89 protein-coding genes and 6 pseudogenes are annotated in these 113,591 nt (G+C 73.6%); 53 read left to right on the top strand and 42 right to left on the bottom strand.

The genetic code is table 11. The features are described from left to right. Positions 1-224: 224 nt before the first annotated feature. From ACIP67_RS39205 to ACIP67_RS39180, 6 genes are all read right to left on the bottom strand, one after another. Positions 225-1,133 (bottom strand): TauD/TfdA family dioxygenase, encoded by a 909-nt coding sequence (locus ACIP67_RS39205; protein WP_401698460.1) that lies wholly within the window; start codon positions 1,131-1,133, stop codon positions 225-227. A gap of 47 nt (positions 1,134-1,180) precedes the next feature. After that, positions 1,181-2,500, bottom strand: a complete 1,320-nt coding sequence (locus tag ACIP67_RS39200; RefSeq protein ID WP_401698459.1) for a thymidine phosphorylase — start codon at positions 2,498-2,500, stop codon at positions 1,181-1,183. Further along, entirely contained in the window at positions 2,497-3,927 is a 1,431-nt protein-coding gene (locus tag ACIP67_RS39195) for an aspartate aminotransferase family protein (protein WP_401698458.1), read from the bottom strand. The genes ACIP67_RS39200 and ACIP67_RS39195 overlap by 4 nt, the downstream gene beginning before the upstream one ends. Before the next feature lie 14 nt (positions 3,928-3,941). Then, positions 3,942-4,691 (bottom strand): thioesterase II family protein, encoded by a 750-nt coding sequence (locus tag ACIP67_RS39190; RefSeq protein WP_401698457.1) that lies wholly within the window; start codon positions 4,689-4,691, stop codon positions 3,942-3,944. Then, positions 4,688-6,715, bottom strand: a complete 2,028-nt coding sequence (locus ACIP67_RS39185) for a non-ribosomal peptide synthetase (protein ID WP_401698455.1) — start codon at positions 6,713-6,715, stop codon at positions 4,688-4,690. Before ACIP67_RS39185 ends, ACIP67_RS39190 begins: the two co-directional genes overlap by 4 nt. Positions 6,716-6,792: 77 nt before the next feature. Continuing rightward, entirely contained in the window at positions 6,793-9,849 is a 3,057-nt protein-coding gene (locus ACIP67_RS39180) for a type I polyketide synthase (protein ID WP_401698453.1), read from the bottom strand. Between the two features lie 128 nt (positions 9,850-9,977). Here ACIP67_RS39180 and ACIP67_RS39175 point away from each other — a divergent pair, with 128 nt between their 5' ends. Genes ACIP67_RS39175 through ACIP67_RS39165 form a run of 3 tightly spaced genes read left to right on the top strand, consistent with a single transcriptional unit; the run spans position 9,978 to position 15,101 of the window. Further along, on the top strand, positions 9,978-13,109 hold the full coding sequence (locus tag ACIP67_RS39175; RefSeq protein WP_401698451.1) for an amino acid adenylation domain-containing protein: 3,132 nt from the start codon (positions 9,978-9,980) through the stop codon (positions 13,107-13,109). Further along, complete coding sequence (locus ACIP67_RS39170) at positions 13,106-14,284, top strand: cytochrome P450 (protein ID WP_401698449.1); 1,179 nt, start codon at positions 13,106-13,108, stop codon at positions 14,282-14,284. The genes ACIP67_RS39175 and ACIP67_RS39170 overlap by 4 nt, the downstream gene beginning before the upstream one ends. Before the next feature lie 58 nt (positions 14,285-14,342). After that, positions 14,343-15,101, top strand: a complete 759-nt coding sequence (locus tag ACIP67_RS39165; protein ID WP_401698448.1) for a phytanoyl-CoA dioxygenase family protein — start codon at positions 14,343-14,345, stop codon at positions 15,099-15,101. Between the two features lie 194 nt (positions 15,102-15,295). Here the strand turns inward: ACIP67_RS39165 and ACIP67_RS39160 are convergent, their stop codons facing one another. After that, positions 15,296-16,726, bottom strand: coding sequence for a beta-N-acetylhexosaminidase (locus tag ACIP67_RS39160; protein ID WP_401698447.1), 1,431 nt, complete (start codon positions 16,724-16,726; stop codon positions 15,296-15,298). A 462-nt stretch (positions 16,727-17,188) separates the two neighbouring features. On the opposite strand from ACIP67_RS39160, the gene ACIP67_RS39155 reads away from it, so the two are divergent. After that, complete coding sequence (locus ACIP67_RS39155) at positions 17,189-18,442, top strand: helix-turn-helix domain-containing protein (protein WP_401698445.1); 1,254 nt, start codon at positions 17,189-17,191, stop codon at positions 18,440-18,442. 327 nt (positions 18,443-18,769) lie between these two features. Here ACIP67_RS39155 and ACIP67_RS39150 read toward each other — a convergent pair whose 3' ends face one another. Continuing rightward, positions 18,770-21,049 (bottom strand): zinc-dependent metalloprotease, encoded by a 2,280-nt coding sequence (locus tag ACIP67_RS39150; RefSeq protein WP_401698443.1) that lies wholly within the window; start codon positions 21,047-21,049, stop codon positions 18,770-18,772. 452 nt (positions 21,050-21,501) lie between these two features. On the opposite strand from ACIP67_RS39150, the gene ACIP67_RS39145 reads away from it, so the two are divergent. The 4 genes and pseudogenes from ACIP67_RS39145 to ACIP67_RS39130 all read left to right on the top strand — a co-directional run bounded on the left by ACIP67_RS39145 (position 21,502) and on the right by ACIP67_RS39130 (position 25,420). Continuing rightward, positions 21,502-22,119, top strand: a complete 618-nt coding sequence (locus ACIP67_RS39145) for a TOPRIM nucleotidyl transferase/hydrolase domain-containing protein (protein WP_401698442.1) — start codon at positions 21,502-21,504, stop codon at positions 22,117-22,119. Positions 22,120-22,215: 96 nt separating this feature from the next. Next, a pseudogene (locus tag ACIP67_RS39140) lies at positions 22,216-24,378 on the top strand (CHAT domain-containing protein); the annotation flags it as partial. Between the two features lie 59 nt (positions 24,379-24,437). After that, a pseudogene (locus ACIP67_RS39135) lies at positions 24,438-24,527 on the top strand (GNAT family N-acetyltransferase); the annotation flags it as partial. 62 nt (positions 24,528-24,589) lie between these two features. Further along, positions 24,590-25,420, top strand: a complete 831-nt coding sequence (locus tag ACIP67_RS39130) for a DUF4328 domain-containing protein (RefSeq protein ID WP_401698440.1) — start codon at positions 24,590-24,592, stop codon at positions 25,418-25,420. A 56-nt stretch (positions 25,421-25,476) separates the two neighbouring features. Here ACIP67_RS39130 and ACIP67_RS39125 read toward each other — a convergent pair whose 3' ends face one another. From ACIP67_RS39125 to ACIP67_RS39110, 4 genes are all read right to left on the bottom strand, one after another. Next, entirely contained in the window at positions 25,477-26,298 is an 822-nt protein-coding gene (locus ACIP67_RS39125) for a nucleotidyltransferase (protein WP_401698438.1), read from the bottom strand. 178 nt (positions 26,299-26,476) lie between these two features. Then, positions 26,477-27,187 (bottom strand): hypothetical protein, encoded by a 711-nt coding sequence (locus ACIP67_RS39120; protein WP_401698437.1) that lies wholly within the window; start codon positions 27,185-27,187, stop codon positions 26,477-26,479. Positions 27,188-27,235: 48 nt separating this feature from the next. Beyond that, positions 27,236-28,612, bottom strand: a complete 1,377-nt coding sequence (locus ACIP67_RS39115) for an NAD(P)/FAD-dependent oxidoreductase (protein WP_401698436.1) — start codon at positions 28,610-28,612, stop codon at positions 27,236-27,238. Positions 28,613-28,682: 70 nt separating this feature from the next. Continuing rightward, positions 28,683-29,921: a hypothetical protein gene (locus tag ACIP67_RS39110; protein ID WP_401698434.1), complete on the bottom strand. Its 1,239-nt coding sequence runs from the start codon at positions 29,919-29,921 to the stop codon at positions 28,683-28,685. Positions 29,922-30,403: 482 nt separating this feature from the next. On the opposite strand from ACIP67_RS39110, the gene ACIP67_RS39105 reads away from it, so the two are divergent. Further along, positions 30,404-31,327: a ketopantoate reductase family protein gene (locus ACIP67_RS39105; RefSeq protein ID WP_401698433.1), complete on the top strand. Its 924-nt coding sequence runs from the start codon at positions 30,404-30,406 to the stop codon at positions 31,325-31,327. Between the two features lie 222 nt (positions 31,328-31,549). Here ACIP67_RS39105 and ACIP67_RS39100 read toward each other — a convergent pair whose 3' ends face one another. The 4 genes from ACIP67_RS39100 to ACIP67_RS39085 all read right to left on the bottom strand — a co-directional run bounded on the left by ACIP67_RS39100 (position 31,550) and on the right by ACIP67_RS39085 (position 34,510). Further along, positions 31,550-32,809 carry a sulfite oxidase gene (locus ACIP67_RS39100; protein WP_401698431.1) on the bottom strand — a complete coding sequence of 420 codons (1,260 nt, stop codon included), beginning with the start codon at positions 32,807-32,809 and terminating at the stop codon, positions 31,550-31,552. A gap of 394 nt (positions 32,810-33,203) precedes the next feature. Beyond that, positions 33,204-33,620, bottom strand: a complete 417-nt coding sequence (locus ACIP67_RS39095) for a hypothetical protein (RefSeq protein WP_401698429.1) — start codon at positions 33,618-33,620, stop codon at positions 33,204-33,206. A gap of 36 nt (positions 33,621-33,656) precedes the next feature. Further along, complete coding sequence (locus ACIP67_RS39090) at positions 33,657-33,842, bottom strand: hypothetical protein (RefSeq protein WP_401698428.1); 186 nt, start codon at positions 33,840-33,842, stop codon at positions 33,657-33,659. 269 nt (positions 33,843-34,111) lie between these two features. Next, entirely contained in the window at positions 34,112-34,510 is a 399-nt protein-coding gene (locus ACIP67_RS39085; RefSeq protein ID WP_401698426.1) for a VOC family protein, read from the bottom strand. 110 nt (positions 34,511-34,620) lie between these two features. On the opposite strand from ACIP67_RS39085, the gene ACIP67_RS39080 reads away from it, so the two are divergent. Continuing rightward, positions 34,621-35,610 carry a helix-turn-helix transcriptional regulator gene (locus tag ACIP67_RS39080; protein WP_401698424.1) on the top strand — a complete coding sequence of 330 codons (990 nt, stop codon included), beginning with the start codon at positions 34,621-34,623 and terminating at the stop codon, positions 35,608-35,610. 361 nt (positions 35,611-35,971) lie between these two features. Here the strand turns inward: ACIP67_RS39080 and ACIP67_RS39075 are convergent, their stop codons facing one another. Together ACIP67_RS39075 and ACIP67_RS39070 are read right to left on the bottom strand one after the other, a co-directional pair. Then, positions 35,972-36,256: a hypothetical protein gene (locus ACIP67_RS39075; RefSeq protein WP_401698423.1), complete on the bottom strand. Its 285-nt coding sequence runs from the start codon at positions 36,254-36,256 to the stop codon at positions 35,972-35,974. 191 nt (positions 36,257-36,447) lie between these two features. Beyond that, on the bottom strand, positions 36,448-36,921 hold the full coding sequence (locus ACIP67_RS39070) for a hypothetical protein (protein ID WP_401698422.1): 474 nt from the start codon (positions 36,919-36,921) through the stop codon (positions 36,448-36,450). A gap of 270 nt (positions 36,922-37,191) precedes the next feature. Between ACIP67_RS39070 and ACIP67_RS39065 the strand changes: the two genes are divergently transcribed. The 6 genes from ACIP67_RS39065 (at position 37,192) to ACIP67_RS39040 (ending at position 44,545) form a co-directional block, all read left to right on the top strand. Beyond that, positions 37,192-37,722, top strand: a complete 531-nt coding sequence (locus ACIP67_RS39065) for a GNAT family N-acetyltransferase (RefSeq protein ID WP_401698420.1) — start codon at positions 37,192-37,194, stop codon at positions 37,720-37,722. Positions 37,723-37,808: 86 nt separating this feature from the next. Continuing rightward, positions 37,809-38,717 carry an NAD-dependent protein deacetylase gene (locus ACIP67_RS39060; protein WP_401698418.1) on the top strand — a complete coding sequence of 303 codons (909 nt, stop codon included), beginning with the start codon at positions 37,809-37,811 and terminating at the stop codon, positions 38,715-38,717. 224 nt (positions 38,718-38,941) lie between these two features. Next, entirely contained in the window at positions 38,942-40,645 is a 1,704-nt protein-coding gene (locus ACIP67_RS39055) for an NAD-dependent malic enzyme (protein WP_401698417.1), read from the top strand. Positions 40,646-41,070: 425 nt separating this feature from the next. Next, positions 41,071-42,930 (top strand): FUSC family protein, encoded by a 1,860-nt coding sequence (locus ACIP67_RS39050; RefSeq protein ID WP_401698415.1) that lies wholly within the window; start codon positions 41,071-41,073, stop codon positions 42,928-42,930. Positions 42,931-42,961: 31 nt separating this feature from the next. Next, positions 42,962-43,930, top strand: a complete 969-nt coding sequence (locus tag ACIP67_RS39045; protein ID WP_401698413.1) for a LysR family transcriptional regulator — start codon at positions 42,962-42,964, stop codon at positions 43,928-43,930. Between the two features lie 204 nt (positions 43,931-44,134). Next, positions 44,135-44,545, top strand: coding sequence for a VOC family protein (locus ACIP67_RS39040; protein ID WP_401698412.1), 411 nt, complete (start codon positions 44,135-44,137; stop codon positions 44,543-44,545). Positions 44,546-45,030: 485 nt separating this feature from the next. Here the strand turns inward: ACIP67_RS39040 and ACIP67_RS39035 are convergent, their stop codons facing one another. Further along, positions 45,031-46,020 carry an NAD(P)-dependent alcohol dehydrogenase gene (locus ACIP67_RS39035; RefSeq protein WP_401698410.1) on the bottom strand — a complete coding sequence of 330 codons (990 nt, stop codon included), beginning with the start codon at positions 46,018-46,020 and terminating at the stop codon, positions 45,031-45,033. A 180-nt stretch (positions 46,021-46,200) separates the two neighbouring features. Beyond that, the gene (locus ACIP67_RS39030) at positions 46,201-46,902 is read right to left on the bottom strand and encodes a TetR/AcrR family transcriptional regulator (protein WP_401698409.1); all 702 of its coding nucleotides are present in this window, start codon (positions 46,900-46,902) and stop codon (positions 46,201-46,203) included. 579 nt (positions 46,903-47,481) lie between these two features. Between ACIP67_RS39030 and ACIP67_RS39025 the strand changes: the two genes are divergently transcribed. From ACIP67_RS39025 to mtnB, 3 genes are read left to right on the top strand one after another with little or no spacing between them, the layout of a single operon-like run. Next, positions 47,482-48,081, top strand: coding sequence for a 1,2-dihydroxy-3-keto-5-methylthiopentene dioxygenase (locus ACIP67_RS39025; protein WP_401698408.1), 600 nt, complete (start codon positions 47,482-47,484; stop codon positions 48,079-48,081). After that, a complete protein-coding gene (mtnC, locus tag ACIP67_RS39020) occupies positions 48,078-48,803 on the top strand; it encodes an acireductone synthase (RefSeq protein WP_401698406.1) in 726 nt (241 codons plus the stop codon). Before ACIP67_RS39025 ends, mtnC begins: the two co-directional genes overlap by 4 nt. Continuing rightward, on the top strand, positions 48,800-49,408 hold the full coding sequence (mtnB, locus tag ACIP67_RS39015) for a methylthioribulose 1-phosphate dehydratase (RefSeq protein ID WP_401698404.1): 609 nt from the start codon (positions 48,800-48,802) through the stop codon (positions 49,406-49,408). Before mtnC ends, mtnB begins: the two co-directional genes overlap by 4 nt. A gap of 320 nt (positions 49,409-49,728) precedes the next feature. On the opposite strand, the gene mtnA is transcribed toward mtnB, so the two are convergent. After that, the gene (mtnA, locus tag ACIP67_RS39010) at positions 49,729-50,760 is read right to left on the bottom strand and encodes an S-methyl-5-thioribose-1-phosphate isomerase (RefSeq protein WP_401698403.1); all 1,032 of its coding nucleotides are present in this window, start codon (positions 50,758-50,760) and stop codon (positions 49,729-49,731) included. A gap of 313 nt (positions 50,761-51,073) precedes the next feature. On the opposite strand from mtnA, the gene ACIP67_RS39005 reads away from it, so the two are divergent. From ACIP67_RS39005 to ACIP67_RS38980, 6 genes are read left to right on the top strand one after another with little or no spacing between them, the layout of a single operon-like run. Beyond that, positions 51,074-52,126 carry a BMP family ABC transporter substrate-binding protein gene (locus ACIP67_RS39005; protein WP_401698401.1) on the top strand — a complete coding sequence of 351 codons (1,053 nt, stop codon included), beginning with the start codon at positions 51,074-51,076 and terminating at the stop codon, positions 52,124-52,126. Beyond that, entirely contained in the window at positions 52,107-53,645 is a 1,539-nt protein-coding gene (locus tag ACIP67_RS39000) for an ABC transporter ATP-binding protein (protein ID WP_401698399.1), read from the top strand. Before ACIP67_RS39005 ends, ACIP67_RS39000 begins: the two co-directional genes overlap by 20 nt. A 1-nt stretch (position 53,646) precedes the next feature. Next, on the top strand, positions 53,647-54,690 hold the full coding sequence (locus ACIP67_RS38995; protein WP_401698397.1) for an ABC transporter permease: 1,044 nt from the start codon (positions 53,647-53,649) through the stop codon (positions 54,688-54,690). Next, positions 54,690-55,556 carry an ABC transporter permease gene (locus tag ACIP67_RS38990; protein ID WP_401698395.1) on the top strand — a complete coding sequence of 289 codons (867 nt, stop codon included), beginning with the start codon at positions 54,690-54,692 and terminating at the stop codon, positions 55,554-55,556. The genes ACIP67_RS38995 and ACIP67_RS38990 overlap by 1 nt, the downstream gene beginning before the upstream one ends. Beyond that, positions 55,553-56,305 carry a nucleoside phosphorylase gene (locus ACIP67_RS38985; protein WP_401698393.1) on the top strand — a complete coding sequence of 251 codons (753 nt, stop codon included), beginning with the start codon at positions 55,553-55,555 and terminating at the stop codon, positions 56,303-56,305. Before ACIP67_RS38990 ends, ACIP67_RS38985 begins: the two co-directional genes overlap by 4 nt. Beyond that, complete coding sequence (locus ACIP67_RS38980; RefSeq protein ID WP_401698391.1) at positions 56,302-57,618, top strand: amidohydrolase; 1,317 nt, start codon at positions 56,302-56,304, stop codon at positions 57,616-57,618. Before ACIP67_RS38985 ends, ACIP67_RS38980 begins: the two co-directional genes overlap by 4 nt. A gap of 157 nt (positions 57,619-57,775) precedes the next feature. On the opposite strand, the gene ACIP67_RS38975 is transcribed toward ACIP67_RS38980, so the two are convergent. Together ACIP67_RS38975 and ACIP67_RS38970 are read right to left on the bottom strand one after the other, a co-directional pair. Beyond that, positions 57,776-58,546, bottom strand: a complete 771-nt coding sequence (locus ACIP67_RS38975) for a ferredoxin reductase (RefSeq protein WP_401698466.1) — start codon at positions 58,544-58,546, stop codon at positions 57,776-57,778. 7 nt (positions 58,547-58,553) lie between these two features. Beyond that, complete coding sequence (locus tag ACIP67_RS38970) at positions 58,554-59,159, bottom strand: sulfite oxidase-like oxidoreductase (protein WP_401698390.1); 606 nt, start codon at positions 59,157-59,159, stop codon at positions 58,554-58,556. Positions 59,160-59,479: 320 nt separating this feature from the next. Here ACIP67_RS38970 and ACIP67_RS38965 point away from each other — a divergent pair, with 320 nt between their 5' ends. The 3 genes from ACIP67_RS38965 to ACIP67_RS38955 all read left to right on the top strand — a co-directional run bounded on the left by ACIP67_RS38965 (position 59,480) and on the right by ACIP67_RS38955 (position 63,531). After that, positions 59,480-60,883 carry an MFS transporter gene (locus ACIP67_RS38965; RefSeq protein ID WP_401698388.1) on the top strand — a complete coding sequence of 468 codons (1,404 nt, stop codon included), beginning with the start codon at positions 59,480-59,482 and terminating at the stop codon, positions 60,881-60,883. 167 nt (positions 60,884-61,050) lie between these two features. Then, positions 61,051-62,262 (top strand): globin domain-containing protein, encoded by a 1,212-nt coding sequence (locus tag ACIP67_RS38960; RefSeq protein ID WP_401698387.1) that lies wholly within the window; start codon positions 61,051-61,053, stop codon positions 62,260-62,262. Between the two features lie 228 nt (positions 62,263-62,490). Continuing rightward, positions 62,491-63,531, top strand: coding sequence for an alpha/beta hydrolase fold domain-containing protein (locus ACIP67_RS38955; RefSeq protein WP_401698386.1), 1,041 nt, complete (start codon positions 62,491-62,493; stop codon positions 63,529-63,531). A gap of 32 nt (positions 63,532-63,563) precedes the next feature. Here the strand turns inward: ACIP67_RS38955 and ACIP67_RS38950 are convergent, their stop codons facing one another. Together ACIP67_RS38950 and ACIP67_RS38945 are read right to left on the bottom strand one after the other, a co-directional pair. Continuing rightward, entirely contained in the window at positions 63,564-64,421 is an 858-nt protein-coding gene (locus ACIP67_RS38950; RefSeq protein WP_401698384.1) for a choice-of-anchor K domain-containing protein, read from the bottom strand. Positions 64,422-64,441: 20 nt separating this feature from the next. Then, on the bottom strand, positions 64,442-65,056 hold the full coding sequence (locus tag ACIP67_RS38945) for a hypothetical protein (RefSeq protein WP_401698383.1): 615 nt from the start codon (positions 65,054-65,056) through the stop codon (positions 64,442-64,444). Positions 65,057-65,716: 660 nt separating this feature from the next. On the opposite strand from ACIP67_RS38945, the gene ACIP67_RS38940 reads away from it, so the two are divergent. The 6 genes from ACIP67_RS38940 to ACIP67_RS38915 all read left to right on the top strand — a co-directional run bounded on the left by ACIP67_RS38940 (position 65,717) and on the right by ACIP67_RS38915 (position 72,690). Beyond that, the gene (locus ACIP67_RS38940) at positions 65,717-67,486 is read left to right on the top strand and encodes a serine/threonine protein kinase (protein WP_401698382.1); all 1,770 of its coding nucleotides are present in this window, start codon (positions 65,717-65,719) and stop codon (positions 67,484-67,486) included. 430 nt (positions 67,487-67,916) lie between these two features. After that, positions 67,917-69,002 (top strand): hypothetical protein, encoded by a 1,086-nt coding sequence (locus ACIP67_RS38935; protein ID WP_401698380.1) that lies wholly within the window; start codon positions 67,917-67,919, stop codon positions 69,000-69,002. Then, positions 68,995-70,647, top strand: a complete 1,653-nt coding sequence (locus ACIP67_RS38930; RefSeq protein WP_401698378.1) for a polyprenyl synthetase family protein — start codon at positions 68,995-68,997, stop codon at positions 70,645-70,647. The genes ACIP67_RS38935 and ACIP67_RS38930 overlap by 8 nt, the downstream gene beginning before the upstream one ends. Next, entirely contained in the window at positions 70,644-71,405 is a 762-nt protein-coding gene (locus ACIP67_RS38925) for a hypothetical protein (protein WP_401698377.1), read from the top strand. Before ACIP67_RS38930 ends, ACIP67_RS38925 begins: the two co-directional genes overlap by 4 nt. A gap of 72 nt (positions 71,406-71,477) precedes the next feature. Next, the gene (locus tag ACIP67_RS38920) at positions 71,478-71,948 is read left to right on the top strand and encodes a hypothetical protein (protein WP_401698376.1); all 471 of its coding nucleotides are present in this window, start codon (positions 71,478-71,480) and stop codon (positions 71,946-71,948) included. Positions 71,949-72,090: 142 nt separating this feature from the next. Further along, positions 72,091-72,690, top strand: a complete 600-nt coding sequence (locus ACIP67_RS38915; protein ID WP_401698375.1) for a TetR/AcrR family transcriptional regulator — start codon at positions 72,091-72,093, stop codon at positions 72,688-72,690. A gap of 79 nt (positions 72,691-72,769) precedes the next feature. Here ACIP67_RS38915 and ACIP67_RS38910 read toward each other — a convergent pair whose 3' ends face one another. Together ACIP67_RS38910 and ACIP67_RS38905 are read right to left on the bottom strand one after the other, a co-directional pair. Continuing rightward, a complete protein-coding gene (locus ACIP67_RS38910) occupies positions 72,770-74,527 on the bottom strand; it encodes a family 78 glycoside hydrolase catalytic domain (RefSeq protein WP_401698373.1) in 1,758 nt (585 codons plus the stop codon). A gap of 36 nt (positions 74,528-74,563) precedes the next feature. Continuing rightward, complete coding sequence (locus tag ACIP67_RS38905) at positions 74,564-74,917, bottom strand: alpha-L-rhamnosidase N-terminal domain-containing protein (RefSeq protein WP_401698463.1); 354 nt, start codon at positions 74,915-74,917, stop codon at positions 74,564-74,566. A gap of 415 nt (positions 74,918-75,332) precedes the next feature. Between ACIP67_RS38905 and ACIP67_RS38900 the strand changes: the two genes are divergently transcribed. Then, a complete protein-coding gene (locus ACIP67_RS38900; protein WP_401698372.1) occupies positions 75,333-75,503 on the top strand; it encodes a DUF5670 family protein in 171 nt (56 codons plus the stop codon). A 116-nt stretch (positions 75,504-75,619) separates the two neighbouring features. Here ACIP67_RS38900 and ACIP67_RS38895 read toward each other — a convergent pair whose 3' ends face one another. From ACIP67_RS38895 to ACIP67_RS38885, 3 genes are all read right to left on the bottom strand, one after another. Continuing rightward, positions 75,620-75,874, bottom strand: a complete 255-nt coding sequence (locus ACIP67_RS38895) for a hypothetical protein (RefSeq protein WP_401698370.1) — start codon at positions 75,872-75,874, stop codon at positions 75,620-75,622. Beyond that, entirely contained in the window at positions 75,871-76,740 is an 870-nt protein-coding gene (locus ACIP67_RS38890; RefSeq protein ID WP_401698369.1) for an oxaloacetate decarboxylase, read from the bottom strand. Before ACIP67_RS38890 ends, ACIP67_RS38895 begins: the two co-directional genes overlap by 4 nt. A gap of 423 nt (positions 76,741-77,163) precedes the next feature. Further along, the gene (locus ACIP67_RS38885; RefSeq protein ID WP_401698368.1) at positions 77,164-78,009 is read right to left on the bottom strand and encodes an alpha/beta fold hydrolase; all 846 of its coding nucleotides are present in this window, start codon (positions 78,007-78,009) and stop codon (positions 77,164-77,166) included. 92 nt (positions 78,010-78,101) lie between these two features. Here ACIP67_RS38885 and ACIP67_RS38880 point away from each other — a divergent pair, with 92 nt between their 5' ends. Continuing rightward, positions 78,102-79,031 carry a LysR family transcriptional regulator gene (locus ACIP67_RS38880; protein ID WP_401698366.1) on the top strand — a complete coding sequence of 310 codons (930 nt, stop codon included), beginning with the start codon at positions 78,102-78,104 and terminating at the stop codon, positions 79,029-79,031. A gap of 219 nt (positions 79,032-79,250) precedes the next feature. Here the strand turns inward: ACIP67_RS38880 and ACIP67_RS38875 are convergent, their stop codons facing one another. Both ACIP67_RS38875 and ACIP67_RS38870 read right to left on the bottom strand, forming a co-directional pair. Then, positions 79,251-84,482 (bottom strand): hypothetical protein, encoded by a 5,232-nt coding sequence (locus ACIP67_RS38875; protein WP_401698365.1) that lies wholly within the window; start codon positions 84,480-84,482, stop codon positions 79,251-79,253. Between the two features lie 143 nt (positions 84,483-84,625). Continuing rightward, on the bottom strand, positions 84,626-85,654 hold the full coding sequence (locus ACIP67_RS38870; protein ID WP_401698363.1) for a serine hydrolase: 1,029 nt from the start codon (positions 85,652-85,654) through the stop codon (positions 84,626-84,628). A gap of 337 nt (positions 85,655-85,991) precedes the next feature. Here ACIP67_RS38870 and ACIP67_RS38865 point away from each other — a divergent pair, with 337 nt between their 5' ends. The 8 genes from ACIP67_RS38865 (at position 85,992) to ACIP67_RS38830 (ending at position 97,052) form a co-directional block, all read left to right on the top strand. Next, positions 85,992-86,432, top strand: coding sequence for a hypothetical protein (locus ACIP67_RS38865; RefSeq protein WP_401698361.1), 441 nt, complete (start codon positions 85,992-85,994; stop codon positions 86,430-86,432). A gap of 224 nt (positions 86,433-86,656) precedes the next feature. Continuing rightward, positions 86,657-87,193: a PadR family transcriptional regulator gene (locus tag ACIP67_RS38860; protein ID WP_401698360.1), complete on the top strand. Its 537-nt coding sequence runs from the start codon at positions 86,657-86,659 to the stop codon at positions 87,191-87,193. Beyond that, positions 87,190-88,050 (top strand): ABC transporter ATP-binding protein, encoded by an 861-nt coding sequence (locus ACIP67_RS38855; RefSeq protein WP_401698358.1) that lies wholly within the window; start codon positions 87,190-87,192, stop codon positions 88,048-88,050. The genes ACIP67_RS38860 and ACIP67_RS38855 overlap by 4 nt, the downstream gene beginning before the upstream one ends. A gap of 2 nt (positions 88,051-88,052) precedes the next feature. Beyond that, positions 88,053-89,828 (top strand): FtsX-like permease family protein, encoded by a 1,776-nt coding sequence (locus ACIP67_RS38850; protein WP_401698356.1) that lies wholly within the window; start codon positions 88,053-88,055, stop codon positions 89,826-89,828. A 310-nt stretch (positions 89,829-90,138) separates the two neighbouring features. Next, entirely contained in the window at positions 90,139-91,338 is a 1,200-nt protein-coding gene (locus ACIP67_RS38845; RefSeq protein ID WP_401698355.1) for an AAA family ATPase, read from the top strand. 19 nt (positions 91,339-91,357) lie between these two features. Further along, positions 91,358-92,977, top strand: a complete 1,620-nt coding sequence (locus ACIP67_RS38840; RefSeq protein WP_401698353.1) for a VWA domain-containing protein — start codon at positions 91,358-91,360, stop codon at positions 92,975-92,977. A 159-nt stretch (positions 92,978-93,136) separates the two neighbouring features. After that, positions 93,137-93,715 (top strand): 1,4-alpha-glucan branching protein, encoded by a 579-nt coding sequence (locus tag ACIP67_RS38835; protein ID WP_401698351.1) that lies wholly within the window; start codon positions 93,137-93,139, stop codon positions 93,713-93,715. Between the two features lie 337 nt (positions 93,716-94,052). Further along, complete coding sequence (locus ACIP67_RS38830; protein WP_401698350.1) at positions 94,053-97,052, top strand: glycosyl hydrolase; 3,000 nt, start codon at positions 94,053-94,055, stop codon at positions 97,050-97,052. Between the two features lie 138 nt (positions 97,053-97,190). On the opposite strand, the pseudogene ACIP67_RS38825 reads toward ACIP67_RS38830, so the two are convergent. Further along, a pseudogene (locus tag ACIP67_RS38825) lies at positions 97,191-97,980 on the bottom strand (PP2C family protein-serine/threonine phosphatase); the annotation flags it as partial. A gap of 204 nt (positions 97,981-98,184) precedes the next feature. On the opposite strand from ACIP67_RS38825, the gene ACIP67_RS38820 reads away from it, so the two are divergent. Then, positions 98,185-98,823 (top strand): LysE family translocator, encoded by a 639-nt coding sequence (locus ACIP67_RS38820; protein ID WP_401698348.1) that lies wholly within the window; start codon positions 98,185-98,187, stop codon positions 98,821-98,823. 24 nt (positions 98,824-98,847) lie between these two features. Here the strand turns inward: ACIP67_RS38820 and ACIP67_RS38815 are convergent, their stop codons facing one another. Then, positions 98,848-99,756 (bottom strand): hypothetical protein, encoded by a 909-nt coding sequence (locus ACIP67_RS38815; RefSeq protein ID WP_401698347.1) that lies wholly within the window; start codon positions 99,754-99,756, stop codon positions 98,848-98,850. A 213-nt stretch (positions 99,757-99,969) separates the two neighbouring features. Between ACIP67_RS38815 and gcvH the strand changes: the two genes are divergently transcribed. After that, a complete protein-coding gene (gene gcvH / locus ACIP67_RS38810; protein WP_401698345.1) occupies positions 99,970-100,365 on the top strand; it encodes a glycine cleavage system protein GcvH in 396 nt (131 codons plus the stop codon). A gap of 76 nt (positions 100,366-100,441) precedes the next feature. Here gcvH and ACIP67_RS38805 read toward each other — a convergent pair whose 3' ends face one another. From ACIP67_RS38805 to ACIP67_RS38795, 3 genes are read right to left on the bottom strand one after another with little or no spacing between them, the layout of a single operon-like run. After that, on the bottom strand, positions 100,442-100,684 hold the full coding sequence (locus ACIP67_RS38805; protein ID WP_401698343.1) for a hypothetical protein: 243 nt from the start codon (positions 100,682-100,684) through the stop codon (positions 100,442-100,444). Beyond that, positions 100,681-101,709, bottom strand: a complete 1,029-nt coding sequence (locus ACIP67_RS38800) for a DMT family transporter (RefSeq protein WP_401698341.1) — start codon at positions 101,707-101,709, stop codon at positions 100,681-100,683. The genes ACIP67_RS38805 and ACIP67_RS38800 overlap by 4 nt, the downstream gene beginning before the upstream one ends. Next, a complete protein-coding gene (locus ACIP67_RS38795; RefSeq protein ID WP_401698339.1) occupies positions 101,706-102,314 on the bottom strand; it encodes a TetR/AcrR family transcriptional regulator in 609 nt (202 codons plus the stop codon). The genes ACIP67_RS38800 and ACIP67_RS38795 overlap by 4 nt, the downstream gene beginning before the upstream one ends. 188 nt (positions 102,315-102,502) lie before the next feature. Between ACIP67_RS38795 and ACIP67_RS38790 the strand changes: the two genes are divergently transcribed. From ACIP67_RS38790 to ACIP67_RS38780, 3 genes are all read left to right on the top strand, one after another. Continuing rightward, complete coding sequence (locus tag ACIP67_RS38790) at positions 102,503-103,462, top strand: C45 family autoproteolytic acyltransferase/hydolase (RefSeq protein ID WP_401698337.1); 960 nt, start codon at positions 102,503-102,505, stop codon at positions 103,460-103,462. A 214-nt stretch (positions 103,463-103,676) separates the two neighbouring features. Next, on the top strand, positions 103,677-104,432 hold the full coding sequence (locus ACIP67_RS38785) for an esterase/lipase family protein (protein ID WP_401698335.1): 756 nt from the start codon (positions 103,677-103,679) through the stop codon (positions 104,430-104,432). Positions 104,433-104,987: 555 nt separating this feature from the next. Beyond that, the gene (locus ACIP67_RS38780) at positions 104,988-106,118 is read left to right on the top strand and encodes an FAD-dependent oxidoreductase (RefSeq protein WP_401698333.1); all 1,131 of its coding nucleotides are present in this window, start codon (positions 104,988-104,990) and stop codon (positions 106,116-106,118) included. A gap of 186 nt (positions 106,119-106,304) precedes the next feature. Here ACIP67_RS38780 and ACIP67_RS38775 read toward each other — a convergent pair whose 3' ends face one another. After that, on the bottom strand, positions 106,305-106,535 hold the full coding sequence (locus tag ACIP67_RS38775; protein WP_401698331.1) for an FCD domain-containing protein: 231 nt from the start codon (positions 106,533-106,535) through the stop codon (positions 106,305-106,307). Between the two features lie 102 nt (positions 106,536-106,637). On the opposite strand from ACIP67_RS38775, the pseudogene ACIP67_RS38770 reads away from it, so the two are divergent. Further along, positions 106,638-107,126 (top strand): annotated as a pseudogene (locus ACIP67_RS38770) (aldo/keto reductase); the annotation flags it as partial. Between the two features lie 430 nt (positions 107,127-107,556). Here ACIP67_RS38770 and ACIP67_RS38765 read toward each other — a convergent pair. Then, positions 107,557-108,039, bottom strand: a pseudogene (locus tag ACIP67_RS38765) (tetratricopeptide repeat protein); the annotation flags it as partial. A 623-nt stretch (positions 108,040-108,662) separates the two neighbouring features. On the opposite strand from ACIP67_RS38765, the pseudogene ACIP67_RS38760 reads away from it, so the two are divergent. Beyond that, positions 108,663-109,250, top strand: a pseudogene (locus tag ACIP67_RS38760) (3-phenylpropionate dioxygenase); the annotation flags it as partial. A gap of 109 nt (positions 109,251-109,359) precedes the next feature. On the opposite strand, the gene ACIP67_RS38755 reads toward ACIP67_RS38760, so the two are convergent. Both ACIP67_RS38755 and ACIP67_RS38750 read right to left on the bottom strand, forming a co-directional pair. Then, complete coding sequence (locus tag ACIP67_RS38755) at positions 109,360-109,908, bottom strand: MarR family winged helix-turn-helix transcriptional regulator (RefSeq protein WP_401698330.1); 549 nt, start codon at positions 109,906-109,908, stop codon at positions 109,360-109,362. Between the two features lie 133 nt (positions 109,909-110,041). Then, positions 110,042-111,094, bottom strand: coding sequence for a MerR family transcriptional regulator (locus ACIP67_RS38750; protein WP_401698462.1), 1,053 nt, complete (start codon positions 111,092-111,094; stop codon positions 110,042-110,044). A gap of 268 nt (positions 111,095-111,362) precedes the next feature. Between ACIP67_RS38750 and ACIP67_RS38745 the strand changes: the two genes are divergently transcribed. Next, positions 111,363-111,749: a VOC family protein gene (locus ACIP67_RS38745; RefSeq protein ID WP_401698329.1), complete on the top strand. Its 387-nt coding sequence runs from the start codon at positions 111,363-111,365 to the stop codon at positions 111,747-111,749. 41 nt (positions 111,750-111,790) lie between these two features. Here ACIP67_RS38745 and ACIP67_RS38740 read toward each other — a convergent pair whose 3' ends face one another. Further along, a complete protein-coding gene (locus tag ACIP67_RS38740) occupies positions 111,791-112,750 on the bottom strand; it encodes a DUF1152 domain-containing protein (RefSeq protein ID WP_401698327.1) in 960 nt (319 codons plus the stop codon). A gap of 632 nt (positions 112,751-113,382) precedes the next feature. Here ACIP67_RS38740 and ACIP67_RS38735 point away from each other — a divergent pair. Beyond that, on the top strand, positions 113,383-113,591 hold a 209-nt coding region (locus tag ACIP67_RS38735; protein ID WP_401698326.1), incomplete at its 3' end, for a DUF475 domain-containing protein.

Here is a 113,591-nt window from a genome sequence, read left to right as displayed (position 1 = left end):
GGGGCGGGGGTGGGGGGGGCGGGGGGGCGGGCTGCCGTGGGGGCGGGCGGCGGCCGGGGCCCGGGGGGGGGGGGTGCGGGGGGCCCGGGGGGGCCGCGCCCGGCGGCGGTCGCCGCCGGGCGCGGCCCGTCGTGGCCACGAGGGCGATCGCCGCCGGCGCCTCACGGCCATCGTGTCGCGCCGCCGGCCCCCGCCCCGGGCCGTCCGCGGTGCGCCGCGGACGGTCAGGACCGTGCCGGGACACCGGACCGGACGCGGGGGTGTCGCAGGTGCAGGCTCCGGTACAGGCAGCGTTGCCGGCCGGGCGAGTCCTCGTAGGGTGTGCGGCCGTGCGAGATCCGGGTGTTGTCGAAGACGATGCCCTGGCCCGCGTCCAGCGTCAGCTGCGTGAAGTACGGGCTGCCCGGTCGCGCGGCGTCGCGCAGGAACCGCACCCCGCGCAGCAGGTCCTCCTCCACCACCTCGTCGGGGACCGCCCAGCGGTCGGTGGCGGTGACGGAGTAGCCGGAGACCAGTCGGCCGTCCTGGACGGCGAAGGCCGGCTGGGCATTGACGTCGGTGGCACCGTTGATGTTCGCCTGCCGGACCAGCACCCCGGGGACGGCCAGGGCGCGCGCGGCCGCGGTGTCGTCGGCGGCGAGCCGGGCGAACGCGGCGGAGGCGTTGAACAGCGTGGTGTGCCCGCCGCGAGCCGCCGGGAACTCGCACAGCAGCAGTGACGCCTTGATGTGACCGATGGGCTGGAGCGTTCCGTCGCAGTGCAGTTCCTGGCCGACGGTCCGCCCGAAGGACGGGTGGTCGGCGTCGGCGGTGCCGGCGTTGGCTGCGGCGGAGATCCGCGACACCGGTGCGGGTGTCTTGCCACCGCGCCGGTAGAGATCGGGGACGAAGGGCTCGCCCAGGTCGAACGAGCGGGTGAGCCGGAGCAGCGCGTGCGGGGTGACGGGTTCGTCGTCCACCTGGACGATCGCGAAGCCGTGCCGTTCGTAGCGCTCGACCGCCCCGGCCGCCCCCTGGGCGTCGACGGCCGACGCCGTGCGCACGGGGACGGGATCGCCGGGGATGTCCTCGAAGGTGGTGGTCACCGACTTGGCGGCGGTCAGCAACAGGTCGGCGTCGACAGGTCCGGACATGGGACGGGGCTCCTTGCTGCGGCAGCGGCCGCGCGACTCGGGCGGATTCACAGGACGTCGTGGATCAGGGGCCGGGCGGCGGGAGGCTCTGCCGCGATGGTGAAGGCGGATCCGGTCAGAGCGACGGCGACGGCCGGGTCGGCGTCGGTGTAGTGGATCTCGGCCAGGGGGTCGCCGGCCCGGACCGGGTCGCCGACCCGCCGCCGCAGGACCACTCCGGCGGCGTGGTCCAGGGCGGCACCCCGCACCAGCCGTCCGGCGCCGACGCGGAGCGCCGCCGTGCCGATCACGACCGGTTCCACGGCGGCGACCCAGCCCGACCGGTCCGCGCTGACGACGGCCCGCCGCGGGGCCGTGGGCAGCAGGCCGGGCTCCCGCAGCACCCGGACGTCCGCTCCCTGGGCGCCGGCCCAGCGCAGGAACAGTTCGTGTGCGGCTCCGCTGTCGAGGGCGTGCGCGACGCGCCGGTCGGCCGCGTCGTCGGTGAGCTCCGGCTCCGCGTTCTGCAGCATCAGCCGGGCCAGCGCACGGCTGAGCTCCGACAGGCCCGGCACCTGCTCACCCCGTAGCGCCGCGAGTGCTTCCCTGACCTCCAGGGCGTTGCCGACCGCGTGGCCGAGGGGCTGGCTCATGTCGGTGAGCACGGCACGGCAGCGCAGGCCGAAGGCCCTGGCGAGGTCCGCCATGACCGCCGCCAGCCGCACGCTCGACGCGTGGTCGGGGAGCAGCGCTCCGGCGCCGGTCTTCACGTCCAGCAGCAGCCCGTGGGCGCCGACGGCGACCTTCTTGCTGATGATGCTGGCGGCGATCAGCGGGATGCTGCCCACCGTGGCCGTGGCGTCGCGCAGGCCGTACACCGCCTGGTCGCCCGGGGCCAGTTCCTCGCTCTGGCCGGTGATGACCATGCCGACCTCGTCCAGCAGGGAGCGCACCTCGGCGGCGCCGAGGTCGAGCCGCAGCCCGTCGACGGACTCGAGTTTGTCGAGGGTGCCGCCGGCGTGTCCGAGTCCCCGCCCGCTCATCTTGGCGACGGCGACGCCGCAGGCGGCCACCAGGGGAACGACGACCAGGGTCACCTTGTCCCCGACGCCTCCGGTGCTGTGCTTGTCCAGCACGGTCCGGCCCGGCCCGCCGAGCCCCAGGCGCTTTCCGCCCACCACGAAGGCGCGGGTCAGCGCGAGCGTCTCCTCGAGGTCGAGGTCCCGGCAGGCGACCGTGGCCAGCCAGGCCGCCATCTGGTAGTCCGGGATCCGTCCGGCGACGTGGTCGGCGACCACGCCTTCGATCTGCTCGGGGTCGAGCGCCTGCCCGGCGCGCTTGCGGGTGATGGAGTCGAGAACCCGGGCGGAGGCGCCGGCCCAGGTCATGCGGCGGCCTCGGTCACCGTGCGCTCCAGCCGGCCGGCGAGCTCGTCGATGCCCTGGTCGTCGATGGTCAGCGGCGGCACGGCCATGAAGGCCTCGCCGGGCTGTCGGAGCAGCAGTCCGTTCTCCCTGGCGCGCAGCACCAGTCCTGTGGCGGCCTCCGGCGAGGACGTCTCCACCACCAGGACGAGCCCCGTTCCCCGTACGTCGGTCACCTCGCCGACGCCGATCAGCGGGGTGAGCCGGTCGCGCAGGACGGCTCCGTGGCGCTCGGCGCGTTCGGCGAGCTGCTCCTTCTCCAGGACGTCCAGGGTGGCCAGGGCCGCGGCGCAGGCCACCGGGTGGCCGGAGGTGGTGTGGCCGTAGCGGACCCCGCCGATGACCGGGTCGAGGGCGAAGGTGTCGTGGACGCGCTGGTGGACGGTGACGGCTGCGATGGGGACCGAGCCGCCGCTCAGCCCCTTGCTCGTGACGAGGATGTCCGGGGGTGCGTCCTCGTGCTGGAAGGCGAAGATCCGGCCGGTCCGGCCGAACCCGGTGAAGACCTCGTCCAGGACCAGCAGGGTTCCGGCGGTGTCGCACACCTCGCGCAGCGCCCGCAGGAAACCGGGCGGCAGGACGATGCCGCCGCCGACGTTGAGGAAGGGTTCGACCAGCACGGCCATCGGCGGGTCGTCCGGGTCGTCGCCGATGGCCCGTTCGAAGGCTTCGAGCAGGGGGGCGAGGGCGTGCGGCCGGTGGAGTTCGCGCGGCGGGAGCGGGAGGTCGACGTGGGTGACCGGCAGCGGGGCGACGAAGCCGTGGGTGATCCGCGGCAGTCCGGACAGGGTGCGGTTGGCCAGGGTCGAACCGTGGTAGCCGCGACGGAAGCTGACGACCCGTTTGCGCGGACGGCCGGTGTTCTCCCAGTAGCCCGCGGCGATCGTGAGGGCGGCCTCCAGCCCTTCGGAGCCGCTGTTGACGAAGAGCGTCTTCGCGAAGGCGTCGGGCAGGTACGAGGAGAGCCTCTCGGCGAGGAGGCCGACCGGTTCGTGGCTGGCGATCGACAGGTCGAACTGGTGGAGCCGGTCGAGCTGGCGGTGGATGGCCTGCTCGACGTGGGGATGCCGGTATCCGGTCGTGGTGTTGAGCGAGGTGGCGTCGATGTACTCCTTGCCGTGGAGGTCGCGTACGCGGTAGCCGTCGCCGTGCACGAGGGTCAGTTCGGAGCGGTCGGCCGCGAGGGGTGACCAGGGGTGCCAGACGTGGCGCCGGTCACGCTCCCGGATCCGCTCCCGGTCCGCCGCCGTCTCCGGGATGCCGGTGCCGTGGCGGTGCGGTGCCGGGGTGCCGGTGCCGTGGCGGTGCGGTGCCGGGGTGCCGGTGCCGTGGCGGTGCGGTGCCGGGGTGCCGGTGCCGTGGCGATGCGGTGCCGGGCTGTCCGTCGTCATGGGGTGTGCCTCCGTCAACTCGTCGGCCGGTCGCGGGAATCCCGCAGCAGGAGGTCGTAAGGGGGATCGGAAAGCAGGTAGAAGTGGTCCCCGCCCGGGACGGTCCGTTCCTGGAAGGTGCCGGTGGTCAGGTCGCTCCACGGCCGGCGGTCGGCGTCCGGATCGGCGTCGCCGACGATCGAGGTCACGGGGCAGTCCAGTCGCGGCAGGGGCCGGAAGTCGCGGGCGTGGGACCGGAACATCTGTCCGTCCGCTCGGAGGTAGGGCAGCACCAGTTCCCGGAAGAGGGGATCCCGCGCCAGTCCGGGGTCGGTGCCCCCGAGGTGCAGGAGGCGCGCGGTGAGGGATTCCTCGTCCTCGTCGGCGGCGTCGTCGGCCTCGGGCTCCGGGAGGGGGGCGTTGCGGGAGCCGGAGGCGTAGAGGTGGGCGGGGACGACGCCCCGGGCCTGAAGCTCCCTGGCCGTCTCCAGTGCCACCACCGCGCCCATGCTGTGCCCGAAGAGGAGCAGCGGCCGGTCGGCCAGCCGCTCGAGGGCGTCGGCGATCTCACGGGCGAGCCGCCGCAGGTCGGTGCGGGGTTCCTCCTCGATGCGCTCGGCCCGCCCGGGGTAGGAGACCGCGTGGACCTCCAGGTCGGGCAGGTGCCGGCCCCAGTCACGGTAGAAGGCGGCGGACCCGCCGGCGTGCGGGAAGCACACGAGCCGTCGCCCGGCCGCCGGGCGCGGGTCCGCGCAGCGCAGCCAGGTCTCCTGGATGCCGGTCACCGCGGGCCGCTCCCGTCGGTGTCCGCGGACCGCCGCGACCGCGCCGCCCGGGCACGGCGGGCGGACGGGCCGTCGGCGGGGGCGGCGTCCGGTGACCGGTCACCGGAGCGGGCGTCCTGGGGCCGTTCCCGCGCGGCGCGGATCACTTCGGCCTGCGCGGACACCGTGGTGTGCCGGAAGAGGGCGACCACGGAGGGCCGTACACCCGTGTGCCGTTCCAGGGCGTCCTGGAGCTGGAACATGGTGAGCGACTGGCCGCCCGCGTCGAAGAAGTTGACGTCGGCGGGCGGAGCCGCGTGCACCTTCAGGACCTCGGCCCACGCGGCGGCCACCTGTGCCGTGAGGTCCGCGTCCGACGGCCGCCCCGCGACGGCCGGCGCGGGTGCCGGGCGGGCGGGCGCGGAGGGCCCGGGGGTGAGCGTGGCCGCCAGTTTCCGCAGCCGCTCCCGGTCGGCCTTGCCGTTGACGGTGAGCGGCAGGCCGTCGAGCACCTGGACGCTGCTCGGCACCATGACCGCCGGCAGACGGTCCGCCACCCGCGCGCGCAGGGCGACGGCGTCGGTGCCGGGGGGTGCGGCGACGAAGGCCGTCAGCCGGGTGTGCTCGTCGTCGGCCACCACCACCGCGTCCCGTACTTCCGGAGCGGAGCGCAGGGCGGCCTCGACGGCGCCGAGTTCCACCCGGTGGCCGCGGATCTTCAGCTGGTGGTCGCGGCGGCCGAGGAAGTCGAGCGTGTCCCCGGCGTTCCACCGGACGAGGTCGCCGGTGGCGTACATCCGGCCGCCGTCCGCTCCGGCGAAGGGGTCGTCGAAGAAGGCCCGTGCCGTGGCGTCGGGGCGCCCGAAGTAGCCGCGGGTCACCCCCGGACCGGCGATGTACAGCTCGCCCTGGACGCCCGGCGGGACCGGCCGGCGCAGTTCGTCGAGCACGTAGAGCCGGGCGCCCGGGACGGGCCGGCCGATGGACACCGGGCCGGGGCCGTCGAAGCGGTGGTAGCTGGCCCAGACGGTCGCCTCGGTCGGCCCGTACTCGTTGACCAGGGCCACCTGCTGCCGGTGCAGGGCGAAGTGACGGTGCACCAGGGGCTCGGAGAGGGGCTCGCCCGCGGTGATCACGGTGTCGAGGGAGCGCAGCCGTCGTGTTCCGGCGCGCTCGGCGGCGTCGAGCAGGACGCCGTAGAGCGAGGGCACGCACAGGAGCGTGGTCACCCGGTGGCGTTCGATCAGTGCGACCAGTCGCTCCGGGTCACGGACCTCGTCGGTCGTGGCCACGACGAGTCGGCCGCCGGTGGTCAGGGTGCCCCACAGCCCGGCCACGGAGGAGTCGAAGGCGAGCGGTGAGACGAGCAGGAAGACCGGGGAGCCCGGGTAGACGGTGCGCCGCGCGCTGGTGGAGGCGGCCAGTTGGCCGTGTTCCACCAGGACTCCCTTGGGCTCGCCGGTGCTCCCCGACGTGTAGATCAGGTACGCGGGGTCCTCCGCGGTCGTGGGGACGGCCGGTGGCGTACCGGCCGGATCGCGGGTGCCGGGCGGTGGCTCGGCGTCGTCGGCCCGGAGGAGCGGCAGCCCCAGGCCGGCCGCCTTGTCGCGGGTGGTGGCGGTGACGACGACGGCGGTGACGCCGGCGTCGGCCAGCACCTCGGCGATCCGCCGTTCGGGGTGGGCCGGGTCGACGGGGACGTATGCCGCGCCCGCCGCCAGGACGCCGAGCACGGCGGCCACGGCCGCGGCGGAGGGCTCGGCGATCAGTCCGACCCGGCTGCCGCGTCCCACGCCCGCCTCGGTGAGCCGGGAGGCGATCCGGGCGGACCAGGCGAGCAGTTCCCGGTAGCTGATCGCCCGGCCGGCGCTGTGCACGGCGATGTTCCGCGGCCGGGAGCGTGCGATCCGGGCGACCAGCCGGTGCACCGGTACCTCGGCGTCCGTCACGGGCCCGCCCCGGCTTCCGGGTGATGGTTCCGTCGACGTCTCGTGGTCGGCGGTCTCCGGCCGCGGCGGTGCTTCGTTCCGGTCCGGCAGCAGCATCAGCAGTTCCTCCCGTTGTTCGCCAGTGCGGTCCTTCGGCCCATGGCGGATGTCGGCGGCGTGCGGGCGAGGACGTCTCAGAGCGGGGGCGCGGGGTCCGTCGACGGACCCGGCCGTCGTCCGATCAGGTCGCGGACGAGCGCGGTCTGCCGGGCCAGGGTGCGGCCGCTCAGCATGGCGCGGATCGGGGCCTGGATCCCGAACTCCTGGTTGACCCTCCGCACCAGACGGGTGATCAGCAGCGAGTCACCGCCCAGGTGGAAGAAGTCCGCCTCCTCGCCCGGATCGTCGTGGCCGAGCAACTCGGACCACAGGGCGGCGAGCCGGACGGCGGGGTCGGTGGCGGGGGGTGGCGCGGGGGGCGGTGCGGGGGGTGTGTCCGCGGAGGGGGCTCCTTCGCCGGCCGTGCGGATGGGAGAGGCGTCTTCGCCTCCTCTGCGGATCTGCTCCGCGAAGGCCGGTGTCCCCGAGGTGTGCGGCAGGGCGGGAAGGGGCTGCGCGTCGGTGCGCGGGGCCGCTTCGGGGGCGAGCCACCTGCGGCCGGCGAAGGGGTAGCCGGGCAGGTGCAGCCGCTGTCCGCCCGCGCACAGTCGCGCCGCGTCGACGGGCTGCCCGAGGGTCCAGAGCGTGCCCAGGGACCGCAGGACCTCTTCCGCCGGGCGGGAGGTGCGGGCCGGGGACAGCGGGACGGTGTGCAGGCCCGCGGCCTCGGCCAGGGCCGACAGCGTGCGCCGCGGCCCGACCTCGACGACCACGGCGTCCGGGTGGTGGTCCGCCGTCACGGTCAGGCAGTCGGCGAACCGCACCGGCCGGCGGGCCTGTTCGACGAAGTGGTCCGCCTCGACGGCCTCGTCGGCCCCCACCAGGCGCCCGGTGGCGTTCGAGGCGAAGGGCAGGGCCGGGCGGTGCAGCCGGATGTCCGGGAAAGCGGCGGCCAGCGGTTCCAGGGCGGGCTCGACGAGGGACGAGTGGAACGCCCTGTCGGTCCGCAGCGGCCGGGCGTGGACACGGTCCGCGAGCCAGGTACGGAAGTCCCGCACGGCCTGGGGCGATCCGGCCACCACGGTGCTGCCGGGGCCGTTGACGGCCGCGACCTCCAGCCCGCCCCCGAACGCCGCCACCAGGTCCCTGGCCGCCGTCTCGTCGCAGCCGAGTCCGAGCATGGCACCCGGTGGGCACTCCTGCATGGCCCGTCCTCGTGCGGTGACGATCCGGGCGGCGTCGGGCAGGTCGAGCACTCCGGCGACGCAGGCCGCGGTGAGCTCCCCCAGGCTGTGCCCCACCAGCGCGGCGGGGGTGATGCCCAGTGCGCGCAGCGCGGTGGCCGCCGCGTACCCGACGGCGAAGAGCGCCGGCTGCGCCCACTCCGTCGGCGTGAGTCCGGGCTCTCCCGCGGGCGGGCGGTCTTCGAGCAGTGCCGGGCGCAGGCGGTCGGCGAGTGCCGGCTCGTAGGCGGCGAGGCAGGCGTCCAGCGCCGCGGCGAAGCCGGGCAGCGCGTCGGCCAGCGGCCGGGCCATGCCCGGGTACTGGGATCCCTGCCCCGGGAACAGCAGGACGACGGGTGCGGGCCCGGAGTCGGGACGGCGTCCGCGGACCGGGCCTCGGCTCGTGGCGAGCCGTTCCGCGACCTCGGCGGACGTGCGGCCGGTCACGGCGAGGCGTTCGGGCAGGGCGGCCCGTCCCGCGGCGAGCGTGGCGGACACGTCCGTGAGGCCGGGGGACAGGTGCGTCAGATGACGCCGCAGGCGGTCGGCCGACCGGGTCAGGGCGCCGGGGTCGGCGGCCGAGAGCAGGACGAGCCGGTCCCCGGCCGGCCGGACGGGGCGGGCGGGCCGGGGCTTCGGCGCCTGTTCGACGATCACATGGGCGTTGGTGCCGCCGATCCCGAACGCGCTCACCCCGGCCCGCCTGGGGTCGGGGCCTGTCCAGGGCGCTTCCGCGGGGGGCACGAAGAGCGGTGACCCGTCCGTCTCCAGCAGGGGGTTGAGCCGTTCGAAGCCCGCCACGGGAGGCACCACCCCCTCCTTCACCACCATCAGGGCCTTGACGAGGGCGGCGACGCCCGCCGCGTTGTCCAGGTGGCCGACGTTGGCCTTGAGGGCCCCTACCGCCACCTGGCCGGGCCGTGCTCCGAGGCCCCCGAGGGCGGCGGACGCCGCGGACCACTCGATGGGGTCACCGACCCTCGTCCCGGTCGCGTGCGCCTCCAGGTAGCCGATCGAGGCGGCGTCCACGTCCGCCGTGCGCAGCGCCGCCCGGATGACGGCCTCCTGCCCCGCGGCCGACGGAGCGTAGAAGCCCGCCTTCGCCGAGGCGTCGTTGTTGATCGCCGTGCCGAGGATCACCCCGTGGGGATCGGATCCGTCGGCCAGGGCGTCGGCCAGCCGGCGGAGCACGACCGCGACCACACCGGAGCCGGCGACCACGCCGTCGGCACTCGCGTCGAAGGGGCGGCACCGGCCGGTGGCCGAGTGGATGCCGCCCGGTATGTGCAGCCGCCCCGCCTGGGGGAAGGGCACCCCGGCACCGACCACCACGGCCTGCTCGCAGTCGCCGTCGAGCAGTCCCTGCACGGCGAGGTGGACGGCCACCAGGGAGGAGGAGCAGGCGGTCCGGACGGCCAGCGCCGGGCCGCGCAGGCCGAGTCGGTACGCGATGAGGCCCGCGACGAAGTCGGGTTCCGTGCCGTGCAGCGCGTCCTCGAGGGTCAGGTCGTCGAGGGCGCCGCCCGCGAGCATCGCGCGCAGGTAGCCGCTGGGGCTCGCGGTGGCGTACACACCGGTCCTCGGGGTGCCGCCCGAGGGGTCGGTCCCCGCGTCCTCCAGGGCGGTCCACGCCGCCTCCAGCATCAGCCGGTGCTGGGGGTCCGTCATCTCGGCCTCGCGCGGGCTGACCCGGAACAGCGTGTGGTCGAAACGGTCGGCGTCCGCGAGGTGGCCGTGGACGGGTACGTAGTCCGGGTCGTCGAGCAGGTTCTTGGGCACCCCGGCCGCGATGAGCTCGTCGCGCTCGTACCGGCGGGTGAGCACCCGGCCCTCGCGCACGGCCGACCACCACTCGGAGAGGTCCGGTACGCCGGGGAACCGGGCGGCGATGCCGGTCACGGCGATGTCCAGGGAACGGTCGCGGGCCATCTCACCCCTTGCGTCAGACGCTGCTTCCTCCGGCATGTTGCCAGAGCCGTGCAGCATGTGCCAACCTCTTGGCAATAATTGCCAACCCGTTGCCACTCCGGTGTCGTGCCGAGGAGAGGGGAAATGGTGTGCGATCGAACCCGAGCGCGATCCGGGAGAACCCGGCCCCGCACCCCGGCGAGGGCCTCCACGAGACGGTCGCCCGCAGAGCGGCCCTGCACCCCGGCGCGGTCGCCCTCGTCACGGACGGGGGCCGGACGACCTACGGTGAGCTGGACCGCACGGCCGACGCCTGGGCCGCGCAGCTCACCGCGGCCGGGGTCGCCCCGTCCCGGCTGGTTCCCGTCCTGCTGCCCAGGAGCCCCGAGCTGGTCACCGCGGTGCTCGCGATCCTCAAGTCGGGGGCCGCGTACGCCCTCCTGGACCGGTCCTGGCCCGACGCCCGGCTCCACGAGATGTTCCGGGCGCTGGACGCCCCCCTCCTCGTGAGCGCGGACCCCGCCGACCACCGGTACGGACTGCCCCTCTGGCCGCCTCCGACCGGGCCGGTCGCGCGGCGGACCGGCTTCCGGCCCGTGAGCGTGGCCGGCTCCGCGCCGGCCTGCGTCTTCTTCACCTCCGGCACCACCGGAGCGCCCAAGGCGGTCCTCTCCCCCCACCGGGCGACGGCCCGCCTCTTCCCGGCGGACGGCTCCGCCCGGTTCACCGCCGCCGCGGTGATGCCGCTCGCCGCTCCGGTGTCGTGGGACGCCTTCTCCCTGGAGCTGTGGTCCGTGCTGCTCAACGGCGGGACGTCGGTCGTCGTCGACGAGCCCTATCTGTCCGCGGAGTCCCTGCGCGGTGCCGTGGGCCGGCACGGCGTGGACACGGTCTGGCTCACGAGCAGCCTCTTCAACATGATCGTGGAGGAGGACCTGGACGCGTTCACCGGGCTCGGCCAGGTCATGACCGGCGGTGAGCGCCTGTCCCCCGGTCATGTCGGCCGATTCCTGGAGCGGCACCCCACGGTCGGGCTCCTCAACGGCTACGGCCCCGTGGAGAGCACCGTCTTCGCCACCACGCACCGCGTCACCCGGGCGGACTGCCGGGCCCCCGACGGCATCCCCCTCGGCCGTCCGGCCCCCGGCACGGCAGTCCACGTCCTGGCCGGGGACCGGCCCTGCCCGCCGGGCGAGACCGGCGAGATCTGCGTCGCGGGCCCCGGGCTGGCCCTGGGTTACCTGGGGGATCCGGCTCTCACCGAGGCGAAGTTCGCCGAGGTGCGGATCGACGGCCGGACGACGCGCGTCTACCGCACCGGCGACCTCGGGTTCTGGGGGACGGACGGGCTGCTGCGCTTCCGCGGCCGGGCCGACCGCCAGATCAAGATCCACGGTCACCGGGTCGAACCCGCCGAAGTGGAACAGCAGGTGCGGCGGCTGCTGCCGGAGGTGCGGGACTGCCGGGTGCTGGCCCGGCCGGACGCCACCGGCACCTCACGGGAACTCGTGGCGTTCTGCGTACCGGTCAGCACCGGCGACCCGCTCGCGGCCGCCCCGGCCGTGCTGCGCTCCGGCCTGGTCGGCTATCAGCGGCCCGCCGCGGTGGTGAGCGTCGACGCGTTTCCCGTGACGGCCCGCGGCAAGCTCGACGAGCGCGCCCTGCTCGCCCTGGCCCCGCCCGCCCGCGCTCCCGTGCCCCTCGCCGGCGGCGAGGACGGGACCCGCGAGGGCGACGCGCCGCACCGGAACGGACAACGGTCCACCGACCCGCTGCGGCGCCTGGTGGCCGACGCCTTCCGTTCCGTGCTCGGCCGGGCGGACGTTCCGGAACAGGTGCCCTTCACGGAACTGGGCGGTGACTCGCTGGGGGCCGGCCGGGTGTGCGCCCGGCTCACCGCGCGGCTCGGCCGTCCGGTCCCGGTCTCCCGGATGTACGCCCGTCCGACGGTCGCCTCGCTCGCCGACTGGCTCGCCGGCACGGCGCACCTCGGGCCCGCCCCGGAGGACTCCGCCTCCGAGGACGTACCGCTGACCCCCATGCAACTGGTGTACCTGACGCGGCACTTGGTGCAGCCGGCCGACCGGACCTCGCACTCCCTGCTCACCTGGACGATCGAGGGAGAACTCGACCGGGCCGCCCTGGGGTCGGCCGTCGCCGCCGTGCACCGTGCGCACCAGGCGCTCGCCGCCGCCTATCTGCCGGATCCGCACCCCAGGGCCCGGCTCGCCGGGGCACCTGCTCCCCCTCCGGTCGTGCTCGGCGCGCGGCCCTCCGTGGCGGACGCCGTCCGCGCGGTGCGCGAGGAGCTGTCGGGCCCGCTGGAACCGACCGAGGGGCGGGTGTGGCGGACGGCGCTGGTGCCCGTGGCGGACGCGTCGGTGACGGTGTTCGGGTGCGTGGTGCACCACATCGCCTTCGACGGCTGGTCCGAGTCCGTGCTCGCCCGCTCCCTGGGCATCGCCTACCGTCACGCGCTCGGGGTCTCCCCGCCCGAGGATCCGCCCCCCTCGGTGCGGGCCGTCCACCGGGCCCACCGCGAACGCCTCGCGCACACCGATCAGACGGGTCAGTACGCGGCCGTGCGCTCCGAGGTGACGGGCGTACCCGAGCTCCACTGGCCGTCCGGGCCGACGGAGGCCGCGTCCGCCGGCCCGCGCGAGCTGGTGGTGACGGTACCGCCGGGCGTCGTCACGGCGGTGGACTCACTGGCCGCGCGGGCGGGTGCGACCCGGTTCGGTGTCCTGCTGGGGTACTGCGCGAGCAGTCTGGGGGCGGTCACCGGCCAGCGTGACTTCGCGGTGGGGGTCCCGGTGGCGCAGCGCGACCACGATCTGCTGACCCGGTCCGTGGGGTGCCGGATCACCATGGTCCCCGTCCGGATGCGGGGTGCCGCCCTCGACGGCGGCCTCGCGGGGGCGAGGGCCGCCGCGGCCGCCGGCCGGCGTGCCCTGGCCGCCCAGGACGTGCCGATCGACGACCTGCTGCGGCTGGCCGGGCAGCGCCGCAGGGGACGTCCCCCGCTGTTCCAGACGCTCTTCGCACTTCAGGACAATGCCGAACCTCGGCTCGACCTGCCCGGACTGCGCACCACCTTCCTGCGCCTTCCCTACCTGGACCTGCCCCTCGAACTCCACACGGAGCTGTGGCCCGACGAGCGGGGAGGGATGCGGCTGGTCGTCTCCTACCGGCCCGAGGCCGTCCCGGAGGCCGCCGCCCAGGAGTACGTGAAGCACTTCACCCACTGCCTGTACACCACCCCGTCAGGAGCCCGCCCGTGACGGTTTCCCCCCTGTCTCCCGCCCGTCTCACCGATCCCGAGCTGCACTCCGGCGGCGATCCGCACGCCCTGTGGCGCTGGATGCGCGAGCACGAGCCGGTGCACTGGCACGCGCCCGACGACCTGCCGGGCTTCTGGTCACTGACCCGGTACGAGGACGTCAGCACCGTGTACCGCGATCCGCGGGCGTTCAGTTCCGCGGACGGTGTCCTGCTGCGTCCGACCGCCCAGGGCGCCGATCCCGGCGGAGGGCTGACGCTCGCGCTGACCGACCCGCCCCGTCACCGGCAGCTTCGCCTCCTGGTGGCGCGGTGGTTCAGCGAGCGCTCGGCCCGTCAGTGGGAGGAGGCCGTACGGCGGGCGGTGCGCGCGGTCCTCGCCCGGGCGGTCGAGCGCGGTGAGAGCGACGCCGTGCACGACATCTCCGCGCGGCTGACGCTCCATCTCATCGCCGGCCTGATGGGCGTACCGGAGGGGGACCAGGAGGATCTCTTCCGGTGGACCAACGAGGCGTTCGAGGCGGGTACCTCGCTCGTCGCGCACCACGAGACGATGCTGTACTTCCTCGACCTGATGGACCTCCGTACGGCGGAGCCGGCCGACGACCTGGTGAGCGCCCTGGTCCACGGGTCGGTCGACGGCGAGCCGCTGACCGCGGAGGAGGTCCTGCTCAACTGCGAGAACCTGGTGGGAGCCTCGGAGAACGCCCGGCTGTCCATCGCCGGCGGCTTTCTCGCCTTCCTCGAACACCCCGACCAGTGGCAGCGCCTGCGGGACGACCGGCGGCTGCTGCCGACCGCGGTCGAGGAGGTGCTGCGGTGGACGTCCAGCGCGACGCACAGCATGCGTACGGCCACCGCTGCCCGGGTCCTGGGCGGCCGGCGGATCGAGGCGGGTGACCGGGTGGTGCTCTGGGTGCCGTCCGCCAACCGGGACGAGGCGGTCTTCCCCCACGCCGACCGCTTCGACATCGCCCGCCGCCCGAACAGGCACCTCGCGCTCGGCACCGGCGAGCACGTCTGCATCGGCAACGTCATGGCCCGTGCCCAGATGCGGGTCCTGTTCACGGAGCTCCTGGACACCGTGCGCAAATTCGAGCAGTGCGGTCCGTACGTCCCGGTGCGCTCGATCGCCGTCAACGGCCCGGAGCACCTCCCGATACGCCTCCTCGCCTGAGCCCCTACGCCCCGCCCACGCCCGGCCCGCCCGGGCCACCGACACCCACGGAGGATTCATGGCCGACGCGGACACCCCCCGTCCCGTACCGGGAGAGCTGACGGAGGAGCAGCGCCGCACCCTCGACAGGGACGGTTACCTCGTCCTGCCCGACGTCCTGTCGCAGGAGGAGTGCGACCTGCTGAGCAAGGAGACGGACGACATCTGGGAGAGGGAACGGGGCGCCGAACACCAGTACGTCGAGGAGGCCGGCGTCCGTTTCACCGACAATCTGCTGAGGCATTCGACCCTGTTCGAGAGGGTGCTGACGGAGTCGGCCGTCCTGGCCGGGGTCCGCGCCGTGCTGGGCACGGACATCCGCCTCTCGCTGGTCAACGGCCGCCGGGCGGACCCGGGTCACGGCAACCAGCCCCTGCACGACCTGAAGCGGCGGCGGGGGAAGCCGTTCCGCTGGTGCAACACCATCTGGTGCCTGGACCCCTTCACCGACCGGAACGGCACCCGCGTCATCCCGGGCAGTCATCTGGAGGACGAGCGGTTCCTGGCCAGGCTGGAGGACCCGAAGCTGATCCACCCGGACGAACGGACCGTGGTCGCCCCGCGCGGAGCGGTCGTGGTCTTCAACTCGCACCTCATCCACGGCGGCAGCACCAACCGTGAGGACACGGCGCGGCGCTGCATCCACGGATCGTTCGCCGCCGCCGGCGAACCCACCTTCTACAACTGGCACGAGCTGCCACAAACCATCAAGGAGGGCCTCGCGCCCGGCAGTCTGGCCCTGCTCGGCCTGGAACCGGAGCCGAGCCGGCAGGCCTGAACCGCGCAGGCCCTCGCCGCGGTGGACGGGGGCACGACGGCCGGCCTCCGTCACCGGCCCGGCGTCGCGGGCGCGGCTCCCGCGGCACCGGGCCGCCGGCCGGCCGGGCGCTGCCCGAGCGCGGCCGGAAGGAGCCGTGGCGCACGGCGGACCCGGCCGCCCCGAGCCGGGGCCGCCGGGTCGCACCGGAGGGCTCACAGCGGGCGGTAGCCGACTCCCAGTCGGTCCAGCAGCGGGAGCTGCGCGGTCAGCCGGCGCCGGAAGTCGGCGAAGTCCCGCTCGCCGGACGACCAGCCGATCTCGGCGATGGCGGCGAGCCTCGGGAAGGCCCGCCACTCGACCAGCTCCGGTGTCGGCAGGTACTCGCTCCACACCTGGCCCTGGACACCGAGGACCGTGCTCGGCGGCCGGTATCCGTACACCCGGGAGAGCGTCAGCCCGCTGTCGATGGCCAGCGGTTCCCGCGGGCCCTCGGTCTCCGCCCAGTCCAGGTAGGTGTGCTCGTACGGGGCGGCCACCACCCGGTGCCCGGCCCGCACGGCTCCTTCCACCTGGGCCACCGATCGCCAGCCGAAGACGGCCGTGCCGTGCGGCACCCCGCTCTGTACGACCTCGTCCCAGACGGCGGCCCGCCGACCGTACCGTTCCAGGTGCCGCGCCAGCCGGCGGGACCACCAGCCGAGCAACTGCTCCGGGCCCCCGAGGCCTTCGTCGGCGACCCGCCGGTGCGCCTGCGGGCTGGCCGCCCATTCGTCCAGGGGGACCTCGTCGCCCCCGATGTGCACGTAGGTGAAGGGGAAGACGTCGACCAGTTCGTCCAGCACGTCCTCGACGAAGCCGACCGTACGGTCGGAGACGTTGAGGATGTGGCGGGAGATGCCCCATTCGCGCCGGACGGGCAGTGGTCGCGAGGGGGTGTTGCCGAGCCAGGGGTAGGCCGCGATCGCGGCCTGGACGTGCCCCGGGGTGTCGATCTCCGGCATGATCCGCACCCCCAGGCGGGCCGCGTGGTCGACCAGCTCGCGCAGTTCCCGCTGGGTGTAGAAACCGCCGTGCGGGACGTCGTCGGCCCGGCCCTCGGAGAGGTGGCCCGCGGTGGACCCCGCGCGGAAGGCGCCGACCTCGGTCAGGCGCGGGTACTTCAGCACCTCGAAACGCCAGCCCTGGTCGTCGGTGAGGTGCAGATGCAGGGTGTTCAGCTTGTAGAGGGCGAGGAGTTCCACGTACCGGCGCAGGAACGGGAGGGGGTGGCACCACCGCGCGACGTCGAGCAGTGAACCGCGCCAGCCGTACGCCGGCCGGTCCTCGATCTCCACGAACGGCAGGCGGTCGCCGTCGCGCAGTTGGCGGAGCGACTGCACCGCCCAGCGGAGCCCGGCCGCCCGGGCGGCCCGTACCCGCACCCCGTCGTCGGTGACCGTCAGCCGGTATCCCTCGGCCCCCAGCCCGGGATCGTCGACGAGGGCCAGGTCGATCTCGTGTCCGGGGCCGGACAGGCCCAGCAGTTCACGGGCCAGGCCGACGACCGCGGCCGGGCCGCGGACGCCGGTCTGCGCGGTGAGGTGCAGGTGCCCGCCCAGGACGCGCAGCGTCTGCGGCCGTGGGACGAGGGAGGCCACACTCACCGGGCGGCCCGTACCGCACGGCCGGTGCGGACGTGAGCCGCCGACAGCGGCGGTGGCATGCCCGCCGACCGTGGTCTCGGGCCCTTCCCCTCCGGACGGGCGCCGGGGCGTGGGGCCTTGGGCCGGAGGCCGAGTCCGGTTACCGCCCGGTCGCCCTGCGGAGTGCGCGGCTCGCGCTCGTAGGGCCAGTCGATCTCGTCGTCGGATAAGTTCTCAAGAGGCTCGCCGGTCTGAGACTGCTTCCGCAATGCGTATTCCCGTCTCTGTCGAGGATCTTGGCCGTGACAGGGAACGTAGGCTCGAGTCCCAGCAGTTGACAATCGAACCAGATGACTTGCCACGGAATTGCCATAATGTGGCAACATCATGGTCCGGCCTGTTGAGGTCCGGTACCGGGCAAAGGCACCGACCCGTACGGCTCTGACTTGCTATGGGTTGACCCATCTGGCAACCTCCGCAGGTATGGGCATCATGAATCAGCCACAGTTCGGGCAAAAGCTCAAGGCAATGCGTGTGGCGAGCGGGATGACGCAGACCGCCCTCGCGGGCAACGGCATGTCCACGCCGTATCTGTCGCGCCTGGAGTCCGGTGCCCGTCCGCCGACCGAGAAGGCGGTCGCCTACCTCGCTGAGCGGCTCGACGTCCCCCTGGACGCCTTCGCGGAGTCGGAGCAGGGCTCGACGAAGACGGCGGGCACGCGGACGGAGCCCGCCTCACTGGCGTGCGCGCTCGCCGCGGCGGCCTCCGGGCAGGCGCGCGACCTGGAACTCCTCGAGGAGCACGTGGCCGCCGACGAGGGCAAGAACCCGTTCCTGGACTGGCAGGCGCAGTGGATGCTCGCCGACTTCAAGAGGACGACGGGGGACCACGAAGCGGAGCGCGGCTACCTGCGACAGGCCACCGGCCTCAGCGACCGCCTGGCGCTGCCCGAACTCCGGGTGCGGGCCCGCACCCGGCTGGCGCGATGTCTGCGCGCACTGGGCGACAACGAGGAGTCCCGGCTTCTGGCGGCGGAGGCGCTGACGATCGCCCGGGACCATGAACTGACCGTCGCGGACACCGCGGGGACCCTGCTCGTCCTGGTGTCCGCAGAGGTCGAGAGCGGTCGCCTGGCGGACGCCGAGGCGCACGCGGACGAGCTCCTGGCCATGGTCTCGGACGAGACGGGCCCCCTGCCCGTCAAGGCGCTGTGGACCGCCGCCACACTCCATGTCCGTCAGGGGGACCCGGCACAGGCACGGAGCCTCCTCGCGCAGGCCCTCGAACGACTGGACAGCCGTGAGGACCTCGTCCTGTGGGTACGTCTGCGACTCGCCGCCGCCTCGCTCAGCCTCCAGCTGGAGCCGGCGGAGACCGAGGCCGCGGCGGCCTGGCTGGACGAGGCGACACCCGCGGTCCACCTGATCGGCGCTCCCCAGCAGCGCCAGGAACTACGGGCTCTCCGTGCTCATCTGGCCTTCCACGAGGGCCGGACCGCCGATGCCCGTGCCCTCCATGACAGCCTGGTCGACGACCAGGTACTGCTGTCCTTCCGTGACCGGACCCGCCTGGCCATACTGCACAACCGGCTGCTCTTCCACGAGGGGCGGTCGGGCGAAGGCTCCGCCGGGCTCCGCGCACTGGCACAGCAGGCCCAGGTGAGCGCCAGTCTCGACCTGGCGGCCGAGACCTGGCGCATTCTCGCCGAATGCCTGAGCGGCCAGGGCGGCGGGTGACCGGCCAGGTGCGCAGACCACCGGCGTCCCGCCCGTGGCACCGGCCCGGTCGGCGGGCGAGGCGCCCCGCGTCCACCCGGTCCGCGACGGTCCGCGCCCCGGGCTGAACGACGCGCAGCGCCTCGGTGCCGGTGTGCCGGCGCTGCCCGCCGGACAGCCGTGCCTGTTCCCGCGCGCCACGACCGCCTGCGGCCGGCTCGGGACCCCACCTCCCGGGCGCGGCCTGCTGCCGGCGGGCGCACAGCCTGCCACCCCGCCGGTCGGAGACACCTCTCGCTGCGACGACGGCACTGCGGGCGGCGGCCGGTCACGGAGGGCCGGTTCCTGTCAGTTGGGGGCACCGGGCGGAACGGGTAGCAGGACCGTCGTGGCGGCCGGGAGCGGCTCGGAGAGCCGGCAGGTGATGGTGTGCGCCGCTTCCCGCCGCTGGGCGTCCCCGCCGCGCAGGGTCTTCGCCAGGGACCGCAGTGCGTGCCGGACGGCGGCGTCGACCGCGGCGTGCGGGACACCGCCGGCGAGGATCGCGAACAGATGGTGCAACACCGTCCAGCCCGCGGTGCCGGCCACCGCGTCCGCGCCGGTGATCCCGGCGTCCACGGGGTCGTCCCTGAGCCAGGTCGCCGCGAACACCGCCTCCAGGACGTCGGTGACCCCGGGCACCTCCGGATCGACGGAGTGCTGCCAGGCCAGCCGGTTGAGCCGGGTGGGTTCGAACAGCGGCTCGGCCACCACGGACACCGCCGCCGCGACCGCCGCGAGCGGGTCAAAGATCCGCCCGGCCCGGCCGGCGAGGTACTGGTCGGTCGGCTCGTGGCGGATGGCGGGCGGGGTGAGGACGTCCAGCACGGCCGGTGGCAGGGCGAGTTCCTCGGTGCGCAGCAGGGACGCGAGGCGGGCGAGCGCCGCGCGCTGGGCGGCCGCCGCCACGGGCCGGGTGCCCACGTCCGGGTCGCCGGCCCACGTGTAGCCGTAGCGCACCCCGCCCAGCAGCCGTGCCACGGCCTGGGTCTCGTGCCGGTGCAGCAGGTGCAGGAGCGCGGCCCGCTCCTGGAGTTCGCCGCTCTGCCGGTCCGGCGGCACCGCGCCGGTGGTGAACCCGGCGAGGGCGGCCCGCCGCACCTTCAGGATGCGGTCGAGCGCGTCGAGCGCGTCACCGCCGGTGACCCACGGCACGGCGTCGGCGTGCGCGGCGTGCGGGCCGTGCCCGTCCTCGTCGGTGACGTACACCAGGCCGGATTCGGCGGCCGAGCGCCGGAGTCCGGCCAGCGCGGTCTCCTCGTCCCGGCCCGGGAAGCGGCCGTAGGCATGGGTGACGAGGAAGTGGTCCCAGGGGCCGAGTCCCTCCGCGTACGCACCGGACACGTCGATCTCGCCGTCCTCGGTGAGGTCGAGGCGGGCCTGCGGATAGTCCATCACGGACGGCTTCGGGTGGTGGGTGCTGGCGTAGTTGTGCATGAACCCCAGCGCGTGACCGATTTCGTGGGCGGCCAGCTGGCGGAGCCGCGCGAGGACCATCTCCTCGACGGCGGCGAGGCGTTCATCCTGGTCGGGACGTCCGTACGGCGTCAGCAGGGCCTCGCCCAGCGCGCGCACCTGTTCCACCCGCTGGGAGCCGAGCCTGACCCGGCCGACGACGATCTCGCCGGTGCGCGGATCGGTCAGGCCCGCGCCCAGGGACCAGCCCCGGCCGGCGCGGTGCACCCACCACACGGCGTTGACGGCCGGGTCGTGCAGGTCGGCGTCCTCGTCGGCGACTTCGACGCGGAAGGCGTCGGTGAACCCCGCGCTGTCGAATCCCGCCCGCCACCAGTTGCCGCCCTCGACGACGGCCGAGCGCAGGGGCTCGGGTATCGCGGGGTCCACGAGGAAGACGACGGGCCGGCGCACGGGGGTGACGGGTGCCGAGGGGTCGAGTGGCTCCAGACGGAACCGGGGCTGTAGCCGCACCGTGGGGGATTCACCGTCCCCGAGGCGGGCGTGGTCGGCGTGGCCGATGCCGTAGGCGCCGGAGCCCGGGTGGTACCGGCGCGCGGGCAGGGCCGGCTCGGGCAGCGGCAGGACGTGCAGGTGCTGCACGAAGCTCACGGAGCGCGCGTCGGGCACCACCTCGCGCAGGGCGGCGCCGGTGCCGGGGCCGCGCAGGGTGAGCAGGGCGGACAGCCGGGTGCGTCCCTCGCGGGAGAAACTCTGCTCGAGAAGCGGCACGCTGTGGTCCCGGTCGAGCGTGTGCTCGCCCTGCCCGCTCTCCGTCAGGTGGGTGATGAGGTCCTGGTGGTCCGCGACGGCCAGGGTGCCGGCGTCGACGACGACCGCGCCGTCCTCCTCACGCAGGACCGGGGCGCTCCACAGCGCCGACACCGCGAAGGACTCCTCGCCGGCCCGGCGGGCGGCGGCGTCCCCGTGGGCGAGGTGGTGCTTGTTGTGCTGGACGAGCAGGACACGCGGCCCGACGCGCCGGAAGGAGGCGACCCGCACCTTGCCCGGCCGGCCGCGGTCGGGAAGCAGGCGGCTGGTACCGATCCCGGTGCCGAGAGCGGCGATCAGCAGGAACGGCGCGTCGAACCGGCGTACACCGATCAGGAGCCGTTCTCCGGCGGGATCAGGCATGAGGTCGAGCATGGTGGATGCCTTTCTTCTCGTGCGCGGTCGGTGACCCATTGTGGTCGCAGGACCCGTTCTCCGGAGCGGCGCACGACGGAGTGGTCCGGGGCGCGGCGCCATCGACATGCCCAACCCCACATCGACGACGGGGTGTCCACTCCTTCGGCCCCGACGGGCTGCGCATCGGCCGGCCCCCTGCCGGACCGTCCCGCTGATCTCCGGCGACGCCGCTTCCTGAACGGCCCTCGCCAGTCGCCCTCCCTGGGCCCCTCCGGCCATCGACGGCGGCCGGCCTGACGGCGACAACCGGTTCGGCCGTCCCTCCGTCGAGCGGAACCGGGGACGGCTCGGGACACAGCGACGCGGTCAGGACATCGGCCGCGGCATCCTCGCCGCCCGCACGACGCACAGCCGAATTTCGCGTGCGCTGCCGTCGGTGGACGGAGCAGACTCCCTGCATGGTCGACATGCGCGTCTTCCGGGACGAGGTCACACGCTGGGCGGCCGGTGGCTCCGGCGGGCCGGCCGGGGAGCTGGCGGAGCTCCTGGGGGTGCACACGGTGGTCCTGCTGGAAGGGCTGAGCGACCTCGCCGCCGTCGAGGCGCTGGCCGCGGGGCGGGGCCGTGACCTGGCGGACGAGGGGGTGTGCGTGGTGCCGATGGGCGGGGCGATGAGCGTCGGCCGCTACGCGGGGCTCCTCGGGCCGTCCGGTCTCGGCCTGCGCCTGATCGGTCTGTGCGACGAACGCGAGAAGCCCTTCTTCGACCGGGGCCTCGACCCGGCCCGGGCACCGCGCCCGAGCGTCTTCGTCTGCACAGCGGATCTGGAGGACGAGCTCATCCGCGCGCTGGGCCCGGAGCGGGTCGAGCAGATCGTCCGGGCCGAGGACGAGCTGCGCGCCTGGCAGACCTTCGTACAGCAGCCCGCCCAGCACGGCCGGCCCCGGCACCGGCAGCTGCACCGCTTCATGGGCACGAAGAAGGGCCGCAAGATCCGCTACGGCCGCCTCCTGGTCGACGCCCTCGCCCCCGGCCAGGTGCCCGCCCCGCTGAACGACCTCCTCGCCGGCCTGTGACGGTCGGCGCACCGTCTGCCGCGACGGAGTGCCGGTCAGCGGTCCAGCGCGGGCAGGTGCGCCAGGCCGGTCTCGCGCAGGGTGCTGTCGGCACCGATGACGGTCTCGGTCCGGCACGGCAGCAGATCGAGGGGCCGGTACCAGTCGCGCAGTCGCGTCTCCCCGACCTCGTCGGCGATCGGCCGGACGACTTCCCCGAGGCGCTGTTGCCGCGCAGCACGACCAGCCGGGTTTCTTCGGTGCCCACCATCACGGCGGTCACGCTACCGGCGGCCGGTGACCCCCCGGGCGGCTTCGTCACCGCCACTCACACCTCACCAGCCCCACCGGCCCCCTTTCGGGCCCGTCCTGGATCTCCGGTTCAGCCGGCAGGCGGTCGACGCCGCCTCGGACGGCAACCCCCACCGCCCCGGCTACCTCGCCAACCTGGCCGCCGCGCTGGGCACCAGGGTCGAGCACGGCGGCAGCCTGGAGGACGTGCAGGAGGCCGTCGCCACGGCGCAGGCGGCGGACGCCGCGACCGGCGCCGAGCACCCGAACCGTGCCCTCCGGCTCCACACTCTCGGCAACAACCTGGCGCTGCGGGCCGAGCGTCTCGGCGCCGACGCGGACCGGCGTGCGGCGGTGACCGCGTGGCTCGCGGCGGCAGGGCTCGACACGGCGGCGCCGTCGATCCGTATCCGGGCGGCCCGCTCCGCGAGCGCGGCGCTGTCCGGCGTCGACCCCGTGCGGGCGGCGGACGCGGCGGAGCAGGCCGTCCTGCTGCTGCCGAGGCTGACCTCCCTCCGCCTCACGGCCGGGGACCAGCAGCACTCGCTCGGCGCGTTCGCCGGGCTGGCCGGTGAGGCCGCCTCGCTGGTGCTCGCCGGGCCCGGCAGCGACGAGGAACGAGGGCTGCGGGCCCTGCGACTGCTCGAAGCGGGCCGCGGGGTGCTGCTCTCCCACGTCCTCAACACCCGCAGCGACCTCACCGACCTCCAGGCAGCGCATCCCGCCCTGGCCGCCCGGTACCTGGAGCTGCGCGAACTGGTGGAACGGGCCTCCGGCGGGGGGCCGAGCGGAGCGGACACCTCGGGCACCCCGATTAGGCAGACCCACTCCGGCCTGGCCGACCTGCACGAGCTGGCGGTGCGGACCGAGGAAGTACTGGACACCATCCGCAACGAGAGCGGATTCCGCTCCTTCGCCCTGCCGCCCGAGACGGCGGATCTCCTCGCGGAGGCGGCTGACGGACCCCTGGTCGTGTTCAACGTCAGCCGCACGCGCGGTGACGCCCTCCTCCTGCGGCCCGACGGCGTCCGCGCGCTGAGGCTGCCCGGCCTCACGTCGGACCGGGTGACCGAGCAGATCTCCACGTTCCACGAGGCGCTGGGCCGCGAGGGCAGCCCCGAGGAGCGACTGGCGGCGCAGCGCACTCTCCACGGCGTGCTGCGCTGGCTCTGGGACACGGCCGCGGGACCGGTCCTCGACGCGCTGGGGCTGACGAGTCGACACACCGGCGAGAGCCCCGACAGCTGGCCCCGGCTCTGGTGGATACCCGGTGGCCTGCTGGGCTCGTTGCCGCTCCACGCGGCCGGCCACCACACCGACCCGGCGGACGCGCCGGACCGCCGCACGGTCCTGGACCGGGTGGTCTCCTCCTACACGCCGACCGTACGGGCCCTGCGCCGTGCCCGGGAGCGCACGCGGACGTCCGGCACCGCGATGACGACGGAGGGGACGGCCGCCCTGGCCGTGGTCATGCCGACCACTCCCGGCCTGCCCGGCGGCGCGGTCCTCGAGGCGATACCGCAGGAGGTGGCGGCTCTGCGGTCGGTCTGGCCCGACCTGGACGTCCTCGGCGAGGACACGACCGCCGCATCCGGCACGGCGGGGACAGCAGGAACGGCAGGGACAGCGGGAACGGCAGGAACGGCAGGAACGGCAGGGACGGCAGGGACGGCGAGAACGGCAGGGACGGCAGAGAGGGAGCGAGGGACGGGGACGCCCTCCGAACCGCCCACCCGTAGCACGGTCCTGGCCCGTCTCCCCCACTACCAGGTCACCCACTTCGCCTGCCACGCCGACAGCGACCCCACCGACCCGTCCCGGAGCGGCCTGCTGCTGCACGACCACGAGACGGGCAGGCTGACCGTCGCCGCCCTGCGTCCGGTCAGCCTCGACCGGGCGCGGCTGGCCTACCTGTCGGCGTGTCACACCGCGGTCTCCGAGGCCGCCGGCCTCATGGACGAGTCCCTCCATCTCGTCTCGGCGCTGCAACTCGCCGGTTTCCCGCAGGTGATCGGGACACTGTGGCAGGTCAAGGACAAGCCCGCGGCGAATACGGCCGTCTACCCGGCTTCGTCGCCGTCGGAGAACGCCGCTACGACAAGGTCTTCTACATGCTGGACTTCCGCCGGCGAGGCTGACCGCCGCCCCACACGAAGAGCCCGGGGGAGCCCAGGGGAGCCCGGGGGAGCCCCGAATTGTCATGGACGGGATGTCCGCGCCGGACGTATCGTGCGTCGGCTGTGCCATCTCGCGCGCAGCGCTGCCGTGTTCGTCGCCCGTGGGGGGTCTCCTCGTCATGTCCGCGTCCCGCGCATCGCATCCGCCGCCACCGCTGCCCGGGTCCCCGCCCGTGCCGTCGCGGGGGTTCCTCATCGCCACGCTCACGGGACTCGCGCTCGTGGCGCTCTGCGATCTGTTCAGCATCTTCGCCGGCGTACGGTACCGGCTGACGGTCGACGGGGACGCCGGGTTCGTCACAGCTCCCCAGCGAGATCTCGACGCCGCCGCCTCGCTGTACGAGACGGCCACGCGCGCGCAGGTCATGGTGTTCCTGCCCTGCGCGATCGTCTTCGTCGTCTGGTTCTTCCGGATGCGTCGCGCGACCGGACCGCTGGCACCCGATCGCTTTCGCCACGGCCCTGGTTGGGCTGTCGGCGCCTGGTTCGTCCCGCTGGGGAATCTGTGGATGCCCTACCGTGTCGCCTTCGACATGTGGGGAGCCGCCACACTGCTGCCGTCCGGCGATGAGAGCCACCGGCCACGGATCTGGCCGCTCAACCTGTGGTGGGGACTGTTCGTCTTCTCGGTCCTGTTCAACAGGTTCACCGGAACCGAGTTCGAGGACGCCAGGACACTGCCGGAGATCCAGGACGGGCTGGTGCGGTACATCGCCTCCGACGCGCTGGACATCCTGGCCGCTGCCGCCGCCGCGTACTTCGCCGTCCAGCTCACCACCATGCAGCGGCACAAAGCGGAGCACGGACCGTTCGGGACGGCGACTGCCGAGCACACGCCGGCCGGGTCGGCGTAAGGATCGACTCCCTACGGGACGCGGCTCCGGACCGCCGGACGGCCGGGGTCTCCCGGTCATGGACGTGCGTCGTGCGGACGGGGTGCCTTCTCCCCGTGCACGGCCGTGTATTCGGCGGCGAGCCAGGGGCCCAGGTCGTCGATGAGCGTGCTGAGTACCGCCGGATCGGCCGAGGGGGCGCGGCCGATGGCGGCGGTGGTACGCATCCGGTCCGCGTGCTCGGGGTAGTAGCGGCCGAAGAGTTCGGCGGACTCGACGAGGTCGCTGGTCCAGCCACCCCAGCGCGGCATGACCAAAGTGAATCCGGTGCGCACGATGCGACGGGCGACCACGCGGCTGAGGGCCCTGCGGTCGGCGTCCGTGGCGGCTGCGGCGGCTCGGGCGCGCCAGCGCTTCAGCGCGAGGGCGAGGTCGCCGTTCGTCTCGCGGGCGAGCTCGGTCGTAGGGCGGTAGCGGGGAAGCCGTTCGGCGAGGTCGGGGCCGAGCAGCGGGGTGCACAGACAGGCGATGAAGAACCCGGCATCGTGGCGTTCGAGGTCGCTGAGCAGAGCACGGGTACTGGTCAGCAGGATGCCGACGCCGTCGATCTGGGGGAACGCGCGGTCGAGCGCGACCTCGATCGCTGTGGCGTCGGCGCGGTCGGCTTCGGTGGGATCGCCGTGGAGGGCGAGCTGGAGGTCGAGGTCGGACACTCCGGGAACGGCGGTGCCGCGAGGAATGCTTCCGTAGATGTACGCGCTGTGCAGCCGCGCGCCGTCGAACGTGTCGGCGAGCCGAGTGCGGGCGGCTTCGACGACGGGGACGAACGCCGCCGGCACTCGGGCCAGTACGCCTTCACGTGCGATCGTTCCGTCATGGGCCAGTCCCCGTTCGCTCATGAGGTCACTGTGCCGTGTGCCGCCGTGTGCTGACGAGCCGATTTCCGAGGCGGTGGCGCAGCCGTCAGGGCCGGGAACACGTCGGCGGCAAGCAGGGTGCCGGCGTCTCCGTCGCGAGGAGGGGGGCCGCGAACCGACCGTCGTCTGCGGGCCCTTCGGCGGCGACGGTCCGACGGTGTCACCCGGGTCCGGGCCGGTTCTCGGGTCCGGGGAGGTCCCGGGAGGGCAGCCGCAGCATGGCCACGCCGACGGCGGCCACCCACAGCCAGAAGAGGAAGAACGGGGTGACGGAGGGCAGGGACAGCGGTGCCAGCCAACCGGAGCGGACGAGGGAGACCGCGCTTGAGGCGAGCGTCACGAGACCCGCCGCCAGAGCGGTCCACGCGGTCCACGCAGGCAGTTCCCGGCTGCGGTGGATCGCGACGGCTGCCGCGAGGAGCAGGAACGCGAACACCGAGAGCAGGCCGTAGAAGGTGTGCAGGCAGGCTTCCGTGAAGGCACGCAGCAGGGGCCAGGACACGGGTTCGTCGATGAACTGCGGAGTGCTCGTCACACTGAACATCGCGTTCACGACGAGCATGCCGGGCACGATGACGGTGGCGGAGGTCCGGATGACGAAGGACAGGAAGGAGTCGCGGGGAAGCCGGAGGGCCCGAGTGAGGGAGAAGGCGAACCAGATTCCCAGGAGGGCGCCGATGTTCGTGGAGAAGGTCTGGGCGGACGCTCCCGCCGAGTAGCGGTCGAACCAGGCCGCGTACTCCGCGTCGGAGTCGCCGCGGACCGGCCAGAACTTCCAGGAGTCCCGCGTGGTGAGCAGGACGGCCAGGGAGAGCAGGAGGTTCGCTATTCCGGCCCAGGCCCCTAACCGGATCTGCTGGGTTTCCGACACCGTCGACCGCCTTTCGCCCCTGCGGGGCCTGGCTGCTCCATGACTTCGTCACCGTGCGCCGTCGCCGTCCGCGACCGGGCCGAGCGCCCCGGTCCGCCGGACCCCGAACACCACCTTGGCCAGCATCCGCGGGCTACCGAGCGCGGTCGGCGACCTGACCATGTGCCAGACGCCCATGAACACGCGGAACGCCTCCGGGTCGGCGACCACCAGCCGGAGGAGCCGCCGCTTGTACCAGAGGGCCGGGCGCAGCCACAGCGGCAGCGCGCCGCGCTCGCGGTGGTGGTGCCAGGCCAGGTCCTCGCTGACGGACATCAGCCAGGGCGTCCGTACGATCGCCGCGACCCGGCGCTGGGCCCGCCGCGCGACCGCGTCCAGGTCGTACGCCCTGGCCAGGGTCTCGCCCAGCGCTTCGGCCTGGAGCAGCGACACCGTCATGCCCTGCCCGAACACGGGATCGAAGGCCGCCACCGAGTCGCCGATCGCCACCAGCCGCCTCGGCCACCGCCGCATCCCGGCGTAGTCGGTGCGACGGTTCTCCGTGCGCTTGAACCCATGGACGCCGACGCCCGCCACGGGGGTCGCGGATGCGAGGAGTCCGTCGAGGTCCGCGTTGCCGAGGCTGCCGGCGAACTCCCGCCAGCCCGGTTCGTCGGTGGGCGGGTGGTCCCCGCCCGCACCGAACACGGTGACGATCCAACGACCGCCTTCCACGTGCACGGCGAAGGCGCCGCGCGGCCGGTCGGGAGCGCTGGTCATCTGCTGCAGAGCCTCGAAGTCCCGGCCGGGGGCGTCGAAGACCATGGTCGCGTACGCCAGCCCCGCGTCGACGACCCTTTCCGCCGGGCGCGGGTACCCCGCCTCCACCAGCCACCGGGGCAGTTTCGAGAACCGGCCCGAGGCGTCCACCACCAGAGCGGCGTCGAGGACCTCGCCTCCGGCCAGCCGCACGCCGACGACCCGCGTCGCGTCCCCGTTCCAGCACAGCCCCGTGACGGGGGACCGGTCGCGGACCCCGACCCGCGGCTGTGCCGTCACGCGTCGGCGCAGCGACCAGTCCAGCAGGTCCCGGGAGAAGGCATGGGCCCGCACCCCCGCCTCCGTGCGCGGCACGCGGCCGGCGAACACCGTGGTCGACGCGGACAGACCGTGGTCGAACAGCGGTGCCCCGGCTTCGACCAGTTCGGCCCGGAGGCCCGGGAACAGCCTCTCCAGTCGTCCGGCGCCCCGCGCCGGCATCCCGTGCACATGCCGTGCCTGCGGGACACCGGAGCGCGGACCCGCGTACGGCGGAAGCTCGCCCGCCTCCACCAGCACGACGCCCTCGAAGTGGTCGGCGAGCACCCGTGCGGCGGCCAGGCCCCCTATGCCCGCGCCGACCACCACTGCCTGGCCGGAGTACCGCCGGCACCCTCGGTCCGTCACGTGCGCACCCCTCCCGTCGCTGTATCCGACCGCTCCGCTCCCGCCGGCGGTGCGCCGGGCGGCCGGGAGGTCATGTGTCCGGTCTGCGCCGGACGCCATCCGCACGCCGGACGCCATCCGCACGCCGGGCGTCCTCCGTACACCGGGCATCCGTACACCGGGCATCCGTACGCCGGGCGTCCGCGGAGCCGGGTATGAGCTCCTCCAGGTCCCCGGGACCGGCGGGCGGGCAGGAGTACCGGCCGGTCGAGACGCCCCATTCGGCATGGCCGCGCATCCAGGCCCGCAGCAGGTCGGTGCACGCGGTCAACGCCTGCCGCCGCGTCCGGTCCAACTCCAGCGCCGCGCACAGGCCGGGCAGGTCTCGTTCGGCCCGGTGGAAGTCGTCGAGCCGGCCGTCGACGAGGTCCTGGGCCCGTGCGAGGGCTTCGCTCCGGGTGGAGCCGTGTGCCGACCGGAGCACGGTGACCAGGTTGAGCAGGTCTCCCGCGGCGGTCTCCTTCTCGACGGTGAGGATGTCGTTCGTCCAGCACACGACGTCGCCCGAGGCGGTCAGCAGGCGCTGGTAGGTCCGGCTGTAGTACACCGAGGGAGGTAGTTCGGCCCCTCCTGCGATCTCGATGAGGTCGAACGTCAGGAGGATCCCTCCCGCCGCCCGGCGCAGTGCCCCGTACTCGGTGAGGTCGCAGACGTGGCCGAGCCCTCGATAGGCCGCCTGCTGGAGGTTGCCGGCGAGGTATTCCATCAGGTGCCGGTGGAGGCGGCGGCCCAGTCTGCCGCCGGCCCGCGCCCGGGTGCGGGTCCACAGATCGGTCAGCGCCTCGCCGATCGGCCCGGCGCCCGCCTCGCCGTCCGGCTCGACGCCCCTCTCGCGGACGCCGGTGGACACCACGTCGGCGACGCGCGCGAGGAAACCCTCGAACCCTTCCGGATCCAAGGCGGTCCGGCGGTCGTCGTTCTGGTCGTCGAGGAAGTCCAGCCAGGCGATCCAGTCCGTGGTGAGCAGCAGGTCCTCGACCGCCGCGGTCGGGTAGACGCGCGCCGCGAAATCGCCTGTGCGCATCGACGCGAGCCGGCGTTCGGCGGCTTCGGACCGCACCAGCCCGTGGCTGCGGGCCCATGCCGCGACGTGCTCGTTCGCCTGCTCGGCGGCCGGGGAGACAGGGGTCTTCCGGAGCGCCCAGATCCGGTCGGGCACGGAGCGGTGCATCCGCTCGACGGTGCGGACGCGGTCGGTCCCGACCTCCTCGCCGGAAGCGGTCGGGGCGGTCCGGGCACGGCGGATGGTGTGGTCGGTGCTCGGCTCCATGGCAGACCCCCTCGGACTGTCTCCCCTACTCACATCCGGAAGTCGCAGGGCGCCCTCGTAGCCCCCCTACGGCTGACGGATCCCCGCTCTGCACGCTCGGTGGCCGGAACACTCGTGGTGCTCGCCGGTCGCCCCGCTCACGGAGTGGCACACGGCCTCTCCCCGGGCCGTGTGGCGTACACCCCCTGAGTCGTCCCCCCAGATCCGCCGGGCACACTGACGGAGTCGGGGCGCACCGACGCATCCGGCGGGGCGCGCAGGCGTGTTCGGACGGCTGACACGCCGCCAGACGGAACCGGCCCGCTCGGCGGGTGGCCGGTGCCCGCCGTACCCTGCCGCCGGTTCCGGTGACGAGGGGGACGCGGGCACGGCGTCCTCACCCTCCGGTGGTCTCCCCGGCCACACGTACGGCGCGCGACTCTGCGACGATCGTCTCGAGGCGGCCACCGATCACACGGGGCCGACCGACGAGAGGACATCTCATGACGCTCACGACGAGCAGGCCCACCGTGGCCATCCTGGGCACCGGCGGCATCGGGGGCCTGCTGACCGCCCTACTGACCCGATCCGGCCACCGTGTCGTCTGCCTGGCCCGCGACACCACGGCGCGCACCCTGCGCAGCGGTGGGGTCGAGGTCCGCAGCCGCCGGTTCGGCGACTTCACGGTCGCCGTGGAGGCGGACACCGCACTGCGCGAGCCGGTCGGCGCCTGCCTGATCGCCGTCAAGCACACCACTCTGGACGCCGCGCTCACCCGCGTCCCGCCCGCGATCCTCGGCGACGGCCTCGTGGTACCGCTCCTGAACGGCATCGAACACCCCGCGACCCTGCGTGCCCGCTACCGGCCCGACCGTGTGGCCCCCGGAGTGATCCGTGCGGAGTCCGCCCGTACCGGCCCCGCCGGAACGGGCCCCGTCGTGATCGAGCACGGCAGCCCGTTCGTCGAGGTCGACCTGGCCGTCGGCACGGCCCCGCGCCCTCGCCTCGAAGCCCTCGCCGCCGTCCTGTCCGACGCGGGGGTGACCGCACGTGTGGTGGAGGACGAGACCAGCGCCCTGTGGACGAAGATGGCCTTCCTCGCCCCGTTCGCCCTGCTCACCACCCGGTACGGGCTCCCGCTCGGCGAGGCCCGTACCCGTCACCGCGAGGAGCTGGAACGACTGGTCGCCGAGACGGTCGCGGTGAGCCGCGCCTGCGGTGCCCCCGCCGACCCCGCACAGGCCCTGGCGCGGTACGACGCCTTCCCGCCCGAAGCGAAGTCCTCCATGCAGCGCGACGCGGAGGCGGGCCGTCCGCTGGAACTCGACGCCATCGGCGGTGCGTTGCTGCGCGCCGCCGACCGCCACGACGTGCCGGTACCGGTGACCGCCCGCCTGGTGGGGGAGATACGCGCGGCCGGCCACTAGGCCCGGTGTGACTGCACAGCTGACCGGCACACGGCCGACGGACCGCTGGAGCCGGGGCCTCCTACCGTCGCCACGGCCGCGGTCGAGGCGCACGCGGCCGTCGCGGTGGTCCGCCCCGGCGGCCGGGCCGCCGGGGCGGACCACCCGGACCGGCGCCCTCCTCACGCTCCGGTCACGTGCCCCGGGCCGCCCGGCCGGCGCTCGGACAGGGTCGGTGAACCCTCACACCGCCTCCACCGGGTGCCGCACGACGGCGTCGAACAGATATCCCTGGGTGTTGTGGACGGTCGTGTCGGGCTGGGTGCGCCCCGTGCTGTCGGTCGCCCGCGCCAGCAGGGTGTACGCCCCGGGCGTCGGCGGGGTCCAGTCGGTGGACCAGCGGACCCAGCCCGCCCGGCGCGGGGCGTCGTGGAGACGGGCCCGGCTCCAGGTGGTGCCGCCGTCGGTGCTGACGTCGACGCGGACGACACCGCCCGCGCCGGACCAGGAGCGGCCGGTCAGCCGGTGTTCGGCGGCGGCGGCGAGGGGCGCGTTCCAGGCCAGCTCCCAGGCGCTCTTGAGGGTCTGCCGGGTCAGCGGGGCGCTGCCGCCCTCGGGGTGGGAGGTGCCGAACAAGCGGTAGAAGTCGGTGTTCCAGGGCGAGTAGAGCGGCTGGGCCGCCACCTCGATGTCCCCGACCCACTTGATCGACGCGATGCCGATCCAGTTCGGCACGAGGACGCGGACGGGGTGTCCGTGGTCGTACGGCAACGGCTCGCCGTTCATCTCGTAGGCGAGGAGGACGTCGTCGAGGGCCTTGGACAGCGGCAGTGGGCGTCGGACGCGGCCCAGGTCGGTGCCGTCGGCGGTGACGTAGTCGGCGTCCAGGCCGCGTGGGAGGACGTCGACGGCGTGGTGGCCCAGGCCTGCGTGCCGCAGGACGTCGGCCAGTCGTGCGCCGCGCCACCGGGCCGTGCCGATCGCGCCCAGCGTCCAGGCGGTGCCGCTGACGCTCTGGCCCTGCTGGCTGGTGAAGAAGCTGCGGCCGTTGCCCGCGCACTCCACGAACGCGGTGCGGGTGACGGCGGGCAGGCTCTTCAGGTCGTCGAGGGAGAACACGACGGGGGTGGTGCCGGTGAGGCCGTCGCCGTGGACGGTGAGGGTCCACTCGGCGGCGTCGAGGACCGGGGTGGAGGTGTGGTTGCGGACGAAGAAGCGGTCGTTGGGGGTGTGGTAGCCGGTGTCGGCGAGGGAGGCGAACTTCGTCTCGGCGTTGGTGCCGCGGACCGTGAACCGGTCGTCCGGGAGGGCTTTGACGATGCCGGGCGCCGTGGCCGCCGTCGCGGGGGCGGCGAGCGCGGGGGCGGCGGCGGTGGCGAGTCCGGCGGCGGCGAGGAGCCGGAGCATGTCGCGACGGGAGACGCCGTCGGCGCGGGCCTCGCCGGCCAGCCACTGGCGGAGTCTGCGGCGGTCGTAGGCGGATTCGGAGACGGACGCGGGCATGGGTCTGCCTTTCGGGAGGCGCGAGGTGGCCGGGGTACGCCTGCGTCGGACCGGGCCACCGCGTCAGGGCGTCGAGGGCGTCAGGGCCTCACGGCGTCAGGAGACGGAGCCGTGTCCGGGGTCGGGGCAGGCGGAGGAGGATGCGGAGGATCAACAACAGCGCGACGCGGGCACGCGGTACCGCGACAGGGTGGGGCGGCGTCGGCTGGGGATCATCGGGCCATCGTAGGAGGGGCGGGGCCGTCTCGGCAGGTGTTCGCGCGACTTGGCCGCCGGGCGGAGGCACGGCGGGAGTGGGAGCCGTACTTCCGCGGGATGGGGCGGCCGACCGCGAGGCCGCCCTCTGCTCGTGGGTGAGACGACTGCCGTGGACCGGTCCGCGGTTCGGCTCATGTCACCGGCCGGCGTCGTCCGTCCACGCCAGGATCTCCGCGGCGCCCCGGCGGACGGCTTCCTCCGGCTCCCGGGCGAGCTGCGCGCAGACCGTGGCGAGGTCCGGCACGCCGTCCGGTCCCGCGAGCGCGTCCTGCACGCCGGTCCGCATCCAGTCGGCCTGGTTGTCGTCGGCCGCGGCGACCGCGAGGGCGACGATCCTCATGGCGGGCGCTGTCCCCACCCGGGCCAGGGCCCGTGCCGTGTGCCGGGTCACCGCCGTGTCCTCGGCGTCCAGCAGCAGCCTCGCCAGCGCTTGCGCCGCCTCGGGAACATCGGCGGAGGCAGCGAGGTCGCGTCCTGCCCGCGCACGTCGCGACCACGAGGGGGACACGGCCTCGGCCAGGGCCGCCCGCACCCCGCTCACCGAGCCGTACATCGGGGGGACACCCTGCTCACGGCCGCGCGACACGCCTCAGTCACCGTCATCGTCACCGCCGCCGGTCCGGTTCTTCCCGGAGGCGCGCAGCAGTTCCCCCGCGGCGAGCGTCCCGGTCGCCACGACGCGGGCCCAGCGGGGCCCGCCCCGCGCCGCCCACACCACACACGCGCACCCGCCGACCACGAGCGACAGGACGCCGAGCGACAGCACGACAACCATGTTCCCCACCCCTCGGGATACGTTCCGCCCGATCGTCTCAGGAGGGGAACCGATGCCTCCCACGGGGTGCCCCGCGAACGCCCACCCGGGCAGCGCGCCGTACGGGCCACCGAGGGGACGGGACGGTTCGACGCCACCGCGCCCTCGGGCGGTTGCCCGGGGGTTGTGGTGCCCACTGGAGTGGATCTGCACGGCCACGGCACCGTCCCGGACGACGGGCGGGACACGGACCGCTGGAACGGTCCGATCCGCGTGCACCGGTGCGGACGTCACCGCGCGAACTTCTCCCTGGCCGCCGGGGTGACAGGGGTGAAGAAGTTGACGAGGTTGCCGTCGGGGTCGCGGAACAGCAGGGACCGGTTGCCCCAGGGCATCGTGGTGGGCTCGGTGACGAAGTCGGTGACGAAGGCGGACAGGTTCCGGTGAACGCGGTCCACGTCGTCGACGAGGAACTCGGTGATCACGCTGTGGTTGGCCGCCGCGCGTGCGGAGCCCGGGGCGAACAGCGGGACGGTGCGGGTGCCGGCGATGGCGAGGGTGGCGTGGGGGGTCCTGAGTTCGGCGAAGTCCTCGGTGGCCCACACCGCCCGCACCTGCGTGGCCCGCTCGTAGAACGCGACGAGGCGCGCGACGTCACCGGTGATGATGCGGATCGAGACGAAGTCCATGGTGATCTCCTTGACCGCTGGAGCTGCTGGAGCTGCTGGAGCTGTTGGTGCTGCGCAGGCTAGGAGAAATAGCGGACAGAACCCGTCCTGTATCGCGTTAGCCTGTGACCATGCCTCGTTCCACCGGCCGCGTGCTGACACTGCTGGAGCTGCTGCAGTCGGGCGGCACCCGGACGGTGGCCGAACTGGCCGAGCGGCTCGGCGTCGACGGGCGCACGGTGCGGCGGTACGTGAACCAACTGATCGACCTGGATGTGCCCGTGGAGTCGGTGCGAGGCCGCTACGGCGGGTACCGACTCGCTTCCGGGTGGCGCCTGCCTCCGCTCATGCTCAGCGACGACGAGGCGCTGGTCGTGCTGCTCGGCTTGATCGCCGGCCGCCGTACGGGGCTGATGACGGCGGGGCACACGGCGAGTGAGACGGCAACGGCCAAGATCCGGCGGGTGCTGCCCCGGCATGTCGCCCGCCGGCTCGACACGCTCCTGGAGTCTCTCGCCTTCACGGACCGGCCCGGTGAGTTCGCCGCCCCGGACGCCGGCATCCTGCTCACCCTCGCCGATGCGGTGCGCCACCGCCGGCCGGTCTCGATGAGATACACCGGCGGCGACGGCCGACGCAGCGAACGCACACTGCACGCGTACGGGATCGTCGCCCACTCGGGCCGTTGGTACGTCACGGGCAAGGACGCCCGCAGCGACCAGGACCGGACCTTCCGACTCGACCGCGTCTCGGACGCCCGGACCCTGCCCGGCTCGTTCGAGCCGCCCGACGGTACCGATCCGGCACAGCGCGTGTTGTCCGGGTTCGCCACGGCCGAGTACCGGCACGAGGTGACCTTGCGGATCCATGGGACGGTCGAGCAGATCCGCGCCCGCCTTCCCGCCGGCGTCGCGAGCCTGGAGGAACTAGCGCCCGTGGCGGACGAGGACCGGGGGACCGAGCGCTGGCTGCGCGTCCGGCTCCGGGCGGAGCGGCTCGACTGGTTGCCTCCGGTACTGGCCTCGCTCGACCGGCCGTTCGTCATCGAGGGCCCCGATGAACTGCGCGCCCTCGTCGTCGCGTTCGCGGATCGCCTCGCGTCCCACGCCCGCCGGGCGTGACCGCGAGCGGCGTCCCGGGCATCGGGCTGCCCCTCCCCCCGGACCGGGCCCCGGTGCCGGCCCGGAGAGGGCCGGCCACGCCACGACCGGCCGGCGCACGCAAGGGCGCCGGGGACGCCACCGAGCCGGGGCCGCCGCGCGGACCGTGCCGAGTGGAACGCCCCCCGAGCCCGGCCGGCCGAATGCCCCGACGGCTGGAACGGACGGCATCCGGTCGGCCGGGGCCGGCCGGGCTCCGGGCACCACCTCGATCAAGCGGCACCGCGTCCCGCCGCGTCCCGCCCGGCCGTGTCACTCCCCGCGGCTCCGGACCACTCCGTGCGGTCGCGTGCACGCCGAGGAAGTGGTGCGGTGTGCGCCGCTACGCGAAAGCCACCACATCCCCGGCCGTGATCTGGGGAGGGTTGGGGAGCAGGGACGCGAGGTTGCCGCGCACGAAGTCCGCCGCTTTCGAGACCGATTCCTCGGCGCCGGACCGGTCCTGGAAGACGCTGGTCGAGACCATGACTCCGTCTCCGGCATCGACCCAGTAGTAGGCCACGAAACCGTCGATCTGGCGCACGATCGGCACGAATCCCTCGTTCACCAGGCGCCCCGCCTCGGCTGGATCGGTCACCCCTTCATACCTGCGGACTGCTGCGTACACGGCTGGTCTCCTCACACGTTCCGGGTCCGTCCTTCACAGGGACGCCATACCCCCTGCGACAGCCGGCGCTCGCGAGGCGTCCGACAATCATCACCACAGGCCGCCCATGTGATCCGAACGGCGCTGCGCCCGTCCCGGGCGTCCTGCAGGTCGGCGTCGTGGCGGAAGCGGCAGGCCTTCTCACGGCCCGCTCAGCGGGACGCCCCTGCGGGCCACAGGATGCGCACCGCGGTCGCCTGCCGCCGGGCGTGGGCGACGACGTCGGCGGTGCCGCCGTACCCCCGGGCGGGCCGTCCGTCCCACACGGCGAGGAGTTCGTCGACCAGGTCCACGAGGATTTCGCTGCCGGCCATGTAGGCCTGGGGGTCGGAGGCGGTCATGCCGGTCGTGTGGACGGCGGCGGCCTGCCCCACCAGCCGGTCGTAGGTGGGGTGGTGCCCGTCGGGAAGGCTGTCGCGGTACTCGGAGGCGGAGACGACGACCTCGATGCGTCCGCCGTGGTCGAGGACCGCTTCGGCGAACCAGGAGTCGGGGCCGTCCGCGACGCACGAGACGCCGACCAGCTCGGCCGGGGCGTACTCCGCCACGGCCACGGCCAGCAGCGCCCGCACGCGCTCGGCGACGTCCTCGCCCAGGCCGCGGTGCCCGGTGATCCCCACCCGCATTCCCCTCACCCCTTCTCACGCATTCCCCTCACCCCTTCTCACGGACGGACGCCGTGCGGGCACTCGTCGGGTCCCGCACCGCCTTCGGCGGTCACGACAGTGCCAGGGAGCGTCGCACGGCGCGACCCCTCTCGACGATCGGGAACCCGTAAGGCAACACCGCACGCACCCCCCGCATCGGCCGGTGACAACGCCGTTCCTCGTACCTGGACGGTTCCTCGGCGGCGACCGCGTACCAGTTGGCGCGGCGGCATCTGGCAGGATCGGCTCGTGGTGCGGCATTCGGTGACCTTGCGCAGAATCGAGCTCGCGGACTGGCGAGCCGTCCACTCCTGGGTTTCTCTCCCCCAGGTCTGCCGCTTCCAGCCCTGGGGGCCGAACACCGAAGAGGAGACGCGCGCGTTCGTGCTGACCGCGGTCGACGCCTGGGCGCGCTCGCCCCAGCAGAGGTTCGCTTATGCGGCGCTTCACGAGGGCGTCGTGGTCGGCATGGGTGAGCTCCACGTCCGGAGCCGAGGGCATCGGCAGGGCGAGATCGCCTATGCCGTGCATCCTCGGGTGTGGGGACAGGGCGTCGCCACGGCGATCGGGCAGGAACTGCTGGCGCGAGGGTTCACGGATCTCGGGCTGCACCGCATCCATGCCACCTGTGACCCGCGGAACCTCGGGTCGGCACGCGTGCTCGGCAAGCTCCGCATGACCTGGGAAGGACGTCAGCGTCACACCGCGCTGATCCGGGACGGCTGGCGAGACTCCGAGATGTTCAGCATCCTCGAGGACGAATGGCGCGAGAAGGCCTGAGCGGAGGCCCACGAGCAGCCGGGCGGCGGCCCGGACCGCCGGGGCGGAGACGAGGCGGTGGGCAGCCCGTTCCGTACCCTGGCGGCATGCGCATTCGCCCCACTCTGAGCTGGACCCCCACCGAGGACCTGCCGCCGGGCACCACGGATCCGGAGCCGGTCGCCGAGGCGCTGAGCACGGGCGGTGTGCTGGTGCTCAGCGGGGCGGGCATCTCCACGGAGTCGGGCATCCCCGACTACCGGGGCGAGGGCGGGAGCCTGAGCCGGCACACCCCGATGACCTACCAGGACTTCACGGCCGACGCGCAGGCCCGGCGCCGGTACTGGGCGCGCAGCCACCTCGGCTGGCGCACCTTCGGCCGTGCCCGCCCCAACGGCGGGCACCGGGCCGTGGCCGCGTTCGAGCGGCACGGCCTGCTCTCGGGCGTGATCACCCAGAATGTCGACGGCCTGCACCAGGCCGCCGGCAGCGAGGCCGTCGTGGAACTCCACGGAAGCCTGGCCCGGGTCGTCTGCCTGACCTGCGGCGCCTTCAGCCCTCGCCGCGAACTCGCCCGCCGACTGGAGGAGGCCAACGCGGGCTTCGAGCCGGTGGCCGCGGGAATCAACCCGGACGGTGACGCCGACCTCACCGACGAACAGGTCGGGGACTTCCGCGTGGTGCCCTGCACGGTCTGCGGCGGCATCCTCAAACCGGACGTGGTGTTCTTCGGCGAAGCCGTTCCGCCGCGGCGGGTCGAGCACTGCCGCACGCTGGTCCGTGAGGCGGCCTCGCTGCTGGTCCTGGGATCCTCCCTGACGGTGATGTCCGGGCTCCGCTTCGTCCGCCAGGCGGCTCAGGCGGGGAAGCCGGTGCTGATCGTCAACCGGGACCCGACCCGGGGCGACCGGCACGCCCTCGCCCGGGTCGCGCTCCCCCTGGGGGCAGCCCTCACCGCCGTGGCCGGCCGGCTGGGCATCCCCGTCGACGGCCGGGCGGCGACTCAGGAGGAGTGACGACGGCGCACGGCCGTAGGACGTCACGTCGGACCTGCCCACGTGACGAGGTTCGCCCGTGTCCCCGGATGCCGGCGCGGGACCGCCGCCCACGAGAAGCGGACCCGGCCCCTGACATGCATCAGACGCATGAATGACGCGGCTCTCAGGCATTGGACGCATGGGTGTCCGACGTCCGATGCTTGCCGTATCCCTTCTCACGGCGTTCCGACAGGAGTCATGTCATGCCGAAGCAACCGCGGCCCACGGACAGCGTGGTCGAGACGACCGCACGGGGCCGCGCCGTCCTGGCCGATCCCCGTCTGAACCGCGGCACCGCTTTCACGCGGGAGGAGCGGCGTGAGCTGGGCCTGGTGGGGCTGGTGCCGCCGCAGGTACTGACCTTGGACCAACAGGTGCGACGGGCCTTTCAGCAGTACGCGGCGCAGCCCACCGATCTGGCGAAGAACGTCTGTCTGACCGCGCTGCACGACCGTAACGAGGTGCTGTTCTACCGGCTGATCGGCGACCACCTGGCGGAGATGCTCCCGATCGTCTACACCCCCACCGTCGGCACGGCGATCGAGCGCTACAGCTACGAGTACCGCCGCCCGCGCGGCATCTACCTCTCCGTCGACGCCCCCGAGGACATCGAACGCTCCCTCCTCGCCGCAGGACGGGGCCCCGACGACGTGGACCTCATCGTCGCCACCGACGGTGAGGCCGTCCTCGGCATCGGCGACTGGGGCGTCGGCGGCATCGACATCGCCGTGGGCAAGCTGGCCGTCTACACCGCGGCCGCCGGCATCGACCCGCGCCGCACGCTCGCCGTGATGCTGGACGTCGGCACCGACCGCCCGGAGCTCCTGGACGATCCGCTCTACCTCGGCAGCCGCCACGAGCGCGTCGACCAGGCGACCTACGACTCCTTCGTCGACGCCTACGTCAGCACGGTCACCCGCCTGTTCCCCAAGGCACTGCTGCACTGGGAGGACCTCGGCCCCGCCAACGCCCGGCGCGTCCTGGACCGCTACCGGGAGAAGGCCTTCACCTTCAACGACGACATCCAGGGGACCGGCGCCGTCAACCTCGCCGCCGTGCTCTCCGGCGTACAGGCCACCGGCCTCCCGCTGACAGAGCATCGCATCGTCGTCTTCGGCGCCGGCAGCGCCGGCACCGGCATCGCCGACCAGCTCCGCGACGCCCTCGTCTCCGCCGGGCTGAGTCCCGAGCAGGCCACCGCCCGCATCTGGGCCGTCGACCGCCACGGCCTGCTCATGGAGGGCCAGCAGGGTCTGCGCGACGTCCAGCTGCGCTACGCCCGCCGCGCCGCCGAGGTCGACGGCTGGCGACGCGACGACCAGGTCGGCGGCATTGCGCTGGCCGAAGTCGTCGCACGGGTACGGCCGACCGTCCTGATCGGCACCTCCGGACAGGGCGGCGCGTTCACCGAGGACATCGTCCGCACCATGGCCGCGCACACCGACCGGCCGATCATCCTGCCCATGTCCAACCCCACCCGCCTGGCCGAGGCCGTTCCCGCCGACCTGCTCGCCTGGACGGCGGGCCGCGCGCTGATCGCCACCGGCAGCCCCTTCAGCCCGGTCGAGTTCGAGGGCGTCACCTACGGGATCGGACAGGCCAACAACGCGCTCGTCTTCCCCGGCCTGGGACTGGGCGCCTTCGTGGCCGGCGCCGACCGCGTCACCGACGCGATGCTCGTCGCCGCCGCCCACGCCGTCGCGGCGCAGACCGACGCCGCCGCCCCCGGGGCACCGCTCCTGCCCCTCATCGACCGGCTGCACGAGACGTCCATCGCGGTGGCCGTCGCCGTGGCGCGCGCCGCCGCGCAGGACGGCGTCGCCCACGCCGCCGTCGACGAGCACATCGAAGAACGGGTCCGCGCCGCCGTCTGGCAGCCGGCCTACCCACGGGTCAAAGCCGTCTGACGCCCGCCTCACCGCGTCGGCCGGTCCACGAACCGCGGGCTCTCGGTCACGACCTCCGCGCCCCGAGCTACGGGGTCTCCGTCACCTCCCCATCCCGAGCTACGGGGTCTCCGTCACCTCCCCATCCCGAGCCACGGGGTCTCCGTCACCCCCGCGTCCCCCAGCCGCGGGAGTCCGGGTCACCTCGGCCGCTCAGGCGAGGGCGCGCCCGCAGACTTGACTCGACCGCACCGACTCGCCCCGTCCCCCCGTCCGAACACCGCCACCGACTCGCCCCGTCCCCCCGTCCGAACACCGCCACCGACCCGCTCGGCAGCACGGCACAACCGGCCGGGCGTCCCCCGCCGTCTCGGGCCGGGGCCGGCCGTGATCCACACATCCCTCTCCCCCGGTCGCGTCACGGACGCGCGAAAGGACCCGCAGGCATGACTCGCACCGCTCGCCGGCGCACGACGCGCGCAGCCGGGCCGTCCTGGCCGCGCCGCGTCACCGGCATCGCGTCGGCACAGCTGCCCGTCGCCGCGATGGTGCGAGGTGCCGCCGGACTCGCCGTCCCCCTGCTGGCCGGGAGGTGGACGGAATCGGGGGCGCTGTCCGTGATCGCCGCGGTCGGCGCCCTGTGGGGCATCGGCCAGGACGGTGGTGACGCCTACCCTTCCCGGGTGCGGCGACTGGCCTGGACCGGTGCGGCCGCCGCGCTGGGATGCCTGATCGGCGTACTGGCCCTGCGCAGCGGCCAGTCGGCCGCGGTCACGGTCTGCCTGACCGTGGCCGCCTTCGTCTCCGGCCTGATCAGCCTGCGGGGACGCGTCGTGTCGGTGGCCGGCATGCATCTCCTCCTGGGGGCGGTCATCGGCAGCGGTATCCCGGTTCCGGGCCCGTGGTGGCATCCGCCCGTCGCACTGCTGAGCGGCGCCGTCTGGGTCCTGGTCCTGTCCTGCGCGCCCTGGTTGTGGGCTCGCTACGACATCGAGCGCGCCACGGTGGGCGCCGTCTACCGCGTGGCGGCCGAGGCACTGGAACGGGCCGGTACGCCCGCGGCGGAAGACGCCCGCCGGCGTCTGACGGACGCGCTCGACGCCGCCCACCACGCGATGAGCCGCCATCTCACCCCCGGCACCCGGCCTTCGCGGCAGACGGAGCTCGGCCGGCTGGTGCGCGCGTTCCACGTCGCGGTGCTGTTGGGCGAAGCGGTGACGACGCTGCTGTGGGAGGCCCGGCCTCTGGAACCGGCGGTGACACGCGTGCCCCTGCTGCTGGCCGGCCGTCTGCTGCCGCAGCGGAAGGACCCCGCCGCCCCTCGGGAAGACCGGGAAGACCGCGAAGTCCGAGAAATCCGTGAAGTCCGGGAAATCCGTGAAGACCGGGAAGACCGCGAAGTCCGTGAAGCAGCCTCCGGCGAGACCGGCGGTCCCCTGTCGCAGCGGCCGGACTTCGCCCCGGACTCCCCCGGTCTGCGGGCGCTCGCCACCGTCCACGAGGCAGCCGGCCGTGACCGGATCGACGACGTGTCCCTGGAACCGCCGACCAGCCGCCGGTCCGGCCGGTCGGCCCACCTGCGTTACGCGGCTCTGCTGGCACTATGCGTGTTGATCACGCAGTGGTGCGCCACCGCGCTGGACGGTCCCCGCGGCTACTGGCTGCCCATGACGGTGGCCTTCGTCTACAAGCCGGACTTCGGGCCCCTGCTGCGCCGGGCACTGCACCGCTGCGCCGGCACGGTGGCCGGAGTCGCGGCCATCGGAGCGGTCGCGCTCCTCACCGACAGCACCGGTGCCTTCATCGCCGCGGTGGCCGTCTTCGGGGCGCTCATGGCCGTAGGGGTGCGCCACCATTACGCGATCGCGACGACGGGCCTCACCGCGGTCGTCTTCGTCCTCCTCGACCTGCTGGGCGACCACCGGCAGCTGTACTGGCCCCGCATCCTGGACACCGCCCTGGCCGCCGCGGTCGTCCTCTTCCTGCACTTCGCCGTATGGCCCGACTCCGCGGCCGCCCGCGCCGAGCAGCAGACCGAGGCCGCCCTGGCCGCCGCGCTGCGCTACCGGGATCTCGCCCCCGACGCCACACCGGCGCAACGGCACGCCCTGCGCCGCGCCGCCTACCAGCAGCTGGGCGAGGCCCGTCGCGCCGCCGACCACGCCCGCCGGGAGCCCTCCCGGCCCGGCCGCCCCCTGCCGGACTGGGAGCGGCGCATCGCCACCGCCGAGCACCTCTGCGACCTGGTCACCGCCCGCGCCCTGATGACCACAGCACCCTCCGGCATGCATCCGGCGCATGAATGACCCCGCTCCGATGCAGTGCGAGAATGCGCGTATGGATCTCGAGGTACTGCGCTGCTTCAAGGCCGTGTCCGAAGGCGCGACGGTCACCGACGTCGCGGCGGAGACCCGCATCACCCAGCCCGCCCTCTCCCGCGCGCTGAACCGTCTCGAGGACGAAGTCGGCGCGCAGCTGCTGCAGCGCGTCGGCCGTGTGCTGCGGCCCACCCCGGCAGGCCGGGTGTTCAAGGAGTACGTCGACGCCCTGCTGGACAGCTACGACCGCGGCCGACGGGCCGTGGCCGAGGTCGTCGACCCCGACGCCGGCGTGGTCTCGCTGGCCTTCCTGCACACTCTGGGTACCTGGCTGGTGCCCCAGCTGGTCACCGGTTTCCGGCAGACCCACCCCACCGTCCGTTTCGAACTCCACCAGGCCGACGAGAACGGACTCGCCCGGCACCTCCTCGACGCCACCGCGGATCTCATCATCACCAGCAAGGATCCGGGCCACCCGCTCATCACCTGGCACCGGCTCCTGGTCGAGCCCCTCTGGCTGGCCGTGCCCGCCCGCCACCGCCTCGCCCAGCGCCGACGGGTCCGCCTGGGCGAGGTGAACGACGAGCAGTTCATCGTGCTCAAACCCGGTTACGGCCTGCGCAGCATCACCGAGACCCTCTGTCTCCAAGCCGGATTCAGCCCGTTGGTCGGCTTCGAGGGCGAGGAGGTGGAAACCCTGCGCGGTCTGGTGGCAGCCGGTCTGGGCGTCTCCCTGATCCCGGCCCCACCGGACGCCCCCACCGCCCCGCACACCCACCCCAGCCTGCCCATCCGCTATCTGGAGCTCACCGACGTCCACGGCGCCCGGGACATCGGCGTCGCCCGCCTGGCCTCCCGCACCCTGCCCCCGGCCCCCGAACGGTTCCTCGTCCATGCGCTCCGGGAGACATCCGCCAGGCGCGAGGCAGCGGCGGCGGGTGCCGGGACGACAGGCGCATCCGACGCACTGTCAGCAGCGCCCTGGTGAAGAGCCGGGCGGCGCCGGCCGGAAGGCCGCTTGGTGTCCCGCACGGACAGGGCGACGGACCGGGACCCGGCGGGTGAAGCGGGCGCGCACAGGGTGGTGTGCGGGGACGACGGGCTCGCGCACCACCCGGCGGCCGAGGGTCCCCCTCGGATCGATCAGGAATCGAGAAGCGCGGTCGGAGGAGCCGGACCTAGCCTGATCGTCATGGACATCACCCTTCACACGAGCGTTCTCCCGCATGACGACCCGGACGCGTCCCTGGCCTTCTACCGCGACGTCCTCGGCTTCGAGGTCCGCAACGACGTCGGGCAGGGCACGATGCGCTGGATCACGGTCGGCCCCGTCGGCCGGCCCGACACGTCCCTCCTCCTGGCGCCGCCGGCCGCCGACCCCGGGATCACCGAGGACGAGCGCCGCACCATCGCCGAGATGATGGCCAAGGGCACCTACGGCTGGATCCTGCTGGCCACCCACGACCTCGACGGCACGTTCGAGAAGGTGCAGGCGCACGACGCCGAGGTCGTCCAGGAGCCGACCGAGCAGCCGTACGGCATCCGCGACTGCGCCTTCCGTGATCCGGCGGGCAACCTGGTCCGCATCCAGGAACTCCGCTGACCAGTGGAAGGAGCTGGGCGAATGGATCGACGACGCGCGTGACTTCCGGGTCTGGCAGGAGCGGCTGCGGACGGCTCGCCGCAGGTGGCTGGCGGCCGACACCGATCGCGACCGCCGCCGCGCCCTGCTGAGCGGCGCCGGCCTGCGCAGGGCCGGGCAGTGGCTGCGTGACCGGGACGACTCGGTCAGGCAGCACGAACGTGACTTCATCGCGCTGCCCCGGCGCCGCCGCGCCAGGGTCCTCCGTGGAATTCAGCCCGGACGGCCGCATTCTCGCCGGCGGCGGCACCGGCGGCGGCGTCCGTCTGTGGAACACCGCGGTGTTCACCGATCCGCAGGCGACACTCTGCGCGCAGTTCGGCCGGCCCACGGACGAGATCTGGGAAAATACGCTCCCGGGGAGTCACCCCCTGCCGGGTGCGGCTGACCCCTGGGCGGGCCCGGTGCCGTCCGGCCGGTGTCCCGGCCGTCGGTGCGCGGCGTGCTCACGGCACGACGATCACGGCCTTCCCGCGGGCGTGGCCCCGCTCCACGTGGCGCACGCCCTCGGCCGCGTCGGCCAGACGGTAGGTCCGGTCGACCACCGGGGTGAGCCGGCCGGCCTCGATGAGCGTGGTGACGGCGAGCAGGTCCTGGTGGGTCGGCCCGGCAGGGGCCGCCGGGAGGATCGGGCGGAGCCGCTGCCGCACGAGCGTGTCGGCCGCCGCCAGCCGCAGCATCGAGCCCAGCGCCCCGAACACCCGGCCCGGCGAGCCGCCGCCGTTGGCCACCAGGGTCCCCGCCGGGGTGAGCGCCCGGCGCAGCCGGCTCAGCGGGCGGTTGCCCACGTTGTCCAGGATCAGGTCGTAGCGCACGCGCCCGTCGGTGAAGTCCTCCAAGGCGTAGTCGACGACGTGCGCGGCGCCCAGCGAACGCACCAGATCGGCGTTGCCGGCGCTGCACACCCCGGTGACCTCCGCGCCGAGGGCCGCGGCGATCTGCACGGCGAACGTGCCCACGCCGCCGCCGGCCCCGTTGACCAGCACCCGCTGCCCGGCCCGCGCCCGTCCCACGGTCCGGATGCCGCGCAGGGCGGTGACCGCCCCCATCGGCACGGCTGCCGCCTGTTCGAAGGTCAGTCCCGCAGGCTTGGCCACCAGCCAATCCGCGCTGGTGCGCGCGTACTCGGCGAACGAGCCCGGGCAGAAGCCCAGCACCTCGTCGCCGGGCCTCGGTCCGTGCACGCCGGCGCCGACCGCCTCGATCTCTCCGGCCGCGTCGATCCCGGCCACGCGGGACTTCGGCCGGGTCAGCCCGACGCCTCCCGACAGTCGTGCCACGTAGGGGTCGCCGCGCATCATGTGCCAGTCGTACGGGTTGAGGGCGGCGGCGCGCACCCGGACCAGCACCTGGCCGGCCCCCGCCTCGGGCCGGTCGGTGTCCGCGAGTCGCAGAATGCCGGGCGGGCCGAACCGCTCCTGGACGATCGCCTTCATCGGGCTCCCCCATCACCTCATACGGGGGTGTACGGCGTACACCTCTTGTCGCGGACGGTAGGTGTACGCCGTACACCCGTCAAGGCGTGCAGCGGGACGAGTTCGCGGCGGACCGTTCGGGCGGGTGCCACGGGGGCCGTTCGCCGAGGGGCCGTTCGCCGCGGGACGTTCGCCGCCGGGTCAGGGCGTGCCACGGAGCCGCTCGAGGCCGTCCAGCGTCAGGTCCAGAGCGAACTCGAACTCGAACTGGTCGTCGCAGCCCGAGCCGACGACGGAGTCCGGGTCATGGGCGACCGCCATGGCGAGTTCGGCGAGGTGGGGGTAGCGTGCGGCCATCTCCTGGGGCGGCATCGCGTCCGGATCCGGTTCGCGGTCGGGGGCGTCCTGGAAGAGCTCCTGGGAGAAGCCCAGCAGACGGCTTCCCATGACGTGCATCGCGTGATGGACCAGGCCGACCGAGAACCCTCCGGACCGAAAGGTCCCGATCATCGAGTCCAGGTACTCCATCACCGCCGGGGTCGGGACGGCCCGCGCCTTCATCCTCGACTCGATGACGCCGGGCGCCCACGGGTGGCGCAGCAGCATGCGCCGGGCCGACAGCACCCGCCGGCGCACGGCCGTCTTCCAGCCGATGCCGGCGTCCGGCGGATCGATCTCGCCCACGAGTACGTCGATCATGCCGTCCAGCAGCTCGTTCTTGTCGGTCACGTGCTTGTACAGCGCCATGGGCACGACACCGAGCGCGTGCGCGATCCTGCGCATGCTGAGCGCGTCGACCCCGCCCTCGTCGGCCAGCGCGACGGCGGCGCCCAGGATCCGCTCCCTGCTCAGGGGTGCGCGACGCCGTGCGGCGGTGTGGGCCTGCGTGGTCATGTCGGCCATCCCCTCTCCTACGGGCAGGACCCGGAGCCGACTGCACTTCACTCGACGTGTGTACAGCGTCCGCCCACCTTATGGTCTGGTCTCGTCACCGGTCAGGCACACCCGTGCACCGACCAGGCCGCCCCGCGGCTCCACCGGTTCCCGCAGGGGCTCGGGCAACGTCGACCGGTCGAGGACCGACGGGACGACCGCCCTGCGCCGTGGTAGGCCGCGCCGGCGGTAGGCCGCGCCACCGGCTCCGAGCCCGCGGGAGGCGAACCGCGTGCCCAGGACACGCACTCTCAGCAGTTGAGACGAAAACCAGATCGTGGCCGGTCAGCGGCACCGCGGGCGTATCATCACCGGACCGGTATCCGATCCGGGACAGTGAGGCACGTGATGACGACACCAGGCGCGACAGCGATGCGCATGCTCCGCATGTGGTGCTGTACCGGCGCGGTGCGTCGCGGCTGACGGCCCCTCCGGTCCCCCCTCCTCCCGGACCGTCCGCCCCAGCGCGGCACCGCGCCCCTCCCCACCGTGCCTGTCCGGTGCCCGTCCCGGTATCCGGACTTCCCTACCAGCCCTGTGGAGTTCCCCATGACCCTGCTGACGACCTGGTCCGAGTCGGGCCCGGAGACCCTGGTCCGCCGTACCTCCGACCCCGCCGAGATCGCGGCGGCCCTGGCGCCGATCGGTGTGCGCTACGAGCAGTGGCCGATCCGTGAGGACGTCCCCGCCGACGCCGACAGCGACACCGTCTTCGCCGCTTACGGCCCGGAGATCGAGCGCCTCAACGCCGAGGAGGGCTTCACCACCGTCGACGTCCTCGGCCTGCACCCCAGCGACGACCCGGAGTACCCGGTGAAGGCGAAGGCCGCCCGGGAGAAGTTCCTCCAGGAGCACACGCACGACGACGATGACGAGGTCCGCTTCTTCGTCTCCGGCTCCGGCATCTTCTACCTGCACGTGAACGGCGAGGTGCACGCGGTCTTCTGCGAGAAGGGCGACCTGCTGGGCGTGCCGCGCGGCACCACGCACTGGTTCGACATGGGCACCGAGCCGGCGTTCACCGCGATCCGCTTCTTCCACGAGGAGGACGGCTGGATCGGCAACTTCACCGGCTCCCCCATCGCCTCCCGCTTCCCGGACTACGACACCATCGCCGCGGGCTATGCCGAGGACAGGGCCGCCGCGTGAGCCTGCGCTTCGACGTGGACGCCGTGGTGCTCGACATCGAGGGCACCACGAGCGCCACCGGCTTCGTGGTGGACGTGCTCTACCCGTACTCGCGGGCGCGGTTCGGTGAGCTGCTGACGCGGCGCGCCGACGAGCCCGAGGTGGCGCGGGCGGTGGCGCAGGTGCGCGAACTGACCGGCGAGCACACCGCCGACGCGGCGGCCGTCGAGAAGACGCTGGGCACCTGGCTCGACGAGGACCGCAAGGCGACCCCGCTGAAGACCCTCCAGGGCATCATCTGGTCGGAGGGCTTCGCGCGCGGCGACCTCGTCTCGCACTTCTACGACGACGTCGTACCGGCCCTGCGCGCCTGGCGCGCGGCGGGCCTGCGGCTGTACGTCTACTCCTCCGGGTCGGTCGCGGCCCAGCGCGCGTGGTTCTCCTCGACACCCGAGGGCGATCTGCTGCCGCTGGTGGCCGGCCTGTACGACACGGAGAACGCCGGCCCCAAGCAGGAGCCGGAGTCCTACCGCCGCATCGCGGAGTCGGCGGGCCTGGCGCCCGGCCGGCTCCTGTTCCTCTCCGACCGTCCCGGCGAACTGGACGCGGCCCGCGCCGCGGGCTGGCACACCGTCGGCGTCCGGCGGCCCGGAGAGCCGTACTACGAGCAGGGCGTCGGCGACCACGCGCAGGCGGGGACGTTCGACGAGATCAGCGTCAACACCTCTGGGAGCACCGCATGACCGCCGACATCACCGCACGCGATCTGGAGGAGGCGGGGGCCGTCCTGGCCGCCGAGTCCGCCCGGTTCGCCTCCTTCGGCTGGATGCGGGGCACCTCCGGCAACCTGTCGGTGGTGCTCTCCCGCGACCCGCTGCGCCTGGCGGTCACCGCGAGCGGTCACGACAAGGGCGAGCTGACGCCCGCGGACGTGGTGCTGGTGGACGGACAGGGCGCGGCCGTGCAGGGCGGCAAGCCGTCCGCGGAGGCCGAACTGCACGCGCGGGTGGCCGCGCTGACCGGCGCGAACGCCGTCGTGCACGTCCACACGGTGGCGTCGGTGGCCCTGGGGCACCGCCACCCCGGCGGGATCGTCTTCAAGGACCTGGAGATGCTCAAGGGCGTCGGCCAGCCCGCGCACGACGTGGAGGTCACCCTGCCGGTCATCGCCAACAGCCAGGACATGAAGGTCCTCGGCGACCGCCTGGAGGCGGCCCGTGAGCCCCGGATGCCGGCGGTGGTCGTCGCCGGGCACGGGCTGTACGTGTGGGGCGACGACCCGCGTCAGGCCCGCCACCACACCGAGGTCGTGGAGTGGCTGCTGGAACTGGAACTCACCCGCCGCTGACCCCCGGCACACGTGGGCGAGGGCACCGGCCGACCGCCGGTGCCCTCGCCCACATACCGTCGGCCTGGGGCTCGCCCGCCGTCGGCCCGAGGCCTCGCGCAGCCGCCTTGCGGCTCGCGTGCCATCGGCCTGAGCCCGCCCGCAGCCGACTTACGGCTCGCCCGCCGTCGACCTGAGCCCGCCCGCAGCCGACCGGCGGCTCGCCCACCGTCGACCTGAGCCCGCCCGCAGCCGACCGGCGGCTCGCCCACCGTCGACCTGAGCCCGCCCGCAGCCGACCGGCGGCTCACCCGCGCCGGCCGGAGGCTCACGCGCGCCCTCTACCGCAGCCGGTCCCCCGGCAGTTCACCCGCCGACACCTCCAGCACGCCCCGCTCGGTGACCAGTCCGGTCACCAGGCGCCCCGGAGTGACGTCGAACGCCGGGTTGTGGCCGCGCGACCCGGCCGGCGCGGTGCGTACTCCGCCCCACTCCAGCACCTCGTCCTCGCCCCGCAGTTCGATGGGGATGGCGTCGCCGGTCGGGGTGGACAGGTCGACCGTGGTGGTCGGCGCCGCCACCAGGAAGGGGATGCCCGCGTCGGCGCAGGCGAGCGCCACTCCCACGGTGCCCACCTTGTTCGCCGTGTCGCCGTTGGCCGCGATGCGGTCGGCGCCGACGATCGCCGCGTCGACCAGCCCGCGCAGGATGGTCCCGGCCGCGGCGCCGTCGGCCTGGACGCGGTGCGGGATGCCCTCCTGGACCAGCTCCCAGGCGGTGAGGCGGGACCCCTGGAGCAGGGGGCGCGTCTCGTCGGCGTAGACGACCTCCAGCCGTGCGCGCGCGTGCAGTTCGCGGATCACGCCGAGCGCCGTGCCCCAGCCGGCCGTGGCCAGCGCGCCGGTGTTGCAGTGGGTCAGGATGCGCAGCGGCCGGTCCTCGCCGGCCTTCTTCAGCAACCAGTCGGCTCCGTGGGCGCCCATCGCGCGGTTGGCGTCGACGTCTTCGCGCTGGACGGCGGCCGCCTCCTGAAGGACCGCCTCCAGGCCCTCCTCGAAGCGGGTCATCACCCGGTCCACGCACACCATCAGGTTGACCGCGGTCGGGCGCGCCTCACGGATGCGGGCCACCTCCGCGCGCACCCGGTCCCCGGTCCATCCCTCGCGCTCGCCCTGGAGCATCGCGAGGGCGACCCCGTAGGCGCCGGCCGCGCCGATCGCGGGGGCGCCGCGCACCACGAGCCGCCGGATCGCGTCCACCAGGGTGTCCGTGTCACGGACGTCCACCGTCTCGGCGCGATGCGGGAGCAGGGTCTGGTCGATCAGCGCCAGGCCCGATCCGGTCCACTCGACGGCACGCAGTTCCTGGGACATTACGGGGCACTCCTGATCTTCCGATGGTGTCCGACACCGTACATGACCTGGACGAACCACAGTTCGAGACGATCGAGCAGATGTCCGGAAACGAGTGTTACAGTCCAGCCCCCGCATCTCGCGGGCCGAGACGACGAAGGAGGACGTGTGCTGCTCACCAGGCGCCGCTTCCTGGACTTCGGCCGCTGTGCGGGCGACGGCTGTCGCCGCTGACGCCGGCTCCACTCATTCCCTCACCGGCCCGCCCGGCTTCCCCACCCCCAGCCCGCGCGCGCCTCGCGCAGCGCCCCTTGCCGTACCCGGAAGGCTCCCGATGCACCGCAGACACCGCCGCTCCCTGCAACTGACCGCGCTCGCCGCCGGCACCGTGCTCCTCGCCACCGCCTGCAACGCGGCGGCGAAGAAGGACGACGCGTCCGCCTCCGCCGGGAGCAGCGGTACGTCCTTCACCCTCGTCACCCCCGACCCCGTCGGGCAGAACGAGTTCCTCAAGCTCGCCGTCGACGGTGTCGAGGCCGCGGCGAAGAAGCACGACGGCACGCAGAAGGTGTACCAGTCCTCGGACACCGCCTCCCAGCAGCAGAACGTCCAGGCCGCGGTGGACGCCGCGCCGGACGTCATCGTGCTGGTCGGCTTCGAGTTCGCCGACATCGTGGCGCAGCAGGCCGAGAAGAACCCCGAGCAGCAGTTCCTGATCATCGACGCCTGCACCACCAAGACCTTCAAGAACGTCAGCTGCGCGGTCTTCCGCGAGCACGAGGGCGTCTACCTGGCCGGCGCCGAGGCGGGCCTGCTCAGCAAGAGCGGCAAGGTCGGCGCGGTGGACGTGCTCGACACGCCCCAGTTCCGCCGGTACAGCGACCCGTTCGCGGCCGGCGCCAAGAAGGTCGCCGCCAAGACGGAGTCCTCCACGCGCTTCGTCGGCGGCCAGTCGCCCTTCGACGACTCCGCTCGCGCCAAGGAGCAGGCCAACACCCTGCTGTCCAAGGGCTACGACCACATCATGGCGGCCGCCGCGGCCGGCAACTACGGCGTCTTCGAGGCCGCCAAGGCCAAGGGCGCCTTCGCGTACGGCGTCGATGTCAACCAGTGCACCGCCGCGCCCGGCACGGTCGTCGACAACGTCATCAAGCGCACCGACGTCGCCGTGCAGGACGGCATCGAGACGGTGCTGGACGGCACGACCGGCACGACGGTCTCCTACGGCCTGAAGGAGGGCGGCATCAGCCTGACCGGCCTGGAGGACGGCGTCGACTCCTCCCAGTGCGTGATCGCCGACCACAAGGACGTGCTGACGAAGGTGAAGGCGCTGCGCGACCAGATCGTGTCCGGAGAGCTGAAGGTCGATGACCCGGCAGCGAGCTGACGACGGGACGGCGGTCGAGCTCCGGGGAATCACCAAGCGGTTCCCCGGCACGCTCGCCAACGACGCCGTCGACCTGACGGTCCGCCGCGGCGAGATCCACGCCCTGATGGGCGAGAACGGCGCCGGCAAGTCCACGCTGATGTCGGTCCTGTACGGCATGGAGCGCCCGGACGCCGGCACGATCCGGGTCGAGGGGCGCGAGGCGGTCTTCGCCAGCCCCGGCGCCGCGATGGCCGCCGGGCTCGGCATGGTCCACCAGAGCTTCAAGCTGTTCGACTCGCTGACGGTCGCCGAGAACGTCGTCTTCGCCGCCGAGCCGCGCCGCTTCGGCCTGGTGGACCGGGCCGCGGCCCGCCGCCGGGTGCGCGAACTGGCCGAGGAGCACGGGCTCGCCGTCGATCCCGAAGCCCGCGTCGGGGACCTGCCGGTGGGTCTGCGCCAGCGTGTGGAGATCCTCAAGCTGCTGCACCGCGGCGCGCGCACGCTCATCCTCGACGAGCCGACCGCCGTGCTCACCCCGGCCGAGGCGGACGCCCTGTTCGCGGTGCTGAAGTCGCTGGCCGCGCAGGGCCGTTCGGTGATCCTCGTCACCCACAAGCTGCGCGAGGTCCTCGAGGGCAGTGACCGGGTGACCGTGCTGCGCGACGGCCGGGTCGTCGCCCGGCTGATCACCGCCGAGACGTCCGCCGACGAGATCGCGGCCGCGATGACCGGCCGCGCGGTCGAGCTCGACCGGATCCACGCGCCGGGCACGCCCGGTGAGGTGGTCCTCGACGTGGCCGGGCTCGGCACGGACGCCGTGCACGCGGTCGACCTGACCGTCCGCGCCGGGGAGATCGTCGGCATCGCGGGCGTCGCCGGCAACGGGCAGAGCGAACTGGTCGAGGCCCTCGCCGGCCTCAGGCCCGTCACCGCCGGGCGGGTCGCACTCGCCGGGCAGGACGTCACCCACGCCTCGGCGGCCGAACGGCGCACCCGGGGCCTGGCGTACGTGCCCGAGGACCGGCACGCCGTCGGTACCGCGCCCGCCGCGTCGGTCGCGGACAACCTGGCGATGGGCCACCACCGCACGTCGCTGTCCACCCGCGGCATGCTGCCGCCCGCGGCGGTCCGGGCCCACGCGCGGCGCCTGGTCGAGCGCTTCGGCGTCAAGGCGTCCACCCCCGAGGTGCCCGCCTCCGCGCTGTCCGGCGGCAACCTGCAGAAGCTGCTGATCGGCCGCGAACTCGCCCATGAGGCACCGCTGCTGCTCGTCGAGCAGCCCACGCGCGGTGTCGACATCGGCGCCATCCAGAACATCCACGACCAGCTGATCGCCTACCGCGACGCCGGTCACGCCGTCCTCCTCGTCTCGGCCGAGCTGAGCGAGATCCGGGGGCTCGCGGACCGGGTGCTGGTCATGTACGAGGGCCGCGTCACGGCGTCGTACACCAAGCAAGAGGCGGACGAGCGGACGCTGGGGCTGGCCATGGCCGGCGGCGCCCTCACCGACCCCGCCCCGGCGGAGGCCGTCGACTGACATGACCAACCGCATCACCGGAGCCCTGCGCTCCCCCCTCACCTTCTCCGTGCTCGCCGGACTCGTCATCGGGGCGCTGTTCCTGCTCGGCACGGGCGCGAACCCGGTCACCGCGTACGGCGAGGTCCTGACCGGTTCGCTCGGCGGCGACGGCATCGGCTCGACGCTCACCACGGGGACGAGCGTGCTCGGCCTGGCGCTGGCGCTCGCCGTCCCGCTGCGGGCCGGGTTGATCAACCTCGGCGGCGACGGGCAGATGGTGCTCGGCGGCATCGCCGCCGCCGTCACCGGCCTCTACTCTCCGCTTCCCGCCCCGCTCACCGTGGCCGCCGCGCTCCTCGCCGGGATGGCGGCCGGCGCCGCGTACGCCGTGCTGGCCGCCCTGTGCGAGAACCAGTTCGGTGTCCCGCTGCTGGTCAGCAGCCTGTTGCTGAGCTACCCGGCGGTCTCGCTGGCCTCCTACCTGGCCCGCTATCCGCTCAAGGAGCCCGGTTCCAGCCTGCCGCAGACCCGCGCGCTGCCCGACGGGGTGGCCCTGCCCGCCTTCGGCGACTCGACGGTGACGGTGGGTCTGCTCCTCGTCGTCCTGGCGGCGGCCGCGTACTGGTTCACCGACCGGCGCACCGCGTTCGGCTACGAGATCCGCATGACCGGCCTCAACGCGCGCTTCTCCGCGTACGCGGGCGTCGAACGGCGCGGCCTGACGCTGAAGCTGATGTCCGTCTCGGGCGCGCTGTGCGGACTGGTCGGCGCCATCGGGGTGCTGAGCTTCCCCTACCGCTTCGTCGACGGCTCGCTGACCGCGCCCGGCTACACCTGGACCGGTCTGACGGCCGCCCTGCTGGCCGGGGCCGCCCCGATCGGCACGGTGATCGCCTCCTTCTTCTTCGCCGTCCTCCAGGTCGGCGGACTGGCGATGGAGCGCACCACCGAGGTGCCGCGCGAGCTGACACAGGTCCTCCAGGCCATAGTGATCGTGTTCCTCGCGGCCCGGCTGCGCTTCCCGCGCCGCCTGCTGCGGCAGCGGCAGAAGGAGACCGTGTGATGTTCTTCGACTCCGACCTGCTGATGTCGGCGCTGCGCGCGCTGACCCCGATCCTGCTGGCCGCGCTGGGCGGCGCCCTGTGCGAACGCGCGGGCGTGTTCAACATCGGCCTCGAGGGCATGATGCTGCTCGGCTGCTTCACGGCCGTGGCCACCAGCTGGTTCACCGGCAGCCCCTGGCTGGGGGTGCTCGCGGCGGCGCTGGCGGCGGCCGCGTACTCGCTGATCCTGGCCGTCGGGGCGGTCACCCTGCGGGGAGACGCGGTGGTGCTGGGCGTCGCCCTGAACCTGCTGGCCGTGGGCCTGACCAGCTTCCTGCTGCGCACGGTCTTCGGCGTGCAGGGCACCTTCGACGACCCCTCCCTCGCCGGTCTGCCGCTGATCGGCGGCTTCACCCCGCTCGCCTACCTGTCGTGGCTCGCCGTCGGCGTCGCCGCGCTGCTGCTGTCGCGGCACGTGTGGGGGCTGCGGCTGCGCGGGGTCGGTGAGGCCCCCGACGCGGCGGCCACGCTGGGCGTGAGCCCGGCGAAGTACCGGTACGCGGCGATCCTCGCCTCCGGCGTGCTGTGCGGCCTGGCCGGCGCCCAGCTCGCGCTCGGCAACGTCACCCTCTTCTCCGAGAACATGACGGCCGGCCGCGGCTGGATCGCGGTCGTCGCGGTCATGCTCGGGCGGGCCGCCCCGCTCGGCGTGCTGCTCGCCGCGCTGCTGTTCGGCCTCGCCGAGGCGGCCGGCTTCCGCCTCCAGGGCCTCGGCCTGCCGCAGCAGGCCACCGACGCCGCGCCGTACGTGGTCACGCTCGGCGCCCTCTTCCTCACGACGGCCCGCCGCCGTCGCCGTACCCGCACCACCGGAGCCGTCTCATGACGCAGGACCTGCTGCCCGTCACCCGCATCCCCCGCACCGGCCTCCCGGAGCGTGCGCTGGTCGTCGGCGACCCGGCGCGGGCCGCGACGGTCGCCGCGCTGCTCGACGGCGCCGAGGAGGTGTCGTACCACCGCGAGTACCGGGCGTTCCGCGGCGCCTGGAAGGGGCTGCCGGTCACGGTGGCCTCGCACGGGGTCGGCGCTCCGGGGGCGATCCTGCTGTTCCAGGAACTGGCGGACGCGGGCGTGCGCACGGTGCTGCGGTTCGGCACGGCGGGCGCGATGCGGCCGGGGGTCGCGGACGGCGACCTCGTCATCGCGGAGGCGGCCGTGCGCGACGACGGGGTGACCCACCAGCTGCTGCCGCCGGAGTACCCGGCCGTGTCCGCGCCGGAGGCGGTGTTCGCGCTGCAGCGGGCGGCCCGCGCGATCGGCGCCCCGCACCACCGGGGCCTGGTGTGGACGCGGGCCGCGTTCCAGCCGGGCCTGCTCCCGCTGTTCTCCTACGACGGCGCCGGGCTCGCCGCGATCGAGATGGAGCTGTCGGCGCTGCTGGTGACGGCCTCGCTGCGCGGCCTGGTCGCGGGCGGTGTGCTGGTCATCGACGGGGCGAACGCCGACGAACTCGTCGACGAGCAGGCCACCGGCGGTTACAACCCGCACCGGGACGTCGTCGCCGCCGGTGTGGAGCGGGGCGCCCTCGTCTCGCTGGAGGCGCTGCGGCTGCTGGCGGAGGAGGAGCGGGCGTGAGCATCGACCTGCTGGTCCGCGGCGGTGACGTGCTGACCGTGGACGACGCCGGGACCGTCGTCCACGACGGGGCGGTCGCCGTCCACGGGGGCGAGATCCTCGCCGTCGGCCCGGCACGGGACCTCGCGGTCCGCTACCCGGCGGACGAGGAGATCGACGCGACGGGCTGCCTCGTGCTGCCCGGCCTGATCAACGCGCACACCCACCTCGCGATGACGCTGCTGCGCGGCCGCGCCGACGACGTCACCCTCCAGGGCTTCCTGGAGCGGGTGCTGACCTGGGAGTCGGCACTGCTGGCGCCGGACAGCGTGGCGGCGGCGGTCCGGCTGGCCGTCGCGGAGAGCGTCCGCGCGGGGGTGACCTCGGCGCTCGACATGTACTGGTTCCACGAGGCGGCCGAGACGGTGGCCCGCGAGACCGGCTGGCGGCTGCACACCGGCCCCACCTTCATGGACGTCCCGGACCCGGCCGACGGCATCGCGTACGGGGAGCGGCTCGCGTGGGCGCGGCGGGACCTTCAGGCGCGGGGACCGGCCGGTCCCGGCCGCCGCCCGGTGCTCTTCGCGCACTCCGCCTACACCCTCACCCCGTGGCAGCTCACCGAGGTGTTCTCGCTGGCCCGGGAGTTCGGCGCGCTGATCCACACCCACGCGGCCGAGAACGCCGCCGAGGTCGCCACCGTCGAGGAGCGGTACGGCAAGCGGCCCGTCGAGCTGCTGGACTCACTCGGGCTGCTCGGTCCCGACGTACTGCTCGCGCACACCGTGGACCTGACCGGCCCGGAGATCGCGGCGCTGGCCCGCACCGGCACGTCGGTGGCCCACTGCCCGGTCTCGAACCTGAAGCTGGGCTGCGGCATCGCGCCGGTGCCGCAGCTGCTGGGCGCGGGCGTGACCGTGGGCCTCGGCACGGACGGAGCCGTCAGCTCCAACACGCTGGACGTCCTCGGCGCGGTGCGGCAGGCGGCGCTGGTGCACAAGGCGGGCGGTGACCCCACGGCGGTCGGCGCCGAGGAGGCCGTCCGCATGGCGACCGTCGGGGGCGCGCGGGCCCTCGGACTCGGCGGGCACCTGGGCTCGCTGGAGGCCGGCAAGCGGGCCGACCTGATCGTGCTCGACCTGCGCGCGCCGCACCTCCAGCCGCCGCACGACCCCTGGTCGACGGTCGCCTACGCGGCGCACGCGGCGGACGTACGGGACACGGTGGTCGACGGACGCGTCCTGATGCGCGACCGTGCGCTGACCACGATCGACGAGGCGGCGGCGCTGGCGGACGTCGCACGGCGCGTCGCGCGGGGCGTCGCGCAGGACTGACGGCGGGCCCGGAGGCCACGGGGGCACCGCTGGTGCCCCCGTGGCCTCCGGGCCTGAGCGTTTTCCAGGCCCCGGACCCCGCAGCCCCGCACTTTCCGGACCCCGCAGCCCCGCACTTTCCGGGCCCCGGGACCCCAAGGCCCCGGGCCCCCGGGCCTCAGCCGAACCGTTCGATGCGGATGCGGTCCACCGGCTGGCCCGCCGCCACCAGCAGCCGTGAGGCGTGCTCGGCGAAGGCGTTGGAGCCGCACACGTACGCCTCCCACCCGCCGACGGGCGGCTCGGCCATGAGCGGCGCCAGGTGCGCGGCCGTCAGCCGTCCCACCGGTACGCCGTCCGGCGCGCTGCGGGTGAACACCGGTGTCGTCTCCGCACCGTACTCCCGCGCGTAGATCAGCTCCTCGGGGCTCCGCGCGGACACCAGCAGCCGCAGCGGCACGCCGAGCCCCCGGGCGCGGTGGTGCCGCACCATCGACATCAGCGGTACGACTCCGGAGCCCGCGCCGACCAGCAGCGCGGGCCGGTCCCCCGGCCAGGCGAAGAAGCCGCTCAGCGGCCCGCGCACCTGCACCCGGTCGCCGACCCGGGCCTCGGTGTGGAACCACCCGGACACCTCGCCGCCCTCGACGTGGTCCAGGGTCAGCTCGATGTGCCCCGGCTCGTCGGGCGCGGACGCGATCGAATAGTGCCGCTGGGCCGTGTAACCGTCCGGGGCGGTCAGCCGCAGCATCAGGTGCTGGCCGGGCAGGTGCCCCGCCCAGGCGGGCACGGCGAAGCGGAACGTGGCCGCCGCGGGCGTCTCGCGGCGGATGCCGGTGAGCGTGGCGGTCTGCCACAGGGCCGCCGCCCGGTTGCTCACGGCGATCCGCCCGGGCACGGCGAAGCGCGTGGACGGCACGAAGGATGCCTCGGCCAGGGCCTCGGCCAGGATCGGCTCAGTCACCGGAGTACCTCTGCTCCTCCCAGGGGTTGCCGCGGGCGTGGTAGCCGTTCTGCTCCCAGAAGCCCGGCTCGTCGTGGTCGAGGATCCTGAGGCCCGCGATCCACTTGGCGCTCTTCCAGAAGTACAGGTGCGGCACCAGCAGCCGGGCCGGTCCCCCGTGCTCCGGCGGGAGCGGCCGGCCGTCGTACTCCCAGGCGATCCAGGCACGCCCGCCGGTCACGTCCGCGAGCGGGAGGTTGGTGGTGTAGCCGGTGTGCGCGTAGGCGACGACGTGGGTGGCGGAGGGCAGGGGGCGCACCGCGTCGAGGAAGGTGTCCAGGGACACGCCCCCGAACCGCACGCCGAACTTCGACCAGCTGGTCACGCAGTGGATGTCGCCCTCGTACGCCGACGCGGGCAGCGCGTGCGCCTGGTCCCAGGTCCAGGTGCGGGGCTCGGCGACCAGTCCGTCGATGCGGAAGGTCCAGTCGGCGGCCCCCAGGTCGGGCGTGACCTCGGCGGACAGGACGGGCCAGTCGTCGCCCGCGTCGTACTGGCCGGGCGGCAGCCCGGGGTCGGACACGCGCGGGCGCCCGGTGAAGCCTCGGGTGATGTTCATGCGGGTGGTGCCTGCCTCCGTAGCGGCGTCTGCTCGTTTTCCTCCCCCATCTAACCGCACCCGGATGGCACCCGTGTGCCGCCCTCGCCCCCGGACCGCGTGGCCGCGCGTCCACCGGCCGCACGCCCGGAGGCGGTGGCCCGCGGAGCGGCCGAGCACCCTCCCGGCGTCTCACATCGCGATATGAGGTTTCCGAAACATAAGATGCCTGAGATCGTTCATGCTGTCCGCCCAGTGCGCGCGGCCTTTCGGCGAGGGGAGGCGTGCGCGGGTCCGGGCCCTCGGCACCCGATCTGCACCTCGCGCGAAAGACCCGAGCTATGCCCGCACCAGCCACCGGCTCAGCACCGACACCCGTCAACCCGCGTTCCCGCGTGCTCATGGCCAGTCTAATTGGCACGACCATTGAGTTCTACGACTTCTACATCTACGCGACCGCCGCAGTACTGGTCTTCCCCTCACTCTTCTTCCCCGGCGGTGACCCGACCACGGCGCTGCTGTCGTCGTTCGCGGTCTTCGGCGCCGCGATGGTCGCCCGCCCGATCGGCGCCGTGTTCTTCGGACACCTCGGCGACCGGCTCGGCCGCAAGAAGACGCTGGTGGTCTCGCTGCTGACCATGGGCATCGCCACGTTTCTCATCGGTGTCGTGCCCACGTACGCCCAGATCGGCTGGGTCGCCACCGCGCTGCTGGTGCTGATGCGGCTCGCGCAGGGCTTCGCGCTCGGCGGTGAGTGGAGCGGTGCGGCACTGGTCGCGACGGAGAACGCCCCCCGCGGCAAGCGCGCCCTGTACGGCACCTTCCCGCAGCTGGGCGCCCCGCTCGGCTTCATCATCGGCAACGGCCTGTTCCTCGTCATCGGAGCGCTGCTGCCGTCCGGGGCGGGTGCCGACCCCACGCAGCCCTCCGACGCCTTCCTCAGCTGGGGCTGGCGCATCCCGTTCCTGTTCTCCGCCGTCATGGTGGCGATCGGGCTGTGGGTGCGCTCACGGCTGGTGGAGTCGACCGTCTTCGCCAAGACCCGCGAGGCCGGGAAGGTGCGCAAGCTGCCGCTGGCCACCGTGGTCCGCAGCCACTGGAAGCAGCTGATCCTCGGCACCTTCTTCATGCTGGCGACGTACGTCCTCTTCTACCTGATGACGACGTTCTCGCTGAGCTACGGACGCACCGCGAAGGACGCCGCCGTGCCCGGTCTGGGCTACAGCTACACCACGTTCGTCATGATGATGATCTTCGGGGTGCTGTTCTTCGCCGTCTTCACCCTCGTCTCCGGCCCGCTCGCCGACAAGTACGGACGGCGCACCACCCTGATCTGGATCACTGCCGCGATCGTGGTCTTCGGACTGGTCTGGGTGCCCCTCATCGGTCTGGGCACGCTCGGCGTGGTGCTGTGGCTCGTGCTGGGCTTCACCCTGATGGGCATGACGTTCGGGCCGATGGGCGCACTCCTGCCCGAGCTCTTCCCGACGAGCGTGCGCTACACGGGATCCGGCATCTCGTACAACGTCAGCTCCATCCTCGGTGCGGCCGTCGCCCCCTTCATCGCGGTCGCGCTGTGGGAGACCGGCGACGGCTCGCCGTGGCCGGTCGGCGTCTACCTGTCCTCGATGGCCGTGCTGACGCTGATCGCCCTCCTCCTCGGCAAGGAGACCAAGGACGTCTCCCTGGACGACGGCGAGGCCGCCTCCGACGGCGACGACGCCCTCGCCACGGCCCGCCGCTAGCCGGGATCCGCGTTCGGACGGATCTCGCCCGACGCAGGAACGACGTGAGCCAAGACCGCCGCCTCACCGGAGGTGGCGGTCTTCTCGTAGCGGCCGGCGTTCCGTGTCGGGCGAGGTCGTGACGGGTACCGGGAACGGGCCGGGGGGAGTCCCCGTAGGGAGGAAGCATGCTCTCGGACACGTCACGTCCCGTCGTCATCGCGACCCTGCCCGTGGTGGCCGACCACATCGGCGAGATCGCCCAGCGCTTCTACCGCAGGCTTTTCGCCGAGCATCCCGAGCTCCTGGACGGCGTCTTCAACCGCGGCAACCAGGTGCACGGCCAGCAGCAGCAGGCGCTGGCGGGCTCGGTGGCCGCGTTCGCGACGACCTTGGTGGAGACGCCGGAGCGGGTGCCGGAGCAGCTGCTGCGGCGGATCGCGCACAAGCACGCCTCGCTCGGCATCCGCCCGGACCAGTACCAGGTGGTCCACGACCACCTGATGTGGGCGGTCGGCGACGTGCTCCAGGACGCCGTCACCCCGGAGGTCGCCGCGGCCTGGGACGAGGTGTACTGGCTGATGGCCAACGCCCTGATCAACCAGGAGCGCGGCCTCTACAGCGCCCGAGGGGTCCGGCCGGAGACGGTGTGGCGGGACTGGCAGGTGGTGCGGAGGATCCAGGAGACCGACGAAGTGGTCACCTTCGTGGTCAAGCGGATCGACGACCGCCTGGTGAAGACCTCGCTGCCGGGCCAGTACGTCACGGTGCGCATGCGCATGCCCGACGGCAAGCTCCAGCCCCGCCAGTACAGCCTGACGCGTGCCGACGACGGGGAGCACCGCCAGTTCTCGGTGAAGCGGGTGCGGGGCGCGGGCGGGGATCCCGACGGCGAGATGTCGACGCTGCTGCACGACTCCGTGGGCGTGGGTGACACGCTGACGCTGTCACTGCCCTACGGCGACGTGGTGCTCGACGACTCGGGGCGGCCGGTGGTGTTCGCGAGCGCCGGCATCGGCATCTCTCCCATGGCGGGCATGCTGTCCCACCTGGTCGCGGCCGAGGCCGGGCTGTCGATCACCGTGCTGCACGCCGATCTCGACGAGGCCTCCTTCCCGCTGCGGCGGCAGGTGGTCAACGACGTCCTGGCCTTGCGGAACGCGCGGATGTTCCTGTGGTACGAGCAGGGCGCGCACAGCCTCGAGCCGGTGGACGGGGTCTTCGAGGGGCTCCTGGAGCCGTCGGCCGTCGACCTGGCCGGGGACGCCCTCTACTACCTGTGCGGACCGCTGCCGTTCATGCAGGCCGTCCGCAGCCGCCTGATCGAGCGGGGCGTGGCCCCGCAGGACATCCAGTACGAGGTGTTCGGCCCCGACCTGTGGCAGGCGGACACGGACTGACCTCAGGACGCCTCAGGGACTGACCTTGGGACGTCTCCTGGCCGGGCCGACCCCGGGCCGGCTCCGGGCCGGGCGGACACCGGGAATGTGGCGCACGTAACGCGCCAAAAACCTAGTAACCACAAGCCATTCGGTTCATCATCACTTCGCGTGCGCACGTACACGCCACCGGGCGCACCCGGCGATGCCCACGCCCCACCGACGAGACCGGACGGAGCCGTCACCCCGATGACCACGACCCAGCGCCTCGACAACGACGAGACCCGCGACGACGAATGGGCCGGCCCGGCTCGTTTCCTGCCACCGGTCGATCCCGTGGTGAGCCCGGACGGCAGCCGGCACTACGCCGGGGTGACGTACGCGGTCGCGTTCGGCTACCGGCCTCTGCAACTGGACCTCTGGGTGCCGGCCGGCGCCGAACGGCCGCCGCTCGTCGTGTGGATCCACGGCGGGGGCTGGATGTTCGGCGATCGGCGCATCCTGCCGGAGACGCTGCGCCCCGGCCAGATCTTCGACGAACTGCTCGCTGCCGGCCTCGCCGTCGCCACGATCGACTACCGGCACGCGCTGGAGGCGCCCTTCCCGGCCCAGTTGCACGACGCGAAGGCGGCCGTCCGGTATCTGCGCGCGTACGCCGACGAGCTGGGGATCGGCACCTCGCGCGTCGCGGTCGCGGGTGAGTCCGCGGGCGGCCACCTCGCCGCCCTCGTCGGTCTGACCGCCCACCGTTCCGACCTGGAGGGCTCGCACGGCGTCGTCGGCCCGTCGAGCGCCGTCGACGCCGTCCTCGACTGGTACGGCGTCGCCGACCTGTCCACCATGCCGCGGATGCAGCCGCCGCCGGAGGTCCTCGCCAAGCTGCCGGAGGAACTGCGCACCCCGCCCGAGGACCAGATCGTCCGCGGGCTCGACGACCGGGGCCGGGCCGACGCCAGTCCGATCACGCACGTCACCGCGGACGCCCCGCCGTTCCTGCTCGTGCACGGCACCGCCGACTGGCTCGTGCCCTACGCGCAGAGCGAGGCGCTCGCCGCCGCGCTCACCGCGTCCGGGGTACCGGCCCGGCTGGTGCCCGTGGACGGCGCCGGACACATCTTCACCGGATGCGCCGACGTGGACGCCGTCGTCCGCCTGTCGGTGGACCACCTCGCCGAAGCACTGCTGGACACCCGGGCCTACGGCGCGTCGTCCCGGGACGTCGGTGACAGCCTCGCCCTGGCCCGGAGAGGTCCGCGCCAGGGGAGGTGCTCACGACGACCAGGAAGGTGAACCGCCTGAACACCCCGCCCCGGCCGGGGTGTTCAGGGGCCGGTGTTGAAGCCCTTGTCCAGGTAGGGGTGTTGGTCGACGACGAAGCCGTCGTGTACCAGGCGGGCGATGCCGCCCTGGTCACGCCAGACCTCCTGGGCGGAGCCGAAGGAGAATCCGCCGGATTCCTGGTGGTTCTGGTTGGTGTAGACCCGGTAGCGCTGGCCGGGCTGGATGAGCGTGCCCGGCGGGAAGGCGTAGGTGTGCCCGGTGGGCTTGGACTCCACGATCCAGTCGGTCAGGTCCTGGGGTGCGGCGCCCTTGTTGAAGATCTCGACGTACTCGTCGGGCTGGCCCGCGCCGGTGCCCAGGTAACGCAGGCCGGAGATGATCACGTCGGGCTCGTCGAGCGTGAACATGCAGACGACCTCGGCGAAGTTGATTCCGCCCTCGGGGCTGCGGAACTGCCGAACGATCTGGCCGTTGCGCTTGAACCCGCTCAGGACCGCTCGGTACTGCTTGCCGTCGATCGTGACGGGCTGGGGGTGGACGAAGGTCTCCAGGTCGACCAGGTCGTCGTCCGCGGGACTGCTGTTGGTGGTGTTGGGTGTCTCGTTGTGGTGGAAGCTGAAGTCGAGGTCGGTCGTGCTGCCGTCCTCGAACATGACGTTGACCCTGAGCTGGACGTCGAACTGGGACGGGCTGACGTTGGTGGGCAGATTGCGGTGCACGAAGGTACCGACGACGAACTCGGTGCCGTCGAGCTGCACGTCCGCGGCCGCACCGCGGAACTGGTACCCGCTCTGGGAGCCGCTGCTGCCCCACCTGACGTCAGGGGTGCCGAGCCCGTCGACCGGGGAGATGGCCGGGGTGGTGGCCGGAAAGACGCCTGAGGTGACGACGGTGGTCATGGTGTCTGGCTCCTGCTCTCTCAGTCCTCGTCCTCGATGACCTCGGCCTTGAGTTTGGCCGGTGGCGCGGTGCCGACCTGAGCGACGCCGTCGGTGTGGCGGCCCAGGGCCGCGCCGTCGACGGCCTCCAGGCCGCAGGTGTACACGATGCAGTCCTTGTCCTGATCGGTCGTGTTCAGGTGGACGTGGTAGGTGAAGGTCAGCGTGCGCCCGTCGTCGCCGACCTTGGCCTGGACGGGCGGGAGGCTGCCGCCGGTCGTCTGGTTGATGCGCTTGTACTGGGCGCCCACCGTGCCGTTCCAGCGGAATCCGGTGGGGGCCGTGAAGACGTGCTCGCGTTCCCCCGCGTCGACGGTCTCGCTCCAGTTCGGGGTGCGGACACAGATGTTGATGGTGGCGCCGAGGCCGCCGGGGGCGTCCTCGACCCCGCCCTCCTGCCACACCACGAGGTCCAGCTTCTGCGCACGGCCCTGTTCGTAGCCCCAGTCGTAGCCGTTGGCGTACTGGTCCTTCTCGCCGCGCGTGCCGTCGCGCGGGGGGTCGGCGTACGGGCGTCCGGCGAGCGCGTCGGCGCGTCCCTGGTCCTCTCCCCGTTTGTAGGCCTGCTTCTTCGCGGACTGCACGTCGGTGGTCATCTCCGGGTCCTCCTGGGGCTGTGATCGAGAGCGTGCGGTGGAGAGGGAGCCTTGGGCGCGGTCACCCCCCTGCCCACGGGTGGCGGGCAGGGGTGTCCGGCCTGCCTGTGGCGGGCCGGACCTGGCGCCGCCGTGCCGCGTCGTGCACGGAGCGCGGGATGCCGTGGGGCGGAGTGAAAGGGGGCGGAACGCCGAGTGCCGCCTCGGCTCCGGGCAGTGCGTCGCTCGGACGACGAACGGTATGCACAGGGCCGTACCTCTGGGTCCATGGTTAGCCGGTGCGCGCGGGCGGTATGCCGTCGTTCCCCCGTTCGGTGGCGCGGGATCGATTCTGCGTCGCTGGTTCGGGTGGAGCGGAGGCACGCGGGGGCGCACGGATGCCGAGCGCGGCAGTCCGCGTCCGCCGCAGCCGTCGGCGTCCCGCGGCGGTGCGCCTCCGCCGGAACCCGGGCCGCAGCCCGTCCCGGGGTGCTCTTCCCTCGTGCGGGTGGAGCGGTCGGTGCGCTGCTCCTGCGGGTGCGGCCCGGCCGGTATGCAGGGGATGCCGGAGACGGATCGGACACAGGAGACGACGGACATGCGGGTGACGAGGGTGACGAGGGTGTGGAAGGTGACAGGGGCCGCGCAGGGGCCGCTGTGGCGGCGCCGGGCGGTGACGGCGTGACGGCGAAGGCCCCGGCCCCCGAGCGGGCGTCCGTTCCCCCGGACGGGCAGGACCCGCTGGTCACCGTGGCCGGGAGCGGCACCGCCGGATTCCGCGGGGACGGAGGGCCGGCGCCGGAGGCTCAACTGGCCTTTCCCGCCGATGTGGCCGTGGGACAGGCGGGTGTCTTCATTGCCGATCACGCCAACCACCGGGTCCGCCGGGTCGACGGCTCCGGTGTGCTCACCACGGTCGCCGGGGACGGGCTGCGGGGCTTCGCCGGGGACGGCGCGGAGGCGGTGCGGGCCCGTCTGGGCTTCCCGGCCGCCCTCGCGGTCGACGCGGACGGGGGCGTGCTCATCGCCGACGAGATGAACCACCGGGTCCGCCGGATCGACTCCTCGGGCGTCATCACCACGGTGGCGGGAGACGGGTGCCGCGGCGGCGACGGCGACGGCGGCCCCGCCGTCCGCGCCCGGCTGGACGCCCCCTGCGCCCTGGCCGTGGACGGCGCGGGGACCCTGTACATCGGCGAAGCGGGTACTCCCCGGGTGCGCAGGGTCGGCGCGGACGGTGTCATCGGCACGGTCGTCGACGCATCCGGGCGTGGTGGTGCGGCGGACGCGGGCGAGGCGTTCCTGCCCGCGGGTCTCGCGGCCGATGCGTCGGGGCACCTGTACATCGCCGACCCGGTGGGTCGCCGGGTGCTGCTGCTGGGCGCGGACGGGACACTGCGGGTGCCGGCGGGGCCGCCGCACGGGAACGGCGGCGCGGCGGTCGACTGGGGTGCGCCGTGTGCCGTGGCGGTCGACGTGCAGGGGGCCGTCTACGTCGCCGACATGACCGGGCACCGCGTGTGGCGGCTGTCCGGCGGAGCCGCCCGCGTCGTCGCGGGACCGGCCCTGTCGGCTGGTGAGCAGGCTGCCGACGGGACGGCGGAGACCGCCGTCGGCCGCGCGCTGGCCTATCCGTGCGGTCTGGCCGTGGACCCGGCCGGGCGGCTGCTGGTGGTGGACAACTTCCACCACCGGATCGCGGCCCTGCCCCTGACCGGCGCTCTGCCCGAGGCCACCGATCCCGAACCGGTCACTGATCCGGAACCGGCCACCGATCAGGAACCGGTCACTGATCCGGAACCGGTCACTGATCCGGAAGGGGCCACCGGCCCGGAACCGACGGATACGGATCCGGATCAGATCACCGATCCGGAACCGGCCCTCGATCCGGAAGCGGACGGGAAACCGGAAGCGGACGGGAAGCCGGAAGCGACGGATGCAGATCCGCCCCCGGTCAGGGATCGCGAACCGGACGGCGGAGCCGGAGGTGCTCAGGACGCCGGCCGGGACGCCGCCGCGGCGACGGCCGCGCGACTGCTGGTTCGCCAGGAAGTCGGGGTGGAACTGCCGCGCGGAGGCAGTGAGTTGATCCACGTGCGGGTCTCGTCCGCCGATGTCTGGGATCCCGGGCGGGTGGAGCACCGCTTCACCGCTCCGACGGGTCTCTCCTTCGACGGCCGGGTGACGTGCGCGTACTACTACGCCGACGGGTCCGTGGCTGCCGCCGCGGAGCCGACGGCGGCGGTGCGGGAGGGTGGCAGGTCGCTGTCCGTGGTGGACGAGCCCCGTCTGAACACGCCCGGCCGTTCGGCGGCCGCCCTGGTGTACACCCTCGGCGTGCGGGCCGCAACGGATGCCGAGCCGGGCCGGTACACCGACGGACGAGCGGTGATCGCGGGCCGGCCGGAAGTACGGCTGAGAGCAAGCGTCCTCGGGGACGACGAGGATTAGGGCGCCACTCCCCCACGCCACACCCGGCCATGCCCGGCCATGCCCGGCCGCGCCGCGCGGGAGGTCCGGGAGGTCCGGGAGGTCCGGGAGGTCCGGGAGGTCCGGGAGGTCCGGGAGGTACCGGCGGTGCAGGAGGCACCGGAGGGACGCCCCCAGCGCGTCGGCGCCCTCCCGTGCCGCACGGTCGCAGGCCTTACGGTCCCGTCCACCGGCGTCGGCGGGGCGCCGCGACCGAGAGCCGGACGGCCCGGGAAGGACGCGCCCGGCCCCTGAGCCGTTCGTGTGCCGTAGGTGGCGGACCGCCCGCCTCCGACGGCTCCTTGCGCTTTCAAACCACCAGTGCAGAAGTAATCGTTTCTCTGCTCCCGGGTCACCCGCCCGAACGTCACTTGCTGTGACAGATGAGGGACGGTGGGTTAGTTTTCGAAATGTGTCCACGCCGACCCTCTCGAGGCTCGGGCCCCCGGGCCCCTTCCCCCATGCCCCGCTCACCCATCCGCTCGACCGCAAATGGCTGCACTACGCGTTCTTGTCCCGGTGCGGTCGCCAGGCCCTGATCGCCAACCTGTCCGTTCTGGGGTCCTCCTCCGGCGCGGTCTTCGCGGATCCGGGTGCTCCGGTCGCCGGGCGGCGCAGCGGCACCGGCACGGCGGGCGAGGGACAGCACATGGCGATCCTCCTCGTCCACGAGGAGGGACACGGCTGGAGTTCGACGCAGTTCAACGCCGACCAGCCCGCACTCCCCTGGTCGGCGTTCCGGTTACCGCATCCGCACGGCGAAGCCCGCGTGTTCGCGGTGGCGGCCCGCTCGGGGGCACCGGCGGCCGATGTGCGGCTGACCCGGACCAGCAGGCCGTGCACCTCGCAGTGCGCCCCCTTCGGCGAGGACGAGCACCTGCGCTGGCAGTCGGAGCCCGGCGTGCTGGGCGTGGGAACCCTGCGCCACGGCGACGGCACGGTCACGGCGACGGATCTGCTGGGCTACCACGAACGGGTACGCGGCCGGTGGTCCTGGCCCACGCTCGGGGGCTGGGTGTTCGGATTCGTCAACGACCCGTCCGGCCCCGCCGGTGCCGCCCCGCCCTCGGCGGTGGTCTTCACCCTGCTCCAGCCGGCGCGTCCGGCGGACGCGGCCAACGGATCGGTGATGCTGTGGCACGAGGGGCGGATGGTCCGTCACTTTCCGCGCCGCAATCTGCGGGTCGCGGTCAGCGGCACGCTGGACCGCGACCGGGTGGTGATGGTGCCGCCGCTGGCGGACGTGCTGGGCATCCCGCCGATGGCCCCGGTGCCCGGCCGGCTGCTGATCACCGCCCGGCTCGGCGAGGACCGTCTCGTCCTCGACTTCCGCTCGCACACGGCCGGCCGGATCGCCAACCCCTCCGAGACGAGCCTGCACCCGTTCAGCGTGCACGAGACCCTCGGCCCGTGCACGGTGGAAGGGCGAGTCGGCGGACGCCGTATCGGCTTCAGCACCGAGGGCATCGTGGAGTTCGCCGGTGGCGCCCGTGACTGAGACCCTGCCCGCGTTCACCGGTGCCCGGCTGCTGGACGAGACCGTCACCGTCCTGTCCGACCGGGCGCCGGCCGTCCTCGCCGCCGCCGCCGACCAGTTGCGCGGCATCCGGCTCGGCCTGCACTTCAACGACGGCAGCCACGCCACGCTCACGGCGCGGCACAGCCGTATCGTCGTGCGCCAGGACCGCTGCCCGGATCCGGACGTCGAGGTCGTCTTCGACAACCGGGCGATGGACCTGCTGTTCGACCTCCAGCAGCCACCCGTCGACCAGGTCCTGCCCGGCAGCCTCGACATCCGCGGCGCCCAGGAGGAGACCCTCGCCGTGTGGCGGGCCTTCACGCTGCTGTCCCAGCGTGCGGCGGGGCTGCGCAGCATGCAGGAACTCTGGGGCGCCTACCGCGAACAGGCCCCCCGATTGTGGGGCGGTGCCGCACCCGCCGCTCGGGAACCGGCCGCCGATCCGGTCGACTGGACGGCGCTGGACTTCCTCGCCCGGCGCTCCCCCCAGGACGCGCCCGCACCGCCCGCGCTGATCGGCGACACCACCGTCGGGGCCCCGCGTCTGCTGTGGGACGGACGGGCCGGCACCGACTGGTCGCTGCCGGACACCGTCCGGGACGCGGACCTGCTGGAAACCATGCGCCGGTGCCGGGCCCGCACCAACGAGGAGATCGACCGGCTGCTGCCGGACCGCGAGCCGCGCGCCGAGCTGTACGACCTCATGCGCTCCTACCCTGCCCGGCAGGGCAAGGGCCTGCGGCCCACCCTGACCATCGCGGCCTGCGCCGCCTTCGGCGGACGCCCCGACGACGCCGTACGCGCCGCCGCCGCACTGGAGTTGTTCCACAACGGCTTCCTCGTCCACGACGACATCGCCGACGAGTCCACCCACCGGCGCGGCCTGCCGACCATGCACGAGGAGCACGGGCTGGGTCTGGCCGTCAACGTCGGCGACGGCCTGAACCTGCTCGCCGTCGACGCCGTCCTGTCCAACCTCGAAACGCTCGGTCTGGCCCGCACCCTGGGCCTCATCCACGAAGCGGTCCACATGTGCCGCGAGTCCGTCGAGGGCCAGGCCATGGAACTGGGATGGATCCGCCACGACGTGGTGCCCGAGGCCGATGACGCCTACTTCACCATGAGCACGAAGAAGACCGGCTGGTACACCTGCATCAGCCCGTGCCGCATCGGAGCCGTCTGCGCCGGCATCACCGACCCGGCCGTACTGGGCCGCTTCGACGAGGCGTTCCGCCTGATCGGCATCGCCTTCCAGATCCAGGACGACATCCTCAACCTCGTCGGCGAGGAAGCCCTCTACGGCAAGGAGCCTCTCGGAGACCTGCTCGAAGGCAAGCGCACGGTCATGCTGATCCACCTCCTGCGCACCGCGTACGCCCACGAGCGGCCCCGGCTCTTCGACATCCTGCGCCGGCGCCGCACCGACAAGACCCAGCAGCACGCCGAGGAGCTCCTCGCCGCGATGCGGCGGCACGGCTCCATCGAATACGCCATCGACCTCGCCGACCGGCTCGCCGCCGAAGGCATCACGCGCTTCGAGGAAGACCTGCGCGTCATCCCCGAGAACGAAGGCAAAGCCGTCCTGCGGCAGATCGCCCACTACGTCACCTCGAGGCCCCTGTGACCACCACCGCACCCCCGCCGCCGTCCGGCCCCGCCGACGCCGGCCCGCTGACCCCTACCGACCACCGGGCCCTCGCCTTCCTCGGCCAGACCAACAGCCGGTTGCGCCGCGGCCTGTGCACCCTGGCCCGGCACGGCGTGGCCCTGCGCCGGCGCGCCCCCGAACGCGCCCGCGTGCTGCTCGACACGGTCCGGCCCTGGCCCCTCCACAAGGGAGGCCAGTTCCTCTTCGACCTCATGGAGTGGGAGGACCTCATGGTCGACGGCGACCCACCGCCGCTGATGTCCACCGAGCGGATCGTCTCCGCCTGCTCCCTGCCCGTGCAGTGGCTCGCAGCCACCGCGGAGGCACCGACCGCGGCGACACCGGTCCCCGGCCAGCGCACCGCCGCCGCCCTCGACCTGCCCCTGCGCCTGCTGGCCACCACCGCCCGTGCCGCCTTCCGGGGCGCCGCTCAGGACCTCACGGACCTCCTCGGCCCTCCCGCTCCCCCGGACGAGACCCACGACGCCGCACACGTCACCGCCGCGGATTCCGGAACAGACTCCGGAACAGACTCCGGCACGGACTCCGGCGCCGAGGCCACCGACGACGAACTGCCGCCTCTGGAAGCGGGGTTCTACCTCTACGAGGACATCGTCCTCGGCGCCCTGGTGGTCCTCGGTCCGCTCCTGGCCGACCACGCGCCCACGGCCACGGCGCCTCCCGACCCGTTCATGGCGTCCGTCGACGATCCGGACAGCCCGGACGGCCCATGAACGAGCACACCCCACAAGCCCGCCACCCGGCGGATCCGCCCACGCGGACACCCCCACCCCAGAAGGGACATCATGGCCACGCAGATCCAGGCACCCGTTGAGTCGGGAGCCGAGAACAAGCTGTACATCCTGCAGCAGGGCATCGTCGAGGACGCCCCCGGAGGAGTGCCGGCCCACCTCAGCTTCGGCATCCTCAGCACCGTCCCGGACCCGGTGAACCCCGGCGACATCACCTTCACCCTCAAGGCGCCGACCGGCTTCGTCTTCACCAGCTGGCTCTCCTGGGCCTACCACGACGTCAACACGCTCCAGGCGAGGGGCAACCTCCAGACCACCCAGGGCATCCTCGGCAACGGGGGCCGCACCCTCACCTTCACCCACAACCCCTACCTGTCCACCAACCAGGAGTGCATCGGTTACGGGGCCCAGGTCACCGCCGTCGACGGCGCGACGCCGGGCCGCTACACCGATGGTGAACTCCGCGTGGGAGGCGCCAACCCCGTCAGGCTCAAGGGCCGCGTCCTCGACCCCGACGAGGACTGACCCCCCGTCGGCCGACCGGTCCACCGGTGGCTCCGGCACCTGACCCGGAGCCACCACCCACCCCCCCATCATCCATCCCCCCACCACGCGGCCACCGATCGATCGGACGCCAAAGAGGAGGGGGTGGCTATCATCGACTCCCATGAGCCCTCGGAACTCGGTCGTGGAGACGCGCCGCACCCGGCAGCGCATTCTGGACCGCAGTATGGCGATCGCCTCCGTGGAAGGGCTTCAGGGTTTGACCATCGGCCGGCTCGCGACCGAGCTGGGGATGAGCAAGGCCGGCGTACTCGGCCACTTCGGCACGAAGGAGAGCCTCCAACTCGCGGTCGTCGACACCGCGTCGGAGCTGTTCGCCCGACAGGTGCCGCAGCGGGTGCGGGAGGTGCTGCCGGGGCTGCCGCATCTGCGCGCACTGTGCGAGGCGTGGGTGTCGTACCTGGAACGGAACCTGCTGCCCGGCGGCTGCTTCTTCACCGCGGCGGCGGCGGAATTCGACGGGCGGGACGGACCCGTGCGCGACGCGGTCGCGGGCCTGAACGCACTGTGGCAGCGCGATCTGCGTCTCCACGTCCGACGCGCGATCGGGGCCGGGGACCTGCCGGCGGACACGGACCCCGACCAATTGATCTACGAACTCGTCGGAATCATGCTGGCCCTCAACCATTTCCTGCAGCTCCAGCACGACCCGCTCGCCCCGTCCCGCGCCCGCCGCGCCCTGCACCGGCTGCTGGACACCTGACCGGCCGCCGCCGCGTCAGCGGTGCGCACGCGACGGCTCCGGACATCCGTCCGGGGCCGTCGCGTCGTGGCGGGAGCCGTCAGCCCGGCAGCAGCGGCGGGGCCTCCTCGACGACGTCGTCCTCCGCCGCGGGGCAGGGCGTTCGGAACAGGTGCTGTCCGGAACCGACCTCGACCGTCTCCCCCGCCCGGCCCGGGAGATCGACCAGCGCGGTGGTGTTGGGCGGGACCGTGACGGAGACCCGCAGCTCGCCGTCCTCCCGCGTCCAGGAGACCACCGCGCGTCCGTACGGCGTCTCGTGCGCCGCCGAGGCGTGGCTCAGCCGTCCGCCCGGGCGGGGCCGGACCAGCAACCGCCGGTACCCGGGTGCGGCGGGGGCGAGGCCGGCCACGGTGCGGTGCAGCCAGTCGGCGACCGCGCCGAGGGCGTAGTGGTTGAAGGAGGTCATGTCGCCGGGGTTGACCGCTCCGTCGGGGAGCATGCTGTCCCAGCGCTCCCAGATCGTGGTGGCGCCCATGGTGACCGGGTACAGCCAGGACGGACAGCCCTGTTCGAGCAGCAGCCGGTAGGCGGCGTCGTACTCACCCGCGGCGCACAGCGCGTCGCAGATCAGCGGGGTGCCGACGAAGCCGATGCCGATGCGGAAGCCGCCCGCGCGCACCAGCTCGACCAGTCGCCGGCCCGCACGCCGCCGCTGTTCCTCCTCCGGCAGGAGGGTGAACTGCAGCGCGAGCGCGTAGGCGGTCTGGGAGTCGCTGACCAGGCGGCCCGAGGGGCTGACGTACTCCTGGTGGAAGGCGGCCCGCACGGCCTCCGCGAGCTTGCCGTAGTGGGCCCGGTCCTCGTCGCGGCCCAGCACGGCCGCGGTGTCGGCCAGCAGTTGCGCGGAGAGCGCGTGGTGGGCGGTGGCGACCAGGTGGCCGTCGGTGCGGGCCTCGAACGGGCGGTCCGGCGGGGCGGTGGGGTCCAGCCAGTCCCCCAGCTGGAGCCCTTCGTCCCACAGGTGCCGCTCCCCGGTGAGGGCGGTGACGCCGTCGACCCAGGCCTTCATGCTCGGATACTGGGCCTTCAGCACGCCGGTGTCGCCGAACCGCCGGTACATCACCCAGGGCACGATGACGGCGGCGTCGCCCCAGGCGGCGCACGCGAAGCGGGGGAAGACCGACTCGAACCCCGGCACCCACAGCGGCGGCCAGCCCTCGGGGCTCTGCTGGAGCGCCAGGTCGGTCAGCCACGAGCGGACCAGACCGGCGCAGTCGTACAGGAAGCTCGCGGTGGGCGCGAAGATCTGCAGGTCGCCGGTCCAGCCGAGGCGCTCGTCGCGCTGCGGGCAGTCGGTGGGGATGTCCAGGAAGTTGCCGCGCATGCTCCACACGACGTTCTCGTGCAGCTTGTTCACCAGCGGGTCGGAGCACTCGAACCAGCCGGTGCGCCGCATGTCCGTGTGGCAGACGACGGCCCTGAGGTCGCCGGGGGCGATCTCGCCGGGCCAGCCGTCGACCTCCGCGTAGCGGAAGCCGTGGAAGGTGAAGCGGGGCTCCCACTCCTCGGTGCCGCCGCCGCGCAGGGTGTAGGAGTCGGTGGCCTCGGCTCGGCGGAGCGGGCGGGTGCCCAGCTCGCCGTTCTCCAGCACCTCGGCGTGGCGCAGGGTGACGGTCCGCCCGGCCTCGCCGCTCACCCGGATCCGCAGCCGGCCGACGAGGTTCTGACCGAAGTCGAGGACGGTGCGGCCGGACGGCGAGGTGATGACCGCCACGGGGTCGACCAGCTCGGTGCGGCGCACCGGCGGTCCGTCCGGCGCGACCAGGCGGCCGAGGTCGTACGGCAGCACGTCCACGCCGCTCCACGCGCTGTCGTCGAAGTGGGGGGCGGATCAGCCGGGCAGCTCGCGCCGGGCGTCGTACCTCTCGCCCTCGTAGATGCCGGAGGAGACGATCGGCCCGTGCGCCGCGCGCCAGTCGTCGCCGCTGCCGAAGGTCTCGGTGCTTCCGTCGGTGTAGCGCACCTCGATCTGCACCAGGGCGGCGAGGCGGTCGCCGTAGCGGTTGCGCGCACCGCCCTCGAAGCCGATCCGGCCGCGGAACCAGCCGTCGGCGAGCAGGACACCGACGGCGTTGCCGCCGGTTCGGAGCAGGCCGGTGACGTCGAAGGTCTGGTAGCGCAGGCGCTCGGTGTAGTGGGTCCAGCCGGGGGCGAGGACCTGGTCCCCGACCCGGGTGCCGTTGATCTCGAGCTCGTGGACGCCGTGCGGTGGCGTACAGCCGGGCCGACTCCACCGGCGTCCGCAGCCGGAACTCGCCGCGCAGCAGCGGGGGCGGGACCTGGTCGGTGGTGTCCTCGTGCCAGGCGGGGGAGACGAACCGCGCCGTCCAGTCGTCCGGCTCGAGCAGGCCGGCCTCCAGGGACCAGGGGCTCGGGCCCGTGCCGTCCGGCCCCCAGACCCGTACGCTCACCATATTTCGTCACACGCCCCATGCCTCGCCCCCCCGCGGACGCCCGGACCGCACGCGGGTGTCCCGGAGCGGGGAGGAAAGCGGTGCGGCAGCGCGCCGGGGTGCCCCGACGCCTGCGAAAAAACACCTGTGCCGTTCGCGTGTGCGGGTAGCGCTGCGGGGCAGACGGCGGGACGGAGGTTGATAACTATGGTTCCCCTGCTTCTGGTTCTGCTGCTGGTCCTGCTTCTTTTCGGTGCCGGATTCGCTCTCAAGGCACTGTGGTGGATCGCCGTGATCGTCCTGGTGGTCTGGCTCGTCGGCTTCTTCGCCCGCTCCACGGGAGCAGGCGGACAGCGCGGCCGTTGGTATCGCTGGTAGGGCGTCGGCAGGCGGTCGGGAAAGCAGGAAAGGGTGGGGTGCACCGATGGCCGGTGCACCCCACCCAGGTGTGCGGATCGACGCTCACCCTCGCCCGCGTCCCGCGGGCGACGGCGTCAGTCGCCGTCCTCCGTGTCCGGAGCCCCGCGTTGGACCAGGGCCTCCACCACGTCCACGGCGCTGCCGTCGTGGTCGCTGCCGGCGGTTCCGCTGCCGTTCTGGAGGTTCGCGGTCCGGTCGACCTCCAGTACGGAGTCGGCGTGCGAGTTGTCGAGCACGGTGATCAGGCTGTCGGTCGCGCCGGCGGGCTGGGCGCAGCCGAGGAGGGCGAGAGTGAGGCAGGCGGCGGCACTCGTCCGTTTGACGTTCACACGCCGACGCCTTCCCGTGCGGCGGGGACGGGGTGGTGACGGGTGATGTTCCTGGCCAGGAGCTCGGTCGACTCCTTCACGCCGATGGCGTTCGCTTCCGCGGCCGGCAGTCGGCCGTCGGCGAGGTGCAGTTCGGCCAGGGCCGTGTCCACCGCCCGGTGCGCCGCGAAGAGGCACGGCGTGCTGTAGATGGCGACGTCGACACCGAGGTCGGCCAGTTCGCTGAGCGAGAGGCGCGGGGACTTGCCGCCGGCGATCTGGTTGAACAGCAGCGGCTTGCCCGCGACGACCTCGCGCACGCGTTGGATCCACTCGACGCTGCGGACTCCGTCGACCAGCACGACGTCGGCGTCCGTGGCGGCCAGGGCCTGGGCCCGGCGCAGGATGTCGTCCTCCTCGGTCGCGTCCGTGCGGGCGACGACGAGGAGGTCCTTGCGCGTGGAGAGGACCAGTTCGAGCTTCTCCAGGTACTCCTCCAACGGCAGTACCAGCTTGCCGTCGGCGTGGCCGCACCTGCGGGGACGCTTCTGGTCCTCCAGGATCACCCCGGACGCTCCGGCGCGCTCCAGGCTCTGCACCATGTGGCAGGCCACTTCGGGATCGACGTAACCGTCGTCGATGTCCACGAGCAGGTGGTGGTGGGGGAACGCGCCGCGCAGTCGCTGGACGAAGGCCAGCATGTCGGGCCAGGCGATGAACCCGATGTCCGGCAGCCCGTAGTAGGAGGCGGCGAAGCCGAAGCCGGAGACGAACATCCCGTCGTAGTGCTCGGCGGCGATCGACGCCGAGTACATGTCGTAGACGCCGATCAGTGGCGTGGTGCCCGGCGCGGTGATCTGCGCCCGCAGTCTGCTTCCGTACGTCATCGTGGGGATCCTTTGCACGCTGGACGGCACACAGGCCGGTGTGAGACTGCCGCGACACGGCAGCCTTTGCTCAACGCTGATGATTTCGGGTCCAGCCTTTGGGATGCGCCTCGGGAAAGCTTTACTCACTCCGACGGCGCAGCCCCTTCACCACAGAAACGTCACTGTGCCCGCGGACGCAGGTTGACCCGTCGGCGGACGGCGGTGTCGAGTGACCCGGTACGCCCTGCTGGGCTGAACCCCGCATGCGCACAGGGCGGTTGCGCGGATGGGGCGGGCGTCCGGGGTCGGCGGGGCTCGTCACCGACACAGCGCACGCGTCTCCCCGCCGCTCTCGCCGGCGTCCGGGGAGCGTCTTCCGCGGCCCCCCGGGGCAGCGGGGCCGGGCGCTGAGCACCACCGGCGGTACGGGGCGTCCGCCGCTCACGGCAGCAGGGCCGCGGCGAGTTCGCGGGGCCGGGCGGCGAACGGGCTGTGGCCGCCCGGGAGGGTGCGCACGGTGAACGGGTTGCCGGGCACGGCCCGGTCGGCTTCCGCGATCATCAGGTCCTGCACGGCCGGCGGCAGCGCCCGGTCGTCCGCGCAGCGCAGGAAGGTCCGCGGTATCCGCCCCCACCGCGGGGCGGTCACGGGGACCGGGGTGGCCGGGACCGACAGCGGCAGATCGGTGCTCAGTGCCGAGCGCCAGCGGTCGAAGCGGTCCGGCGGGGTGTCGTGGTAGTAGGTCTGCCGCAGTTCCTCGGCATAGGCGGGATCCGGTGAGAGCGGGTTGATCCGTACGGCGCCCAGCTCCGCGGGGTCGCCGAGGGTGAGGCTCTGTCCCCGTGCCGTGGCGTTCTCGGGCGAGCCGAGGTAGTCGGAGAACCGCGGCCGTCCGGCGGGGACGAAGGCCGACAGGTAGACGAGGGCGTCGACGAGCCGGGGCGCCCGCTCGGCGGCCAGTGACGCGGGGCCGCCTCCCGCGCTGTGCGCGACGAGCACGACACGGCGGTGGTGGCGGACCTGGCGCAGCGTGTCCAGCACGGTCTCGGCGCAGTCGTCCATCGTCACGGTGGCGAGCGGGGACCGCTCGGTCGGCAGGCCCGGCTGGCCGGGCAGGAGGTATCCGCTGGGCAGCGGTGCGTCGAAGCCGTGTCCCGGCAGGTCGACGGCCACGCTCGCGGCGCCGAGTCCGGCGAGTGCGCGTTGCGTCGCCGCCCACTGCCCGGAGCCGTGCCAGGCGCCGTGCACGAGGACGAAGACGGTGGGGGTGGCGGAAAGGTCGGTCATGCCTGCATTCCACGTGACCCGGCCCCCGCCATCCAGGGAAAGATCTGGCAAGCTGGCCCACGATACCCACGGGATATGGCCGGGAGGCCGGCATGGAGGCGCGGCACCTGCGGTACGCACTGGCCCTCGCCGAGCACGAGCACTTCGGCCGGGCGGCCGGTGCCCTGGGCATCGCGCAGCCTCCGCTGTCCAAGCAGATCGCCGACCTCGAACGCGAGGTGGGCGCCCGGCTGTTCGACCGTACCCGCCAGGGCGTGTTCCCGACGGCGGCGGGCGCGGCCTTCCTCGCCCGGGCGCGCAGAGCGCTCGACGAGATCACGGCGGCCTCGGTGGACGCGGCCCGGGCGGCGCGCGGTGAAACGGGCCGACTGCGCCTGGGCTTCATCGCCTCGGCGCTGCTCGAACCCCTGCCGGACGTGCTCGGCCGGTTCGGCCGCGAACGGCCCGACGTGCGGCTGGAGTTGCACGAGATGGCCACCAGCCGCAGCACTGCCGCACTGGTCACCGGTGAACTCGACGTGGCGATCACCCTCGGCCGGCCACGGGGTGCCGGGGCCGAGACCCTGGTGTCGGTCCCGATCGGACACGACCACCTGGTCGCGGTGGTGAGCACCACGCACCCCTACGCGGGCCGGCCGTCGGTGAGTGTGGACCAACTGCGGCAGCAGCCGCTGATCGTGGCGTCCGGCGAGGACGAGCCATCCGTCCTCACCGGGCTGCGCACCCTGCTGGGCAAGGACTCCCCCGCCCTCTCGGGCGCGGCCGTCGCGAGGGACGTCCACACGATCATCGGCCTCGCCGCCTGTGGCGTGGGCGTCGGTCTGGGGCCCTCCCGCATGCTGTCGGCCCCGCGTCCGGGCATCTGGTTCTGCGAGGTGACCCCGCGCACGCCCCTGCCCGATCTGGTGCTGTCCTTCACCGCCCGGGACCGCTCCCCGGCACTGAACGCCTTCCTCGACACCATCCGCGCGAACTGCCCCGACGTCGGTGCCGCACTCGACCTCCGGCTCCTCGACCGCTGACCGTGTCGGTCACCTCCGGTGACCGCGGCGGCGGTGTGCGTGTCACCGTCGACGTCGATCACCGTGCGAAGGGCGTCCTCGAAGCCGGTCGGGCTGCGCAGAGCCCCGACCCGGGCAGGCTGTCGGCGGCCTCCTGCCAGGACGCCCACCCGGCCCGGGACGGTGGGCGCGCCGCGCCCGGTGCCGCCCGGGCACGCGGTGAGGGGGACGCCGGGTCGGTCAGTCGTCGTCCGCCGGGGTGAGGACGTGCAGGGGGTCCGACACGTGGGCGGCGGTGGTTCCGGTCAGCATGCGGCGGGCGGCCGGCAGCGGAACGCGGACGACGAGCGGGTGGCTGAGGACGACGTCGCGGGTGGCGGTGTTGCGGCCTCGGGGCCGTATCCCCTGCGTGAGGCGGTTGTGGATGTCCGCGACGACACGGAACTCGGCGGTGAACTGGACGAGCACCGACTCCGTCTTGGGTTTGCTCAGCGGCACGGTTCCCGACGCGTGCCCGGCGAGTGTGGAGAGGTCCGAGGCCTGGGCGCCGGTCAGTACGGCGTCGGTCATCCGGCCGGGGTCGGTGAGCAGGGGGCCCGCGCCGGCGTAGCCGCGGGTGCCGCGTCCGTGGTCCGTGCCGGTGTGGAGGTCGGTGGCGGCTGCGCGGCCGTCCTCGGGGCCGCTCTGGGCCACGGTCTCGAAGATCGCGGTGTCGCTGCGTCCCAGCACCCGGCCGTCGCGCAGCCGGGCGTGCAGGGAGCAGTCGAGGTCCTGGCCCTCGAGACCGGAGTGGTGGTTGACGGGGAGCCGGCAGCCCGCCGACGCCAGCAGGGGCAGGGCGGCCATGAGCCACTCGGTGGAGACGGACTCCGACTGGACGTAGGCCGCGTGGCTGAGGGCCGCCGGGTCGAACCGTTCGCTGCCGCCGGCGTCGCGGACCGCGCCGCCGATGGCCGTGCGCAGTTGGCCGGCCCCCCGGAAGCCGTTCACCTGGACCTCCAGCGGCAGGGTCGCGCCGCGGCCGCGCCAGGTCCGCAGGTCGGCGGGCGAGGTGGCCGTCGTGCGCCGCAGACCGGTGCCCGCGCCGGGGGCCGTGACCGGCCGCAGCCGGGAGAGGGCCTCCATGTCCTTCTCCAGTGCGCGGTAGACGAGGGTGCTGTCGCCGATCTCGGCTCGCGCGACCCGCCCGTCGGAGGAGAACAGCGCCAGTTCGGCCGTGATCGGCACCCTCATCCGCACGGAGGGCGCGCTCGCGTCGATGATGGTGCGGATACCGACCTGGGTGCGTGAGGTCTCCCCGGTCCTGCGCGCCGCCGAGGTGAGGGCGCCGCCGCCCAGGGTGCCCGCGCTGCTGTCGACGGCGCCGCTGTCCGGTTCCCCCGTTCCCGCCACCGTGGCGCCGGCGCCGATCGTACGGCCCCGTCCCGCGCTCTGCGTGCGGTCCATGACGGCGACGGTGGCGAACTCCATGTCGCGGTCCCCGTCGGTGCGTCCGGCCGGGCGGGCGTCGCCGGTCCGCCGGATGCTCAGGACGGCCCGGTAGCGCTGCACGCGGTTGCGGAAGAGCTCGACCGCGACACCGCCGTCCATGGCTCCCGACAGCAGGCCGACGGCTCCGTCCCGGTCGAGGACCCGCAGGAGTCTCTGCACGTTGCGGTAGGGGTCGTCCAGCTGGCGTTCGGGCAGCAGCGCCGCGGCGAGGCCGGCGTCGCGGATGTTCCCGCGCAGGGCGCGCAGGAGGGGGACGAGGTCGGGCATGTCCTCGATCAGGCCGAATCCGAGCGGCAGGTCACGGGCGAGAGCGGGCGGCAGCGGGGGCGTCTGCGCGCGGTCCTGCGCCGTGTCGCCGGCCGCCGCCCGGTCCGTGCCCGCCGGGGCGGGGTCCTGTGTGCCGGTGGTCGCGGCCGGTGCGTGGCCCGGTGCGGGCACGGCCGCCGTGTCCTGGGGCGGGCGGGTCTGCTCCCGGCCGGTGTCCTGAGGCCGTTCCCCGTCGGGCGCCTGCGGTGGCCGCAGTCCCGCCGCGGCGAGCTGGTCCTCGCTCAGCCACAGGCCGACCGCGCCGGGCACCGTCTGTTCGGCGGCGGACACGCCCTGGCTCGCCGGTCCGGAGGACACCTCGGCCACCATCCGCACCAGCAGGTCGCACTGGACCAGGTAGAAGGGGCGGCCCCTGGGGACCACGGCGTTGCGCTCGACGGTACCGGTGAGGGAGAGGCCCTGCGCGGTGCCGCGGTGGGTGGCCCTGCTCCCCGACAGACCTTCGCCCATCTGCCAGTGGTCGCCCTGTTCCCGTCCGGAGCCGCCGTATCCGACGGAGTGGGTGACGGTGCGTGACTTCTGGCCCGTGGCCTGGTGTCCGCCCAGGGACATGTTCTCGGTGCCGGGTCCCTCCCCGGTGGTGACGACACGGGGCCGGGTGAGCGCGAAACGCGCGCCGACCGCGCCGGTGAGGGACTTGACCCTGCGGGGGTAGCGCAGGTTGTCGACGACCCAGCCGGTGCCGACGGCCTGCCGGAGCGCCGCGGTGACGGACTGCGGGCTGAGCTGGGTGTCGATGGCCTGCTGCGGGGCGAGGCCCTCGGTGGCGAAGACGTCGTCCGCCCGGCCGGGCGCGTTGCGGACGGCGGCCTGCGACAGCAGCCGGTAGGCCAGGGCGCGCACGGCGCGGCCGTCGCCGACCGTCTCGACGAAGGACCAGTCGCGGACCTGCGGGCCGCGCACCTGGAGGGGGCCGCCGGTGAGCGCGCCGATGCCGGCCACGTCGACCGGCCGGGGCATCCGGCGCAGTTCGGCGGCCCTGGCCCGCAGCCGTCCGCCCTCGGCCCCGCCCACGGTGAAGCCGGTGGGGGTGGTGAGCCGTACGTCCTGGCCCGCCAGGTGCAGCGGGTCGCCGGCGGCCGCGCCGGTGGAGGAGGCGATCTCCTCGACCTCCGGCTCGTGGCGTCCCGGACGGCCGGGGGTGAGGGTGCGCATCGCCTTGCGCTCCCGGGTGACCTTGGTGACCCTGACCCCGAGATCGAGGGTGGAGCCGAACGAACTGCGGTCCGGGGAGCCGCTGTTGAGGGAGTCGCCGCGGACGGCCGGGCCGGCCTGCGCCGCCCGGCCGGAGTGCAGCACGCTCTCCGCGGTCAGTCCGCCGGAGACCTTCCCCGGGACGATCTGCATCTGGAGCGCGAACCGGGTGCCGATGTCGCGCGAGCTGGACTGTCCCGTCTGCGAGCTGCTGCTCACGCCGGAGCTGCTGCGCACCAGCCAGTCCTTGGTCTCTCCCAGGTAGGCGATCGGGCCGAGCCTGCCGGTCACGAGGACCTGGACGTCGTGGGCGTGCCCCAGGGTCTTGCGGCGCAGCCGGACGGGGATGCCGGTGGACAGCAACTGGTCCTTGTTGGCACGGATGTTGGTCTGGGACAGCACGGCCACCAGGGTGCGGTAGTTGGTGCGCTGCTGCTCGGCCTCCTCCGCGGACGGCCGCGAGGTGTCCTGGCGGCGGGGTGCGGGGCCGGACGGTCCGGCTGCCGCGGCGGGGGCCAGGAACTCCGCGGGGAGGTAGCCGTCCAGTCGGGGATCGGTGGCGAACAGCCGCTCCACGGCGGCGATCAGCGGCGCGGAGTCGAAACGGCCGAGGGCGACGCTCGATCCCATGCCCGCGAACGGCAGCTCCCGCTCGGGCAGTTTCCGGCCGTCCTCGTCGACGGTGGTGTACAGGTCACCGCCGGTGACGCCCTCGGGCAGGGGCAGTCCGAGCGACTGCGCCTCCTCCGCGCGCAGGCTGAGCAGCACGTCGATGTCGTGTGCGGCGGTGCGGGCGACCCGTCGCGGGGTCGCGGGGCCGTCTCCGGTGCCTTCGACCGTCAGCCGGACGGTGCTGCGGTACAGCACCTTCTGGCCGCGCACCTCGGCTCCTTGGCGGGTGGTCGCGGCCTGCTCGGCCTTGACGGTGCGGCTGCGCGCGACCCCGGGCAGGGTCACCTGCGACAGCCGCAGGGACGGTGCTGCGCCGGGGGCTCCCACGGCCAGGGACGGACCGGCGCCCAGCCGGGCGCTGCCGCCCTCGTGGGTGGTGTCGGAGACGCTGTGCGCGACCTGCTGGTGGGTGCGCAGCTGGGTCTTGCCGATGCCCCAGGCCGGGGCCATGGAGAGGATGTCCGCGCGCATCCGGTACGTTCCCCGGACGGTGCCGTCGAGGGAGGTGAGGTCCTCCCCCGTGACCCAGCCGGCCAGCAGACGGGGCAGGTCCTCCGTGACCGTCGTCGCGGACGTGGCCTCGTACAGGTACGGGCGGCCGGGGGCGCCCAGTTCCGTCAGCCGGGGGTGCAGCACGGAGGCGACGCTGTCGTAGAGCCCGCCTCCGCCGCCGTGGGGTTCGCCGGCGTCCGTGACCGCGAGCGGTGCCAGGGAGTCGGCGAGCGCCGTCTCGTGTGCCGTGGCGGGCGGCAGGGGGGCCGTGTGGCCGGGGGTGGTGGTGCCGCGGGGCACGAGGTGCTCGCGCGGCACCCGCATCGTGAGGGTGCCGGGCCCGCTCACCGGGGTGGGGGCGGGGCTGCGGGTGCGGTCGCCGCGGGTGATGCGCACGTGGAAGCGGACGTGGCGCAGCGCTTCGACGGATCCGCCGTCGCTGCGCAGGGTCCGGGGCTCGGAGACGGTGGTGGCGCTGTGCGTCTCGGTGGAGGAGGTGAGGCCGACGTCTCCGGCGAGGGCCGCGCCCGCCCAGAGCCCGGGGTGTACCGGTGCGAGGACCGAACCGGAGCCGCGCAGGCCCTTGTTGGCCGTGTGGCGGGTGCCGCTGTTCCCGCTGCCGGCGGAGTTGCGCAGGCTGTCGACCTTGATGTCGGCGCCCTCCGCCTCCGCGTCCCGGTCGGCGGCGCTCATCCGCGCGGCGCGCGCGTCGACGACCTGTTGCGGGGCTCCGGGGGCCAGGAACGTGCCGGGTGCGTCGGTGGTGTCGGGGGCGATGAAGACCGTGACGTCGTAGAGGCCGCTGCGGGTCCTCACGGCGAACGAGCGGCCCCGCCCGAAGAACGTCTCGGGCCGGGTGGCGAGTTCGCGGGCGATGCGGTCGGCCTCATCGGAGGGGCCGGCGACCCGGACCACCTCGTCCCGCACGAAGCCGTGGCCGGTGAGGCCGTGCACGAAGGACAGGCCGCCGGCCTGGAGTTGCGTCAGGTAGGGCGGCAGGACGAGGTCGTACTCGGCGGCTTCGTCGACGGTGTCGAGACGGGGCGCGCGGGCCGCGGAGCGGGGAGCGGCGGCGGTCGTGCCGGGGCGCCTGCTCCGGCCGTTCACCATCCGCCCGGCCGCCGTGTTCCCCGCCGTCTGCTGGAGCCTCAGCATCGCCTGGGGATCGGTCGGTGCCGTGGCCGGCAGGCCGGTCCGTCCGGTTTCCGGGACGGCGACCGGGGGCGTGGGCGGTCGCAGTGCGGTGGCGGCCCTGCCCCGGCCGGTCTCGTGTGTTTCCCCTTGCTGAGCGCGCACGCACACCTCTCCCCTGTGGTCGACGGAACGGCCGATCGGTGGTGTGCGGGCACCCGGCGGGGGGCCCGCCGCGGGTGATCATAGGGCAACGGGAGTACGTCTGCCGAGTGAACGTGCAACGACTTTCGAGTTGCCGAGGAGAGTCAGCGGATGATCGGGGGCACGGGAGGAGGCGTGCTGCACAGGGCGTGGACGGCTGACCGCGCCGCTCGCTCCACGGCGGAGACGCCGTGCTCCATGCTGGGGCTGCCGTAGGAGAGGACGACGAGGTGGAACGCGCTTCCGTGCGCCGTGACCCGCCCCATGCTGTTGATGGCCCAGCGCTGGGAGTGGGAGCGCTGGAGCCAGCCGTTCTTGAGCTGCCGGCCGGTGCCTTCCGCGGAGACTCCCCAGGCCTGGTCGTCGTCGACCTGGCTCATGAAGGTCCGGATCAGCCGGCGGGAGGCGCCGCTGAGCGGTGACCGGTCGGCGAACACGGCGTCCAGCAGCTTGAGTTGGTCTGTGGCGGTGGTCCGTGTGAGGCCCCAGTGGAAGCCCGGTCCCGCCTGGGTGGAGGTCAGCCCCAGCGTCCTGTTGGCGTCGGTGAGTCCCGGGCCGGCGCCTATCCACCGCCACAGGGCGTCCGCGGAGTCGTTGTCGCTGCTGCGGATCATCGAAGCGGCGGTGGACGTCTCCCACCCGGTGAGCGGGCGGTCCTCGTGCTGGGCGCGCAGCAGCAGGGCCGCCAGGATGTTCACCTTCGACAGGCTCGCGGTGATGTGGTGCCGTGAGCCGTACACCGCCCGCCGGCCGGTCGCGGGCTCCAGGACGGCGACCGACAGCTGGATGCCGCTGCGGGTCCGGATCGGTTCGAGCGCACGGGCGAGCGCGGTGTCCGCGGGGGTCGGGGACGGCGTGCGTGTGCCGTGGCCGGCCGACGCGGCGCGGGCCGGCCGGCCGTCGGCCGACGTCGAGGATGCCGGGTGCCGTGGGGGAAGGTGCCCGACCGGGTCACCGGTCGTGTGACGGCCGGTGGCGGGGCAGCCCATGAGCAGCGCGGTCGCCGCCGAGCAGGCGAGCGCGAGCCGTATCCGCTCGCGTCGCGCGCGGGGCCCGTCGTGTCCGTCCGGACCGGAGCGGTCCGGGTGGTGTCCTGTGCCGCGGGACGGACGGGCAGGGGGGTATGACGACATCGAAGAACCTCGATCGCACAGGCGGGCAGGGGCCGGAACGCATCAGCACGCCTTCAGTCTTTTCCGGGGTGAGGCACGCCGCACCCCGGTGCGTTTTCGCTCCGACGGCGCAACGCGAGCGGCGGCGCGAGCCGGCTGACGGGCCCTCGGAAGCGGGTGGAGGGCCCGTCCCTTCCGGTCTCGCGCGCCCGCCGTGCGCCGCCGGGGCAGGCGCCGACGTCCCCTGCCGGCGGTGCCGTGGTCCGCGTCCACACCACTCGTGCCGGTGAGCGCCTCGCGGCGTTCGGAGGAGTCGGGCGGCCCTGGGCGGGGCCGGTGGGCCGCATAACCTTCCTCCGTGAGCGACATCCATGAACTCCAGCTGAACCTCGACCTGCCCGGTTCCCTCGCGTCCGCCGATCTCGCGCTGCTGCGCTGGCACCTCGGGGAGGAGGCCGGAGAACCCCCGCACCCGGACGACTACCCCCTGTTCTCCGACCGCGGGCCCGCCCATCGCATCGGCGGAACGCTCGTCGGCGAGCTCGCGCGCGGTGCACGGGGGTGGGCGCTCACCGTCCGGCAGGAGGTGCATCCCGACGAGTTCGATCAGCTGCGCGTCCTCGTGACGTGGCTCGCCGCGCGGACCAGCACCGCCGGCACCATCGGCTCTCTGCGGTTTCCCGAGCGGGACATCCCCGACGTGCTCGTCGCGGACCCCGCCGCCGGAACCGCGTGGCGCCTGACCCTGACGCCCGAGCGCTCACCGCAGGACGAGCTCATACCGGACCCCTGGAGCTGACCGCTTCCGGAGCGGAACGCCGCCCCCGTAGCCGGCCCCCACGGGCCCATGCCCGCGCAGGCCCCGGACATCGGTCCGGGGCCTGCTTCGTTCCCCGATATGACATCTCCTCATAAGTCTGTACGGACGCGTCGGCCGGTCCCGGGACCCGATGTCGTCGGCCGTTTGACGCCTCAATGGATAACGGCTAACTATTGGCGGGTCGTCGGGGGGAGGGACGAGCCGTGCAGGACGTCGTGCTGGCGCTGCTGGTCAAGGAGCCGTCGCACGGGTACGAGCTGCGCAGACGGTTGCGGGAGGCGCTCGGGCCGTTGGGGGATGCGCTGAACGCGGGACAGATCTACGTGACCCTTACCCGGCTCGAGAAGGCGGGATGCGTCGTCCAGGAGCGGGAGGACGTGCCCGAGCGGGGCCCGCGGCGCAAGGTGTACGCGTTGACCGCGGCCGGCCGGGAGCGGGTGGCCGCGTGGCTGGGCGAGAGCACGGGGCCCAGAACGGACGTGACGGAGTTCCACCTGAAGCTGGTGGCCGCCGCCGAGTCGGGCCTGGCCGATCCGTGCGCACTCGTGGACACGCGGCGGCGGGAGCTGATGCGCGCACTCGCCGAGGCGCAACGCGCCGCCCTCGCGCACGGGACGGACTCGGAGGCCGGCCTGCTCCTGGAGGGCATCACGCTCCGCCTCCAGGCCGACCTGCGCTGGCTGGAGACATGCGGGCGGACCTGGGCCGTCCACACGAAGAAGGGGAAGCAAGAGGGATGACGAAGGACGTACGGCGGGTCATGCGCCGGTTACCGCACGGGAGTTCGGCCGGGAGAGCGGGCGCGCGGCCGGCACCGGACCCCCTCGACGCACCGGACCCCCTCGACGCACCGGCGACCCTCGACGCGCCGGTGCTCCGTGCCATCGGGCTGTCGCGGCTCCACGGCGAGGACGAGAGCCTGGTACGGGCGGTCGACGACGTCGACCTGGACGTCCCGGCCGGGCAGACGCTCGCCGTGACCGGGCCCAGCGGCTGCGGCAAGTCCACGCTCCTCCAGCTCCTCGGCGGGCTCGACCGCCCCACCGACGGCGAGGTGTGGCTCGGTGGGCGGCGCATCGACGACCTCGGCGAGCGGGCGCTGGCCAGGCTGCGCCGCCGGGCCGTCGGGTTCGTCTTCCAGGACTTCCACCTCATGGACGAACTGACCACGGCGGAGAACGTCGAACTGCCCGCGCTGCTCGCCGGGGCCTCGCCCCGCGCCGCCCGACGGCGGGCCGCCGAACTCCTCGGACGGGTCGGGCTCGCCGACCGTGCCCGGCACCTGCCCTCCGAGCTCTCCGGAGGGCAGCGGCAGCGGGCCGCCGTCGCCCGCGCCCTCGCCAACGAGCCGCTGGTCGTCCTCGCCGACGAGCCCACCGGAAACCTCGACAGCGCCGCGACCCACGAGATCCTCCGGCTCTTCGAGGAGCTGCGCGCCGGCGGGCAGACCCTCGTCGTGGTCACCCACGACGAACGCGTCGCCGCCACGGCGGACCGTGTCGTCTCCCTGCGCGACGGAACGCTGGCCGACGACGCCCGCCTCGACGGCGGCAGCGGCACCACACATCTCGGCGCGCTGCTGGACTGGGAGGGCTGACCGTGGGACACCTGCTGCTGATGTGGCGCCTGGTCGCGCGCGACATGCGCCGCCGGCCCGGCGAGGCCGTCATGTTCCTGCTCGCCGTCACCACCGCCGCCACCTCCCTGACCCTCGGGCTGGCGACCACCGACGCCGTGGCCACCGCGTACCTGAGGACCCGCGCGGCCACCGCCGGCCCCGACATCACCGCCATCACGACGGCGACGGACCCGTCCGGCCTGGCCGAACGCCTCGCCCACGCGCCCGGTGTGGCCGCGGTCGCCGACCCGGTCTTCGCGTTCGACACCACCGTCCGGGCGCACGGCCGTACCGCGCGCTCCTCGGTCGAGGGCCGTGAGAGCTCACCGTCCGCCGTGGACCGGCCGCTGGTGACGTCCGGCACCTGGGTGCGTGCCGGCGGCGCGGTCGTCGAGCGCGGCTTCGCGCAGGCACTGGGCGTGCGCGTCGGCGACCGCGTCACCATCGGCGGGCGCGGCTACCCGGTCGTCGGCATCGCGATCAGCGCGGCCACCCCGGTGTATCCGTGGAGCGACTGGGCGCAGGGGCCCGGCCCGAGCGACTACGGCGGCAGGATCTGGCTCACCACCGCCGACACCCGCGCGGCGGCGGGCGACACGGCCGGTGTCCACCTGATCCACCTGAAGCTGTCCGACCCCGCCGCGGCCCTCGGATGGAGCGACACCGTTCTCACCCCCGACGTGAGGGGCGACTCCTGGGTCAACACCCACCCCTGGCAGGGCGTCCTCCTCACGGACTCGAACATGATCCGTAGCACCCGGCCCGCCCTGGTCGTCGGCGGCTGGCTGCTCGCCGTCGCCGCGGTCGTCACCCTCGCCGCGCTCGCCACCGCACGCGCCACCCGCGACAACCGGCGTGCCGCACTGCTCAGAGCAGTCGGCGCCGGCCCCGGCACCGTCACCGCCGTGCTGCTGGCGCAGTACCTGCTGCTGACCCTGCTGGCCACCACGCTCGGACTGGCCGCCGGGACGCTGGCCGCACCCCATGTGATCGACCCCAGCGCCGGACTGCTCGACACCGTGGGCCCGCCGGACTCCAGCACCGTCACCGCCGCGGTCCTCCTCGCGATCCTGGTCGCCCTGACCGGCGCGCTCGGCCCCGCGGTGCGCGCCGCCCGCACCAGCACCGTCCACGCCCTGGCCGACCCGGCGCACCTGCTCACGCACCACCCTCGCCTGAACGCCGTGACGGCGTACCTGCCCACGTCGCTGCTGCTCGGCATCCGGCTGCTCGCCCGCCGGCCCGGCCGCGCCGCCCTGGCCTCCGCCGGCACGGCCGCCACCGCCGTCATGGTCACCGCGCTGCTCACCTGGCACACCGAGCTCGACGCGGCCCCCGACTCCAAGCGGTTCGGCCCCAGCGAGGTGCGGATCGACCAGATCGACCAGGTTCTGCTCGCCGTCACCCTCGCGCTGGTGGCGCTGTCCACGCTCAACGCCGTGCTCCTCGGCTGGAGTTCCGCGGTGCAGGCCCGGCGCGCCCTGTCCGTCGCCCGTACCCTCGGCGCCACCCCCGGCCAGGTCGTCGCGGCGCTCTGCTGCGCGCAACTCCTGCCCGCCGTGCCCGCAGTGGCGGCGGGTGTGCCGGTCGGGCTCGGCCTGTACTGGTTCTTCGGCACGCAGGTCACGCCCCCGGGAGCGTGGCTGCTCGCCGCCGCGCTCGCCGTGCTGACGGGGATCGGGGTGATGACCGCCCTGCCCGCGTGGGCCCACACCCGCGGTCCCGCCGGGGGCGTCCTCCACGCCAGGTCCGCGTGAGGGCCCCTCCGGCCGGACCGCCGGGACGCGGCGTGGTGGTGGCATGCGCCAGGCATGCACGCCGGCTTCCGCGGGGGCCGGCGGTGTCCCGCGCGGGCGCCCGCCGTCGCGTGAGAAGGAGTCGTACGAACCGGTCCGGTTCCCGGATCGGTGTGCCGGTCTCCGCGTTATCTTGCTCGGGCACAGGACCGTTGCCGAGAACAGCCCGGCGTCACCGCTGTCACCCTCAGCCACTTGTCACTTCGTCGTGGTCACAGCGGGAAGGGCTCTCTCGTCCGCCCGACAGGGCGTCGCAGGCATGGAGTGGGGCATGGGCGCACAGGACGCGCAGGACACGGCCGGAAGGCTGCGGGCGATCGTCGACGAGCTGTCGGACCGTTTCTACGAACGGGCCGACGTGGTACGGACGTTGGTGGTGGCGCTGCTGGCCGGGCAGCACTCCTTGGTGCTCGGCCCGCCCGGAACGGCGAAGTCCGAGATGGCCCGGGAGCTCACGGGCCGGATCGAGGGAGCGGCCTACTGGGAGATCCTCCTGTCGAAGTTCACCGCGCCGACGAGGATGTTCGGACCCGTCGACGTCGCCGCGCTGGCCCGGGGCGAGTACCGCCAGGTGTACGACGGCCGCGCCACCACCGCGCACGTCGCGTTCATCGACGAGATATTCAAGTGCTCCACGGCGGCACTGAACGAGACGCTGGGCTACCTCAACGAGCGGATCTACCACCCCGAGAGCGGCGGCGAGCCCATCCGCTGCCCCCTGATCGGGGCGATCACCGCGAGCAACGAACTGCCCGGCGGGGAGGACACGGCCGCGATCTACGACCGGCTGCTGGTGCGGATCGAGGTCGGGTACCTGGAGGACCCCTCGAACTTCGCCGCGCTCGTCCGCTCCGCCGTCAGCCGCCCGGCGGCACCGACGCGGACCACCGTCGAACTGGCCGCGTTGCAGCACGCCGTGGCCGAAGCCGTCCCGGCCGTGGACGTCCCCGACGCGATCGTGGACGCGGTGTGCACGCTGCGGGCCGCCCTGCGCCGCAAGGAACTCGTCGCCTCCGACCGCCGCTGGCGGCAGGCGGTGGGCCTGCTCCAGGCGTCCGCGTACCTCGACGGCCGCCCGGCGGTCGCCGAGACCGACCTGTCGGTGCTGACGCACGTGCTGTGGGACTCCCCCGCCCAGCGCCCGACCGTCGAGCGCGAGGTGCTGCACCTGGTCAACCCCGACGCCAAGGAGGCGCTCGACCTGGCCGACACCATCGAGGAGCTGGAGGCCCAGCTCGACGCCATGGCCGGGCAGTCCCGCGAGGCGCTCAGCGAGTGGGTCATCAAGAAGGCGCACCACCAGCTCGCCATGGCGGGGAAACGGCTGGAGAAGCTGCGCGAGGAGGCGGCGGGCGCCGGCCGCTCCACCGCCGCCATCGACCGGGTCACCGGCCGCCAGCGTGCCGTCCGCGCCCGCGTCCTCACCGAGGCCCTCGGCATGGACGCGAGCATGGCGCAGGCCCAGCTCTGACCACGGGGAGGCAAGGATCATGGGCGGGGCACCGAGCGGGCTCGACGACCTGGTGAGCCGGGCGGGGAAGTGGCTGGGCCGGTCCGCCGCCGCTCCCCGGCGGCACACCACGGCCGTGGTCGCGGACCGGTTCGACCGGATCACCTGGCGCGACACCTACCACCGGTCGGCCGCACTGCGCGACCTGTCCGACGAACTCGACGAGCACCACGACGGCACCACCGACCTTCTCACCGACACCTTCCTGGCCGCCTACAAGGTCCGCCCGCGACTGCGCGAGCAGGCGGAGATGGACCCTTCCCGGCTGGTCAACCACCAGGTCGTCACCTCGCTGACGGAGTCACCGGAGTTCGCCGAACTGCGCCGGGAGACGGCCGGCGACCCCTACGCCGCCGCCATGGCCGTACTCGCCCAGGCCGCCGCGCTGCGCCGAATCCTGGAGCGCTCCCGGGACGCCCGGGAACAGGCCGGGCGGGCGCGGGAGGCCCAGCGGGAGGCCGAGGACGCGGCGGCCGTCGTGGGCGAGGCACTCCGGCAGGCCGCCGACCGGACCGACGAGGACGGCACCGTGCCGGCCCCGGCCGCCGACGCCGTGCACCGGGCGATCGAGGCCGCGGACGCCGCCGAGGCCGCCGCACGGCAGACCGCCCGGGCCGCCGCGCAGGCCCTCGCGGCGGCCGCCCCCGGTCTGCGTGCCGCCGCACGCGGCGCGGCGGCGAAGGCCGCCGAGGCCGCGCGCGAGGAGGCCGCGCTGATGCGGGCCTGGGGCGTCGGTCCCGGCGCGCTGGAGCGGATGCCGTTCGACCGGCGCGCCCGGCTCGCCGAGCGACTGCGCACGGGCCGTCTCGCCCGCTGGGCCGAACTGATCGGCCGCTTCCGGCAGATGGCCGACGGTGAGCGTGCCCGCCGGGTGGAGAACGCCGCCGGGGAACTGGTCGGCGTCACGCTCGGCGACGACCTCTCCCGGGTCATCCCCTCCGAGCTGGCCAACCTCGGCCTGCCCGAGCTGCGTGCGGTGTTCGCCGCGCGCTACGCCGCCGGGGAGCTGATGCTCTACGACAGCCAGGGGGAGCAGAGCACCGGCCGGGGCGCCGTCATCGCGTGCGTGGACACCTCGCACTCCATGTACGAGGCCGGGCCCGGCGGCATCACCCGGGAGGCGTGGGCCAAGGCGTGCGCCCTGGCCCTGCTGGACCAGGCCCGCCACGCCGGGCGGGACTTCGTCGGCATCCTGTTCTCCGCCGCGGACAAGCTCCGGGTCTTCCGCTTCCCGGCCGCCCTGCCCGCCGACACGGCCCGGGTCCTCGACTTCGCGGAGACCTTCCTCGGCGGCGGCACCGACTACCAGAGGCCGCTGTCGGCGGCCGGCGAGCTGCTGGAGGAGGAGTTCGACGACGCCGCCCGCGCACGCGGCGACATCGTGATGATCACCGACGACGACTGCGGCGTCACCGAGGAATGGATGCGTGGCTGGAACGACACCAAGCACCGGCTGGGCTTCCGGGTCTTCGGCGTGGCCCTCGGCGCGCCACGCGCCGCCGGGGACGGCTCGGTCCTGGAGGCCCTGTGCGACAACCTCCGCTCCGTCGAGGACCTCACCGACGTCCACGCCGCAGCCGACCTCTTCCGCGTGATCTGACCCGGCCGCCCTCCCCGCGCAACCGATACGACGTCAGCCCTCGCAACAGGGAGGCCCACGGGGCCCGTTCGCCTCCGCTCACGCGGCACGGCGGTCTCCTATAGGTTCGATCACATCCCGTCGCGGGACGGGCCCGGACCTACGCGTGAGGGAACTCTCATGGCCTTCATCCACCACACCACGATGACACCCACCAAGCTGGAGCTGCTCACCGGCTGGCTGCCGAAGCAGAGTTGGTACGTGGGCGACGCGGGAACGCCGGAGCTGGTCAAGGCCGGCGGGTTCCGTCTGGACGACCCGGAGGGCGCGGTCGGGATCGAGTTCATGGTCGTGGCGGACGCCGCCGCGCGGGAGCCGGTGGCGTACCTGGTGCCGATGGGCTACCGCGGCGCGGCGCCGGCGGACGTCCCCGGGGAGGCGCTGATCGGCACCTCCGAGCACGGGGTGCTCGGTACCCGGTGGATCTACGACGGCGTCCACGACCCGGTGGTGACGGCGCAGTTGCGCGCCCTCCTGCGTGGTGAGGCGACGCCGCAGCACCAGAGCGAGAGCGGCACCCCCGACCCGACCGTCACCGTGCACGGAACCGTCCCCGGCGACGGCTTCGACGTCCGGGTCCACCGCGTCCTGCGGCCGGCCGAGGCCGCGCCGACGTCCCCCGGACACCTCGTCGCCGGATGGACCCGGCCCGACGGAACGGCCGCACGCGGAGTGTTCGCGACCGTCGTACCGCGGTAGGAGGCCGCGGAGCGGCGGCTGTCGGGTCGTGGCCGGCGGCCCGGGCGTTCGCCCCGGCGGCGGGTCGTCCGGGGCCGCCGGTTCGGGACGCGCGATTGAAACAGTTCAAAATGCGGTGCGGTACACCCGGTAAGCCCTTGCTGCCCCATCAGCGTGAATTCGCTTGTGCACGTGGGTTGACCTGGCCGAAATGCGCCCCCTACTGTCGGCGTCCACCCCAGGAGTAACTCCCGGGCATGACACACCCCTATTGAATCGTTTCATTCCGTGTCGGCGACGATGCCGACGACAGGAAAGGCGTGATGCGTTGAGACTCAGACTGTCCTTCGCGTGCCGCGTGGGAATCACGTTCTCGGCGACCCTGGCTCTCCTGGGCACCGCCTGCGTGGGTACCGCGATATCCGGCGTTCCCTCCTCGACGGCCACGGTGAAGGCCGGCTCCGCGACCCTGGGCTCGCGGCTGACCGCGGCCGGTTTCAGCGATCCGGGTGCCGCGGACCGCCCGTGGGTCCGCTGGACTCTGGCACCCGGCGCCTCCACCGCCGAACTGGAGAGCGAGCTGCGCGAGATGGCGGCCACGGGCATCGCCGGCGCCGAGATCGGCCAGGGCTCGTTCCCCTCCACCGGCCAGCTCGCCGCGCTCTACCGGACCGCCAACTCCCTCGGCATCACCCTCAGCCTCTCCCACGGCCCGGTCAGCGCCCCGGACGGCTTCTCCATCGACGACGACCAGGCGCGCAAGCAGCTCGTCCACGGCTCCTCCCTCGTCGGCGGAGGGACCACCTTCTCCGGCGCCCTGCCCGAGCCGAGCACCACCAACCGCAGCACTCTCGTCGCCGTCCTCGCCTTCCGGTGCGCCGGCGCCTGCCCGGCCGACGGCCAGATCACGCTCGACAAGGACTCGGCCGTCGACCTCACGGGCCGCGTGAAGGACACGGACACCGCCGGTGTCCTGGGCGGCACCACCCGCGGCACCCTGGAGTGGTCGGCCCCGGCCGGCGCCGACTGGAAGCTGCTGACCTTCTGGAGCACGGGCGTCCAGGCGCAGCCGGACCTGTTGACCAAGGCCGGCACGGACGTCCTCACCGACAACATGGACCAGGAGTTCGCCCCGATCCGGCAGCTGATGCGCGCCAACGGCGGCGACTTCCTCTACGACTCCCACAGCGCGGACCGCGGCAGCCCCACCGACACCTGGAGCAACACCATGGCGGCCGACTTCCGGCGCGCCACCGGCTACTCCCTCACCGACTACCTTCCGCTGCTGGTCAACCTCCCCAGCACCGGCTTCGGCGGGGCGAGCCCCGCGTTCCGGTTCGACAGCGCGACGTCGGCCAAGTTCCGCAACGACTTCTACCAGGTGCGCACCGACCTCTGGCTCGACAACCACGTCCGCCCGCTGAAGAAGTGGGCGAAGAGCACCTACAACTACGCGGTGCGGCTCCAGCCCTACGGGGACAACGGCGCGGCGGTCGACTCCATCCAGGCCGCCGCGAACCTCGACCGGCCGGAGACCGAGACGCTCTGGTTCGGCGACGAGGTCGACAACTACCTCCCCGAAGCGTCCGCCAACCACATGACCGGGACCAAGTGGTACTCCATCGAGGGCTCGGCGGCCTTGAACCAGGCCTACGCGCAGACCTGGCAGGACCAGGTCGTCCGCATGAACAAGGCGTTCGCCGGGGGCGTCACCAAGCTCGTCTACCACACCTACCCGTCCGACACGGGCAGCAGTTCGGTCTGGCCGGGCTACTCCCTGTTCCCCTCCAGCTTCTCCGGCTCCTGGGGGCCCCGTAACCCGAACTGGGCGGACGCCAAGGCGTACAACGACTACTTCGCCCGCAACCAGCTCGTCCTCGCCCAGGGTGAGGCCAGGACGGACGTCGCGGTGTACATGCAGAACTACGTGTACCCGCAGCCGTACACCCAGGGGGACCTGCAGTACTGGTCCGACCCGTCGCTGGCGGAGCACGGCTACACCCGCGACTACGTCAACCCGACCCTGCTCGACCTGCCCAACGCCACCGTCAAGGACAAGCGGCTCGCCGTGGACGGGCCGGGCTACAAGGCCCTGGTCCTGGACAGCGAGCAGCTGCCCGCCTCCGCGCCCTCGCGCACCGGCATCCCGGTGGCCACCGCCAAGAAGATCCTCGGCTACGCCAGGTCCGGCCTTCCGGTGATCGTGGTGGGTTCGGCGCCGGGGACCGTTCCCGGCCTGGACGCCAAGGGCGACCAGGACCTCCAGCCGGTGATCGCCTCCCTGCTCGCGCAGCCCTCCGTCCACGTGGTCGAGTCGGAGGCGGCGGTCCCGGGCCTGCTGCAGCGCCTCGGCATCGAGCCCTCGGCCGAGCCGGCCACTCCCGGCCCGCTCGTCTCCGTGCACCGCGCGGACGCCGACACCGACTTCTACTGGCTGTACAACCAGGGCTCGGTCACGAACGACCAGGAGCCGGCCACCTTGTTCGACCCCAACACCTCGGCCGAGCCGCTCGACACCGACGTCACGCTCCAGGGCCGTGGCACCCCGTACCTGCTCGACACCTGGACCGGCGCCATCACCCCGATCGCCGAGTACACCAGGGACCGAGACAGCGTCACCGTCCATGTGTCGCTCTCGGGGGACGACACCCAGGTCATCGCCCTCACCACCGACCCGAGCCGCTTCGGCGGGGCCGGCTCCCGCACCACCGAGGGCCTCCACGTCGTCTCCACCACCGCGGACGCCGCAACCGTACGGACCGACGGCAGCCTCGCCGTCGAAGCCGCCGCGGCCGGCACCTACACGACACGCCTGAGCAACGGGCGCACGGTCCGCACGACCGTCTCCTCGCCCGGCCCCACGCTCGACCTCACCACCCGGTCCTGGAACCTGGACGTGCAGGACTGGCAGCCCGCCGCGCCCTACGGCACCACCGGCGCGGCCGGAGTCGAGACGGCCGAGACGCCGGTCCACGTCCAGCTCGACCGGCTGGCGGCGTGGACCGACATCCCCCAGCTGCGCAACACCTCCGGAACCGGCACCTACACCACGACCGTGACCCTTCCCTCGACCTGGAAGAAGGGCACCGGCGCCCGCCTCGACCTCGGTCAGGTCACCGACTCCTACACCCTCACCGTCAACGGCACCGCGGTCCCCGTCCCCGACCAGCTCGGCGCGACGGCCGACATCGGCAGCCAGCTGCACGCGGGCCGGAACACCGTCACGGTCCGCGTCGCCACCACCCTCATCAACCGGCTCCGCACCCTCTCCGGCGCACTGTCCACCCGCTCCGCCCAGGCCAACGGGCTCGTCGGACCCGTCACCCTGACCCCGTACAGCATCACCGAGATCAGCTGACTCCGGCGCGGGGTGCCTTCCTTGACGGGGAGGCACCCCTTTTTCGTTGACGGGAGACACCCCCCTTTTTTTGTTGACGGCTCCGGAGCCGGGCCTCGTCCATCGGCGGGGTCACTCCGTGACGGGCGGGGCGGCGGCTCAGGCGGGCCGGTGGGCTGCGGCTCGGTGGTGGATGAGGAGCAGGGCGATGTCGTCGTTGCGGGGCGCGGATCGCTGGGCGTGGCTGACGAGGCTGTCGGCGAGGGCGTCCATGGTCCGGCCCGGGTCTGCGCGAGCTGGTCGGCCAGGGCGGCGATCGCGTCCTCGATGTCGGTGCCGGGTGCTTCGACGAGTCCGTCGGTGTACAGGGCGAGGACGGTGCCGGGGGGCAGGGGGATGTGGGTGGTGGGGCAGTCGGCGGCGGGGTCGATGCCGAGCAGGAGGCCGGGCGGCAGGTGGAGTGTCTCGGTGCGGCCGTCCGGGTGGCGCAGGATCGGCGGGGGGTGTCCGGCGGTGGCCAGGCAGGCGCGGTGGCGGGCCAGGTCGAGGTCGATGTAGAGGCAGCTGGTGAACAGACCGGGGTCGAGGTCGGTGAGCAGGCGGTTGGTACGGGCGAGGACCTCGCCCGGGTGCGCGCCGGCGGTGGCGTGGACGGCGGTGCGGACCTGTCCCATGAGGGTGGCGGCCCGCACGTTGCGGCCCTGGACGTCGCCGATGGCCGCGGCGGCCGTCGCCTCGCCGAGGTGGATGACGTCGTAGAAGTCGCCGCCGATGCCCATGCCGCGCGGGCGGGGAGGTAGCGGGCCGCCACGTCCAGGCCGGGGATGCGGGGCAGGGTGCCGGGCAGCAGGCCGGCCTGGAGGTTGCGGGCGAGCTGGTGTTTGGCGTCGTAGAGACGGGCGCGGTCCAGTGCCTGGGCGATCAGTCCGGCGGTCGAGGTGAGGACCGAGTCACCCATATCAGGACCATACGCCCACCGTGTGGTGGCGGCACCGCCGCTACGGGCTCCGCCGTCACGGGGGTGACGGGCCGGCCGATCGCAGCCGCCGTCACGCGGGAGGGGCGAACGGCTGTGCCCGGTGATCGGGCGTGATCCGGCCCTGCCCGCGGAAAAGGGGTGAGGGCGGACACGGCCCGTGTTTCCATGGGCGCTATGGTGTCTGTTGAGCGTTTGCTTGCCTTCGCGGCCATGTCGTTCCTGCTGATCGTGGTCCCCGGGCCGAGTGTGCTGTTCGTGATCGGGCGGGCGTTGGCGCAGGGGCGGCGCGCCGCGCTGACAACGGTCGTGGGAAACACGTTGGGCGCCTACGTGCTCGTCATCGCCGTGGCTCTGGGGATCGGTTCGATCGTGGAGCGCTCCGTCCTCGTCTTCACGGTGCTGAAACTGGCCGGTGCCGCCTATCTGGTGTACCTCGGGGTCAAGGCGTGGCGGCGACGTGGCTCGCTCCAGGTCGCGTTCACCGCTGACAAGGCCACGCGGAGCGGTGTGCGCACGGTATGGGAGGGGTTCGCCGTCGGGGTGGCCAACCCCAAGACCATCGTGTTCTTCGCCGCCGTGCTGCCGCAGTTCGTCGACCGCGCGCAAGGACACGTCGTGGTGCAGATACTGCTGCTCGGGCTGGTCTTCAACGCCATCGCGGTGGCCTGCGACAGTCTGTGGGGGCTGATCGCGGCAACCGGACGGGACTGGTTCGCCCGCTCCCCCCGGCGCCTGTCCCTGGTCGGGGGGATCGGCGGGCTGACGATGATCGGCCTCGGTGTCACCGTCGCCGCGACGGGCCGCAAGGACTGACCCCGCACCACAGGGACGACCGTGTCAGCCGGCGGCTCGTGCCGTGGTGATGTGGGCGAGACCCAGACGGTGCACCGCGAGCGCCACCTGGCCGCGCAGGGAGCGGTCCCAGCCCGTCACGGCTGCCGCGATGTCCCGCTCGTAGACGTGCGCGAGCACGGTCAGCGCCTCGTCGGGGAGCGCCGTCCCGCGCCGACGGGCGAGTGCGACCGCGGCCGTGATGCGCACCGCCTCGTCGGCGGACGTCAACGAGGCGGCCAGCGAGGTGAGTTCACGGGAGCCGAGCGGTCCGGGCAGGTGGGCCAGGGCGAGATGCGCCGAGGCCCGCGCCTCGGGGGCGCCGCACGGCACGTCGGCGAGCGCGCTCGCCAGACCGGGCACCCGGGGGAACCAGACGAGCAACGCGGCCGCGTGGGCCGCCACGGCCGGATCGGGGTCCCGCAGCCAGCGCAGGAACACGCCGGCATGACGTTCGGCCGCACGGTGGGCGGCAGCGGCCCAGCGCAGCACCACGGCGTCGGCCACGTCGGCGACCGCTTCGATGTCCGGCTCGTCCTGCTCGAACAGGACGTGGAGCACCGCCTCCTCGTCCGACGGACCGATCCGGTCGGCCTCGGCGAAGGCCCGTGCCTGGTCGAAGGGCAGCTCCTCGTCGCCGCGGTCGCCGATGGCGACGGCGTGCAGCACCCGGAGCACGACGGTCCGGTCGGGCGTCGTGGGAGTGTCGACGAGCGCCACCAGCGGAGCCACCACGTGCGCGCTGGCGGGCCACCGGGTGCCCTGGTGGTAGACGCTGCCGGTGAGGGACGAGACGGCGGCACGGCGGGCCACCGGATCGGCGCCGGCCAGCGCGGCCAGGTGTCCGGGGACGTCCGTCGCCCGGCCGTGGGCGTGGTGGAGAACGGCCCAGTCGGTCGCCGGCGGGATGCTCACCGGGCGGAGCCTACGGCACCCGCGCCACCGGCCGCACGGGCCGGACGGGCACGCCGTCGGGTCTCGTCGGTGCCGGGGTCGGTGCCGGGGTCGGTGCCGGGGTCGACAGGTGACCGTCCGGGCGGCATCCGGTACCCGTCCGAGTGGCGTTGCGTTCCTCGTGGGCCCGCGGGAGGCAAGCTGATCTCGCTGACCCACCACCGAGGAGCCCCGATGGCGAACATCCCCTCAGACCGGCGCTACACCAAGGACCACGAATGGTGCACCACGGCGGGCGACACCGTCCGCGTCGGCATCAGCGACCACGCCCAGAAGCAGCTCGGCGACATCGTGTTCGTGGAGCTGCCGAACGTGGGTGACCGCCTGGAGGCGGCGGAGCCGTTCGGCAGCCTGGAGTCGGTGAAGGCCGTGTCCGAGGTCTACATGCCGGTGACCGGCACGGTGACCGGCGTGAACGAGTCGCTGAACGACTCGCCGGAACTCGTCAACGAGGACGCGTACGGCGACGGATGGCTGATCGAGATCAAGACGGACGGCCCGCCGCGACTCGACGATCTCCTCGACGCCGACGCGTATCACGCGTACTGCACCGACGAAGAGGCCGATTAGGGCCGAGGAAGGCGGGCCGACCGAGGTGAGGTGTCAGGTTCCTCGGTCGGCCCCGGCTCGACGGGCGGAGGAGGCGTCAGGCTCGCCCGTGTGCCGTGAGGTCCGCCGCCGACGACGCGGCGGAGCCGGTCCAGCCGGTCCAGCCGGTCCAGCCGGTCCAGCCGGTCCAGCCGGTCCAGCCGGTCGGCGACGGCGCCGAGGGCGCCTCGGTGCCCGGATGCCCCGGTGCCCCGGTGTCTCGATGCCTCGGTGCCTCGGTGCCGCGGTGCCTCGGTGCCTCGGTGCCGCCGAGTCTCACCGCCCGGACAGCCAGGTTCACGGGGTCGAGTCGGGGCCCACCAGGACGGCCGCGTCGTCGGCCCGGCCGGTGTCGTCCGGTCGCGCGCCGGGCGGTTCCGCGGTGGTCGTCCGGGGCTTCGGAGCGGTGCGGGTCGGCGTGGCGAGCACGGCGAGGCAGCCGACGACCAGGGCGATGCCGGCCCACCCCGGCAGGGGCAGACGTTCGCCGACGACCAGCACGGCGAGAACGGCCGCGACGGCGGGTTCCAGCAGGGAGAGTGTGGTCGCGGTGCTCGCCGGGACGTGCGCCAGGCCCCAGCCGAACAGGACGTAGCCGGTGAACATGGGGACCAGAGCCATGTAGCCGCCGACGGCCGCGTTGGACCAGGAGTCCAGGAGCGGGGCACCGGTGGCCACCAGCACGGGCAGGAGGAGCAGCCCGCCCAGACCGAAGACGGTGCCCATGGCCGCGCCGGAGGTGACACCGCGGCTGATCAAGCGGTGCGCCGCCCAGGAGTACAGGGCGTAGGTGACACCCGCTGCCAGGCCCAGCCCCACACCGAGCACGGTCTGCCCGGCGGACGACGTCCCGCGGCCGGAGTGTCCCTGGGCCGCTTCCGCCACGCACAGCAGCACTGTCCCGGAGAGGCCCAGAGCGGCACCGGCCGTCCAGCGGCGCGTGAGGCGGCGCCCGTCCGCGAGGCGCTCGATCAGGGCCGAGGCGAGCGAGGCCGAGCCGATCGACACGACGGTGCCGACGGCGACCCCGGCCAGGTGCATGGAGGTGTAGAACGCCAGGGGGTAGGTCCCCACCGCCAGCGCGCCGAGCAGCACCACACGGCGCTGTGCGCGCAGCCCGGGCGCTTCCCGGACGATACGGGGGGCGGCGGTGAGGGCCTGGAGCAGTCCGCCCAGGCCCATGGCCACGGCCCCGATCGCGAGCGGCCCCACTCCCGGGGCGAAGGTCGCGGCCGTGCCCGTGGTGCCCCACAGCACCGACGCCACGAGCACGCACAGCGATCCCACGCCCGACGAGCCGGCCGCGGGTCCGGCGGGCCGCGTCACAGCCGGTCCACCAGGTCCGCCGCCATCGCCCGCGCATGCGCCAGACGCGTCCCCGCGCCCTCCAGGCCGGCGCGTGCCGTCGCGCCTTCCAGCAGGAACGCCAGATGCTCCGCCGCCGCGCGCGCCTCCTCGGGCCGCCCGGGCAGCCGTTCCTCCAGGTGCCCGGCGAGCAGGGACTCGACTTCCTCCTTGTGCCGGCGCACCACAGCCCGCCCCTCGTCCCCGGCGGGCAGTTCGGCAGCCGCGTTCAGCAGACCGCACCCCCGGAAACCGTGCTCATAGGCGAACGCCGCGTGATCGGCGTAGGCGTCGAAGACGGCCAGTACGCCGTCGCGGCCGTCCCTGGCTCCTTCCAGCCGCCGCCGGTACAGACCCAGCCACTCCTCGTGCCGCGCATCGAGATAGGCCCGCACCAGGTCGGCCTTGGAGGCGAAGTTGTTGTACAGGCTCATCTTCGCCACGCCCGCCTCGGCGGTGATCGTGTCGATCCCCGTCGCCGCCACGCCGTCGGCGTAGAAGCGTCGCGCGGCGGCGGCGAGCAGGCGCTCGCGCGCGGTCCCGCGCCGCCTGGCCGGGCGCGCCGCCGCGGTACCGGTGTCACTCATCACGTTCCTCTCAAGACGTTCCTCTCAAGTTAGGTAGGTCAGTCTACCTAACAAGGAAGGTGTCCGCTCGACGGAGCGGCGCCCCGGACCACCGCGGCCCCGGTCCACCGCGGCCCCGGACCGTGACTGGGCCGCAGGCGCCTGCGGCCCTTGAAATGACGGCCCCGGAGGGAGTTGAGTCCTCCGTCATGAGCCGATACGTCAAGACGTTCCACGCCGTCGAGATCGCGGACGGCGGTGACGGGCGATGGGCCGGGCACGCCGGGCCGACGCCGGTGAGTGCACGGGACTGGCTGACCGAGGAGGGCCGGACCGACCGGGGCGCGGCCCGGGCCCGGGACCTGTTCGAGACGCACATGCCCGAGCTGGTCCCCGCGCTCGACCGCCTCGCCGGGCAACTGGCCTTCCCCCGGGCCGGGACACTTCTCACCCTGGCGGCGGTGCGGCCGTTCTTCTCCGGCTGTACCCAGATCGGCCGCGGGGGCGCGCTGCTCAGGAACTACGACTTCGCTCCCGAGCACTGCGCGGGCACCATCGTCTCCTCCCGCTTCCTCCGCCCGGTGATCGGTGTGCAGGAAGCCTGGTGGGGCCTGCTGGACGGCATGAACGACGCCGGTCTCGCGGTGTCGCTCACCTTCGGCGGGCGGTTCGTCCAAGGTCCGGGGTTCGCCGTTCCGATCGTGCTGCGCTACCTGCTGGAGACCTGCCGGACCGTCGACGAGGCGGTGGACAGACTGCGCACCGTACCCGTCGCGATCCCGCAGAACGTCACCCTCGTCGACCCGCACCGGACCGTGACCGTCCACGTGGGACCCGACATCCCGCTGATCGAGGCGCCGGACTCCTGCGCCGCCAACCATCAGCACCTGCCGGTGCCGGACGAGCAGGAGCGGTCCACCCGCACACAGGCACGCCTGGCCGCCGTGCGGGAAGCGGGAGTCGATGTCGCGGCGATGCTCCGGCCGCCGCTGTACCAGGGCGCGTACGACCAGTGGCTGGGCACCGTGTACACGGCCCACTACCGCCCCGCCGAGGGCCGCGTGACCTACCACTGGCCCGGCGAGGCATGGGAACACCCGGTCGTCGGCCTCGTTCCGGGATCACGCACCGTCGCTCTGGGGCTGCCGGACGGGACCGACGAACGCTGACACATCGACTCCGACCGGGAGGGAACGCACCGCCCCTCGGCCAGGAGCCTTTCGCCTTGTGCGGGCGTGTTCCGCCGGAGCGGGGCCCGGTACGGCGGAGCGTCCGGCGCCACCGCGCACACTGGTGATTCAGCCGATGGCGCCCGCGGCTCGCCCCACGACTCTGGTCGGGTCAGGCACCCCGCATCCCCACACCCCCCGCCAGGAGGGCTCCATGCGTCGTCGTTCCCCGCGCCGGTTTCTCGGCGTTCTCGCGGCCGCAACGGTCGCGTTCACCCTGTTCTCCTCCGCATCGACGGCCGGCGCGGCCGACACCGCGAGCAAGGCCGCCTCGACCGCCTCCGCCGCGCAGTCGGCCGACGCGGCCGTCCAGCCGCTGTCGACCAGCACGCCGGTCGTCTTCGTCCACGGGTACACGGGCAGCGCGTCCAATTGGGTCACCGCCATGAGCGTCTTCCGGCTCAACGGCTGGTCCAGCTCCAACCTCTTCGCCTACGAGTACGACTCCTACGGCAACAACATCACCAACGCCCAGGGCCTCGCCTCCTTCGTCAACAACGTGAAGTCGCAGACCGGTGCGAGCAAGGTCGCGATCGTCAACCACTCGATGGGCGGCCTCGTCAGCCAGTACTACCTGAAGGTGCTGGGCGGCAACACCAGCGTCAGCCACCTCGCCTCGATCGCCGGCGCGAACCACGGGACCACGTACGCCGGCGCCTGCCTGATCTACACGACGTGTCAGCAGATGTACCCGGGCTCCTCGTTCATCTCCCAGATCACCTCGGGCGACGAGACACCGGGGAGCACCCAGTACGCCACCTGGTACTCGGCGTGCGACGGCGTCATCATCCCCTACACCAGCACCCGGCTGGACGGCGCGACGAACAACAGCGTGCTCTGCCAGACCCACATCGGATTCCTGGCGGACACGAGCGTGCTGGGCGAGATCGCCGACTTCATCGCCTCCTGACCTGCCACCCGCCCGAAACCCCGGTGCCGCCCGGCATGAGGCGGCCCCCACGATCGACGTGCGCCCCGTCCCGGCAGCCGCAACGCCGGGGCGGGGCGCATGTCGTGGGGTGGCCGCCCGAGCCGGACGACGCGCCCGTGCGCGAGCGTTCCCCGCGTCCGGCGTCGGCGGCCGGCCCGCCGTCCTGCACGTAGGTGCTGTGAAGGTCGGCCGATCCGCTGGAGTGGCCGGTGACGAGCTGATCTCCGGTCGGGGAAGGTACGCGGGGGGAAGGTACGCCGGGGGCGGATGGGCCAGGGGGCGGTTGGCCAGGGGGCGGATAGGCCGGGGGGCGGATAGGCCGGGGGGCGGATGGGCCGGGGGGCGGTACAAGGCCAGGCCGCCCCCTGGCCGCTCCCCGCCCTCGCTCCCGCTCCCGCTCCCGCTCCCCTGACCGCTCCCCGCCCCCGGCCCGGACGGTGGGTGCGACGGAACTCCTGATAGAAAGTTGCTGGTCACAGTCGCTCGGTTCCGGTCGCCCGCTCGATCTGGATCATTCACAAAGGATCACGCAGCGTGCCTTCTCGTCGGATCGTCGTCATCGGTGGCGGAGTCATGGGTTCGGCGGCGGCTTGGCGGCTGGCCGCCCGGGGCGAGCGGGTCACCCTGCTGGAGCGCTTCCGGCCCGGCCACGACCGGGGCAGCTCCCACGGCACCTCGCGGATCTTCCGGCTGGCCTACGCGGATCCGTTCTACGTCGATCTCGCCGTCCGGGCGCTGCCGCTGTGGCGGCGTCTGGAGGAGGAGACCGGACGGCAGGTGCTCACCCTGACCGGTGCCGTCGACCACGGCCCGGCCGCGGCCACCGACGCGCTGCACGAGGCCCTGACCGCCGCCGGACGGCCCGTCGAGCGGCTGTCACCGCAGGAGGTCGCGGAGCGGTGGCCGGGGCTGCGCGCCGACACCACCACGATGTTCCACCCGGAGGCCGGGCGGCTGCACGCCGACGAGGCGGTGACCGCCTTCCAGCAGGCGGCACGGGCGCACGGCGCCGAGATCCGGCACGGCGTCCGGGCGACCGGGCTGTCGGTGCGCGGCGACGGCGTCCGGGTGGTGACCGGGGCGGAGGAAGAGGTGCGCGCGGACGCGGTGGTGCTCGCCGTCGGCGGCTGGACCCACCACCTGCTGACCGGCGGCGCGTCCCCGCTGGTGAACGGTGTGCCGGCGCTGCGGGTCACCCAGGAGCAGCCGGCCCACTTCCCCTCGGCGGACCCGTCGGCCTGGCCCGCCTTCATCCACCACCCGGGCGCCGCCCTGCCCGCGGAGGGCCTGACCGTGGACGGCGTGTACGGGCTCGGCAGCGTCGACGGCGTCAAGGCGGGCTTCCACGGGGTCGGCGCGGTCGTCGACCCCGACCGCCGCGACCGCACCCCGGACGCCGCGGCGGTGCGGGCGCTGGCGTCGTACGCCGAGCGCTGGCTGCCCGGCGTGGACCACACCGCGCCGGAGCCCTTGACCTGCCTGTACACCACCACCCCGGACCACGACTTCGTCATCGACCGGCAGGGCCCGGTCACCGTGCTGGGAGGCTTCTCCGGGCACGGCTTCAAGTTCGCGTCGGTCATCGGCGAACTGGCCGCCGCCCTCGTCCGCGGCGAGCCCGGCCCGAGCCGGTTCGCCCTCGGACGCCCGGGTACCGCTCGCTGAGCCGCGCCGTGCGACGAGCGGGTCCCGCACCGGGCGACAGCCCGACGACTCCCCCACCGGACGACGTTCCGGCGCGGCGCCGGGCGTCGATGACGCCGCGCGGGTGACGGTCCGCTCCGGCCCGCCGAGAACGGCGGCGAACCGCCGCCACGTCGCCCGAGCCGCCCCGGCCCCACGGCCCGGCGCTCAGCGCCTGCGTCGGCGGCGGGCCGCCACCGCCTCCGGATCGGTCTCCGGGTGGCTCCACTCCGCCGCCAGTGCGACGCTCACCTGGCGGCCCGTCGCGACGTGGTCGTGCGCGAGGGACGCGGCCCGGTCCCCGTCACCGGCCGCGATGGCTTCGTACAGCCGCTCGTGCTCGGTGCACTGCCGGGCGGCGTCGCGCTGCGCGGTCAGCGCCGACGGCGCGGCCCACACACCGCCGTGAACCTCCGGGAGGCCCCGGCGGCGCGGCCCGCAACGCCGCCGGGGCCTCCCGTAAGCCGTCCGTCTCAGCGCGAGGGCGTCGTCGCCGGCCCGGTGGGGAAGTCGGAGGCGTACGGCCCGGCCGACCGCGCGGAGAGCATCGCCACCGTGCACGCCGCGCTGGAGGCCGGCGTCACACTGATCGACACCGGCGACTTCTACGGCATGGGCCACAACGAGCTGCTGCTCGCCGAGGCGCTGCGCGGCCGGGACCGGGACGGCTACCGGCTGGGCGTCAAGTTCGGCGCGCTGCGGGGACCGGGCCACGAGTTCGGCGGGTACGACGGCCGTCCCCAGGCCGTGAAGAACTTCCTGGCCCACTCGCTGACCCGGCTGGGCACCGACCACATCGACGTCTACCGTCCCGCCCGGCTGGACCCGGCGGTGCCCATCGAGGAGACGGTGGGCGCGATCAAGGAGATGATCGACGCCGGCCACGTGCGGCACGTCGGCCTCTCGGAGGTCGACGCGGCGACGATCCGCCGCGCGCACGCCGTGCACCCGATCGCCGACCTCCAGATCGAGTACTCGCTGGTCTCCCGGCACCGGGGGTGTCCTTCGTCGTGTCCCGCCAGCGCTCGAGGTTGTTCCGGGTGCTGAACGTGCGGGAGTGACCTGGCGGTTCGCCCATGGAGTCGGCGGGCGCAGACGCGGTGCCGTCGTTCGCTCTTCTCACCCAGTAGGCGAGGTTGCGGCGTGCGGTCAGTGTGTTGGGGTGGGTTTCGCCCAGTACTCTCAGCTGATCGGCCAGAACGTCGGCGGTTGCTTTCGCCGCACCTGCCGCGTCCCCCGCCTTCCCCCGCCAATGGGCGAGATTGCCTCGGGTGGCGAGGGTGTCGGGGTGGTCCACGCCCAGGACACGCAGCCGGTCGACCAGCAGCTCGGCGACCGCTGCCGCGGCACCGGCCGCGTCTCCCGCCTCCCCCCGCCAGTGAGCGAGGCTTCCTCGGGTGGTGAGCGTGTCGGGGTGATCCGCGCCCAGGACACGCAGCCGGTCGACCAGCAGCTCGGCGACCGCTGCCGCGGCACCGGCCGCGTCTCCCGCCCTGCCCCGCCAGTGAGCGAGGCTCGCCCGGGTCGTGAGCGTGTCCGGGTGGTCCGCGCCCAGGATCCGCGTCTGATCGGACAGGAGGTCGACGTATGCGGCGACGGCCCCGGGGGCGTCGCCTGCCTCCCCCTGCCAGTGGTACAGGTTGTTCCGTGTGGCGAGCGTGTTGGGATGGTCGTCGCCCAGGACCGGCACCATGCGAGCGAGCATGTCGCCGTAGGCGGCCAGAGCCCCGGGCGGGTCGCCCGCCTCTCCCGTCCAGAAGGCCAGATCGTTGCGGGCGCTGAGTGTGTCGGGGTGTTCCTCACCGAGGTGGCGGCTCGCGCTTCGGCTGAGCCACTGCCAGTGGTCACGGGCTGCGGCGGCCTGGCCTGCCTCTCCGAGGCTGGTTCCCGTGCGGTACAGCACCGGATGCGCGTCGGGCCGGAACAGCTCGGTCTCCGCATGCCTTGCGAGTGCTGCCGCGTTGGCGCGCAGCGCCTCCGCGAGACCGGTGTCGCGTTCGACGGGAGGCCACACGGCCAAGAGGGCGTCGGCTGCGGCGCGAGCCGTCTGCTGACGCCGGCCGGGCGCCGAAGTGTCACGGACCGTGCGCTGCACGAGCTGGTGGACACGGACCACGCTGTGCGGGCTCGTGGGAGTGTGGTGGAGGAGGCTCAGTCGGCGCAGGACGTTCAGGGCCGCTCGAGTGTCCCGTTCCGGGGCGACATCGTCGTCCGGCGCGTCGGCTTCCCCGTCTGTCTCGGGTGGGCGACAGGTGCGCTGGTGGGCCAGGTACACGCGGGCCGGCCGGCTGGTGAGAACGGTCTCCGGAATGCCGTTCGGATCGAGGTGGGCCGCGAGCTCCAGCAAAGGAGACGCCAGGCCCGTGGGACGCAGAGCGTTCGCGTGGTCGATGGACAGGGACCATGCGGCTGCCAGGGTCCGCCGCTGCCCGTCGGGCAGTACGTCGGGGGCGGCCGCGGCAAGGGTGGTCGTGCGGTCGGCGAGCAGGTACCGGTAGTCGGCGGGGGCGATGCCGGTGTCGGTCCGAGCCGCTGACGGACCCCGGGATCGCGGCGTTCCTGTGCTACGCGGAGTGGGACGTGCCCTGGCGCTTCGCCATGGAGAACCTGCTGGACCCGATGCACGGCGCCTTCCTGCACCACGAGTCGCACACGATGTACGACGGCGACACACAGGCCAGGTTCCGCATCCGCGAGACGGACCGCGGCTACTTCTTCGAGAAGACCGACCAGCGGGGCGTCAACTTCGACTGGGTCGAGCTGTGCCGCACCGGCGTCGACTGGGTCGACCTGTCCATTCCCTACCCGCCGTCGGCGGGCCCGGCCGGCGCGTTCGGCATCGTCGGCATGGCCTGCCCGGTGGACGAGCGGCGGACCGGGGTCTTCTTCTGGCGCTACCGCAAGGTGACCGGCTGGCAGCGGGACAGCTGGCGGTTCCTGTACCGGACGCTCATCGAGCGGCGCCACTGGGAGGTTCTGGAGCAGGACCGGGTGATGCTGGAGGCCATGCCGGCCGACGCCGACCGGTTCGAGAACCTGTACCAGCACGACCTCGGCGTCGTACGGCTGCGCCGCCTCTACCGGCAGCAGGCCGAGGCGCAGGCCACTGGATGAGCCGGGCGGAGTGACTTCGCTCCCCGGTCCGCCGCCGGGGCGGAGCCGGAGGGCGGCTCACGGGCGGGGCACTCGGTCCCCTGCCGGCCGTGCCGTCCTCCGGCGGCGTCTACGCCCCCGCCCCGGCCTCCGCCTCCCCGTCCGCCGAGGCGACGATGGAACGCTCCAGTTTCGACAGCAGCCGGGCCAGTTGGCGCCGCTCGGCCGGAGACAGTCCCGCCAGCATCCGGCGCTCGTTGTCCAGGTGCTCGGCGAACACCTCGTCCACCTTGGCCAGCCCGGCGTCGGTCAGCCGTGAGTAGACGACACGGCGGTCCCCGGCGTCCCGTTCCCGCACGAGGAAACCGTCCTTCTCCAGCCGGTCGAGGCGCAGGGTCACCCCCGCCGACGAGATCAGGCCCGAGTCCGCGAGCTGCCCCGCGGTCAGCCGGTAGGGCGCACCGGCCCGGCGCAGCGCGGTGAGCACGTCGAAGTCGGCCACCGCCAGGCCGTGCCGTTCGATGGCGGCGGCCAGTTCGGTGTGGTAGCGCAGGAAGCTGCGGTGCAGCCGGGCCAGCACCTCCAGCGGGGACGTGTCCAACTCGGGCCGCTCCCGGGCCCAGTCCTCGATGATCGCCGCGGCGGCGTCCTGCCGGTCCACCGCTTTCTTCCCCGCCATGACCGTCCCTCCCTGCGCTCCGCCGACCACTCCCCGAAATCTCAGCCCTGAAATAATCCGCCCGACGCCGGGAGCCGCACGAGGCCGGCCTCGGCCGGCACCCCCGCGCCGAGGAGGTGCCGGCGTCGTCGTGTCAGGCGACGGGGTGGGCCCTGACGGGCATGGCCAGGGTGGTGAGATCGCCGCGGTCGGCGGAGCGGACCGTGACGGGCCGGCCGTCTCCCCTCAGGTCGAGCATCACGTCGGGGCCGATCGCCGTACTCACGGCGGGGTAGAGGGTGGTCAGTTCGAACCAGAGGCGGAGGGGCCGTCCCGTCACGGTGGCCGGGAGCGGGACGCCGGGGTGTGCGTCGTCCGCCGGCCCGACGGTCACTTCGTCGTCGGCGACGTGCAGCGCGACGCGTTCGCCCGGCTGGTCCTCCAGCGCGCGCAGGAGCAGGTCCTTCGAGACCGTCGCACGGGTGGTGACCTCGTCCAGTGACGCCATCATCAGCCGATGGTCGGGCCATGCGTCGGACAGCAACCGGCAGTGCAGGTCCTCCCGGGCGGTCACGCGCAGCCGGATCCCGTACGGCATCGCTTCGAGCCGTACCACCGCACTGCGGCGGACCCCGGCGGCCGCGGCCCTCAACTCGTCTCCGTCGACCGTGCCGGCCCAGGTCCGCCCCGGTGGTTCGACCGGCACCAGGGTGCGCGTGGAGAGCCGGTAGCGGTCCGTCGCCGTCAGGGTGAGCGCGTCGTCGCCCGCCTCCAGACGCAGGCCGGCGAGGACCGGCATACCGGGCTCGTGCGTGGCCGCCGTCAGGACCTGCTCGACGGCATCGGCCAGCACGGGCCCCTTCAGCGCGGCGATCGGAAGGCCCGGCACGCCGCCGAGCGCGGACTTGACGACGGCGGCCTTCCGCCGTGCCGCCGCCGCGTTCCCTACGACGTCGGCCACGTGCTCGTCGAGAAGCCGGGACGCCTCCTCGGCCTCGGCCCCGAGGACCGCCTCGACAGCGGCGAGGGGCATGGCGATCTCCCGGAGCCGCCGCAGCAGGGTCGCCCGGCCCAGTTGGTCGGCGCTGTAGTAGCGGTAGCCCGAGACCGGGTCGACCTCGGCAGGTGGCAGCAGCCCGGAATCGGCGTAGAACCGCAACGCGCCCGCGGTCAGACCGCTGCGTCGGGCGAAGGTTCCGATCGGCATCAGTTCGTGGTTCGGCACGTCGCCATCATCGGGTTTCGGCCAACTCGAAGGTCAACAGCGGGGCGGGACCCGGGTGCGCCGGCATGGACTCGGCCTACCGGTCGGACTTGGCCGTGCCCCCTCCGCGGGTCTGTTTCTGCCGTGCCCCCTCCGCGGGTCTGTTTCTCTCGCGGCGCCGGAACCGGTACAAGTGCCATGACCTGAACACCGAACCCTCTGAGCGCATCGCGACCCGACGGCTCAGGCCCGACGCCCCGGAGAGCACCCCATGAAGATCCACCTGTCCAGCGTCTTCGTCGATGACCAGGAGAAGGCCCTGCGCTTCTACACCGACGTGCTGGGCTTCGTGAAGAAGCACGACGTCCCGCTCGGGGAGGACCGCTGGCTGACCGTGGTCTCGCCGGAGGATCCCGGCGGGACGGAACTGCTGCTGGAGCCCTCGGGCCATCCCGCCGTGCAGCCGTACCGGACGGCGCTGGTCCAGGACGGCATCCCGGCCACCTCCTTCGCCGTGGACGACGTACGGGCGGAGTTCGACCGGCTGCGCGGGCTCGGGGTGCGCTTCGCCCAGGAGCCGCTGGTGACCGGCCCGGTCACCACCGCGGTCCTGGACGACACCTGCGGCAACCTGATCCAGATCGTGCACAGCGAGTAGGGCGCCGGCCCGAGCACCCGCGCCGATCGACGAGACACCCGTCAGTGCGGGAAGCGGCGGGGCGGGCGGGTCACCGTGCTTTCGCGGAACTCGGCGATCCGCGCGTGGACTTGACGCATGAGGTGGGTGTCCTCGATGCGGTCCAGGTAGAGACAGCGGGCTGCCAGCCCCGGCAGGTCGAAGGCGAAGTACAGGGACATCAGCGGATTGATGAACAACTCGCTGCCCCGGGTGCGCTCGGTGAACCGGACGTCTCCGAACGAGCCGCGCACGGCTGCCGCGATGGAGCCGTTCACGATGCTGGGACGGTCCGGGGTGTGGTGCTGGGCGTGCGCCACCGCGTCGAGGTACAGCGCGCCTTCCTCGGTGGTGCGCTGGATCGAGAACGCGCCGAGGTACGCGCCGTCCCGCTCCAGCGCGGCGATGTTCTCCAGGACCTGCACGTGGTTCACGCCGTGATGGGCGTCCACGCCGAAGCCGACCGACACCACGAGCCGGTGCGGCAGGTCGTCCAGCGCGGCCAGCGCCGCCACGCTGGTCAGGTCCTCCTCCGGGGTGCCGAGGCCGGCTTCGTCACCGCGCAGCAGGATGTCCGTACCGCCGTCGACCAGTACGACGGCATCGATGCCGTGCAGTTCGACCAGTGCCCGGTAGGCGGCGCGCAGCGGGCGCACTCCGGTCTGGGGGAAGGCGTACACGGTGGCCGGGTAGCCGTGCCCGCGCAGCCACTGGGCGAGGGTCCGCTCCGGGAAGTAGCTCTGGTGCGGAGCGGAGTCGGCGGTGACGACGGCCAGGTCGGGGGCGGCCCAGTCGTCGAGAGGAAGACCGGCGAGCGCGCTGAAGGAGAGGTTCGCGAGATGCACCTCCTTGCCCTGGTGCAGAAGGGAGAGGGCCAGCGGCAGCCCCGCATAGATGTCGAAACCGCCGCCCGCGCCCGCGACGAGGATCCGTTCGGCATCGGCGAGCCGGGTGAAGAGCGGGTTGGCGTGGAAGGGGATCATGGCGGCCATTGTCCGAGAAGTGGCCGCCGTGCGCCCGGAATTGCGGCCACGACGGCGACCGCGCGGCAGCCCGGTGCCTCCCCGGCGGGCGGGCCGGGCCCCTACGACGGCTGCGTGAACATCCGGCAGGAGCGGACCTCGGCGGGGAGACGGGACGGATGCCCACGGGACGGGGGTCGCGCTCGCGCTGGGCAGCTCCGGTATCGGCTCGCCCGCCGGCTGGTCCCACCGCGCCGGTCATGCCGCGCAGGGCCTGGAGCTGGAGGCACCGCCCGGCGAGTCCGCGCAGCAGGTCCGCCGCCGGAGGCATGACCGGAGCGGTGCGGGCACAGGGCGTGGACAGCGTTTTCCGGCCGTCGGGCAGCCTCCGGTGGCCTTGCCTGCTCGTACGCCACGTCGGCCGGCGGGGGTGGGGCGGTCGGGCGCCGGTGCGGGCTGAGTAGGCTGCGTCCGTCATCGGGTGAAGGGCGCGGTGCGTGCCGCGGCGGCATGCCGGCCGGTCGCCGACGCGGTGTGCGCGGCCGGGGTGGGGGAACCGGTACTCCGTCCCGCCGGGATGGACACCACCTGTGCCGGGAACGCGATGCGTACACCGCACCAGGGCGGAGCGGTAGGACGAGAACGGGTGACATGTGTTGGTGAAGACGTTCCGCTGGGCCTTCGCGGTCACGGGGCTGGGGCTGGTCGCAGGCGTTCTCTACGGTGGCTGGTCCGCCCTCGGTGTCGTGGCGATCCTGGCGGTGCTCGAGATCTCGCTGTCGTTCGACAACGCGGTGGTCAACGCCGGGATCCTGAAGAAGATGAACGCCTTCTGGCAGAAGATCTTCCTCACCGTCGGCGT

Origin of the sequence: Streptomyces sp. NPDC088812 (genome assembly GCF_044750285.1) — a bacterium.
In the GTDB taxonomy this organism is placed as follows: domain Bacteria; phylum Actinomycetota; class Actinomycetes; order Streptomycetales; family Streptomycetaceae; genus Streptomyces.
This window is presented reverse-complemented; position numbering and strand designations above follow the sequence as displayed.

Excerpts from the sequence above, each read along its gene's own strand:
- ACIP67_RS39205 (WP_401698460.1), bottom strand. The coding sequence starts at position 1,133 with ATGTCCGGACCTGTCGACGCCGACCTGTTGCTGACCGCCGCCAAGTCG.
- ACIP67_RS39200 (WP_401698459.1), bottom strand. The coding sequence starts at position 2,500 with ATGACCTGGGCCGGCGCCTCCGCCCGGGTTCTCGACTCCATCACCCGC.
- ACIP67_RS39195 (WP_401698458.1), bottom strand. The coding sequence starts at position 3,927 with ATGACGACGGACAGCCCGGCACCGCATCGCCACGGCACCGGCACCCCG.
- ACIP67_RS39185 (WP_401698455.1), bottom strand. The coding sequence starts at position 6,715 with ATGCTGCTGCCGGACCGGAACGAAGCACCGCCGCGGCCGGAGACCGCC.
- ACIP67_RS39180 (WP_401698453.1), bottom strand. The coding sequence starts at position 9,849 with ATGGCCCGCGACCGTTCCCTGGACATCGCCGTGACCGGCATCGCCGCC.
- ACIP67_RS39165 (WP_401698448.1), top strand. The coding sequence starts at position 14,343 with ATGGCCGACGCGGACACCCCCCGTCCCGTACCGGGAGAGCTGACGGAG.
- ACIP67_RS39155 (WP_401698445.1), top strand. The coding sequence starts at position 17,189 with ATGGGCATCATGAATCAGCCACAGTTCGGGCAAAAGCTCAAGGCAATG.
- ACIP67_RS39150 (WP_401698443.1), bottom strand. The coding sequence starts at position 21,049 with ATGCCTGATCCCGCCGGAGAACGGCTCCTGATCGGTGTACGCCGGTTC.
- ACIP67_RS39145 (WP_401698442.1), top strand. The coding sequence starts at position 21,502 with ATGGTCGACATGCGCGTCTTCCGGGACGAGGTCACACGCTGGGCGGCC.
- ACIP67_RS39130 (WP_401698440.1), top strand. The coding sequence starts at position 24,590 with ATGGACGGGATGTCCGCGCCGGACGTATCGTGCGTCGGCTGTGCCATC.
- ACIP67_RS39125 (WP_401698438.1), bottom strand. The coding sequence starts at position 26,298 with ATGAGCGAACGGGGACTGGCCCATGACGGAACGATCGCACGTGAAGGC.
- ACIP67_RS39110 (WP_401698434.1), bottom strand. The coding sequence starts at position 29,921 with ATGGAGCCGAGCACCGACCACACCATCCGCCGTGCCCGGACCGCCCCG.
- ACIP67_RS39105 (WP_401698433.1), top strand. The coding sequence starts at position 30,404 with ATGACGCTCACGACGAGCAGGCCCACCGTGGCCATCCTGGGCACCGGC.
- ACIP67_RS39100 (WP_401698431.1), bottom strand. The coding sequence starts at position 32,809 with ATGCCCGCGTCCGTCTCCGAATCCGCCTACGACCGCCGCAGACTCCGC.
- ACIP67_RS39095 (WP_401698429.1), bottom strand. The coding sequence starts at position 33,620 with ATGTACGGCTCGGTGAGCGGGGTGCGGGCGGCCCTGGCCGAGGCCGTG.
- ACIP67_RS39090 (WP_401698428.1), bottom strand. The coding sequence starts at position 33,842 with ATGGTTGTCGTGCTGTCGCTCGGCGTCCTGTCGCTCGTGGTCGGCGGG.
- ACIP67_RS39085 (WP_401698426.1), bottom strand. The coding sequence starts at position 34,510 with ATGGACTTCGTCTCGATCCGCATCATCACCGGTGACGTCGCGCGCCTC.
- ACIP67_RS39080 (WP_401698424.1), top strand. The coding sequence starts at position 34,621 with ATGCCTCGTTCCACCGGCCGCGTGCTGACACTGCTGGAGCTGCTGCAG.
- ACIP67_RS39070 (WP_401698422.1), bottom strand. The coding sequence starts at position 36,921 with ATGCGGGTGGGGATCACCGGGCACCGCGGCCTGGGCGAGGACGTCGCC.
- ACIP67_RS39060 (WP_401698418.1), top strand. The coding sequence starts at position 37,809 with ATGCGCATTCGCCCCACTCTGAGCTGGACCCCCACCGAGGACCTGCCG.
- ACIP67_RS39055 (WP_401698417.1), top strand. The coding sequence starts at position 38,942 with ATGCCGAAGCAACCGCGGCCCACGGACAGCGTGGTCGAGACGACCGCA.
- ACIP67_RS39050 (WP_401698415.1), top strand. The coding sequence starts at position 41,071 with ATGACTCGCACCGCTCGCCGGCGCACGACGCGCGCAGCCGGGCCGTCC.
- ACIP67_RS39045 (WP_401698413.1), top strand. The coding sequence starts at position 42,962 with ATGGATCTCGAGGTACTGCGCTGCTTCAAGGCCGTGTCCGAAGGCGCG.
- ACIP67_RS39040 (WP_401698412.1), top strand. The coding sequence starts at position 44,135 with ATGGACATCACCCTTCACACGAGCGTTCTCCCGCATGACGACCCGGAC.
- ACIP67_RS39035 (WP_401698410.1), bottom strand. The coding sequence starts at position 46,020 with ATGAAGGCGATCGTCCAGGAGCGGTTCGGCCCGCCCGGCATTCTGCGA.
- ACIP67_RS39030 (WP_401698409.1), bottom strand. The coding sequence starts at position 46,902 with ATGGCCGACATGACCACGCAGGCCCACACCGCCGCACGGCGTCGCGCA.
- ACIP67_RS39025 (WP_401698408.1), top strand. The coding sequence starts at position 47,482 with ATGACCCTGCTGACGACCTGGTCCGAGTCGGGCCCGGAGACCCTGGTC.
- mtnB (WP_401698404.1), top strand. The coding sequence starts at position 48,800 with ATGACCGCCGACATCACCGCACGCGATCTGGAGGAGGCGGGGGCCGTC.
- mtnA (WP_401698403.1), bottom strand. The coding sequence starts at position 50,760 with ATGTCCCAGGAACTGCGTGCCGTCGAGTGGACCGGATCGGGCCTGGCG.
- ACIP67_RS39005 (WP_401698401.1), top strand. The coding sequence starts at position 51,074 with ATGCACCGCAGACACCGCCGCTCCCTGCAACTGACCGCGCTCGCCGCC.
- ACIP67_RS39000 (WP_401698399.1), top strand. The coding sequence starts at position 52,107 with ATGACCCGGCAGCGAGCTGACGACGGGACGGCGGTCGAGCTCCGGGGA.
- ACIP67_RS38995 (WP_401698397.1), top strand. The coding sequence starts at position 53,647 with ATGACCAACCGCATCACCGGAGCCCTGCGCTCCCCCCTCACCTTCTCC.
- ACIP67_RS38990 (WP_401698395.1), top strand. The coding sequence starts at position 54,690 with ATGTTCTTCGACTCCGACCTGCTGATGTCGGCGCTGCGCGCGCTGACC.
- ACIP67_RS38985 (WP_401698393.1), top strand. The coding sequence starts at position 55,553 with ATGACGCAGGACCTGCTGCCCGTCACCCGCATCCCCCGCACCGGCCTC.
- ACIP67_RS38970 (WP_401698390.1), bottom strand. The coding sequence starts at position 59,159 with ATGAACATCACCCGAGGCTTCACCGGGCGCCCGCGCGTGTCCGACCCC.
- ACIP67_RS38965 (WP_401698388.1), top strand. The coding sequence starts at position 59,480 with ATGCCCGCACCAGCCACCGGCTCAGCACCGACACCCGTCAACCCGCGT.
- ACIP67_RS38960 (WP_401698387.1), top strand. The coding sequence starts at position 61,051 with ATGCTCTCGGACACGTCACGTCCCGTCGTCATCGCGACCCTGCCCGTG.
- ACIP67_RS38955 (WP_401698386.1), top strand. The coding sequence starts at position 62,491 with ATGACCACGACCCAGCGCCTCGACAACGACGAGACCCGCGACGACGAA.
- ACIP67_RS38950 (WP_401698384.1), bottom strand. The coding sequence starts at position 64,421 with ATGACCACCGTCGTCACCTCAGGCGTCTTTCCGGCCACCACCCCGGCC.
- ACIP67_RS38945 (WP_401698383.1), bottom strand. The coding sequence starts at position 65,056 with ATGACCACCGACGTGCAGTCCGCGAAGAAGCAGGCCTACAAACGGGGA.
- ACIP67_RS38920 (WP_401698376.1), top strand. The coding sequence starts at position 71,478 with ATGGCCACGCAGATCCAGGCACCCGTTGAGTCGGGAGCCGAGAACAAG.
- ACIP67_RS38915 (WP_401698375.1), top strand. The coding sequence starts at position 72,091 with ATGAGCCCTCGGAACTCGGTCGTGGAGACGCGCCGCACCCGGCAGCGC.
- ACIP67_RS38900 (WP_401698372.1), top strand. The coding sequence starts at position 75,333 with ATGGTTCCCCTGCTTCTGGTTCTGCTGCTGGTCCTGCTTCTTTTCGGT.
- ACIP67_RS38890 (WP_401698369.1), bottom strand. The coding sequence starts at position 76,740 with ATGACGTACGGAAGCAGACTGCGGGCGCAGATCACCGCGCCGGGCACC.
- ACIP67_RS38885 (WP_401698368.1), bottom strand. The coding sequence starts at position 78,009 with ATGACCGACCTTTCCGCCACCCCCACCGTCTTCGTCCTCGTGCACGGC.
- ACIP67_RS38880 (WP_401698366.1), top strand. The coding sequence starts at position 78,102 with ATGGAGGCGCGGCACCTGCGGTACGCACTGGCCCTCGCCGAGCACGAG.
- ACIP67_RS38870 (WP_401698363.1), bottom strand. The coding sequence starts at position 85,654 with ATGTCGTCATACCCCCCTGCCCGTCCGTCCCGCGGCACAGGACACCAC.
- ACIP67_RS38855 (WP_401698358.1), top strand. The coding sequence starts at position 87,190 with ATGACGAAGGACGTACGGCGGGTCATGCGCCGGTTACCGCACGGGAGT.
- ACIP67_RS38845 (WP_401698355.1), top strand. The coding sequence starts at position 90,139 with ATGGGCGCACAGGACGCGCAGGACACGGCCGGAAGGCTGCGGGCGATC.
- ACIP67_RS38840 (WP_401698353.1), top strand. The coding sequence starts at position 91,358 with ATGGGCGGGGCACCGAGCGGGCTCGACGACCTGGTGAGCCGGGCGGGG.
- ACIP67_RS38835 (WP_401698351.1), top strand. The coding sequence starts at position 93,137 with ATGGCCTTCATCCACCACACCACGATGACACCCACCAAGCTGGAGCTG.
- ACIP67_RS38820 (WP_401698348.1), top strand. The coding sequence starts at position 98,185 with ATGGTGTCTGTTGAGCGTTTGCTTGCCTTCGCGGCCATGTCGTTCCTG.
- gcvH (WP_401698345.1), top strand. The coding sequence starts at position 99,970 with ATGGCGAACATCCCCTCAGACCGGCGCTACACCAAGGACCACGAATGG.
- ACIP67_RS38795 (WP_401698339.1), bottom strand. The coding sequence starts at position 102,314 with ATGAGTGACACCGGTACCGCGGCGGCGCGCCCGGCCAGGCGGCGCGGG.
- ACIP67_RS38790 (WP_401698337.1), top strand. The coding sequence starts at position 102,503 with ATGAGCCGATACGTCAAGACGTTCCACGCCGTCGAGATCGCGGACGGC.
- ACIP67_RS38785 (WP_401698335.1), top strand. The coding sequence starts at position 103,677 with ATGCGTCGTCGTTCCCCGCGCCGGTTTCTCGGCGTTCTCGCGGCCGCA.
- ACIP67_RS38755 (WP_401698330.1), bottom strand. The coding sequence starts at position 109,908 with ATGGCGGGGAAGAAAGCGGTGGACCGGCAGGACGCCGCCGCGGCGATC.
- ACIP67_RS38750 (WP_401698462.1), bottom strand. The coding sequence starts at position 111,094 with ATGCCGATCGGAACCTTCGCCCGACGCAGCGGTCTGACCGCGGGCGCG.
- ACIP67_RS38745 (WP_401698329.1), top strand. The coding sequence starts at position 111,363 with ATGAAGATCCACCTGTCCAGCGTCTTCGTCGATGACCAGGAGAAGGCC.
- ACIP67_RS38740 (WP_401698327.1), bottom strand. The coding sequence starts at position 112,750 with ATGATCCCCTTCCACGCCAACCCGCTCTTCACCCGGCTCGCCGATGCC.